The sequence below is a fragment of the Acidovorax bellezanensis genome (genome assembly GCF_025421555.1).
Classification (GTDB): domain Bacteria; phylum Pseudomonadota; class Gammaproteobacteria; order Burkholderiales; family Burkholderiaceae_C; genus Comamonas; species Comamonas bellezanensis.
Window position 1 is genome coordinate 56,795 of the sequence record NZ_JAODYH010000002.1, and the last position, 115,343, is coordinate 172,137.

General features: G+C 62.8%; 96 protein-coding genes and 10 tRNA genes (2 of these 106 running past the window's edge). 45 read left to right on the plus strand and 61 right to left on the minus strand.

Annotated elements, in window-relative coordinates; genetic code table 11:
• Positions 1-1,489 carry the 3' portion of a M81 family metallopeptidase gene (locus N0K08_RS03020; RefSeq protein WP_261498529.1) on the plus strand. It extends 41 nt beyond the left edge of the window, so 1,489 of the gene's 1,530 nt are visible here — the last part of the coding sequence; its start codon lies beyond the left edge, outside the window; it ends in the stop codon at positions 1,487-1,489.
• Positions 1,490-1,506: 17 nt separating this feature from the next.
• Here N0K08_RS03020 and N0K08_RS03025 read toward each other — a convergent pair whose 3' ends face one another.
• The 3 genes from N0K08_RS03025 to N0K08_RS03035 form a co-directional block, all read right to left on the minus strand.
• Complete coding sequence (locus N0K08_RS03025; RefSeq protein ID WP_261498530.1) at positions 1,507-3,180, minus strand: ABC1 kinase family protein; 1,674 nt, start codon at positions 3,178-3,180, stop codon at positions 1,507-1,509.
• Between the two features lie 49 nt (positions 3,181-3,229).
• On the minus strand, positions 3,230-3,772 hold the full coding sequence (locus N0K08_RS03030) for a molybdopterin-dependent oxidoreductase (protein WP_261498531.1): 543 nt from the start codon (positions 3,770-3,772) through the stop codon (positions 3,230-3,232).
• Between the two features lie 90 nt (positions 3,773-3,862).
• Positions 3,863-5,248, minus strand: coding sequence for an aminotransferase-like domain-containing protein (locus tag N0K08_RS03035; RefSeq protein ID WP_261498532.1), 1,386 nt, complete (start codon positions 5,246-5,248; stop codon positions 3,863-3,865).
• Between the two features lie 128 nt (positions 5,249-5,376).
• Between N0K08_RS03035 and N0K08_RS03040 the strand changes: the two genes are divergently transcribed.
• Positions 5,377-6,657 (plus strand): hydroxymethylglutaryl-CoA reductase, degradative, encoded by a 1,281-nt coding sequence (locus tag N0K08_RS03040; RefSeq protein ID WP_261498533.1) that lies wholly within the window; start codon positions 5,377-5,379, stop codon positions 6,655-6,657.
• A gap of 44 nt (positions 6,658-6,701) precedes the next feature.
• Here N0K08_RS03040 and N0K08_RS03045 read toward each other — a convergent pair whose 3' ends face one another.
• The 9 genes from N0K08_RS03045 to N0K08_RS03085 form a co-directional block, all read right to left on the minus strand.
• On the minus strand, positions 6,702-8,336 hold the full coding sequence (locus N0K08_RS03045; protein WP_261498534.1) for an AMP-binding protein: 1,635 nt from the start codon (positions 8,334-8,336) through the stop codon (positions 6,702-6,704).
• Positions 8,337-8,358: 22 nt separating this feature from the next.
• Positions 8,359-9,084 carry an ABC transporter ATP-binding protein gene (locus N0K08_RS03050; RefSeq protein WP_261498535.1) on the minus strand — a complete coding sequence of 242 codons (726 nt, stop codon included), beginning with the start codon at positions 9,082-9,084 and terminating at the stop codon, positions 8,359-8,361.
• Positions 9,077-10,915, minus strand: coding sequence for a branched-chain amino acid ABC transporter ATP-binding protein/permease (locus tag N0K08_RS03055; protein ID WP_408642895.1), 1,839 nt, complete (start codon positions 10,913-10,915; stop codon positions 9,077-9,079). The genes N0K08_RS03050 and N0K08_RS03055 overlap by 8 nt, the downstream gene beginning before the upstream one ends.
• On the minus strand, positions 10,915-11,835 hold the full coding sequence (locus tag N0K08_RS03060) for a branched-chain amino acid ABC transporter permease (RefSeq protein ID WP_261498536.1): 921 nt from the start codon (positions 11,833-11,835) through the stop codon (positions 10,915-10,917). Before N0K08_RS03060 ends, N0K08_RS03055 begins: the two co-directional genes overlap by 1 nt.
• An 87-nt stretch (positions 11,836-11,922) precedes the next feature.
• Positions 11,923-13,110, minus strand: a complete 1,188-nt coding sequence (locus N0K08_RS03065) for an ABC transporter substrate-binding protein (RefSeq protein ID WP_261498537.1) — start codon at positions 13,108-13,110, stop codon at positions 11,923-11,925.
• A 155-nt stretch (positions 13,111-13,265) separates the two neighbouring features.
• Positions 13,266-14,273, minus strand: coding sequence for an SDR family oxidoreductase (locus N0K08_RS03070; protein WP_261498538.1), 1,008 nt, complete (start codon positions 14,271-14,273; stop codon positions 13,266-13,268).
• An 8-nt stretch (positions 14,274-14,281) separates the two neighbouring features.
• Positions 14,282-15,211, minus strand: coding sequence for a bile acid:sodium symporter family protein (locus N0K08_RS03075; RefSeq protein WP_261498539.1), 930 nt, complete (start codon positions 15,209-15,211; stop codon positions 14,282-14,284).
• A gap of 36 nt (positions 15,212-15,247) precedes the next feature.
• Positions 15,248-16,666, minus strand: a complete 1,419-nt coding sequence (locus N0K08_RS03080) for a flavin-containing monooxygenase (RefSeq protein ID WP_261498540.1) — start codon at positions 16,664-16,666, stop codon at positions 15,248-15,250.
• Positions 16,667-16,682: 16 nt separating this feature from the next.
• Positions 16,683-17,567, minus strand: coding sequence for an SDR family oxidoreductase (locus tag N0K08_RS03085; protein WP_261498541.1), 885 nt, complete (start codon positions 17,565-17,567; stop codon positions 16,683-16,685).
• 125 nt (positions 17,568-17,692) lie between these two features.
• Here N0K08_RS03085 and N0K08_RS03090 point away from each other — a divergent pair, with 125 nt between their 5' ends.
• Complete coding sequence (locus tag N0K08_RS03090) at positions 17,693-18,451, plus strand: IclR family transcriptional regulator (protein ID WP_261498542.1); 759 nt, start codon at positions 17,693-17,695, stop codon at positions 18,449-18,451.
• Positions 18,452-18,500: 49 nt separating this feature from the next.
• Here N0K08_RS03090 and N0K08_RS03095 read toward each other — a convergent pair whose 3' ends face one another.
• Positions 18,501-20,048: a methyl-accepting chemotaxis protein gene (locus N0K08_RS03095; RefSeq protein ID WP_261498543.1), complete on the minus strand. Its 1,548-nt coding sequence runs from the start codon at positions 20,046-20,048 to the stop codon at positions 18,501-18,503.
• Between the two features lie 220 nt (positions 20,049-20,268).
• Here N0K08_RS03095 and N0K08_RS03100 point away from each other — a divergent pair, with 220 nt between their 5' ends.
• Positions 20,269-20,655, plus strand: a complete 387-nt coding sequence (locus tag N0K08_RS03100) for a VOC family protein (protein WP_261498544.1) — start codon at positions 20,269-20,271, stop codon at positions 20,653-20,655.
• 81 nt (positions 20,656-20,736) lie between these two features.
• On the opposite strand, the gene N0K08_RS03105 is transcribed toward N0K08_RS03100, so the two are convergent.
• From N0K08_RS03105 to N0K08_RS03125, 5 genes are all read right to left on the minus strand, one after another.
• Entirely contained in the window at positions 20,737-22,071 is a 1,335-nt protein-coding gene (locus N0K08_RS03105) for a tetratricopeptide repeat protein (protein ID WP_261498545.1), read from the minus strand.
• A 336-nt stretch (positions 22,072-22,407) separates the two neighbouring features.
• Positions 22,408-23,712 carry a hypothetical protein gene (locus tag N0K08_RS03110; RefSeq protein WP_261498546.1) on the minus strand — a complete coding sequence of 435 codons (1,305 nt, stop codon included), beginning with the start codon at positions 23,710-23,712 and terminating at the stop codon, positions 22,408-22,410.
• A gap of 218 nt (positions 23,713-23,930) precedes the next feature.
• Positions 23,931-24,020, minus strand: a tRNA-Ser gene (locus tag N0K08_RS03115).
• A 62-nt stretch (positions 24,021-24,082) separates the two neighbouring features.
• The gene (locus N0K08_RS03120) at positions 24,083-25,000 is read right to left on the minus strand and encodes an SPFH domain-containing protein (RefSeq protein ID WP_261498547.1); all 918 of its coding nucleotides are present in this window, start codon (positions 24,998-25,000) and stop codon (positions 24,083-24,085) included.
• A gap of 80 nt (positions 25,001-25,080) precedes the next feature.
• The gene (locus N0K08_RS03125) at positions 25,081-25,506 is read right to left on the minus strand and encodes an NfeD family protein (protein WP_261498548.1); all 426 of its coding nucleotides are present in this window, start codon (positions 25,504-25,506) and stop codon (positions 25,081-25,083) included.
• 143 nt (positions 25,507-25,649) lie between these two features.
• Between N0K08_RS03125 and N0K08_RS03130 the strand changes: the two genes are divergently transcribed.
• The 11 genes from N0K08_RS03130 to N0K08_RS03180 all read left to right on the plus strand — a co-directional run bounded on the left by N0K08_RS03130 (position 25,650) and on the right by N0K08_RS03180 (position 39,296).
• On the plus strand, positions 25,650-28,277 hold the full coding sequence (locus N0K08_RS03130) for an arginine/lysine/ornithine decarboxylase (protein WP_261498549.1): 2,628 nt from the start codon (positions 25,650-25,652) through the stop codon (positions 28,275-28,277).
• Positions 28,278-28,391: 114 nt separating this feature from the next.
• Positions 28,392-28,856, plus strand: a complete 465-nt coding sequence (locus N0K08_RS03135) for a VanZ family protein (RefSeq protein ID WP_261498550.1) — start codon at positions 28,392-28,394, stop codon at positions 28,854-28,856.
• Positions 28,857-29,000: 144 nt separating this feature from the next.
• On the plus strand, positions 29,001-29,786 hold the full coding sequence (dsrO, locus tag N0K08_RS03140; protein ID WP_261498551.1) for a sulfate reduction electron transfer complex DsrMKJOP subunit DsrO: 786 nt from the start codon (positions 29,001-29,003) through the stop codon (positions 29,784-29,786).
• 15 nt (positions 29,787-29,801) lie between these two features.
• A complete protein-coding gene (nrfD, locus tag N0K08_RS03145) occupies positions 29,802-30,827 on the plus strand; it encodes an NrfD/PsrC family molybdoenzyme membrane anchor subunit (protein ID WP_261498552.1) in 1,026 nt (341 codons plus the stop codon).
• A gap of 18 nt (positions 30,828-30,845) precedes the next feature.
• The gene (locus N0K08_RS03150) at positions 30,846-33,992 is read left to right on the plus strand and encodes a tetrathionate reductase subunit A (protein WP_261498553.1); all 3,147 of its coding nucleotides are present in this window, start codon (positions 30,846-30,848) and stop codon (positions 33,990-33,992) included.
• Between the two features lie 77 nt (positions 33,993-34,069).
• Positions 34,070-34,747 (plus strand): response regulator, encoded by a 678-nt coding sequence (locus tag N0K08_RS03155; RefSeq protein WP_261498554.1) that lies wholly within the window; start codon positions 34,070-34,072, stop codon positions 34,745-34,747.
• Entirely contained in the window at positions 34,744-36,207 is a 1,464-nt protein-coding gene (locus N0K08_RS03160; RefSeq protein ID WP_261498555.1) for an ATP-binding protein, read from the plus strand. Before N0K08_RS03155 ends, N0K08_RS03160 begins: the two co-directional genes overlap by 4 nt.
• A gap of 156 nt (positions 36,208-36,363) precedes the next feature.
• A complete protein-coding gene (locus tag N0K08_RS03165; protein ID WP_261498658.1) occupies positions 36,364-36,993 on the plus strand; it encodes a c-type cytochrome in 630 nt (209 codons plus the stop codon).
• Positions 36,994-37,009: 16 nt separating this feature from the next.
• Positions 37,010-38,002 (plus strand): c-type cytochrome, encoded by a 993-nt coding sequence (locus N0K08_RS03170; RefSeq protein WP_261498556.1) that lies wholly within the window; start codon positions 37,010-37,012, stop codon positions 38,000-38,002.
• Between the two features lie 140 nt (positions 38,003-38,142).
• Positions 38,143-38,451, plus strand: a complete 309-nt coding sequence (locus N0K08_RS03175; protein ID WP_261498557.1) for a hypothetical protein — start codon at positions 38,143-38,145, stop codon at positions 38,449-38,451.
• A gap of 17 nt (positions 38,452-38,468) precedes the next feature.
• Positions 38,469-39,296 carry a TlpA disulfide reductase family protein gene (locus tag N0K08_RS03180; protein WP_261498558.1) on the plus strand — a complete coding sequence of 276 codons (828 nt, stop codon included), beginning with the start codon at positions 38,469-38,471 and terminating at the stop codon, positions 39,294-39,296.
• A gap of 7 nt (positions 39,297-39,303) precedes the next feature.
• Here the strand turns inward: N0K08_RS03180 and N0K08_RS03185 are convergent, their stop codons facing one another.
• Entirely contained in the window at positions 39,304-40,203 is a 900-nt protein-coding gene (locus tag N0K08_RS03185; protein ID WP_261498559.1) for an MBL fold metallo-hydrolase, read from the minus strand.
• An 80-nt stretch (positions 40,204-40,283) separates the two neighbouring features.
• Between N0K08_RS03185 and N0K08_RS03190 the strand changes: the two genes are divergently transcribed.
• Genes N0K08_RS03190 through N0K08_RS03200 form a run of 3 tightly spaced genes read left to right on the plus strand, consistent with a single transcriptional unit; the run spans position 40,284 to position 41,484 of the window.
• On the plus strand, positions 40,284-40,610 hold the full coding sequence (locus N0K08_RS03190; protein ID WP_261498560.1) for an ArsR/SmtB family transcription factor: 327 nt from the start codon (positions 40,284-40,286) through the stop codon (positions 40,608-40,610).
• Positions 40,607-41,050: a YeeE/YedE family protein gene (locus tag N0K08_RS03195; RefSeq protein ID WP_261498561.1), complete on the plus strand. Its 444-nt coding sequence runs from the start codon at positions 40,607-40,609 to the stop codon at positions 41,048-41,050. Before N0K08_RS03190 ends, N0K08_RS03195 begins: the two co-directional genes overlap by 4 nt.
• A gap of 14 nt (positions 41,051-41,064) precedes the next feature.
• Entirely contained in the window at positions 41,065-41,484 is a 420-nt protein-coding gene (locus N0K08_RS03200) for a YeeE/YedE family protein (protein ID WP_261498562.1), read from the plus strand.
• Between the two features lie 11 nt (positions 41,485-41,495).
• Here N0K08_RS03200 and N0K08_RS03205 read toward each other — a convergent pair whose 3' ends face one another.
• From N0K08_RS03205 to tig, 23 genes are all read right to left on the minus strand, one after another.
• Positions 41,496-42,311 carry a hypothetical protein gene (locus N0K08_RS03205; protein ID WP_261498563.1) on the minus strand — a complete coding sequence of 272 codons (816 nt, stop codon included), beginning with the start codon at positions 42,309-42,311 and terminating at the stop codon, positions 41,496-41,498.
• A 123-nt stretch (positions 42,312-42,434) separates the two neighbouring features.
• Entirely contained in the window at positions 42,435-42,515 is an 81-nt protein-coding gene (locus N0K08_RS23285) for a PGF-CTERM sorting domain-containing protein (RefSeq protein ID WP_408642897.1), read from the minus strand.
• A 51-nt stretch (positions 42,516-42,566) separates the two neighbouring features.
• The gene (locus N0K08_RS03210; protein WP_261498564.1) at positions 42,567-43,907 is read right to left on the minus strand and encodes an MDR family MFS transporter; all 1,341 of its coding nucleotides are present in this window, start codon (positions 43,905-43,907) and stop codon (positions 42,567-42,569) included.
• Between the two features lie 246 nt (positions 43,908-44,153).
• A tRNA-Leu gene (locus N0K08_RS03215) sits at positions 44,154-44,246 on the minus strand.
• Between the two features lie 141 nt (positions 44,247-44,387).
• Positions 44,388-44,463: transfer RNA gene (locus N0K08_RS03220), tRNA-Gly, on the minus strand.
• Between the two features lie 110 nt (positions 44,464-44,573).
• A complete protein-coding gene (locus N0K08_RS03225; RefSeq protein WP_261498565.1) occupies positions 44,574-45,365 on the minus strand; it encodes an enoyl-CoA hydratase in 792 nt (263 codons plus the stop codon).
• 1 nt (position 45,366) lies between these two features.
• Entirely contained in the window at positions 45,367-46,335 is a 969-nt protein-coding gene (locus N0K08_RS03230; protein ID WP_261498566.1) for a Bug family tripartite tricarboxylate transporter substrate binding protein, read from the minus strand.
• A 72-nt stretch (positions 46,336-46,407) separates the two neighbouring features.
• Positions 46,408-47,580: a CaiB/BaiF CoA transferase family protein gene (locus N0K08_RS03235; RefSeq protein ID WP_261498567.1), complete on the minus strand. Its 1,173-nt coding sequence runs from the start codon at positions 47,578-47,580 to the stop codon at positions 46,408-46,410.
• A gap of 111 nt (positions 47,581-47,691) precedes the next feature.
• Positions 47,692-48,159 carry a PaaI family thioesterase gene (locus tag N0K08_RS03240; protein WP_261498568.1) on the minus strand — a complete coding sequence of 156 codons (468 nt, stop codon included), beginning with the start codon at positions 48,157-48,159 and terminating at the stop codon, positions 47,692-47,694.
• A 94-nt stretch (positions 48,160-48,253) separates the two neighbouring features.
• Complete coding sequence (locus N0K08_RS03245; protein ID WP_261498569.1) at positions 48,254-50,365, minus strand: 3-hydroxyacyl-CoA dehydrogenase NAD-binding domain-containing protein; 2,112 nt, start codon at positions 50,363-50,365, stop codon at positions 48,254-48,256.
• A gap of 34 nt (positions 50,366-50,399) precedes the next feature.
• The gene (locus N0K08_RS03250) at positions 50,400-51,560 is read right to left on the minus strand and encodes a thiolase (RefSeq protein ID WP_261498570.1); all 1,161 of its coding nucleotides are present in this window, start codon (positions 51,558-51,560) and stop codon (positions 50,400-50,402) included.
• A complete protein-coding gene (locus N0K08_RS03255; protein ID WP_261498571.1) occupies positions 51,557-51,943 on the minus strand; it encodes a Zn-ribbon domain-containing OB-fold protein in 387 nt (128 codons plus the stop codon). The genes N0K08_RS03250 and N0K08_RS03255 overlap by 4 nt, the downstream gene beginning before the upstream one ends.
• Positions 51,944-51,957: 14 nt before the next feature.
• The gene (locus N0K08_RS03260; protein WP_261498572.1) at positions 51,958-52,956 is read right to left on the minus strand and encodes a Bug family tripartite tricarboxylate transporter substrate binding protein; all 999 of its coding nucleotides are present in this window, start codon (positions 52,954-52,956) and stop codon (positions 51,958-51,960) included.
• Between the two features lie 204 nt (positions 52,957-53,160).
• A complete protein-coding gene (locus N0K08_RS03265) occupies positions 53,161-54,072 on the minus strand; it encodes a LysR family transcriptional regulator (protein ID WP_261498574.1) in 912 nt (303 codons plus the stop codon).
• A 130-nt stretch (positions 54,073-54,202) separates the two neighbouring features.
• Positions 54,203-54,276 (minus strand) — tRNA-Cys (locus tag N0K08_RS03270).
• 47 nt (positions 54,277-54,323) lie between these two features.
• Positions 54,324-54,399, minus strand: a tRNA-Gly gene (locus tag N0K08_RS03275).
• 66 nt (positions 54,400-54,465) lie between these two features.
• A tRNA-Gly gene (locus tag N0K08_RS03280) sits at positions 54,466-54,541 on the minus strand.
• A gap of 65 nt (positions 54,542-54,606) precedes the next feature.
• Positions 54,607-54,682: transfer RNA gene (locus tag N0K08_RS03285), tRNA-Gly, on the minus strand.
• A 64-nt stretch (positions 54,683-54,746) separates the two neighbouring features.
• A tRNA-Gly gene (locus tag N0K08_RS03290) sits at positions 54,747-54,822 on the minus strand.
• A gap of 105 nt (positions 54,823-54,927) precedes the next feature.
• On the minus strand, positions 54,928-57,345 hold the full coding sequence (gene lon / locus N0K08_RS03295) for an endopeptidase La (RefSeq protein ID WP_261498576.1): 2,418 nt from the start codon (positions 57,343-57,345) through the stop codon (positions 54,928-54,930).
• Positions 57,346-57,489: 144 nt separating this feature from the next.
• Positions 57,490-58,752, minus strand: a complete 1,263-nt coding sequence (gene clpX / locus N0K08_RS03300) for an ATP-dependent Clp protease ATP-binding subunit ClpX (RefSeq protein WP_261498578.1) — start codon at positions 58,750-58,752, stop codon at positions 57,490-57,492.
• A gap of 104 nt (positions 58,753-58,856) precedes the next feature.
• Positions 58,857-59,465: an ATP-dependent Clp endopeptidase proteolytic subunit ClpP gene (gene clpP / locus N0K08_RS03305; protein WP_315967984.1), complete on the minus strand. Its 609-nt coding sequence runs from the start codon at positions 59,463-59,465 to the stop codon at positions 58,857-58,859.
• 126 nt (positions 59,466-59,591) lie between these two features.
• Positions 59,592-60,902, minus strand: a complete 1,311-nt coding sequence (tig, locus tag N0K08_RS03310) for a trigger factor (RefSeq protein WP_261498579.1) — start codon at positions 60,900-60,902, stop codon at positions 59,592-59,594.
• Between the two features lie 448 nt (positions 60,903-61,350).
• Here tig and N0K08_RS03315 point away from each other — a divergent pair.
• Positions 61,351-61,427 (plus strand) — tRNA-Pro (locus tag N0K08_RS03315).
• A gap of 281 nt (positions 61,428-61,708) precedes the next feature.
• On the opposite strand, the gene N0K08_RS03320 is transcribed toward N0K08_RS03315, so the two are convergent.
• Positions 61,709-62,323 (minus strand): hypothetical protein, encoded by a 615-nt coding sequence (locus N0K08_RS03320; RefSeq protein ID WP_261498580.1) that lies wholly within the window; start codon positions 62,321-62,323, stop codon positions 61,709-61,711.
• Positions 62,324-63,445: 1,122 nt separating this feature from the next.
• On the opposite strand from N0K08_RS03320, the gene N0K08_RS03325 reads away from it, so the two are divergent.
• From N0K08_RS03325 to N0K08_RS03405, 17 genes are all read left to right on the plus strand, one after another.
• The gene (locus N0K08_RS03325) at positions 63,446-64,012 is read left to right on the plus strand and encodes a transcription termination/antitermination NusG family protein (RefSeq protein WP_261498581.1); all 567 of its coding nucleotides are present in this window, start codon (positions 63,446-63,448) and stop codon (positions 64,010-64,012) included.
• A gap of 342 nt (positions 64,013-64,354) precedes the next feature.
• Positions 64,355-65,407, plus strand: coding sequence for a polysaccharide biosynthesis/export family protein (locus N0K08_RS03330; protein ID WP_261498582.1), 1,053 nt, complete (start codon positions 64,355-64,357; stop codon positions 65,405-65,407).
• 10 nt (positions 65,408-65,417) lie between these two features.
• Complete coding sequence (locus tag N0K08_RS03335) at positions 65,418-65,852, plus strand: low molecular weight protein-tyrosine-phosphatase (RefSeq protein WP_261498583.1); 435 nt, start codon at positions 65,418-65,420, stop codon at positions 65,850-65,852.
• A gap of 183 nt (positions 65,853-66,035) precedes the next feature.
• Complete coding sequence (locus N0K08_RS03340; protein ID WP_261498584.1) at positions 66,036-68,237, plus strand: polysaccharide biosynthesis tyrosine autokinase; 2,202 nt, start codon at positions 66,036-66,038, stop codon at positions 68,235-68,237.
• 11 nt (positions 68,238-68,248) lie between these two features.
• The gene (gene uppS, locus N0K08_RS03345) at positions 68,249-69,022 is read left to right on the plus strand and encodes a polyprenyl diphosphate synthase (protein WP_261498660.1); all 774 of its coding nucleotides are present in this window, start codon (positions 68,249-68,251) and stop codon (positions 69,020-69,022) included.
• A gap of 316 nt (positions 69,023-69,338) precedes the next feature.
• Positions 69,339-70,613: a Vi polysaccharide biosynthesis UDP-N-acetylglucosamine C-6 dehydrogenase TviB gene (gene tviB, locus N0K08_RS03350; RefSeq protein ID WP_261498661.1), complete on the plus strand. Its 1,275-nt coding sequence runs from the start codon at positions 69,339-69,341 to the stop codon at positions 70,611-70,613.
• A gap of 75 nt (positions 70,614-70,688) precedes the next feature.
• Positions 70,689-71,714, plus strand: coding sequence for an NAD-dependent epimerase/dehydratase family protein (locus tag N0K08_RS03355; RefSeq protein ID WP_261498585.1), 1,026 nt, complete (start codon positions 70,689-70,691; stop codon positions 71,712-71,714).
• Positions 71,715-72,112: 398 nt separating this feature from the next.
• The gene (gene murJ, locus N0K08_RS03360; protein WP_261498586.1) at positions 72,113-73,456 is read left to right on the plus strand and encodes a murein biosynthesis integral membrane protein MurJ; all 1,344 of its coding nucleotides are present in this window, start codon (positions 72,113-72,115) and stop codon (positions 73,454-73,456) included.
• Between the two features lie 179 nt (positions 73,457-73,635).
• Positions 73,636-74,790, plus strand: coding sequence for a glycosyltransferase (locus N0K08_RS03365; protein WP_261498587.1), 1,155 nt, complete (start codon positions 73,636-73,638; stop codon positions 74,788-74,790).
• Positions 74,787-75,923: a glycosyltransferase gene (locus tag N0K08_RS03370; RefSeq protein ID WP_261498588.1), complete on the plus strand. Its 1,137-nt coding sequence runs from the start codon at positions 74,787-74,789 to the stop codon at positions 75,921-75,923. Before N0K08_RS03365 ends, N0K08_RS03370 begins: the two co-directional genes overlap by 4 nt.
• A gap of 17 nt (positions 75,924-75,940) precedes the next feature.
• Complete coding sequence (gene asnB, locus N0K08_RS03375) at positions 75,941-77,911, plus strand: asparagine synthase (glutamine-hydrolyzing) (protein WP_261498589.1); 1,971 nt, start codon at positions 75,941-75,943, stop codon at positions 77,909-77,911.
• Positions 77,912-78,833: 922 nt separating this feature from the next.
• Positions 78,834-79,955, plus strand: coding sequence for a glycosyltransferase family 4 protein (locus tag N0K08_RS03380; RefSeq protein WP_261498590.1), 1,122 nt, complete (start codon positions 78,834-78,836; stop codon positions 79,953-79,955).
• Positions 79,956-79,968: 13 nt separating this feature from the next.
• Positions 79,969-80,562: a sugar transferase gene (locus N0K08_RS03385; RefSeq protein ID WP_261498591.1), complete on the plus strand. Its 594-nt coding sequence runs from the start codon at positions 79,969-79,971 to the stop codon at positions 80,560-80,562.
• Positions 80,559-81,185: an acetyltransferase gene (locus tag N0K08_RS03390; protein WP_261498592.1), complete on the plus strand. Its 627-nt coding sequence runs from the start codon at positions 80,559-80,561 to the stop codon at positions 81,183-81,185. The genes N0K08_RS03385 and N0K08_RS03390 overlap by 4 nt, the downstream gene beginning before the upstream one ends.
• A 50-nt stretch (positions 81,186-81,235) precedes the next feature.
• Positions 81,236-82,411: a DegT/DnrJ/EryC1/StrS family aminotransferase gene (locus tag N0K08_RS03395; protein ID WP_261498594.1), complete on the plus strand. Its 1,176-nt coding sequence runs from the start codon at positions 81,236-81,238 to the stop codon at positions 82,409-82,411.
• 213 nt (positions 82,412-82,624) lie between these two features.
• Positions 82,625-84,685 (plus strand): polysaccharide biosynthesis protein, encoded by a 2,061-nt coding sequence (locus N0K08_RS03400; protein ID WP_261498595.1) that lies wholly within the window; start codon positions 82,625-82,627, stop codon positions 84,683-84,685.
• Positions 84,686-85,030: 345 nt separating this feature from the next.
• Positions 85,031-86,218 carry a hypothetical protein gene (locus N0K08_RS03405; RefSeq protein ID WP_261498596.1) on the plus strand — a complete coding sequence of 396 codons (1,188 nt, stop codon included), beginning with the start codon at positions 85,031-85,033 and terminating at the stop codon, positions 86,216-86,218.
• A gap of 993 nt (positions 86,219-87,211) precedes the next feature.
• Here the strand turns inward: N0K08_RS03405 and N0K08_RS03410 are convergent.
• On the minus strand, positions 87,212-89,032 hold the full coding sequence (locus N0K08_RS03410) for an acyltransferase family protein (protein WP_261498598.1): 1,821 nt from the start codon (positions 89,030-89,032) through the stop codon (positions 87,212-87,214).
• A 445-nt stretch (positions 89,033-89,477) separates the two neighbouring features.
• Here N0K08_RS03410 and N0K08_RS03415 point away from each other — a divergent pair, with 445 nt between their 5' ends.
• On the plus strand, positions 89,478-89,711 hold the full coding sequence (locus N0K08_RS03415) for a hypothetical protein (RefSeq protein ID WP_261498600.1): 234 nt from the start codon (positions 89,478-89,480) through the stop codon (positions 89,709-89,711).
• Positions 89,712-89,854: 143 nt separating this feature from the next.
• On the opposite strand, the gene N0K08_RS03420 is transcribed toward N0K08_RS03415, so the two are convergent.
• The 6 genes from N0K08_RS03420 to N0K08_RS03445 all read right to left on the minus strand — a co-directional run bounded on the left by N0K08_RS03420 (position 89,855) and on the right by N0K08_RS03445 (position 97,700).
• Positions 89,855-89,998: a hypothetical protein gene (locus N0K08_RS03420; RefSeq protein WP_261498601.1), complete on the minus strand. Its 144-nt coding sequence runs from the start codon at positions 89,996-89,998 to the stop codon at positions 89,855-89,857.
• Between the two features lie 93 nt (positions 89,999-90,091).
• Positions 90,092-90,622, minus strand: coding sequence for a DUF2939 domain-containing protein (locus N0K08_RS03425; protein WP_261498602.1), 531 nt, complete (start codon positions 90,620-90,622; stop codon positions 90,092-90,094).
• Between the two features lie 167 nt (positions 90,623-90,789).
• Positions 90,790-90,876: transfer RNA gene (locus N0K08_RS03430), tRNA-Leu, on the minus strand.
• 91 nt (positions 90,877-90,967) lie between these two features.
• Positions 90,968-94,174 carry an efflux RND transporter permease subunit gene (locus N0K08_RS03435; protein ID WP_261498604.1) on the minus strand — a complete coding sequence of 1,069 codons (3,207 nt, stop codon included), beginning with the start codon at positions 94,172-94,174 and terminating at the stop codon, positions 90,968-90,970.
• A gap of 7 nt (positions 94,175-94,181) precedes the next feature.
• A complete protein-coding gene (locus tag N0K08_RS03440; protein WP_408642896.1) occupies positions 94,182-95,351 on the minus strand; it encodes an efflux RND transporter periplasmic adaptor subunit in 1,170 nt (389 codons plus the stop codon).
• A gap of 363 nt (positions 95,352-95,714) precedes the next feature.
• Positions 95,715-97,700: an acyltransferase family protein gene (locus N0K08_RS03445; RefSeq protein WP_261498607.1), complete on the minus strand. Its 1,986-nt coding sequence runs from the start codon at positions 97,698-97,700 to the stop codon at positions 95,715-95,717.
• Between the two features lie 447 nt (positions 97,701-98,147).
• Here N0K08_RS03445 and hpnC point away from each other — a divergent pair, with 447 nt between their 5' ends.
• The 4 genes from hpnC (at position 98,148) to hpnE (ending at position 102,770) form a co-directional block, all read left to right on the plus strand.
• Positions 98,148-99,011, plus strand: a complete 864-nt coding sequence (gene hpnC, locus N0K08_RS03450) for a squalene synthase HpnC (protein WP_261498662.1) — start codon at positions 98,148-98,150, stop codon at positions 99,009-99,011.
• Positions 99,012-99,135: 124 nt separating this feature from the next.
• Positions 99,136-100,419, plus strand: a complete 1,284-nt coding sequence (locus N0K08_RS03455; protein ID WP_261498609.1) for a DEAD/DEAH box helicase — start codon at positions 99,136-99,138, stop codon at positions 100,417-100,419.
• Between the two features lie 51 nt (positions 100,420-100,470).
• Complete coding sequence (gene hpnD / locus N0K08_RS03460; RefSeq protein ID WP_261498663.1) at positions 100,471-101,310, plus strand: presqualene diphosphate synthase HpnD; 840 nt, start codon at positions 100,471-100,473, stop codon at positions 101,308-101,310.
• A 128-nt stretch (positions 101,311-101,438) separates the two neighbouring features.
• Positions 101,439-102,770 carry a hydroxysqualene dehydroxylase HpnE gene (hpnE, locus tag N0K08_RS03465; RefSeq protein ID WP_261498611.1) on the plus strand — a complete coding sequence of 444 codons (1,332 nt, stop codon included), beginning with the start codon at positions 101,439-101,441 and terminating at the stop codon, positions 102,768-102,770.
• A 44-nt stretch (positions 102,771-102,814) separates the two neighbouring features.
• Here hpnE and N0K08_RS03470 read toward each other — a convergent pair whose 3' ends face one another.
• The 9 genes from N0K08_RS03470 to N0K08_RS03510 form a co-directional block, all read right to left on the minus strand.
• The gene (locus tag N0K08_RS03470; protein WP_261498612.1) at positions 102,815-103,495 is read right to left on the minus strand and encodes a GntR family transcriptional regulator; all 681 of its coding nucleotides are present in this window, start codon (positions 103,493-103,495) and stop codon (positions 102,815-102,817) included.
• Between the two features lie 47 nt (positions 103,496-103,542).
• Positions 103,543-104,520, minus strand: coding sequence for a Bug family tripartite tricarboxylate transporter substrate binding protein (locus N0K08_RS03475; protein WP_261498613.1), 978 nt, complete (start codon positions 104,518-104,520; stop codon positions 103,543-103,545).
• 34 nt (positions 104,521-104,554) lie between these two features.
• Complete coding sequence (locus N0K08_RS03480; protein WP_261498614.1) at positions 104,555-105,550, minus strand: quinone oxidoreductase family protein; 996 nt, start codon at positions 105,548-105,550, stop codon at positions 104,555-104,557.
• 24 nt (positions 105,551-105,574) lie between these two features.
• Entirely contained in the window at positions 105,575-106,384 is an 810-nt protein-coding gene (locus tag N0K08_RS03485) for an enoyl-CoA hydratase (protein ID WP_261498615.1), read from the minus strand.
• Positions 106,384-107,574, minus strand: a complete 1,191-nt coding sequence (locus N0K08_RS03490; protein ID WP_261498616.1) for a CaiB/BaiF CoA transferase family protein — start codon at positions 107,572-107,574, stop codon at positions 106,384-106,386. Before N0K08_RS03490 ends, N0K08_RS03485 begins: the two co-directional genes overlap by 1 nt.
• 318 nt (positions 107,575-107,892) lie before the next feature.
• Complete coding sequence (locus tag N0K08_RS03495; protein WP_261498664.1) at positions 107,893-108,780, minus strand: ecotin family protein; 888 nt, start codon at positions 108,778-108,780, stop codon at positions 107,893-107,895.
• Between the two features lie 5 nt (positions 108,781-108,785).
• Entirely contained in the window at positions 108,786-108,998 is a 213-nt protein-coding gene (locus tag N0K08_RS03500) for a DUF2788 domain-containing protein (RefSeq protein ID WP_261498618.1), read from the minus strand.
• Between the two features lie 11 nt (positions 108,999-109,009).
• Positions 109,010-109,873, minus strand: coding sequence for a DUF2189 domain-containing protein (locus tag N0K08_RS03505; protein WP_261498619.1), 864 nt, complete (start codon positions 109,871-109,873; stop codon positions 109,010-109,012).
• A 22-nt stretch (positions 109,874-109,895) separates the two neighbouring features.
• Positions 109,896-110,615, minus strand: a complete 720-nt coding sequence (locus tag N0K08_RS03510; RefSeq protein WP_261498621.1) for an HAD family hydrolase — start codon at positions 110,613-110,615, stop codon at positions 109,896-109,898.
• 83 nt (positions 110,616-110,698) lie between these two features.
• Between N0K08_RS03510 and hemH the strand changes: the two genes are divergently transcribed.
• From hemH to N0K08_RS03530, 4 genes are all read left to right on the plus strand, one after another.
• Complete coding sequence (hemH, locus tag N0K08_RS03515; RefSeq protein WP_261498623.1) at positions 110,699-111,796, plus strand: ferrochelatase; 1,098 nt, start codon at positions 110,699-110,701, stop codon at positions 111,794-111,796.
• A 115-nt stretch (positions 111,797-111,911) separates the two neighbouring features.
• The gene (locus tag N0K08_RS03520; RefSeq protein WP_261498625.1) at positions 111,912-112,856 is read left to right on the plus strand and encodes a sulfurtransferase; all 945 of its coding nucleotides are present in this window, start codon (positions 111,912-111,914) and stop codon (positions 112,854-112,856) included.
• Positions 112,857-112,935: 79 nt separating this feature from the next.
• Entirely contained in the window at positions 112,936-114,033 is a 1,098-nt protein-coding gene (locus N0K08_RS03525) for a YeeE/YedE family protein (protein WP_261498626.1), read from the plus strand.
• 14 nt (positions 114,034-114,047) lie between these two features.
• Positions 114,048-114,215, plus strand: a complete 168-nt coding sequence (locus tag N0K08_RS03530) for a hypothetical protein (RefSeq protein ID WP_261498628.1) — start codon at positions 114,048-114,050, stop codon at positions 114,213-114,215.
• 42 nt (positions 114,216-114,257) lie between these two features.
• Here N0K08_RS03530 and N0K08_RS03535 read toward each other — a convergent pair whose 3' ends face one another.
• Both N0K08_RS03535 and N0K08_RS03540 read right to left on the minus strand, forming a co-directional pair.
• Positions 114,258-115,100, minus strand: a complete 843-nt coding sequence (locus N0K08_RS03535) for an alpha/beta fold hydrolase (RefSeq protein ID WP_261498665.1) — start codon at positions 115,098-115,100, stop codon at positions 114,258-114,260.
• Positions 115,101-115,243: 143 nt separating this feature from the next.
• On the minus strand, positions 115,244-115,343 hold the final stretch of the coding sequence (locus tag N0K08_RS03540; RefSeq protein WP_261498629.1) for a branched-chain amino acid ABC transporter permease. 998 nt of this gene lie beyond the right edge of the window; only the last 100 of its 1,098 coding nucleotides appear in the window; its start codon lies beyond the right edge, outside the window; its stop codon occupies positions 115,244-115,246.

Consider the following 115,343-nt stretch of genomic DNA (forward strand, 5'->3'; position numbering starts at 1 on the left):
CTTTTCGCCCGTCAGCACGCAGCTGACCGATTTTCGCCGCGGCACCGGCAGCGATGGTCCGGCCTACGGCGACGCGGCCCGCAAGGCCTGCGAAGGCACGAACAGCGCCGTCGCCGCCTACCTGGACCTGGCCCGTGACATGGGCGCCGAAGTCGAGTTTGCGATCTACGCCAATGCCGTGCCCAGCGGGCTGGTGACGCGCGCAGCCTTCGAGAGCCTGTGCGACACGGTGGTGCGCAGCGCCAGCCAGGGCTGCGATGCCGTGCTGCTGGACCTGCACGGCGCCATGGTGGTCGACGGCTTCCCCGATGCCGAAGGCGAGCTGCTGCGCCGCATCCGCGCCAGCACGCCCGCCGGCCTGCCGATAGGCGTGGCCCTGGACTTCCACGCCAACTTCAGCGAGGAACTGATACGCCACGCGACGGTGATCGCCGGCTACTGCACCTACCCGCACATCGACATCTACGAGACCGGCGCACGCGTGGGCCGCAGCATACGCGCGCGGCTGGAAAAGCGCAGCCAGCCGGTGGTGCTGTGGCGACGCCTGCCCATGCTCACGCACATGCTGCGCCAGACCCCTTCCATGCAGCCCATGAAGGACATCATGGACCGCGCCATGCAGGCCGAGCGGGACGGCGAAGTCTGCAATGCCTCGGTGTTCGGCGGCTTCCCGCTGTCCGACATCGCCTATGCCGGTCTTTCGGTGGTCATCGTGGCCGAGCGCGATCAGGTGCAAGCCGGCAACCGCCTGCTCGACGAGCTGTGCCATCTGGCCTGGTCGCGCCGTGCCGATTTCGTCTTCCCGGCCGAGCCGGTGACGCAATCCGTGGCCTATGCCAAGACGCTGGAGCAAGGCCCGGTGATCCTGGTGGACCATGGCGACAACTGCGGCGCCGGCGGCACCACGGACATCATGGCGGTGCTCGAGGAAGTGCTGCGCCAGGGCCTGGAAGACGTGGTCGCCGGCCCCTTCTGCGACCCCGCGACGGTGGCCACCCTGTTCGAGCACGGCGTGGACGCCGAATTGACCGTGGACCTGGGCGGCAAGATCGACATGCCCGCCCTGGGCCTGACCGGCCAGCCGCTGCGCCTGACGGGCGTGGTCGAGCGCCTCACCGATGGCGAATACACCGTCACCGGCCCGATGTTCACCGGCATGCGCCTGAGCCTGGGACGCACGGCCGTGCTGCGCGTGGGCAGCGTGCGCATCTTCATTTCCGAGCGGCCGCAGGAGCCTTTTGACACCGGCGTCTTCACCCATGCGGGCGTGGACCCGGCCCAGTCCAAGTACGTGCTGCTCAAGTCACGCCAGCATTTCCGCGCAGGGTTCGAACCGTTCGCGCGCCACATCGTGCTGATCAGCGGCCCGGGGGTGTGCAGCTCGGACTACGGCCTGTTCCCGTTCCAGCACCTGAGCCGCCCCATCTACCCGCTGGACGCCGACGCCAGCCTGGCCCATGCGCAAAGCTGGATCCACAGCGCGGATTGAGACGGCGCCGACGGTCCCTACTCCAAGGCCTTTTGCCGTCGCATGGTCAGCGCCAGCACGGCAAGGCTGACCACGGCGCCCAGACCGCCGAGCACGGGGAAGACAGGCACCCCGAACCAGCGCACATCCCAGGCCAGCAGCGTGGGGCCCATGCCCAGAATGAAGGCACCGGCCACCACCGCCAGCGCCATGCGCGTGGCGGCGCGCTCCACGGCCAGCGAGACGCGCTGCAAATGGCGTATGTTCATGTCCACGCCCACGCGGCCTTGCTTCAGGCGGTACATCAACAGGCGCAATGTCTTGGGTGCATCCGCGGCCATTTCGTACAGCTGGACCATGGCCGCGCGCTGTTCGCGCAGCAGCCGCTCCGGGGCGTAGCGCGCCCTGATCTGCGCCTCGACCATGGGCTGTGCGATGCGCACCACGTCGAACTCCGGGTCCAGTTGCAGCAGCACGCGATCGGCGGTGATCAAGGCCTTGAAAAGCAAGGCCATGTCGGCCGGCATGGCCACCTGGGCCTCGCGTGCCAGGCCCATGAATTCCATCATCGAAGCGCCGAGCGACAGCGGCTTGTCATTGCGCTTGGCGACATAGCGCTCCACGGCCGACTCCAGCAAGGCAATGTCCGCCTGGGCATCGCCCGTCCATTCGAGCAGCACCATGACCAGGCCGTTGGCATCACTCTCGACCATGGCACGCAACAGCACCAGGAACTGGTCGCGCCGCCGCTCGGAAAGATGGCCGACCAGACCGAAGTCGATGAAGCCCACGCGATTGTCCGACATGGCCAGCAGATTGCCGGGATGGGGGTCGGCATGGAACAAACCGTCACGCAGCACCATCTGCAAGAACGCCTGGGCGCCGCGCCGGGCCAGCAGCGGGCCGTCCAGTTCCGGGTGCAGCGGCACCTGGTGAGCGGGCACGCCAGCCAACAAGTCCTGCACCAGCAGCTCGGGACCGCTGAGCTCCCAGACGATACGTGCGATGACGATGTCGGGCTGCTGGGCAAAGGCATCGGCCACCAGATCGTTGTGCTGCCCTTCTATGGTGAAGTCCAGTTCGTCGCGCAATGCCTCGCTGACTTGCTGGGCCATTTCCACGGGGCGGTAGCGTTCGAGCTGCGCAAAGTTCTCCTGCGCCATCAGGGCGACATGCTTGAGCAGGCGGACATCGGCCTCCAGGCCTGCGCGAATCCCGGGGCGCTGCACTTTGACGACGACCTCGCGCGGCGTGCCATCGTCGCGCAGCACGCTGGCGCGATAGACCTGGGCGATGGAGGCCGCCGCCAGCGGTTCCTTGTCAAAGTGGCTGAAAGCCTGTTCGATCGGCATACCCAGCTGGGCTTCGATATGCGCCTGCATCACGTCCCATGGCAGGGCGGCTGCCTGCTGGTGCAGTTGCTCCAGCGCCTGCGTCCATTCAGCGGGCAGCAGGTCGGAGCGGGTGGCCAGGATCTGGCCGAGTTTGACGAAGGTCGGCCCCAGGGCTTCGATGGCCATGCGTACGCGCTCGGGCCGGCTGGCCTGGGTCTGTGCGTCGCCGTCCTCGCCGGCCGTGCGCCACGGTGCCCAGCGCGACAGCCCCAGCACCTGGACCACGTCGGCCAGGCCGAACTTGAGCAATATCCCTACGATTTCCTGCAGACGGGCGCGATCACGCACCGCCACGATGCCGGTGTACAGCATGGCCATGGACTCTCCTTGAGGCAGCTAATGGGCAGCGAACAGGCAGCAGCGCCACTCAGCCGCGCATGACCTCGATGCTGTACAGCCCCCAGGGGCACAGCGCGAATCGCTCCTTGAGCGGCTTGTCCTTGAACGCGGCCAGCGTATCAGCCTCATAGACGGCCCACTGCGGGCCCAGGCCGCCCAGCGCAAGCGGTGCACCGTCCATCTCGGTGGCCACGATCATGCGATAGCGGCGCGCATCCGCCAGGCTCAGCGGCACGACATAGCCATCCACCGCCCTGAGCCCGAGCATGACCTCACTGGCAGGCGGCACGCCCGCCAACTCCAGCACGCTGGTCAACAGCGGGCCGGAAAGCGCATGCAGCTTGGCGTCGTATTCGAGCGTGGTGCGGATGTGCACGACCGGCAGGCCGCGCAAGGCTTCGGCGTTGAGCACATAGCCCTTGTCGAACTGGACGCCATGCTTGACCAGCAACTGATCGAGCGCCGGATCGACGGGCCCCCGGTTGGACTTGCCGATCAGCCCGCTGACCGTGAGCAGACCGGGGCTCTTGCGTGTCGGCTGCGCCGGCGCGGCCTGGACCACAGGCAGCATTCCGCCAAGTGCCGCAGCACCCAAAAAGTGTCGTTTGTGCATCCGGCCATTGTGGCGCAGCAGGCCGGCCGGCGTCCAGTCAGCCAGGGCCTACCACAGCGGTCGGCGCTTGAGCATGGCCTGGAATTTCTCATGCACGACGATGCCGGTGTTCAGCCGCATCCAGGGACTGACCCCGCCGGGATTCACGCTGAAGATGCGCCCGGGCGCCACGGTGATCTGCTCCGCGGTGAGGTACTCCGACAGCGCCAGGGAGTCGTCGAGTCCGTCAAACCGCACCCACATGTACAGGCTCTCCTGGGGATCGCAGAAAAAATGGGCGCCGGCATCCGCCAGCAGTCTGCGCGACTGCGCGGTGGCCTGTGCCACATGCGACTTCAGCGCACTGATGTGCTTGGCATAGGTGCGCTCGCGCAGGATGGTGTCCACCGTGCGCTCCGCATATTCCGAGCTGCTGACATGCACGATGGACTTGAGGTCGGCCAGTTCGGACGCCATGTCCGAGCTGCAGGCGATGAAGCCCACGCGCAAGGCCGCGGACAGCGACTTGGAAAACGTGCCGATGTAGATCGTGCGCTGCAGCTGGTCCAGCGCCGACAGCCGCGTCTGCTCATGCGGCTTGAGGTCGGCCAGCGGGTCCATTTCCACCAGCAGCAGATTGTATTTTTCGGCCAGCGCCAGCAAGCGCCTGGCCTTGTCCGCGCTGATGTCCGAGCCCGTGGGATTGTGGCCGATCGACTGCACGAAGAACAGCCGCGGGCGCTTGCGGATCAGCACCTGCTCGAGCACCTCCAGGTCCGGGCCGTCGGCCAGCCGGGGAATGCCGGCAATCTCCGCCCCATGCACCTTGAGCTTGCCGAACAGGAAGTAATAGCCCGGGTCGTCGACCAGCACCGTCGCACCGGGTGGAATCATGTAGCGCAGCACCAGGTCCATGGCCTGGTTCGCGCCATGGGTCAGCAGGATTTGCCGGGGGTCGGTTTCAATGCCCAGGCCGCCGAGCTTGCGCACCAGTTGCTGGCGCAGCGGCAGGTAGCCGTAGCGGTTGCCATAACTGAAAAGCGCCCCCAGCCCGCCCCGCGCCACCTTATGGTGCACACGGTCCAGCCGCGCTCCGGCGAGCCATTCGGCAGGCGGCATGCCATCCGCCGCGCGAATGGCCTGGGGATCGTCCTTGAGCTGCTCGCGGATCAGCCAGACGATGTCCTTGGCACGCCCCAGCCCATGCTCTGGCGTGTCCATGTCGGCCGGCGCGGCGATGTCCTTGACATAAAAGCCCGCGCCGCGCCGCGGCTCCACCAGCCCCCGCGCCACCAGCAGCTCGAACGCGGCCACCACCGTGTTCTTGCCATAGGCGCGCTCACGCGTGATTTCGCGCAGCGACGGCAGCTTCTCCCCCACTTTGTACGCGCCCTGGCGGATTTCCCTCTCCAGGGAATCCGCCAGGATCTTGAAACCTGCAAGCAATGTGGCCATGGAATCTGTTCTCGCTAACTGTACCTGCTTCAAAGGGTACAGCACCCCTAAAGTAGCGGGCAAGACAAGGCCCCCATTTTCGGGAAGACCCTGACCTCCACCTTCTGCACTGCCCGCCAAGGAACCCCATGACCCGCGACTCCCGCCTGCCCTCCATGCGCTCGATGACACCTCTGGAGCGCCTGCGCCACATCTCCGAAGCCGCCGGCCTTTCGGCCGAAGACCAGCAACTCCTGACCCAGCCGGGCGCCCTGCCCCTGGACGTGGCCGACGGGATGATTGAAAACGTCGTCGGCACTTTCGAGCTGCCGCTGGGCGTCGCCAGCAACTTCCTGATCAACGGCAAGAACCTGCTGGTGCCCATGGTGGTCGAGGAGCCTTCGGTGGTGGCCGCGGCCTCCTTCATGGCCAAGCTGGCCCGCGACAGCGGTGGCTTTTTCACCTCGTCGACGCTGCCGCTGATGCGCGCCCAGATCCAGATCGTGGGCATGAGCGACCCGCATGGCGCACGCCAGGTCGTGCTGGAGCACAAGGCCGAAATCATCGCCCGCGCCAATGCCAAGGACACGGTGCTGATCGGCATGGGCGGCGGCTGCAAGGATGTCGAAGTCCATGTGTTCGACAGCACGCCCCGGGGCCCCATGGTGGTGGCGCACCTGATCGTCGATGTGCGCGATGCCATGGGCGCCAACACCGTCAACAGCATGGCCGAAGCGGTGTCGCCCTATATCGAGCAGATCACGGGCGCCACGGTGCGCCTGCGCATTCTCTCCAACCTGGCCGACCTGCGACTGGCGCGCGCGCGCGTGACGCTGTCGCCGGAAATCCTGACCACGGCGGAGTACACCGGCCACGAAGTCATAGAAGGCGTGCTCGATGCCTACACTTTCGCCCAGATCGACCCCTACCGCGCCGCCACGCACAACAAGGGCATCATGAACGGCATCGACCCGGTGATCGTGGCCACGGGCAATGACTGGCGTGCGGTGGAAGCCGGCGCCCATGCCTGGGCCGCGCGGTCGGGGCGCTACACCTCGCTCACCCGTTGGGAAAAGAACCAGCAAGGCCATCTGGTCGGCAGCATCGAGCTGCCCATGCCCGTCGGCCTGGTGGGCGGCGCCACCAAGACCCATCCGCTGGCACGCTGGGCGCTGCGCCTGATGCAGGTGCAAAGCGCGCAGGAGCTGGGAGAAATCGCCGCCGCCGTGGGACTGGCGCAAAACCTGGCGGCCCTGCGCGCCCTGTCCACCGAAGGCATTCAGCGCGGCCACATGGCCTTGCATGCGCGCAACATCGCCTTGCTCGCGGGCGCGACCGGTGGCGCGATCCAGCGCATCGCCGCGCTGATGGCCCAGGAGAAGAATGTCAGCGTCGACCGGGCCAAGGCCTTGCTGGCGACCAACGCATAAGACTTGCGACGGGCCGGGCCAGGCCTGGCCCGGCCCGGCCGGCGTCAGCCGCGCTTTTTCAGCGCGCGCAGGTCCAGCATGCCCGGCGCCTGGCGCGGGTCGGCACCGCGCGCGAAGATTGCATGCTTCTGGATCTTCTGCGTGCCGGTGGTGGGAATCTGCGGCGTGAACCAGATCCAGCCCGGCGCCTTGTAATAGGCCATGGCTTGGTGGCAATGCTGGAAGATGGCCTGCGCCAGCGCCGATGGATCGCCGCTGTCAGGCACACCAGCCTTGAGCACGATGCAGGCCAGCACCTCTTCCTCGCGCACTTCATCGGCCACCGCCATGACGGCGGCCTGCTCCACCCAGGGATGGGTCAGCAGCATGGCTTCGACTTCGGCGGCGGCAATGTTTTCACCCGAGCGCCGGATGATGTTCTTGCGCCGGTCGACGAAATGGAACATGCCGCTGTCATCGCGCACCACCATGTCGCCGGTATGAAACCAGCCGCCGCACCAGGCGCTTTCGGTGGCCGCGGCATCGTCCAGGTATTCGCTGAAGAAATCCTTGCGCGGCGTCTCTTCGGAGTGCCGAATGACCAGCTCGCCCGGCGTGCCGTCGGGCACTTCCTGGTCCAGATCGTCGACGGCCCTGGCCTGCACGCCCTCCACGGCCCGCCCGAAAGCCCGGCTGCCGACCTGGCGCGGCGCATGGCAATCCACCATGGCGCGCACCATCTCGGTCATGCCCCACAACTCCAGCAGCGGAAAGCCAAAGCGCTCCTCGAAGGCCGCATGCAGCTGCGGCTCGACCCCGGCGCCAAAGCCGAAGCGCACGCAGTGGTCGCGGTCCTCGGCCGTCGGCGGCTGCAACTGCAGCAGCTGGATCACCACCCCCAGATAGTGAACGATGGTCGCGCGGGTCTGGCGCACTTCCTGCCACCAGCGCGAGGGCTGGAAACGGTCGGTCTGCACCTGGCAACCGCCGGTGAGCAGCATGCAGTAGAACGACAGGATGGACGCATTCACATGGAACAGCGGCAGCGGGTTGTAAAGCCTCTCGGCCCCTTCACGGATGCTGGCCAGGCCGCCGCGCGTGGCATAGGCATGGCCCGCGGCCACTTCGTAGTGGTGTGACAGCACGCAGCCCTTGGGCCGGCCCGTGGTGCCCGACGTGTAGAGAATGCTGGCGGGCGTGTCCGGCCCCACCTGCCCGCTTTGCGCGGGGCGCGCCGCGGCGGGCAGGCCCTGCCCCCACTGCTCCCAGACCACGACCTGCGGGCGATGCCGGCTTTCGCCCAGCGCGGCCTCGGTCGCATCGACATGGCTGGCGAGCACCAGCAGCAAGTCCAGCCGGGCATGGTCTATCAGATAGGCGAACTCACCCGTGCGGTAGTCGGGGTTGACGGGCACGCAGCACACGCCCAGCGCATTCAGCGCCAGCTTGTGCAGCATGTGCTCGGGCCGGCTCTCGAGCAGCAGGCCCACGCGGTGCCCCAGGCCATAACCGGCCTGCTGGTAGTCGCGCATCAGCTGCCGCACCTGGGCGGCCGCATCGGCGTAGCTGATCTCGTAGCCTTGCGGATGGTAGTTGCGCGCCGGATTGACCGGAACGGCCATCAGGCTGTTGTCGGCGTAGCGTTGCGCGGCTTGGAAAAACACCTCGCCAATGGTGCTGGCGTCATGGATGGCAATCACAGGCAGTCCTTGTACCTTGTATTCAATGGCTGCCGAGGTATGCGGCGCGGATCTTGGGGTCGGCACGCAGCTCCCGGCCTGCGCCCTGCATGGTGATGCGCCCGGTTTCCAGCACATAGGCGCGGTCCGCCACCGCCAGCGCCTGGTTGGCCATCTGCTCGACCAGCAAGATCGTGACCTCTTTTTGCTGCAGGCCGCGGATGATGGCGAAGATCTCCTTGACGATCAGCGGCGCCAGCCCCAGCGAAGGCTCGTCGAGCAGCAGCAGCTTGGGCTTGGCCATCAGCGCGCGGGCGATGGCCAGCATCTGCTGCTCGCCGCCCGACATGGTTCCCGCCATCTGGTCCTGGCGCTCGCGCAGGCGGGGAAAGGCGTCGAACTGGGCCTCGATGTCCTCGTCCAGCGCCTGGCGGCTGACCTTGCGGTGGTAGGCACCAAGCATCAGGTTGTCGCGCACGGTCTGGTCGGCAAACACCTGGCGGCCTTCGGGCGACTGCGCAATGCCCAAAGGCACGCGCAAATGGCCTGGCAGGCGCGTGATGTCCTGTCCTTCAAACAGGATGCTGCCGGTGGCCGCCGGCTCCAACCCGGACAGGGCTTTCATCAAGGTGCTTTTCCCCGCGCCGTTGCCACCAATCATGGTGACCACTTCACCGGCATGCACTTCCAGGCTGATGCCGCGCAAGGCCTGCACCGCGCCATAGTTCACCTGCAGGTCGTTGACTTTGAGCAAGGCTTTCTCAGACATGGCTTTCTCCCAGGCCCAGGGGGGCACGCACCGGCGCGGGATGCGGCGGCGACAGGTCCTCCTCCTCCTCGTCCGTTCCCAGATAGGCGGCAATCACGCGCGGGTTGCTCTGCACCGCCGTCGGCAGCCCTTCGGCAATTTTTTCACCGTAATCGAGCACGATCACGTGATCGGAAATAGCCATGACCAGGTCCATATGGTGTTCGATCAGCAAGATGGTGATGCCCAGGTTGCGGATGCTGCGGATCACATCCACCAGCTCCGCCGTTTCCTGGGGGTTGAGACCTGCGGCCGGCTCATCGAGCAGCAGCAGTTGGGGGCGCGTCGCCAGCGCGCGCGCCAGCTCCACGCGGCGCTGCACGCCATACGGCAGGCTGCCGGCGAGCGCCTGGGCGTGGGCCTGCAAGCCCAGGAACTGCAGAATCTGCAAGGACTCGGTCGTGGCCTTGACTTCATCCCTGGCCGCCGTGGGCAGGCCCAGCAGGTAGGCCCAGAAGCCGGCGCGAATATGCTGGTGCAGGCCCAGCTTCACGTTGTCTATCACCGACATGTCGGCAAACAGCTTCAGGTTCTGGAAGGTGCGGCCCAGGCCCATATTGCAGATCTGGTGGACAGGCCGGCCCACGATGCTGGTGCCGCGGAACTCGATGCTGCCCTTGCTCGGCGGAACGATGCCCGACAGGATGTTCAGCAGCGTGGTCTTGCCCGCGCCGTTGGGGCCGATCAGCGAATGCACATGGCCGGTCTGGATCTCGATGTCCAGATTGTTGGTCGGCACCACGCCGCCATAGGCCTTGTACAGACCTTGCGTGCGCAGCAGCACCTGGCCGCCGGGCTGGCCGTCGCGCGGCGCCCATGCCATGGGCGGCAGATCGGAGCGCTCAGGCATGGCCTTTTGCGCGCCACGGCGGCGGAAAATCCCGGACAGCGCCCCCGACAGTCCGTTGGGCATTGCATACAGCGCGAACAGCAGCAGCGCGCCGTAAGTGAAATGCTGCACACCGGGCCAGCGCGCCAGGAATGCATCCAGCAGCGTCAGCACCACGGCGCCCAGCAAGGGGCCGTACACGGAGCGTCCGCCGAACAGCACGATCAGCAAGAAGAACACCGACAGGTTGAAGGTGATGAAGTCGGAGTTGATGTACTGGTTCTGCTGGGTGATCAGCGCGCCGGCAAAACCGCAGGTGACGGCGCTGATGACAAAGGCCAGCACCTTGTACCTGTAGACGCTCACACCCACGCTCTCGGCCGCCACTTCGGCGGTGTTCACGGCCATGAAGGCCCGGCCGAACTTGCCGCGCAGCAAGGAGCGCAGCATCAAATGCGTGGCCAGCCCCAGCAGCAGTACCAGCCACACCCATTGCCGCGCATCCAGCATCTCGCCGTTGAACGTCAGCGGCAGCACGCCGTAAATGCCCTGCTGGCCGGCAAACACATCCTGCCATTCGGAGACCACTTTCTCCACCACCACGCCAAAGCCTATGGTCACCATGGCCAGCGCCGGTCCCTTGACGCGCAGCGCCGGCAAGGCGATCACAACGCCGAACACGCCGGCCATCACGCCGGCGGCGGCGAAGGCCAGCCAGGGGTTCCAGCCGAGCTTGGCGGTGAGCAGCGCCGTCGTGTAGGCACCGACCGCAAACAGACCGGCGTGGCCCAGCGACTTCTGCCCCGCATAGCCCACCAGCACGTTCAGCCCCGAGGCCGCCAGGTAGTTCACGCCGATGAGAAACAGAACCTTGAGATAAAAACCGTTGTCGGTGAGGACAGGAATCAGGCCCACCAGGGCCCCGAACACAATGACGCCCAAAAGGTGCTTGTACTGGCTCATCAGACTTTCTCCACGACACGCTGACCCAGCAAGCCTTCGGGCTTGAGCACCAGAACAAAAATGATCAGCAGGAAGATGCTGATTTCGCGCAGCTCCGCATGCCACAGGCCCACCATGGCCTCGATCAGCCCCAGCAGAAAGCCGCCCAGCATGCAGCCCCGGGGATTGCTCAAGCCACCGACGATGGCCGATGAAAACGCCTTGAGCGCCAGGGTCAGCCCCATGAACACGGAAGCCGTGGTGATGGGCGCGATCAGCAGACCGGCGACGCCGGCCAGGCTGGCACTGACCACGAAGGCCAGCACCACGATGGCGGTCACATTGATGCCCATCAGCGTCGCCGCCGAGCTGCTCTGGGCCACGGCGTGCACGGCCTTGCCCAGGCGGGTCTTGCGCATCACGGTGTCCAGGCACAGCATCAGGCTGACGCTGACGCACAGCACCAGGATTTCCTGCGGCAGCACACCGGCCCCGCCAATGCGCAGCACCTCGCTGCCCAGCGGGGAAGGCATGACCATGGGCGAAGGCCCCCAGATGGCCAACGCAATGTTCTGGATGATGATGCCGAAACCGATGGTGCTCATCACCCAGGCCAGGCCGCCTTGGCCGATGAACGGACGAATGGCGGCGTAGTACACAACAATGCCCAGCAGGCCCATGATCACGACCGTGGCCAGCAGGCTCAGGCCATAACGCGCCAGCGTCACTTCCGCTTCCTGCAGGCTGCCCTTGAAGTCGTGGCCCGACAGCAGCAGCAAGGCCGAGACGCCGATGAAGGCGCCAGCGACCAGGAATTCGCCCTGGCCGAAATTGAAGGTTTTGGTGGTGTTGTGGGTGATGTTGAAACCCAAGGCCACCAGGGCATAAATACTGCCCAATGCCAGGCCGCTGAACACGGCCTGAAGAATACTGACTCCCATACGTGCAACTCCCATCGCTCGCCATACATGCCAAATGCTGGCGGACTGCCTGTGCAGTCCGCCAGCGGCTCCCATCACGAGAGGGATTTACTTCTTGAAGTCAGCCACTTGGAAGCCCTTGGTCACGGAGTCTTCGTACTTCACCACGGTGTCGCCTTTCCAGCGGGCCAGGTAGAAGTCGTTGACATTGAGACCTTCGTGCATGGTCTTGGTGAACGGCTGGTCATAGGTCTTGATCACGCCCTGAACGCCTTTGATGTTTTCCAGCGCTGCCGCCACCTTGGGGCCGTCCGTGCTGTTGGCCTGCTTCATGGCGGCCGCCAGCAGCATCACCGAGTCATAGCTTTGCGCCGCGCAGGGGAAGGTGGTCAGCGTGGGAAAGTTCTTGCGCACGCGCTCGCCCAGCGCCTTGGTCTTGGCGTTGGTGTCTTCCGTGGTGGACGCCGCCATGATCAGGTGCTCGGACAGCTTGGGGCCCGTCATCTTGGGGAACAGCGAGCTCAGATTGCCCCAGGCACCCAGGGTGGTGGGCAGGTAGTTGATCTTCTCCATGCTGCGCAGCACCTGGGCCGTGCCGTCGGCCAGGCCGTAGACGATCACCGTATCCGCGCCGGCCGCCTTGATCTTGGACAGCTGCGAAGTGATGTCCGTGTCCTTGGGGCCGAACTTTTCCACGGCCACGGGCTTGATGCCATGCAGCTCCAGAATCGCCGTCGCATCCTTGGTGCCGCCCTGGCCGTAGCCGGTGGAATCGGCGAGAACGGCAATCTTCTTGCCCTGGGAATGCTTGACCGCATAGGCGGCCAGCAGCGCGGACTGCTCGCGGTCCACCATGGAAATGCGGAACAGGTAGTTCTGCGCTTCGTTCGCATAGCGGGTGGTGATCTCCGAGCCCGTGGCAATCGGCACCAGCACCGGAATCTTCTTTTGCTGGGGCAGATGCAACCAGGCCAGCGCATTGCCGGAGTTGGCCGGTCCGACCACGGCCGAGACTTTCTCGTTGTCGATCAGCTCGGTCATGTTCTGGATGGACTTGGGCGGCGTGCCCAGGTCGTCGCGAATGACGCCCACCACCTTGCGGCCCATGATGCCGCCCGCCTTGTTGATGTCCTCGATGGCCGCCTCGAAGCCCCAGCGTCCCGAAATCCCCAGCTCGGCCACGCCACTGCCCGACATGTCGGCGTTGTAGCCGATCTTGATGTCCTGCGCGTAGGCCGTGCCCGATACGATGGCGGCGGCAATCGCCGTTTTGGCAAATCCTTTGAACCAGTTCATGCTTGTCTCCTATTGACGACTTTTGTCAGATCACTGCCTCCCGCGCCTGGGCGTCGGATAAGGCAGTCCCCTTGGTGTCAGGTCAATATAGACAAACTGTATCCATCCCGACAGGTACAGTTGCGCGATACAGTCCCCGGCGGTGCAAAGCGGGCCTACGCCGCCGCGTTCAGCGGACGGCCTTGGGCCTCGCGTGCCGCGATGAAGGCCGCAAAGGCCTCGGCACTGGTCTTGCTCGGGACATAACCCCATTGCTTGAGCGAGGTGTTGAGCAGGACCGGGCGATAGCGCAAGAAGTCCAGTTGCTCGGGACCATAGCGGCTGACTCCCAAGCGGCTGCCCAGCCACAGGGCCGAGCGCAGCAGACCCGCGGGCAGGTTCAGCGTGCGTTTGCCCAGACGCTGGGCGATTTCGTGGATCGTCAGCGCGCCATCACCCGCCAGGTTGTAGCAGCCCGGTGTCGCGCCATCGAGGGCATGCAGCAAGGCCCCGGTCACATCCTGGTCCCAGATGAAGACGAACGGGCTTGCGCTGCCGCGAATCGCGAGAAGACGCGGCTTCTCGAACAAGGCCGTGATCTGGTTGTCCACCCGCTCGCCCAGAATGGTGCCGATGCGCAGCACGGTTTGCGCCAGCTGCGGAGATTGCACGCGCCACTGGGCCAGCATCTCCTCCACCTGGCGCTTGTGGTCGGAGTAGGCAAAGGCCTCGTTGCCGCGCAGCGCGTGGTGCTCCTGCAGCCAGGCCGGGTTGTCCGCATGGTAGCCATAGGCTGCGCCGCTGGAGGACACCACCACATGCCCGACCCCTTGCGCGACGCACGCGGTCAGCACGTTGCGCGAACCGTTGACGTCCACATCGAACTCCAGCGCGCGGTTGGAATCCTTGCCCGGAGTGACGATGGATGCCAGATGCACCACCGTATCGATCCCGTGCGCGCGCAGCTCACTGCCCAAGGACGGATCACGCACATCCATCTGTGCGTAGTGCACGCCGGCCACACGCTGCTGCGCAGGCACTTCGCGCCTGTCCAGGGCCACCACATGCGTGTCCGGGCGCTGCGCCAAGGCCTGCACGACACTGCGCCCCAGGAAGCCGTCCGCGCCGGTGATCAGGATGCGCCGCGCCCTGGGCGTTGCTGTGGCGTCGGTCGCGTTTTTCATCCCGGCGCTCATGCCGTCTGCCCCGCCAGGATAGGCCCGCCCTTGGGGGCCTTGCGCCCCCACAACGAGGCCAGCGCCAAGCCGGCAATGATGTCCCAGAACCCCCAGACGCCAGCCACCACGGCCATGCCGCCCAGCCCGCCAAAAAAGCTGAAGATCAGCACCAGGCCCAAGCCCGCGTTGCGCACGCCGACTTCCATGGTGACGGCACGGCGTTCGTAGTCCTCCAGCCCCGTCAGGCGCGCACAAAGATAGCCGGTGGCAAAGGCCACGGCATCATGCAGGGCCACCGCCAGCAGCACCAGGCCCGCGTAGTCGACGAAGAACTGCCAGTTGCCCGCAATCGCGCCGACGATGAAGCCCAGCAATGCCAGAAAGCTCAGGATGCCCGCCGGTTTCTTGATGCGCCGCGTGAACCCCGGAAACTGGTGCGAGCACCACAGCCCCAGCAGCAAGGGAATGCCGATGATGGCGATGATGTGCCCCACCATTTCCAGTGGATCCAGCGCAATGCTCTTGAACAGCACGGATGCCGTGGGGTGCAGCGCCCCCCAGAAAGCAAAATTCAGCGGCATCACCACCACGGACAGGACGTTGGAGATGGCCGTCATCGACACCGACAAGGCCACGTTGCCACGCGCCTTGTGGGTGAGGATGTTGGAGATATTGCCCGGAGGGCAGCACGCGACCAGAATCATGCCCAGCGCAATACTGGGCCCCACGCCCAGCAGCAAGCTGAGCGCAAACGTCACGGCGGGCAAGACCACGAACTGCGCAACAATGCCGACCGCCATGGCCCATGGCATGCGCGTCACCCGGCGAAAATCCTCGATCTTGGTGTCGAGCGCAATGCCAAACATCAAGAAGGCCAGCACCACATTGAGCAGCACGAGCGAGGCGGGGTTGAAGTTCAGCCGAATTTCATCGATAGGCAGCATGGGGGTCTCCGTCTGTTTTCATGTCCTGGCCAAGCATCAAGCCAATGCCGCGCAAGCTTCACGCACCGCGGTGCGGTAGGTGTCCTTGTGCACGTAATACGCCATGCGCTCCAGCTGCAGATAACGATAGCCTCCCGTCAGGTCAGGCGAAGGCCCGGCAATGGCCGCCTGCATGCGCCGTGCCGCAGGGGTCTTTCCTTCCAGCCCCTTGAAATAACGCGCCACCAGCTCGGCCTGCTCATAGCGCCCCTGCCAGCCGATGCCGCTGGCCTCTATCATTCCCAGCACCGCCAGCCGGTGATAGCGCGGAGCAAAGATATTCATGTACAGCTGCGGGGCCATGCCCTTCCAGTTCAGATGCGCGCGGTCCATGAACGGGTAGTGCAGCGTATAGCCGGTGGCGGCCAGCACCATGTCGTAGTCCTGGCTCTTGCCATCCTTGAAGTGCACCGTGCGGCCCTCGAAATGCGCAACATCGGCCTTCACATGGATATCGCCATGGCCCAGGTGGTGCAGGATGAGCGAGTTCACGATGGGGTGGGATTCGTACATCTTGTACGTGGGCTTGGGAAAGCCGAAGCGCGTCGGATCACCCGTGAACCATTGGAGTACGGTGCTGTCCACTTTCTGCTTGAGCCAGCGCGGCAGCGGGCGTTTGCCGCCCAAGGTATCCGCGGGTTTGCCAAACACATACTTGGGCACGAAGTAGTAGCCCCGGCGCACGGAAATATCCACGCTCCGGGCGTAATGCACGGCATCCACGGCAATGTCGCAACCCGAGTTTCCAGCCCCCACGATCAGCACCCGCTTGCCCTTGAATTGCTCGGCATTCTTGTACTGACTGGTATGCAGCAGCTCACCGGAAAACCGCCCCTGGAATGAAGGCATGCTGGGCTCGGCCAGCGTGCCGTTGGCAATCACCACGCCCTTGTACTCGGCGACTTCCTGCGCCCCCTTGCTGTCGCGCAGGGTCACGCGCCACGGTGTATCCGGATCGTCAGGCCGCACCGGCGCCACGCTTTCCACACGCACGCCAAAGCGAAAGTGGCGGCGCAGATCGAAGTGGTCGGCAAACGCACGGAAATAGCGGCACAGCTCACGGTGGCTGGGGTAGTCCGCCACGTCATCGGCCATGGGAAACTCCGCGAACTCCGTGGTGCGCTTGCTGGAAATCAGGTGCGCGGACTCGTACACGGTGGAGCGCGGATTCTCGATATTCCATAGACCGCCGACATCGCTATAGGCTTCCAGCCCCTGGAAGGCAAGGCCCATTCTTTGCAGATTCCGTGCCCCGGCCAGACCCGATGGCCCCGCGCCTATCAAGGCAATCATGTCCTCGGTGGACTGACACCCGCTTTCGGGCCCGAACGCGGGTCTGGGCTCGACCTGAACCGCGGCGGCGGTCGGCGCCGGGGTGGTGTGGCTGTCATTGCGCATGGTGATGGTCTCCGTCATTGTTTTGTTCTCGTCATCAGCGTCCCGCCACCGGTTCGCGCTGTTCGGGCCGCCGCGGGGAGGCAGCGCTGCCGGCCTCCAGGCCTGGAATGCTGGTGGCGCCCGGCTCTCCCACCCTGTGCTTGCGCGGCTGGCCATTGAGCAGTCTGTCGTGCAGCGCTTCCGGCAAGCAGCCCAGCAAACGCGACAGCCAACCGATACGGCGGGGCAGGACAATCGTCTCGCGCCCCTTGGCCACGCCAGCCAGCAAGCGACGCGCCGCGTCATCCGGCTCCATCAGGCCCGGCATGACAAAGGTATTGCCGGCCGTCAGCGGCGTGCGCAAATAGCCCGGGCAGACCGTGTGCACACGGACCCGGCTGCCGCGCAGCTCGGCGCGCAGGCTTTGCAGATAGCGGATCAAACCGCCTTTGCTTGCGCAGTAAGCGCCATTGCCCGGCGCGCCCCGCCAGCCGGCAATGCTGGCCACACCCACCAGGGCGCAGCCTGCATCGGGCTGGTCTTTCAAGGCCTGCAAGAAGGGCTGGAAGGTAATCACCGGCCCCATCAAATTGATCTCCAGCATGCGGCGCAGCACCGCCAGGTCCTGGCTCTGCACGGTATCGAAGCCTCCCGCCACACCGGCATTGGCAATCACCAGATCCGGCACGCCCGCATGGCGTATCCAGTCGCATGCCACCTCCTGCATGGCCTGCTCATCCGACACATCCAGCACATACACCGCGCAGCGCTGCGGAGCCAGCGACGCCAACGATGCAAGAACGGCACTGTCCAGACCCAGCAGGGCGACCTGCCCCCCTTGGGCAATCAGTTCGCGCGCCAACGCCTGCCCCAAACCGCCACAGGCGCCGGTCAGCACAGCGTTGCGAAAGCGGGGCGAGGACGTGGTTTGCAAAGGCATGGAGATCTCGGGTGGAGGTGGCGGATGGGGAGCTTGGCAAGCGGCCACGGCATGCGGTTTCCACTCTATAAGAAGCGCGGAAAATCTCGCAAAATTTTGCCAATTCGTCTCGGAATCTGAGATTTATGCAAGAACCCACTGCCCCCACCGGGCTGCGCCTGTTTGACCTGCTGGAAATCCTGGCGCGCGAGGCCCGCCCTTTGACGCTGGCCGAGACCATTGCCGCCAGCGGCTGGCCCAAGCCCAGCGTGCACCGCCTGCTCAACCAGTTGGAAAGCGGTGGCCTGCTGGCCCGCGAACCCGATGGCCGCCGCTACGCCGTCGCTCCCCGCCTGCTGCGCCTGGCGGAAGCCACGTTGGCAGGCAGCGCCCAGCAAGGCGTGCGCCACGTCGTCCTGCGGCAACTGGTCGCGGATATCGGCGAAAGCTGCAACCTCACCACGCTGTCTGGCGTGGAAGTGGTGTATCTGGACCGCATTGAATCCGCCTTCCCGCTGCAACTCAATCTGCGCCCTGGCACCCGTGTGCCGATTCACTGCTCCGCCAGCGGCAAGCTCATCCTGGCGCACCTCGCCCCCAGGCAGCGGGCTTTGCTACTCGATGGCCTGCCGCTTGCGCGCTACACCGGAACCACACTGGTCACCAGTGCCGCCCTGCACGATGACTTTGCACGCATACGCAAGCAGGGCTATGCCGTGGATGCCGAAGAGTTCGTCGACGGCCTGGTCTGCGTGGCCGTGCCGGTCTTCAGCAGCGACAAGCGCAGCGTGCGCTGCGCGGTCGCCTTGCAGGCGCCGGTGGCCCGCATGACGCTGCAGCAGGCACTGGAAAAAGTGCCGCGCCTGCACGCAGCAGCGCAGGCCCTGGGCCGAACCCTGGCCTGAATGGGCAGGGGCTTGGCATCCGCGCAATCTTGCGGCGGTGCCGCGGGCATCAGCCCCGGAGCAAGGCTGGCGCGGCACGCTCCGTCTGAAAGCCGGAGACGGCCTGCAGCAGACTTTCGGCCTGCTGGCGCAGCCCCTGGGCGGCGGCCGCGCTTTCCTCGACCAAGGCTGCGTTTTGCTGCGTTGTCTGGTCCATCTGCGCAACAGCGTCGCCCACCTGCGCCACACCCGCGCTTTGTTCGCCGCTGGCCGCGCTGATCTCGCCCATGATGTCCGTCACACGGCGAATGGCCGTCACGATGTCGCCCATGGTGTCTCCCGCCTGATCGACCAGCATGCTGCCGCTTTCCACGCGCTCCATGCTGGACGTGATCAATTCCTTGATCTCCCTGGCCGCATCGGCACTGCGCTTGGCCAGCGCCCGGACTTCGGTGGCGACCACGGCAAAACCACGGCCTTGCTCACCCGCGCGTGCCGCTTCCACCGCGGCGTTCAGCGCCAGGATATTGGTTTGAAAGGCGATGGCGTCGATCACGCTGATGATGTCGGCAATGCGGTGGCTGCTCGCACTGATGCCCTTCATGGTCTCCACCACGCGAGCCACCACCTCTCCGCCTTGCAAAGCCACGTCCGAAGCGCTTTGCGCCAGTTGATTCGCCGTCTGTGCGTTGTCCGCGTTCTGGCGCACCGTCACGTTGAGCTGCTCCATGCTGGCCGCTGTTTCTTCCAAGGCGCTGGCCTGGCTTTCAGTACGCTGCGAAAGCTCGGTATTGCCCTGGGCAATTTCGCTGGACGCATGGTGCATCTGGACCGCGGCGTGGTGCACACGTTGCACCAGCTCACGCAAGGACGCGCGCATGCGCTGCAGCTCGGCCATCAAGCCCTGCGCCGCGGAAACACTGTGCACTTCCGCCAGATCCCCGCCGGCGACACGGTGCAGGGCATCACGGGCTTCGGCCGGTTCGCCCCCGAGTTCCGCGCGCAGCGTGCGCACCATCACCCACAGCAAGACGGCAGCCACCGCCGCCGCGAACAACGCCAGCGCGGCAGACCACCATTGCATGCGCTGTGCCGCATTGCGCGTGGCTTGGTGCGATGCTTCGGCCCCTTCACGCGCAACCTGCAGCTGTTTCAACAGTGCACTGCGCAGCTTGCGCCAAGCGGGAGTTTCCTGTGCCTTGAGCGCCGCCGCGGCCGCGTCCTTATCCTGCCCGGCCAGCATGACCACCTTATCCTGCTCATCGGACTGTGCCTTGCGCAGCGCCTGCATGCTGCTGACCGCCGCCTCCATGGGCGAACCCTGCACGAGCTGGCGCACATCCCCATAAGCCGCGTCATATGCCTGGCGCGCGTTGCGCAGGTTTTCCACCGCTTGCCGGTCCGCCGGATCGAGCACGATATTGCGCACGGCTTGCCCGGATTGCAGGCCTTGCGCATACAGCTCCTGCAACTGCGTGACAACGGCCTGGTCTTTCCTCAGGTAATCGTCAAAGTCGGACTCGGTACGCGTCAAGCCCCACTGACTGCTCAGCAGCGCGAAAACAAAAAGGACTGCAGGCGCAGCCGTACAGAAAATGAGACGAGAGCTAAAGCGCATAGCGAAGCAGCCTGCATCCAATGCACGTGCATTTGATGCAGATCAGAAACAAAATCAGACAATTATGAACAATTTTTAACAATTTCCCAAGCATTCAGCAAGGCGACCGCTGCGGGTCGACGGCTGGCACCCCTGGCCTGTTGGGCGTAAGCTATGGACCCGGTCCGCGCACGCCCATCACCAGGCCGTCGCTGGATTGAACGCAGCGAAAGGATGCCCCATGTTGTCCAACTCCTCTGTGACGACCATGCTTCCGGTCAAGGACATGGCTCGCGCCCGCAGCTTCTATGAAGGCTGCCTGGGCCTGCAACCCGGCGGCTTGCGGCCTGACGGTAAATTCGTTTACCGCGTGGGCGACACCACCCTGGCACTGTTTCCCAAACCCGAAGGCACCAAGGCCGACCACACGGCCATCAGTTTTCGCGTCAAGGACATCGTCGCCAGCATCGATGAATTGAAGCGCGCTGGCGTGAGCTTCGAAGACTATGACTTCCCGGAACTGAAAACCGTCAACCATGTCTGCGTGCTGGGCGCGGAAAAGGCCGCCTGGTTCAAGGACACGGAAGGCAACTATCTGTGCATCCATGAGGACATTCCGGAAAGTTAGCACGCCCGCGTTCAACGCAAAATCCGCTCCATCGCTCCACTAGCGCCCCCATCCAGCCGCTAGGGGGTTCTGGCGCAAACCTTACTTGGCGCCCATGGCATCGCGGGCATTGACATAGCCCTGGGCCTTTACATTGCCGTTGGCAGCGGCCTTGCGGTACCACATGAGGGCCTGTGCCTCATCCTTGGGAACACCCTGCCCCGTCCGGTAATTGTTGGCGAGATTGAACTGAGCCAGATCATCGCCAAGCTCGGCGGCTTTTCGGTACCACTCGGAGGCAGCTGCGAGGTCCTTTGGGATGCCGCCGCGCCCTGACTCGGTAAATACACCAATGTTGCTCATCGCTCGCGTCTCGTCCAGCGCTGCGGCCTTGCGGTACCACTGCAGCGCGATCCCATCGTTTTGCGGCAGACCGTGCATGCCTTTCTCATAGGCAAAGCCGATGTTCACCATGGCGCCGCCGTCACCGCGTTCGGCCGCCTTGCGATACCAGTTCAGACCTACGGCGTCATCCCTTGCCAGCCCGATGTCGCCAGTCACATAGTAGTGCGCCAGAAAGCTCATGGCCGGGACGTAGTCCTGTGCCCCCGCCTTGGAAAGCAGCTCCTGCGCCTGCTTGAAATCCTTCGTCACACCCGCCTGGCCGGTGGCATGGAAAAAGCCCATCAAGGTCAAGCTGCGGCCATCGCCCGCATCGGCGCCCTTGCGCAACCACTGCACGGCCTGTGCTTCGTCCCGGTCCGGATTCTGGGAGCTGTAGAGAACGCCACCCACGCCGCCCATGCCCTGCGGGCTTCCCGCGTCGGCGGCCTTGCGAAACCAGATGCCCGCCTGCTGCAGGCTGGCGGCTTCCTTGACCTTGTAATAATTTTCGGCGAGCACCAGCATGCTGGGGAGGTCGCCTGCCTGCGCCTTGGACTGCAGCAAGGCCGGCGCCTGCGCCTTGGCCGCCTGGTATTCGGCCGCCTTGCGCTCACGCTCCAGCGCGATCCGCTGCGCTTGTGCCGCGCGCTGTGCCTCCAGCTCCTGCTGCTGCCGGGCCCGCTCTTCCTCCTCACGGCGGGCCTTGGCATTGGCTTGCACCGGGCCCAGCTCCACATCCAGCCGCTTGACCGTTCCCGCAGCCATGCGGATCTCCTGCTCAAAGACCTGCTCGCGCTGCGCGTCGATTTTTTTGACCACCCGCAGCTTCAGGGAACCTTCGGTCACGGGAACGTCGACCGAACATTCCCCCTTGAACACGCCATTGATCGTGACTTCGGCATTGCGGGCGGGGCCGTCGCAGACGATACGCAGCATGGCCAGCGTGGGTTCGGGCGGTTTTTTGGCGGGCTGCTGGGCCTGTGCGGCCCCGAGGGGCCAGAACACGGCCAAGAATAGCTGCGTGGCAAGCGTGGTCGAGAATGCTTTTTTCATGTTCGGTGGAGTGTGGGGTGGGATCAGTTCACGTCACAGGGGTTGATTTTGACCACATCCCCCTGCCGAAAGCACATCAAGGGACCGGACTGCTTGCCCATCACGGTCGTGGTGTGGGACAGTTCGCGGGAGATTCTGATGCGCTCGTCGACCCCGGTAACGCTCACGCCAAAGGCCCAGAACTCCAATGGTCCGCTGAGCTGACCGGCGGTGCAAGAGGCTTGCACAGGCGCGAGTCACAAGGTACGGGAGTCGAGTTCGCATGGACAGGCTTTCAATGGAAGGGGGCAGGTGCTTGGCTAGCGCTGAGCCACCCACAAGAGTCGATTGCAGCCCTCATTCGCGGTAAGCGATGCTGGGTGGGTAGTCGGGGCCGTTGACATGAGTGATGGGTGCGGAAAGGCCCCGCAAGCCGGCATTGAGCTTTTCCTGCACTTGCGCCGCATTGTCGCCAAACGCGCTCTCGCGGTCAGTACCGTAGCAGCCGTCGGGCGCGGGGACGCCGTCGGCACAGATGGTGTACTGACTTCGCAAATAGTCGCCGAATCGGGGCCGCATCATCTTGAGCAACATATCGCTCACCTGAAAGGGAACGTGCTCCCACCGGCCGCTGGGCGGCTGATCCTGCGAAACGCGGGGGACGTCATAAGTCCATTGCACGGGAGTGATTTTCCCGACCAGGTTGATCTTTTCCTGTTTGCTGCGGACGTGGCTGTGCTTGAGCGCAGCATAGTGGACAACATACATCGTGCCGTGGAGCTTGACGCGGCTGTCCTGGGCTGCGGCCCCGCTGGCGGTGGCGCCGGCCGACGGCCTGCTGCCGGACGCATTGCCTGCCGGCGTCAGCGCAGTGGTAGTGGCGGCGGCCTGGCTCTGCGCGGCACGCTCCTGGCCTGGTGCGCTGGTGCTTGCACCCGCGCGGACATCGACTTCCTGCCGTGGCGCCTGTGGTGCGCGCTGCGCCGCGGCGGCCTCCGGCTCCCGCTGCGGTGGTGGCTGCTGGCGCACGGGCTGCGGCACCGACGCTGGCTGCAGTCGTGCGCGCTGCGCCTCAAGCCGCGCCCGCTCTTCGGCAAAGCGTTGCTGGTTGCGGGCGACGTCACCCCGGCTGGCCTCCAACTGTCGCCGAATGCGCTCACCCTGCGCCGCCTCGGCCATGCGAGCCACCGCCTGGCCCTTGTAAGCCTGGGCCAGCAGGCTCCCAAAAAGCGCCGCCCCCTGCGCGCTGCTCATGCCGGACCCTTCATCCGCCGCGCGCGCCGCCTGCCGCTCGGCGGCCTGCAGGCGACGCTCTTGTTCGTCCAGCTCGCGCTGGCGCCGGGCAAGCGCCAGGCGTTCCGCTTCCACGGCTTCCCGCTCCTCCCTTTGGCGGGCTTCCGCGCGGCCCAGCGTTTCCTTGGCCGCGCTGCCGACCACCAGCTTGCGCGCGATCTTCAATTGCGCTTCGCTGCAATCAAAGTCACGCGCCTGCACGCATGCGCCGGCCTTGTCGATCGCCTGGTCGAAATCCATCTTGTCCAATTGATCCAGTTGCTCCGTCAGGCGCAGCAACTCCGCGGTGGTCGCCGCCGGTGCCGACGAGGCGGCCAGGCACAGGAAGCAACTGGCTGCAAATCGAATCAGGGCGAAGCGAGTGGCCATGGCGTGTCGAGGAATAAGAGAGTCGGAGATGAATGGGAGCAGCCCGCCGCAGCGGTCTCACCCACGGATTCCATTATTCACATGCGGTGCCCTGCGTGGAACCAGCTTGTCATCGGCGGCTAGTGGAAAACCGCAGTGGCACCTCTTCCGGCCTGGGTGCAGCGCGGCAGCCAGAAAACAGAAAACCCCCGCCTATTGCTAGACGGGGGTTTGTGTTTTGGCGGAGAGGGCGGGATTCGAACCCGCGGTGGGGATAAACCCACACACGCTTTCCAGGCGTGCGACTTAAGCCACTCATCCACCTCTCCGAAGACCGCAATTGTAGCAAGAGTTTCCTGCCCCAAAAGCGAACTGCGCAATTTTCTTGAAATTAGTTGCGGTGGCTGCCGGTTTGCACCATCTTCATCGCCGAAGTGATGAGAGCGGAGACTTCGGTCATGTTGCTGGGCACGATCAGCGTGGTGGTCGCATCGGCGGCCACCTTGCTATAGGCCTCGACGGCGCTCTGGGCGACTTTCAGCTGTACGGCCTGGTCGCCGCCGGGCTGGGAAATGGCCAGGGCAACGCGCTCCAGTGCCTTGGCCGTAGCCTCCGCCACGGTGATGATGGCCGCGGCTTCGCCCTGGGCGTTGTTGATCGCCGCCTGCTTCTCGCCTTCGGAGCGTGCGATGAAGGCTTCGCGTTCGCCGGTGGCGATGTTGATCTGCTCCTGGCGACGGCCTTCGGAAGCGGCGATCAGCGCGCGCTTTTCGCGCTCGGCCGTGATCTGGGCCTGCATGGAGCGCAGGATTTCCGTGGGCGGCGTCAAATCCTTGATTTCATAGCGCAACACCTTGACGCCCCAGTTGAGCGCCGCCTCGTCGATGGCCGAAACGACCTGGGCATTGATCATGCCGCGTTCTTCGAAAGTCTTGTCGAGTTCAAGCTTGCCGATCACGCTGCGCAGCGACGTCTGGGCCAGCTGCGTCACCGCCATGATGTAGTTGGACGAGCCGTAGCTGGCGCGCATCGGGTCGGTGACCTGGAAGTACAGGATGCCGTCGACCTGCAGCTGCGTGTTGTCGCGCGTGATGCAGACCTGGCTGGGCACATCCAGCGGGATTTCCTTGAGGCTGTGCTTGTAGGCCACGCGATCGATGAAAGGCACCAGAAAGTTCAGGCCTGGCGTCAGCGTGCCGGCGTACTTGCCCAGGCGCTCCTTGACCCAGGCGTTCTGCTGGGGCACGACCTTGACCGAGCGCGCGACGAATATCGCGGCAATGACCAGAAGAATGATGGCAATTTCCATGGTGTCTCCGACCCACGAGGGGACTTGTTGCAAAGAGGTTGAAAAAAATTATGCCGCGCCGCGCTGAGCCGGCGCGGCGCTCACAGCTTGTCGACGAGCAGACGACTGCCGATGACTTCGGCCACACGGTAGGCACCGGGCGTGGCCGCATTGCCTGGCCGCAGCACCACGGTCCACTGGGCGCCGCGGTAGCGCACCTGGGCCGTACCGTCCGCGGCCCAGCTTTCCACCTGCACCGATTCGCCTATGTCCAGGTTCATGCTGCGGTTGCTTTCCGCGGGCTGCTGCATTGCCTGGCGCTTGCGCACCAGATAGCAACCCACGACGGCTGCCGCGCCGCACAGGGCGGCCGACAGGATTTGCACGGTCTCGGAGGCCCCCAGGTGGGCTGCCAGCGCGCCCGCGATGGCGCCAATCGTGAGCATCAGCAAATAAAAGGTGCCCGTGAGCAGTTCGGCGACCACCAATACCCCCGCAATCAGCCACCACACCGTGAAACTCGCCATACGTCTTGCTCCTGTCTGTTCCAATGTCTGTAGTTCACCACAGTTACGTAGTGATAAGGTCCCGCTTTCACAGGCGCAATAAGGATATTCCTTACACTTCGCGCCTGTTTCGTTTTTTTAAGCCCGGTAAACGGAGGCTGCGCATGAAATTTCGCTTTCCTATCATCATCATAGATGAGGACTATCGCTCCGAGAATACCTCGGGACTGGGCATTCGTGCCCTGGCGCAGGCCATCGAAACCGAGGGGTTTGAAGTGCTTGGCGTCACCAGCTACGGTGACCTGACGCAGTTCGCCCAGCAGCAAAGCCGGGCCAGTGCGTTCATCTTGTCGATTGACGATGAAGAGTTCACGCTGGGCTCGGGCCTGGATCCCATCGTGCTGAGCCTGCGCAAGTTCATTGAAGAAGTGCGCCGCAAGAACGCCGATGTGCCGATCTACGTGCACGGCGAGACCAAGACCAGCCGCCACCTGCCCAATGACATCCTGCGCGAGCTGCATGGCTTCATCCACATGTTCGAGGACACTCCCGAATTCGTGGCCAAGCACATCATCCGCGAAGCCAAGAATTACCTGGAAGGCGTTCAGCCGCCATTCTTCAAGGCGCTGCTGGACTACGCCGAAGACGGCTCCTACAGCTGGCACTGCCCCGGTCACTCGGGCGGCGTGGCCTTCCTGAAGAGCCCCGTGGGCCAGATGTACCACCAGTTCTACGGTGAAAACATGCTGCGCGCCGACGTCTGCAATGCCGTCGAGGAACTGGGCCAGCTGCTGGACCACAACGGCGCCATCGGCGAGAGCGAACGCAATGCGGCCCGCATTTTCAATGCCGACCACTGCTTCTTCGTGACCAACGGCACGTCCACTTCCAACAAGATCGTCTGGCACCACACCGTGGCCTCGGGCGACGTGGTGGTGGTCGACCGCAACTGCCACAAGTCGGTGCTGCACGCCATCATCATGACGGGCGCGATTCCGGTCTTCCTCAAGCCCACGCGCAACCACTTCGGCATCATCGGCCCGATTCCACAAAGCGAATTCCAGCCCGAGACCATCCAGGCCAAGATCGCCGCCAACCCCCTGCTGCAGGGCGTGGATGCCAAGTCCGTCAAGCCGCGCGTGCTGACGCTGACGCAGTCGACCTACGACGGCGTGCTCTACAACACCGAGACCATCAAGAGCATGGTCGACGGCTACGTGGAAAACCTGCACTTCGATGAAGCCTGGTTGCCGCATGCGGCCTTCCACCCCTTCTACGGCAGCTACCACGCCATGGGCAAGAAGCGTGCGCGTCCCAAGCACTCGGTGGTCTACGCCACGCAGTCCATCCACAAGCTGCTGGCCGGTATCAGCCAGGCATCGCATGTGCTGGTGCAGGACTCGCAGACGCAGAAGCTCGACCGCCACCTGTTCAACGAGGCGTACCTGATGCACACCTCGACCAGCCCGCAGTACAGCATCATCGCCAGCTGCGATGTGGCCGCCGCGATGATGGAGCCGCCCGCCGGCACCGCGCTGGTGGAAGAAAGCCTGGCCGAAGCGCTGGACTTCCGCCGCGCCATGCGCAAGGTCGAGGACGAGTTCGGCAAGGACGACTGGTGGTTCACGGTCTGGGGTCCGGACGACATCATCGAAGAAGGCCTGGGCTTCGCAGAAGACTGGATTTTCCGCGCCAAGGCCAAGGGCAAGAAGCCTTCGTCCAAGTGGCATGGCTTTGGCGATCTGGCCGACGGCTTCAACATGCTCGACCCTATCAAGTCGACCATCGTCACGCCCGGCCTGAACCTCAACGGCGCTTTCGACAAGACCGGCATTCCCGCGTCCATCGTCACCAAGTACCTGTCGGCGCACGGCGTGGTGGTCGAGAAGACCGGCCTGTACTCGTTCTTCATCATGTTCACCATCGGCATCACCAAGGGCCGCTGGAACACCATGCTCACGGCCTTGCAGCAGTTCAAGGACGACTACGAGAAGAACCAGCCCATGTACCGCATCCTGCCCGAGTTCTGCCAGCAGCACCGGCAGTACGAGCGCATGGGTCTGCGCGATCTGTGCCAGCACGTGCACCAGATGTACGCCAAGTACGACATCGCACGCCTGACGACCGAGATGTACCTCTCGGACCTCACGCCGTCGATGAAGCCGTCGGACGCCTACGCCCATATCGCCAAGCGCCAGACCGAGCGCGTGGAAATCGACCGCCTCGAAGGCCGCACCACGGTCGGCCTGGTCACGCCCTACCCGCCCGGCATTCCGCTGCTGATTCCCGGCGAAGTCTTCAACAAGAAGATCGTCGACTATCTGCTGTTCGCGCGCGATTTCGCCAAGGTCTGCCCCGGCTTTGAAACCGACATCCACGGCCTGGTCGAGGAAGAGGACGAAGCCGGCGTGGTGCGCTATTACGCCGACTGCGTGGCCGAAGCGCCCAAGGTCGCCGCTGCGCGCAAGACTCCGGTGAAGGCCGCGGCCAAGACGCCAGCGAAAGCGGCTGTGAAGGCTGCAGCCAAGGCCCCGGCCAAGGCAGCGGTGAAGACAGCGGCCAAGCCGGCTGCAAAAGCGCCAGCCAAGGCTGCCGCCAAGACCCCGGCCAAAGCGCCCGCGGCAAAGCCTGCGACGAAGGCCACGGCGAAGCCTGCAGCCAAGGCCCCGGCAAAAGCCCAGGCCGCCAACCTGAGCGAAGACCGCACGGCCCCGGCCGCGGCAACGCCGGGCAAGGGCAAGAAGAAGCTGGTGCAAGTCGGCTCCGACGGCCCCTTCGGCCGCACGCTGTAAGCACGGCGCGGAAAGCGCCGAGCCAGCGTTCAGCGGAGTGCGTGATGCGCACCCGCTGAACCTCCCACACCACCAAGCGGCTTCAATGCCGCTTGGCTTTTTGGAAAACGACTTTTGCCACACCCTAGCAGCGCTGCGGCGACGCCCATCCAGCCCTCACCCCCCTCTGACCGCGCTGCGCGCCGCACAGCCCTCTGCTGGCGCCTGGCCGCGCTGTGCTGGGCCGCGGTCATGGCCTGGGGCTGTCTGCAGGAAGCGGGCGGACCAGCGACCGGCTGGCTGCGCCTTCCCCTGCCCCATCAGGACAAGCTGGCCCATGCGGGCATGCACGCCCTGCTGGCCTGGCTGCTGTGGCGCGGCGTGCGTGCGGGCCGCGCCGAGCGGCCCAGCTCGGCCACCGCGGCCTGCATCGTGGGCCTGTGCGCGGCCTGGGGGCTGGCCATCGAATGGGGCCAATGGCAATTCACGCTCACCCGCAGCGCCGAAGCGCTCGACGTCCTGGCCAACACCGTGGGTGCGGTGATCGGCGTGATGCTGGGCCTGTGGAGCACGCGCCAGCACACGGCATCGCTGCCTTAATACTCCCTTAATTCCTTGATTGAACAATCAAAGGTTTTTCGAAAAATCACAACAAAATCAATAGGTTACGATGTTGACAAAGATCAACTAGCGTAAACCCTATTGAAATGAGAATCCCTGGAAAGCAATCCAGGGACTCTCCATATGGCAGACAGAAATGGTGCATCGGCGCTGGCCGCCGAGCCCCAAAGCAAACGAACTTTCTTGCAGGAGCTGGTCGCGCTGGCCACCAGCTTCGGGCTGGCTGGCGGTGCACAGGCAGCGCCAGCACAAGCTCCCGGCGGCCAGCCTGCGCGCCGCCCCGGCGCCGAGGGCAAGCGCTACGGCATGCTGGTCGACGTGCGCAAGTGCATAGGCTGCCAGGCCTGCACCGTCAGCTGCTCCATGGAGAACCTGCCGCCCATCGGCCAGTTCCGCACCACCGTGCTGCAGTACGAAGTGAGCGCACTCGGCATGGCCGCGCCGGCCATGGTCAGCCTGCCGCGCTTGTGCAACCACTGCGACAACCCGCCCTGCGTGCCGGTATGCCCCGTGCAGGCCACCTTCCAGCGCACCGACGGCATCGTGCTGGTCGACAACGAGCGCTGCGTGGGCTGCGGTTACTGCGTGCAGGCCTGCCCCTATGACGCGCGCTTCATCAACCACGAAACGCAGACCGCCGACAAGTGCACTTTCTGCGAGCACCGGCTCGAAGCCGGCCTGCTGCCGGCCTGCGTGGAAAGCTGCGTGGGCGGCGCGCGCGTGATCGGTGACCTGAATCAGGCCGACAGCGAAATCAACCAGCGCATGGCGGCCAGCAAGGACCAGATCAAGGTGCTCAAGCCCGGCCTCAAGACCGAGCCCCATGTCTTCTACATCGGCCTGCCCGATGCCTTTGTCGACGGCGTCGACGGCCAGTCCAGCGTGCGCCTGCTGGCCGACCATGGCTGAGCCCCAAGGATCCCCATGCAAATCATCGAATTGTTGACTCCCGCCTACGAAGCGGCCTGGCTGCCCTGGGCCGTGCAGTACTTCTTCCTGGTGGGCATTGCTACCGGCGCCGCCCTGCTGGCCGCCTGGGGCGCCTGGGCCCCGGCCGGCCACCCGGCCGCCAAGGCCTTGCCGCTGTCCATGCTGGTGCTGGCCATCACGGCCATGGCCGCGCCCGTCTCGCTGCTGGCCGACCTGCACCAGCCCGCGCGCTTCTGGCACTTCTACGCCCACTTCACGCCCTGGTCATGGATGTCCGTGGGCGCGCTGCTGCTGCCGGCCTTCGTCGGCCTGTCGCTGGGCCTGTGCGCCGCCTGGTGGCTGGGCCGGCCCGGCTGGATGCGCGCCTTGAGCGCGGCCCTTCTGCTGTCCACCCTGAGCATCGTGGTCTATACCGGCGCGGAAATCAGCGTGATCAAGGCCAGGCCGCTGTGGAACAACCCCTGGGTGCCGGTGAACCTGGCGCTGACAGCCTGGCTGGCCGCCGTGGGTGCGCTGCTGATCGCCAGCTGCTGGCTGCCCGCGGGGCGCGACGCCCAGGTGCGCGCCTGGCTGGCCCGATTGGGCCTGGGCCTGAGCGCGGCGCTGCTGGCCGTGGCCTGCATCTGGGCCGGCACGGGTCTGGCGCTGGACACGCCTTCGTTCCAGGCCGCCACCCGCCTCTACGCCCAATTCCCGGTCTGGCGCGCCAGCCTGTGGCTGTCGGTGCTGCTGGGCACCGCCGTGCTGCTGCTGTGGAGCCAGCCCCGGCGCTGGGCCCATTCCCCCGCCCGCACCCTGGCGCTGGGCCTGACCGTGGCCGCCGCGGCCTGGGGCTTTCGCTGGGCCTTGTTCATGGGCGTGCAAGGCGTGCCCAAGTACGGCGCGGGCCTCTATGTCTACCGCATGCCGCTGGGCGGCGACGGCCTGATGGGCATGCTGGGCGTCTTCGGCCTGTGCCTGGCGCTGGCCACCCTGGGGCTGTGGGCGCTGGAGCGCTTTCCCGCCCGCACCGCGAACTGACATCTCACAGGATTCCCCATGAACGACAAGCATTCCCCCTCCTCCACGCCCGAAACCCCACCCGACACCCAGCGCCGCACGCTGCTGCGCTCCGGCCTGGCGGCGGGCGGTCTGGCCGCCTTTGCGGCCGGCTATGGCGAAACCCTGGTCAAGGCCGGCAAGGGCCTGGTCACCGGCACGTCCGGCGTGCCCACGGCCAGCGCCACGCGCGGCAATTCGCTGCAGCCCGAATTCCGCATCGACCCGACCACCGGCCTGCTGCAGACCCAACCCGGCCAGACCGTGAGCCCATCGAGCTGCCTGGGCTGCTGGACCCAGTGCGGCGTGCGCGTGCGCGTGGACACGGCCCACAACCAAATCCTGCGCGTGGCCGGCAACCCCTATCACCCGCTGGCCACCACACGGCCCGCGCCCATGGAAACACCGGTGCGCGAGGTCTACGCCCAGCTCGGCGGCGACAACGGTCTGGAAGGCCGCGCCAGCGCCTGCGCGCGCGGCTCGGCCATGCTCGAGCACCAGAAAAGCCCGCACCGCGTACTCGCTCCGCTCAAGCGCGTGGGCCCGCGCGGCTGCGGCCAGTGGCAGACGATTTCCTTCGAGCAACTGATCACGGAAATCTGCGAAGGCGGCGACCTGTTTGGCGAAGGCCATGTCGACGGCCTGCGCGCCATCCGCGATGTCGAGACCTTGATAGACGCCGACAACCCCGAATACGGCCCCAAGTCCAACCAGTTGCTGTTCACCGACGCCAGCAACGAAGGCCGCACGCCGCTGATCCGCCGCTTTGCCCAGCAGTCGTTCGGCACCGTGAACCTCAGCAACCATGGCGCCTATTGCGGCCAGAGCTACCGCGTGGGCACGGCCGCCGCGCTGGGCAATCTGTCGGGCATGCCGCATGGCAAACCCGACTGGGCGAACTCGCGCTTCGGCCTGTTCATAGGCACGGCCCCGGCGCAGTCCGGCAACCCTTTCCAGCGCCAGGGCCGCGAGCTGGCCGAGGCCCGCACGCGCGCCGAGAACACCTACCGCTACGTGGTGGTGTCCCCCCTGCTGCCCACCTCGTCCAGTCATGCATCTGGCGACAACAACCGCTGGCTGTCCGTCAAGCCCGGCTCCGACCTGGCTCTGGCCATGGGCCTGATCCGCTGGATTCTGGACAACGAACGCTATGACCAGCAGTTCCTGAGCCAGCCCGGCCCGGCCGCCATGCAGCTGGCCGGCGAAGCCGCCTGGAGCAATGCCACGCATTTGCTGATCCACCACAGCGGCCACCCGCGCCACGGCCAGTTCCTGCGCGGCGCCGACCTGGGCTGGGAGCTGCCGGCATCGGCCGAAGGCAGCGAGCCGGCCGAAGACGTCTACGTGGTGCAACTGGCCGACGGCAGCCTGGCACCCCACACCACGGCGCAGCCGGCCGAGCTGTGGGTAGAGCGCACGGTGACGCCAGCCGACCTGCCGGTGCGCAGCGCCCTGTTCGCACTGCGCGAAGAAGCGCGGCGCATGACGCTGGCGGAATATGCCGCCGAGTGCGGCGTGCCGCAGGCGGAGATCGAAGCCCTGGCTCACGAGTTCACCAGCCACGGCAAGCTGGCCGTGGCCAACGCCCACGGCGGCACCATGAACGGCGCGGGCTTTTACACCGCCTACGCGATTGCCATGCTCAACAACCTGATCGGCAATCTCAACGTCAAAGGCGGCTGGGTGCTGGACGCCGGGCCGTTCGGACCGTTCGGCCCCGGTCCGCGCTACAACTTCGCCCAGTTCCCGGGCAAGGTCACGCCCAAGGGCGTGGCGCTGTCGCGCACCCGCTTTCCCTATGAGCGCACCAGCGAGTTCCAGCGCAAGAAAGCGGCGGGCGAAAACCCTTACCCGGCCAAGGCCCCGTGGTACCCCGCGCCCGGCGGCCTGAGCAGCGAAATGCTGGCCGGCGGCCTGCTGGGCTACCCCTACGGCGTCAAGGCCTGGATCAACCACATGAGCAACCCCGTGTACGCGATCTGCGGATTCGAGAACGCGCTGGTGCCGCAACTCAAGGACCCGAAGAAGCTGCCGTTGTTCGTCTCGGTGGACCCCTTCATCAACGAGACTTCGGCGCTGGCCGATTACATCGTGCCCGACACAGTCACCTACGAAAGCTGGGGCGTGGGCGCGCCCTGGGCCGACGTGGTGGCCAAATCCAGCACCGTGCGCTGGCCGGTCGTGGCGCCCGCCGTGGCCACCACGGCCGAAGGCCGGCCCGTCAACCTGGAAAGCCTGCTGTTCGCCATTGCCAAGCAGTTGGCCCTGCCCGGCTTCGGCCCCGGCGGCATGAGCACCAAGGACGGCCAGCCCGTAGACCTGGAGTGCGCCGAAGATTTCTACCTGCGCGGCATTGCCAACATCGCCTGGCAGAGCGGCCAGCCCGTGGGCGAAGCCTCGGACGACGACATCGCCATCACCGGCCTGGACGCGCTGATGCCGGTCATCACGCCGCGCCTGGCACCCGAGGAAGTGCGGCGCGTGGCCATGGTGATGACCCGCGGCGGACGCTTCGACCGGCTGGAAAACGCCTGGAAGGACGGACGCATCAAGGCAGCCCACCAGCCGGCGCTGCAGATCTGGAGCGAAAGTCTGGCCAAGATGCGCCACTCCATGACCGGCGAACGCTACAGCGGCTGCCCCACCTGGTACCCGACCCGCCTGGCGGACGGCACGGCCATGCGCGCCCACTTCCCCCAGAAGGACTGGCCGCTCTCCCTGTGCTCCTACAAATCCAACCTGATGAGCTCGATGTCGATTGGCGCCTCGCGCCTGCGCCAGGTGCATCCGCACAACCCCATCTCGCTGAACCAGGAGGACGCGGCCGCCTTGGGCATTGCCAATGGCGACCATGTGGAGCTGCAGACGCCGGGCGGGCGCCTGCAGGGCATGGCCCTGGTGCGCGCCGGCATTGCGCGCGGCGCGGTGGCCATCGAGTACGGCTACGGCCACAAGCAGCTGGGGGCCGTGTCCCACCGTGTCGACGGCCAGCCCACGCCGGCCAATCCGGCGCACGGCAATGGCGTGAACCTCAACAGCCTGGGCTTCACCGATCCCACGCGGCCGGCGGCCGACAATGTGTGGATAGACTGGGTCTCGGGTGCCGTGGTGCGCCAGGGCTTGCCGGTCAAGGTGGTGCGCCTCTGAGCCTGCGCCATACCGCAGCGCGCTCCTATCCACGCAAATCAGTGCACCATGGCGGCGGATTTTCTTTCTGGGCAGCCATGCATATATTGATTGTGGAAGACAGCGCGCTGGTGGCCAGCGGCATCAAGACCGGCCTGGAGCTGCACGGTTTCACCTGCGACATTGCCGCCAGCCTGGCCGAGGCCGGCCGCCACATGGCGGGCAGCCACTTTGACGCCTGCATTCTGGACCTGGGCCTGCCCGACGGCGACGGCCTGCGGCTGCTGGGCCAGTGGCGCGCCGCGGCGCTGCACCTGCCGGTGCTGATCCTGAGCGCGCGCGACCGCATCGAAGACAAGGTGGCGGGCTTTCAGACCGGCACGGACGACTACCTGACCAAGCCTTTCGACCTGACCGAGCTGGTGCTGCGCCTGCACGCCCTGCTGCGCCGGGCCAGCGGACGCGCCACCGACCTGCTGGACTTCGGCAGTTTCCAGATCAACATGGCCTGCGCCCAGGTTTCTCGCCTGGGGCAGCCGGTGGAACTGGCCCGGCGCGAATGGGCGCTGCTGTCGGCCCTGGTGCAGGCCAACGGCCGCGTGCTGTCGGCGGCCCAGCTGCACGACAGCCTCTACGGCTTCGATCAGGACGTGGGCAGCAACACCGTCAATGTGCACGTGCACCACCTGCGCAGGAAACTGGGCCAGGAAGTGATAGAAACCGTGCGCGGCCTGGGTTTTCGCCTGGGAGCACAGGCGCAGACAAGGCAGCCATGAAGAAAAGCCTGCGATTGCGCCTGGTGCTGGGCGTGTGCCTGACCATGTGCGCGCTGTGGAGCAGCGTCGCGGCCTGGATGTTCACCAATATGCGCCACGAGCTGCACAGCATGCTCGACGACCGGCTCATCGCGTCGACCAAGATGGTCGCCGGCGTGGTCCAGCAGTTGCAACCCACCCAGCTCACGTCCCCGGCACAAGCTCCGGCCATGGACATTCTGTCCGTCATCGCCCGCGACGGCGTGGCCTGCGAAGTCAGCCTGGTGCGCAGCGAAGTCGACATCCGCCCCATCGCCCAGACCAGCAACAGTCCGGGCTTCGACAGCCTGGGGGCGACCGGCTTCAGCCGCATCACCAAAGGCGGCAAGGCCTGGCGCACCTATGTGCTGGAAGAAAACGGCATACGCATCGCCACGGCCGACCGCATGGACGTGCGCGAACACCTGGTGCAATCCCTGGCCTACAGCCTGGTCCTGCCTTTCCTCGCCGCCTTGATCGGCATTCTGCTGCTCACCTGGTGGTGCTGCTCGCTGGCGCTCAAGCCCCTGCAGCGCCTGCAGCAGGAGCTGGCCCGGCGCCCGCCGCGCGACCCCCACCCGGTGCAGGCCGGGCAGGACGTGGTGGAGCTGGCCCCGCTGGTGCTGAGCCTCAACGACCTGCTGGCCCGCATGAATGCGGCCATCGAACGCGAACGCCGCTGGACCGCGGACGCTGCCCACGAACTGCGCACGCCGCTGACGGCCATCAAGACCCATGTGCAGGTGGCGCAACTGGTCATGGACAGAGCCGAGGCCAGCGGCGCCTTGCCGCAAGCCAGCACGGCCTTGCAGCAGGCCGGCCAGGGCATTGCCCACATGCATGAAACGCTGGAGCAATTGCTGCTGCTGGCCCGGGTGGAGACCGGCCAATCGCAAGAAGGCCCCACCACGCGGGGCGCCGCCATCACCCTGGCCTTCGAACAAGCCTGCAGCCAGTCGCAGCAACAAGCCGGGGCCAGACTGGAAATGTCCGTGGACAGCCCCGCCCCCTGGCGCTGGGAACAGCTGGAGCTGCCCATCGCCCCGGCGCTGCTGACCTGCGCCATCACCAACCTCACGGACAACGCTTTACGCCACCACTGCGGCGATGCCCGCGTAACCGCCCGGCTGGCGCTGACCAGCGCCCCCCTGCCCGCAGCCACGCCTGGCGACCCGCCGCCGCTGCAGCTGCTGGTGCGCATCCAGGACCAGGGCGCGGGCATGACGGCCGAGGAATGCCAGCTGGCCACGCAGCGTTTCTGGCGCAAGTCATCGGCCGTGCACGGCAGCGGCCTGGGCCTGACCATCGTCCAGCGCATTGCACAAAGCGCCGGCGGTTGTCTGCGCTTGCAGCCCGGGCCTGAAGGCGCGGGCCTAGTGGCCGAGCTGCGCCTGCCGTTGCGGCTGCTGACCGGCGGCACGGGAACGTTAACGCAGGCTTAATCTGCCCGTCTTAGGCTCAAGGGTTGGGCTGCCCGATTTCAAAGGCAAGCCATTTTGTGCAACGCCCGCCCGCCGGCCGCCGCTACTGCCGGCACGCCACGCCCGGGCACCAACCCTCGCGAATCTATGCCTGTATTCAAGGCCACCCTCCAAGGCATGGCCTGCCTTGCCGTTCTGTCCGCGCTGCATGCACCGGCCTTTGCGGCCAACCCCGACGCCGGCGCAAAAATCGCTGCCCAAGGCGGCTCGCAAGGCGCAACCGCCTGCGTCAGCTGCCACGGCAGCCAAGGCGAAGGCAGCGCCAACTTCCCCCCCCTGGCCGGACAGCCCGCGGGCTACCTGCAGCGCCAGCTCGACACCATGGCCAACAACCAGCGCAAGGCCCCGGTCATGGCGCCCATGGCCAAGGCCTTGACGGCCCAGGAAAAAGCCGATGTGGCCGCCTACTACGCCAGCCTGGCCCTGCCCGTGAAGCCCAAGCAAGGCGCCTTGCCCACGGCCAAGAGCAGCGACGGCGCCTGGCTGGTCGAGCGCGGCCGCTGGGCCGACGGCATTCCGGCCTGCGCCAAATGCCATGGCCCGGGCGGCGCCGGCGTGGGACTGGACTTCCCGGCCATCGGCCACCTGTCGGCCAGCTACATGCAAGCCCAGGTCGATGCCTGGAAGAACCAAAGCCGCGATGCCGGCCCCCTGGGACTCATGGGCTCGATCGCCCAGAAACTGACACCCCAAGACATCAAGGACGTAGCCGCTTACTACCAGCAGTTGCACTCCGGCTCCAACTGATTGAGGTGATTTGCATATGACCACGGACAACCACGACACCCCACCCGCGCAGTCTTCCTGGAGCGGCGCAGCCAGTTCCGCCCTGATTCTGGGCCTGGCCGCCCTGCCCCTGGCACTGGCCATAGGCGGCATCCTCTACAGCCGCCCCAGCACGCCCGACGCCCCCGCGGTCGCGGCCCAGAGCTCAACCGCCACGCCCGCGGCCGGCCTGGTGCCTGCCGTTTTCAGCCCTCCCGGCGAGCGCGACATTCCCGATTCCAAGATGGGCGAATGGATTCAGCGCGGCGAAGCCATCTTCGCGCGCACGCCCGAGAACGCCGTGGGCTTTTCCGGCAACTCGCTCAGCTGCGCGAATTGCCATATCGACGCGGGCCGACTCAAGAACGCCGCGCCGATGTGGGGCGCCTACCCCATGTACCCGGCCTACCGCAAGAAGACCGACCACGTCGACACTTTTGCCGAACGCGTGCGCGGCTGCTTCATGTACAGCATGAACGGCACGGCGCCCCAAGACGGCCACGACATCCTGGTGGCCGTTGAAGCCTATGCCTACTGGATGGCTTCCAAAGCCCCGATTGGCGAAAAGCAGCCCGGCGCAGGCTTCGCCAAAGTCCCCAAGCCCGAACAAGCGCCGACCTTCGACGCCGGCCAAAAAGTCTATACCGCCAACTGCGCGCTGTGCCACGGCGACCAGGGCCAGGGACAGAAAAGCGGCAAGCTCACGGTCTTCCCCGCGCTGTGGGGCAAGGACTCCTACAACTGGGGCGCGGGCATGCACGAGATCGACAAGGCGGCGAGCTTCATCAAGTCCAACATGCCTTACGGTCTGCACAATGCGCTGAGCGACCAGGAAGCCTGGGACGTGGCCACGTTCATCAACAGCTTCGAGCGCCCGCAGGACCCACGCTTCAAGGGCGATGTGAAACAGACCCGCCAGCAATTCCACGACTCGCCGTATTCCACCTACGGCCTGGAAGTCAACGGCAAGCTGCTGGGCGTAGGCCTGTAAGCACCGACCGTGGCCACGACCCGCTCCCGCGCGCACCAGCGATGTCGGGGTTTGTCGTGCGCCACTGCGCGGCGCCGCCATCCCCCGCACAATGTCTGCAACTTGCGCCCTTATTCATCCCTCACTGGAACCTGCCTGCCATGACCGCTTTGCCTCCCATCCTGCTGCACGCGCCTACCCTTGAAGCCCTGGCCCGCGCACGCAACAGCCTCATGAACGCCCAGCAAGCCAACCCCGCTGTGCGCATTCGCATCATTGCCAACGCGCAGGCCGTGGCCGCCGCGCTGGACATCCCCCACGCGCAGGCCGATGCACATACCGCCCTGTGCCCCAACACGCTGCAACACCTGCAGCGCGTGCCGCATGCCCCGCTGCAGGTGCTGGCCGGCCCGGCCGTGCTGGAAATCGCCGCGCTCCAGGCCGCGGGCTGGATTTACATCCGCGCCTGACGCCGCACGCCCCCGCCATGGACCAGGTTCTCCAATTAGGCCCCTTGGCACTGCCCGTGTCCTGGCTGGTGCTGTTCGTCGCCTGGCAAGCCGGCAGTTTCACGGCCGAACGGCTGGTGCGGCGCCGAGGCCACACGCTGGGCCTGCATGGCTGGCTGCTGCCCCTGGCGGGCTGGGTCGGCGCGCGGGCCGGCTTTGTCTGGGCCCACTGGGACGGCTACACCGGCAGCGCGGCCAGCGTGCTTGGCATCCTGGATATCCGCGACGGCGGCTGGTACCCCTGGACCGGCCTGCTCGTGGCCTTGGTCTACGGCCTGGTGCTGGCCTGGCGCGCCCATGTGGCCGGCCGGCCGCTGCTCTGGGGCCTGGGCCTGTTTTGCGCCCTGTGGCTGGGCGCCAATGCCTTGTCACGGGCCGTGGCCGGCCCACCCCCTGAGTTGCCGGTCTTCAGCGCCGTGGCGCTGGACGCCAGCACCGTCCATCTGCCCGATCTGACCGGCACGCCCGTGGTCATCAATCTCTGGGCCAGCTGGTGTCCGCCCTGCCGCCGCGAAATGCCCGTGCTGCTGCAGGCGCAACGCGACAATCCCCAGATCCGCTTCCTGTGGGTGAACCAGGGTGAAGCGCCTGACGTCGTGCAGCGCTTTTCCGCCCAGCACGGCCTGCCGCCCCAAGCCGTGCTGCTGGACATCCAGGGCCGCCTGGCCCAGATGCTGGGACACAGCACCCTGCCCACCACCTTGTTCTACAACGCCCAAGGCCAGCTGGCCGATCTGCGTACCGGCGAAGTCTCGGCCGGCTCGCTGGGCCAGCATCTGCAGCGCATCACCGGCGGCACGCCGTAACCCGGGGTCACAGTCCCGGCGGTATGGCCCCGCCGTTCAGGAAGGCATTGATAGGCACCTGGATGTAGGCCCGCCCATCGTCCTCCAAGGGCGGCAGCCTGCCCGCGCGCACATTCACCTGCACGGCCGGCAGGATCAGCATGGGCATGGCCAGCGTAGCATCGCGTGCCGAGCGCATCTGCACGAACTGCGCCTGCGTCGTGCCGTCGCGCACATGGATGTTGCTGCCGCGCTGCTGCTGCACCGTGCTGACCCAGGCCGCGGCACGCTCCGGCGGCGGGTAGTCGTGGCAGACGTGCAGACGCGTGTCATCCGGCAGCGCCAGCAGGCGCTGTATGGACTGGAACAGCATGGCCGCATCGCCACCGGGGAAATCCGCGCGCGCCGTGCCCACGTCGGGCATGAACAGCGTGTCGCCCACAAACACCGCATCCTGCACCTGATAGGCCATGTCGGCCGGCGTATGGCCTGGCACCCACAGCGCCGTGACTTCCAGATCGCCGATGCGAAAGCGCTCGCCGTCCTCGAACAAATGGTCGAACTGGCTGCCATCGGGCAGGAAGCTGCGCTCGAAATGGAAGATGCTGCGGAACATGGCCTGCACCCGCCGTATCTGCGCGCCTATCGCCACCTTGCCGCCCAAGGCCTGGCGCACATGCTGGGCCGCCGAAAGATGGTCGGCATGGGCATGGGTTTCCAGCACCCATTGCAGCTGCCATCCCTGGGAGCGCACATAGTCGATCACGCGGTCCGCCGAACCGCTGGTCAATGTGCCGGAGCGGGGCTCGAAATCCAGCACCGGGTCGATCACCGCGGCCTGTCCCGCCTGCGTATCCGCAACCACATAACTGACCGTGCCCGTGGTCGGGTCATAAAACGATTCGATGTGCATGCGCTGCGCGCTCATAAGTACTCCTGGCCGTGGGTCGGCAAACAATCTATATTTTAATATAATATGAACTAATAAATCATTTTGTGCCCCGCCCCATGGAATCTCCCGCCGATTTTGACATTGCCCAGCTGCGCACCCACGCCGCCGAAGCCGTGGCCATGCTCAAGCTTCTGGGCAACGCGGACCGCTTGCTGCTGCTGTGCCAGCTGTCCGCCCAGGAGCGCACGGTGGGCGAGCTGGAGCAGCTTACCGGCATCGCCCAGCCCACGCTGTCCCAGCAGTTGGGCATATTGCGCCGCGAGCAACTGGTGGCCACGCGGCGCGAAGGCAAATACATCTGGTACCGCTTGGCCGACGGCAAGGCCTTGCAACTGATCCAGGCCATTCACCAGCTTTACTGCCCCCCAGGAGCCCCCGCATGAACCTCGACTGGAACGCTTTCACCCCCTGGAGCGCCCTGGCCGGCGGCCTGTTGATCGGCCTGGCCGCCGCCGCGCTCATCGTCTTCAATGGCCGCATCGCCGGCATCAGCGGCATCATCGGCCAGCTGCTGCAGCGCGAGACCTGGGCCGCGCCCACGGCCTGGGGCTGGCGCGCCGCCTTCGTCGCCGGCCTGCTGGCCGCGCCCTGGCTCTACCAGCAGTTCGCCCCCCTGCCCGCCATGCAAATGCCCGGCAGCCCCTGGGTCATCATCGCCGCCGGCCTGCTGGTGGGCTTTGGCACGCGTCTGGGTTCGGGCTGCACCAGCGGCCACGGCGTCTGCGGACTGTCGCGCCTGTCGCTGCGCTCGCTGGTCGCCACGCTCACCTTCATGGCCGCGGGCGTGCTCACCGTCACGCTGGTGCGTCACGTCTTCGCTTGAAACAGGAGAGACACATGAAACCCCTGATCGCACTGCTGGCCGGCCTGGTCTTCGGCCTGGGCCTGATCATTTCCGGCATGGGCAACCCCGCCAAGGTGCAGAATTTCCTCGACCTCTTCGGTGCCTGGGACCCTTCTCTCGCCTTCGTCATGGCCGGCGCGATTGCCGTCGGCCTGCTGGCCTTCACCTGGGCTAGAAAGCGCAAGACCGCCTTGCTCGGCGACCCCATGCAACTGCCCGCCTCGCGCACGATCGACGCCCCGCTGCTGACCGGTGCAGCCCTGTTCGGCACAGGCTGGGGCCTGGCAGGCTTTTGCCCCGGCCCGGCCGTGATGAACCTGGCCACGCTGACGCCCGAAGTCTGGCTGTTCGTGGCAGCCATGCTGGCGGGGATGGCGGCACATGGACTGTGGGCGCGCGCATCCCGCGCCTGAGACGCGAATGCCTATGGGAAACAGGCCCGTATCTGCCGCCTGAAAACCAGGCATAGCGTGATGGACATGGAAGTGGCCAAGGCGGCGCCCAGCGCCACGGGGGCCGCCCAATGCGGCACGGCCATCGCCAGCACGGCGCAAAATCCCGCCAGGCTCGCCGTCCCGCGCAAGGCGGAGTACAGCGTGGCGATGACATCCGCAGGCCCTTGCGTCTGGTGAATCGTCACCGCGACGACGGTGAAGCCGATGGGAAAGGCGAGCAGCAAGCCTGCCCCCACCGATCCCAGCCTGCTACTTGTGGCCGTCACCACCGCTACCAACGCCCCCGCCAGAAGACCCCGCACCAGCAACAAACCCAACCCCGCCTTGCCCACCGAAGGAGACTCGGGCAGGATGAATCGACGACCGAGCCTCAGGCAAACAAGGCTCGCCAGCGCGAACAACAGGACGCCGATCACAGGCTGCGCCGGCAAGCCTTGCAGCAGGAACACGGCAATCAGCCATGCCCCGATGGCGCAGGCCAGGGAAGTCCAGGGCCGTGCCTTTCTGGCCGATGCGATGTAAGCCAGCAAGAACAGCTGCGTGGCACACAGCGAATACAGTGAATAGGCCGCCATCTGGGCGATGAAAGCTTTGGGCGTTTGCGCAATCAGGAAGTAAAAGCCTGGGCCGAGAACGATGGGCAGCCCGGCCAACGCGCCGCCGATGATGGGCCCAAAGCGGCCCACGGCCCATGCCACGGCAATCACCACAAAGGCCGTGGCGGCCATTCTTACGGCCAGGGCCTCCAGCGGAATTTGGAAAAAAATGGATGCCAGCGTCGTCATCGTCCCTCGCTATTCGCCATGCCGTGGCGGCGATCACGATGACGCCCATTCGCCACCCGGGATGCGCCAAGCTGGCCTGGACCATAGCACGGGCGGCGGCGGTGTGATGCCGCGCCACGCGCCTCAGAACACCCCGTACTGGCGCGCGAAGTAGGCCGCAGCCAGGATGCCAACGACGGCGAGCACAGTCATGATGGTTCTCATAGCAACTCCTTGGTGATGCGGCCATGCTACTCGCGCCGGCCCTCCCCCGGCTCAGTGCAAGCCGGCGCCTTCGTCCCTGGAAAGCCGAATGAAGAAGAACAGCGAAAACAGCGTGATCGCGCCCACCACGCCGAATGCCGGGTAGAAATCTTCCGCGCTGGGTTGCTGGGCGCTGCCACCATTGGTCCATGCCACCAGCGTGACCAGAGAAGCGCCCAGCGTCACGCCCAGGCTCAGCGACAGCTGCTGCGCCATGCTGTTGAGCGTTGCCGCGTGGCTCATGCGCGGCTTGGGAATCTGCGAGAAGCCCAGCGTCTGCAGCGCCACCATGACCATCGAATTCACCAGACCGCCCAATAGCAGCGTGATGAAGATCTGCACATGGGGCGTGCTCGGGCGGAAGCTGCCGTAGCTCACGTAGCAGACACAGGTCAGGCAGGTCGCACCAATCAGCAGCGAGCGAAAGCCGATCGTGCGTATGGCCCAGGTCATGACCGCACGCGTGGCCAGCGAGCCCAGGGCCGTGGCCATGGTCAGCGCGCCCGAAGTCAGCGCCGACAGACCAAAGCCCAGCTGCAGCATGAGCGGCAGCAGGAAAGGCGAAGCACCGATCGCAATGCGCAGCGGCATGCCGCCGATGATGGACGCGCGAAACGTGGGAAAGCGCAGTATGGAAAGATCGATCAGCGGCTCGGCCCTGTTGCGGCTGCGCAAGTGATAGACCAGCGCCGCGAGCGCCCCCAAGCCCGCCATGGCCCACAGCGCGGGCGTGGGCACGATCGATTTGCCCACCAGCTCCAGGCTGCCCAGCAGCGCCGTGAGCCCAAAGGCCAACAACACAAAACCCGGGAAGTCGAACGCACCGGGCCGCGGCTCATCGGGCAGATCATCGAGAAAGTACATCGCGCCCGCAATGGCGAGCAGACCGAAGGGAATGTTGATCAGAAAAATCCAGCGCCACGAAGTCAGCGTGACGATGATGCCGCCCACCAGCGGCCCGGCCAGCCGCCCGAAAGCCGGTGGCACGGTGAACCACACCATGGCCGCCACCATCTGCGCGGGTGGAACGCTGCGCAGCAGAATCAGCCGCCCCACGGGCAGCATCATCGCGCCGCCCAGGCCTTGCAGCACGCGAAAAACCACCAGTTGCGGCAAGCTCTGCGCCAGTCCGCAAAGCGTCGATCCCAGCGAAAACGCGGCCACCGCCACGCAAAAGATGCGCTTGGCCCCGAAGCGGTCGGCCAGCCAGCCGCTCATGGGCAGGAACACCGCCAGGCTCAGCAGATAGGACGTGATGGCCAGATTGAGCTGCAAGGCCTGCACGTCCAACGCGCGCGCAATGCTGGGCAGCGCCGTGGCCATCACCGAAGTATCCAGGTTCTGCAAGAACATAGGCGCCGCGACGACAAGTGGAATGATTCGGTGGCGCGAGAGCATCCAGCGATTCTCGTGGATTCGTCCGCAGCAGCGCTCGCAGTGGCAAAAACACCGCAGACGCGAGGCAAGCCCCAAGGGGAGCATCGCAGTGCGCACTGGCCTCGTGAATTCAGTGGTGAATGTTCCGTGCAACGAGCGTCACGCAGCAGCATTCAGCTTCCCGCTGTGGGCGTGATTTCAAAGGATTTGCGAAAACGCTAATGGTGCCCCGAGCCGGGGTCGAACCGGCACGCCCCTTTTACGGAAAGCGGCGGATTTTAAGTCCGCAGTGTCTACCAATTTCACCATCGGGGCGCCATGCTGCACGGCGTTGCACCCTGCAGCAAGAATTAAATTCTATCGCATTCACTGCGCGCCAAGCCTGCGGCCATTTCTGAACTGCAAGCCTTGCGCCAATGAAAAAAGGGAAGCTGTGAAGCTTCCCTTTTCATAATTTGGAGCGGGAAAAGAGGCTCGAACTCTCGACCTCAACCTTGGCAAGGTTGCGCTCTACCAACTGAGCTATTCCCGCATATCCTGCAACCTGATCGATTACAGAACAGGCGCCAGTATAGCAAGGTTTTTTGTGCATTCTGTGTCGGTACGAATTTTTTCGATCCGCCTTCACCAGCATGCCGCCCCTCAAGCCTTGTGTGCCGCAGCCTTGCGGTCCACGAATTCCTTCATGAAGCGTTGCGGCTCGCCGGTGCCGAAGGCGCTCGCGAATTCGGCCACGCCGTTGCGGATAGAGCGGTCCATGGGCTCATGCTGCCACTCGCGCAGCAAGCGCTTTTGCTGGCGCAGCACCGTCGGGCCCACGGCCGCGAATTCGCCGGCGACACGCGCGACTTCCTGGTCCAGGTCTTCCATCTCCACCACTACATCCGCCAGCCCCCAGGCTTCGGCCTTGGCGGCATTGATGTTTTCACCCGTCAGCAACAGCCAGTTCGCACGGGCGTTGCCGATGAGCCGGGGCAGCACCGCGGCATACAGAATCGACGGGATACCGACCTTGACTTCGGGCATGCCGAAATACGCCTTGCTCGCCGCGATGCGGATGTCGCAGGCCACGGCCAACTCCATGCCCCCACCCAGCGTCCAGCCGGGAATGCGGGCGATGACGGGCGTGGGAAACAGTTGCACGGCTTCGCACAGCACGCGCAGGTTCTCGATGAAGACCGCGGCGCTTTCCATGTCCAGCGCGCCCATCTCCTTGATGTCCGCGCCAGCGACGAAAGCCTTGTCGCCCGTGCCGCGGAACACCAGCGTGCGCACGCGCTCGTCGGCGGCGAGATAACGCATGCCGGCGATCAAGTCCTTGATCACGGGCGTGCCCAGAATATTGAGCGTGCCGGCCTCACGGATGGTGATGGTGGCGACGCCGCTGGCATCGATGGCGATGCCAGCGTGGCGCAGTTCGGGGATGGCGTTCATATCAGAGTTTTTCAAAGCCGATGTCCTTGATGATTTTCTTCCAGCGCTCATTTTCACTGGCGACGAGTTTGCCGAAGTCGGCGCGCGACATCGGGCTGGGGATCGCGCTTTGCTTCTCGATAGCAGCAATCACGGCGGGATCGGCCAGCGCCTGGCGCACGGCGGCGTTGAGCTGGTCCAGAATCTTGGGCGGCGTGCCCGCGGGCGCACCCAGGCCGAACCACGAAGGGTTGTTCATGGCGGGCAGGCCGACTTCCGCATAGGTAGGAATCTGCGGGAAGTTCTTGAGCCGCTGCTTGGCTGCCACCGCCAGGGGGCGGATCTGGCCGCCCTGGATCAGTCCCACGGACGAAGGAATGTTGTCGAACACCAGGTTGACCTGGCCAGGGATCAAATCGGCCAGCGCCGGGCCCAGGCCCTTGTACGGCACATGCAGCACTTTCGTGCCCGTGACGTGGGCGAACAGCTCGCCGTTGATATGGCTCAATCCACCGTTGCCCGAAGAACCGAACGCGTACTTGTCGGGATGGGCCTTGAGCTCCTTGATCAGTCCCGGCACGTCGGTCGCGGGAAAGCCGGGATTCACGACCAGCACATTGGGCACATTGGCGATGTTGCTGATGGCCGCGAAGTCCTTGACCGGATCGTAAGCCGTCTTGGCATAGACGTTGGGGTTCACCGCGTGCGAGCTTTCCACCACCATCACCAGCGTGTAGCCGTCAGCGGGCTGCTTGGACGCATAGGCCGAGCCCACGGCGCCGCCGGCACCGGCACGGTTCTCCACCACCAGGGGCTGCTTCAGGATGGCGCCCAATTGGGTGCCGATGATGCGGGCCAGGATGTCGGTCGTGCCGCCCGGTGCGTAGGGCACGATGAGCTTGATCGGCTTGTCGGGGTAGCTGGTGGCATGGGCGGGCATTGCGGCGGCGATGCAGGCCAGGCTCAACGCCATAAGGGCTCTTCTTTTCATGTCTGTTGTCTCTCTTGGGGTGGGTGAATGCACGCCGATACGCTTGATGCCGGCATGCGCTGAAACAGGGGCTCAGGACCAGGCAACGGCTTGCTCAGACAGCGCGGCCAGCGAAGGCGGCGCTGGCACCGGCGCGCGGTCCGGCGTGCGCGTCGCCAGCATGGGGTTGCGTACCGTGGGGATCTCGCCCAGCGTGGGGTGATGCAGCACCTGGACCATCTCGCGGTGCTGGACCTGTGGATGCTTGAACGCATCCTCCAGGCTGTTGATCGGGCCCCAGGGCACACCGGCTGCGTCGAAGGCATCGGTCCAGCTGCGGCGCGAACGCGTCTTGAACATCTCTGTCAGCAGCGCGCGCAGCACGGCCAGATGCACGATGCGATTGGGGTTGGTCGCGAAGCGCTCGTCCGTGGCGAGCTCCGGCGTGCCGGCCACCTGGCAAAAGCGCTGGAATTGGGTGTCGTTGCCAATGGCCAGGATCAGGTAGCCATCGGCGCACTGGAACACCTCGTACGGCGCGCAGTTGGGGTGGGCATTGCCGCTGCGCTGCGGGTTCACGCCCGAGATCAAATAATTGGCGCCCTGGTTGGCGTTGAGCGCCACCGCCACATCCAGCAGCGCGATGTCCAGGTACTGGCCCTGGCCCGTGCCCTGGCGCTGGAACAGCGCGGCCAGCACGGCCGACGTGGCGTACATGCCGGTCGTCAGATCGACCACGGCCACGCCCGTGCGCAGCGGCCCGGCGCCGGGCGCGCCGTCGGGCTGGCCGGTATAGCTCATCAGTCCGCCCATGCCCTGGAAGACATAGTCGTAACCCGGCTTGTCCGCCATGGGGCCGGTCTGGCCAAAGCCCGTGATGGACAGGTAAATCAGTCGCGGGTTGATGCGGCGCAGGGCCGCGTAGTCCAGCCCGTAGCGCGCGAGCGTGCCGGCCTTGAAGTTCTCGACGAACACGTCGGCTTCCTGCACCAGCGCGAGGATGGCCTGGGCGCCGGCTTCGGTGGCGAAATCGATGGCCACGGAGCGCTTGCCGCGGTTGCAGCAGCTGAAGTACGCAGACAGGCGCTCGCCGTGGTCATCTTCCAGGTAGGGCGGGCCCCACTGGCGTGTATCGTCGCCGCGTCCGGGGTGTTCCACCTTGATGACCTGGGCACCCAGGTCGGCAAGATTCTGCGTGCACCACGGCCCCGCCAGAATCCTGGAAAGGTCGAGTACCTTGACGCCGGCGAGGGCCTGATCGAGCATGCTGTCTCCACTGTATGTAAGCAGAGTGCAGTCTAGGCAAGCCTCCCCGAGACATCCAGTCGAATGTTTCGAAGCCGGGTTTGGGAAAATTCGAACGCCGGCGCAGCCCGGCTAGGAAGCGGTTTTCACTATCGGCAAGATGCCGTTCGCGCGCACCATCTCGCGCTCCCCCACCCGCAAGATGCACTCGGCAAAGCACAGGCGCCCACCGGACTTGGTCAGGCGCACATGGGCTTCGAGCCAATCGCCGGGCTCCACCGCTTCAAGGTAATCGATGGACAGGTGCGCCGTCACCACGGACTGCTGGCGCACGCGCGCAATGTTGTAGCCGTACGCGTTGTCGATCAGCACGGCCAGCATGCCGCCATGCGCCTTGCGGTGCAAATTGAGGTGCGATTCGCCAATGCGCAGGCCAATGACCATCAGGCCGTTTTCGTCCTCACGCTGGTACATGGGCCCGAGGTGGGCGATGTAGGGACTGATGGACACATAGGGGAAAAAACCCGGCGGAATCTCGGCCGTGGAATCAAAGGCGGCGGCAGCCTGATCGCTCAGGCCGAGGCTGGTTTCAGACGTCATTCGTGGCTCATCTCATAAGGCAGGGGGTCAAGGTGCGCAGACGCACTATAGAAGATGCGGGCCAGGTCCTGGCCCGCAGCACGCGCGCGCACGCTCAGAAATTTACCCGACCTTCGGCAACGCGCTGTACCAGCAGCGGCGCGGGCGTCCAATGTTCGCCGTGCGTTGCGTGCAACTGCTGGATCTTCTTCAGCGCCACGTCCAGGCCCATGGTCTCGGCATGGAACATCGGGCCGCCGCGCCAGGCCGGAAAACCGTAGCCATTGGCATAGACCACGTCCACATCCGAAGCCCGCTGCGCAATGCCCTCCTCCACGATGCGCGCGCCTTCGTTGACCAGCGCCAGCACGCAGCGCTCGACGATCTCCTGATCGGTGATTTCGCGGCGCACAATGCCGGCCTCGCTTGCGCACTGTTCGATCAGCGCATCGACCACCGGATCGGCGATGGGCGTGCGGCTGCCGGGATCGTAGCGGTAGTAGCCGGCGCTGGTTTTCTGCCCGTAGCGGCCCAGTTCGCAGATACGGTCCGCCACCTTGGAGTAGCGCAGATGCGCGGGGCGCGTAGGCGCCAGGCGCTTGCGCGTCGCCCAGTTGATGTCCATGCCGGCCAGATCGGCCATGGTCAAGGGGCCCATCGCAAAACCGAAGCGCTTCATGGCCGCATCGATCTGCGCCGGGGAAGCGCCCTCTTCCAGCAGGAACCCGGCTTCGCGCCAGTAGCCCGTGAGCATGCGGTTGCCGACGAAGCCTTCGCACACACGCACCAGCACTGGAATCTTGCCAATGCCCTGCGCCATCTTCATGCAGCTCGCGATCACTTCGTCCGAAGTGGCATCGCCGCGCACCACTTCCAGCAGCTTCATGACGTTGGCCGGGCTGAAGAAATGCAGGCCGATCACGTCCTGCGGCCGGCGGGTCACGGCCGCGATGTCGTCAATGCTCAGGCGCGAGGTGTTGGTGGCCAGGATGGCGCCAGGCTTGCAAATGGCATCGAGCTGCTTGAACACGGCTTGCTTGACCGCCATGTCCTCGAACACGGCTTCGATCACCAGATCGGCATCGGCCAGCCGGTGGACGTCGAGTGTCGGGACAATCCGGCCCAGGCGCTCCTGCATCAGCTCGGCGGACAGACTGCCCTTGGACACCGTGACCGCATAGTTGCGCCGGATCAGCTCCATGCCGCGGTCCAGCGCGGCCTGCTCCCGCTCGTAGAGCACGACAGGAATGCGGGCGTTGGCGAACGCCATCGCAATGCCCGCGCCCATGGTGCCCGCGCCCAGAATGGCGACGCTGGCAATCGTGCGCGGCAGCGTTTTCACGGCCTGGCCCTGGAGCTTGGCGGCTTCGCGCTCGGCAAAGAACAGGTGGCGCAGCGCTTTCGACTCGGGGCCTGCCACCAGCTCGTCGAACAGCGAACGCTCGAAGTCCAGCCCTTCTTCCAACGACAGATGCGTCGCCGCCTGCACGCAGGCAATCGCCGTGCCCTGGGCCAGCGCATTGCGCGCCCTGGGATTCACCGCGGCCCGCTGCGCGGAAAAATCCAGGCCCGCGGCATCCGCCGGCGGCTTGGCCGCAATCACCGGATGCGGGCCGGCCTGCCCGGCCATGCGGCGTGCGAACGCCATGCCGCCGGCCACCACTTCACCGTCTATCAGGGCATCGGCCACGCCCAGCGCCACGGCCTTGCTGCCCCGCACCTGCTTGCCTGACTGGATGAGTTCCAGCGCTGCGACCGTGCCTATCAGGCGTGGCAGGCGCTGCGTACCGCCACCGCCGGGCACCAGGCCCAGGTTGACTTCGGTCAGGCCCAGGCTCGCATCGGCCGTCACGATGCGGTAGTGGCAGCCCAGCGCCAACTCCAGGCCGCCGCCCAGGGCCACGCCATGGATGGCGGCCACCACGGGCTTGCTCGACAACTCGATCTGCCGGATCACCTGGCGCAGCGTCGGCTGTGCCGTGGCCGCGGGCGTGTTGAACTGGCGAATATCTGCGCCACCGCAAAACACCTTGCCGGCCCCGGCCAACACGATGGCTTTGACCTGCGCACTTGCCGCCGCACGGCTCAGGCCTTCGGCAATGCCCAGGCGCACCGTGTCGCCCAGGCCGTTGACTGGCGGATTGGCCAGCAAAATCACGGCCACATCGCCCTGTTCCATGTAGCGCACGGTCTGCGAAACCGCCATGCCGTCAATGGCTGTATTCATGTCTTTGTCTCCGAAAATCTGTCTTTGAAAAGCATCACAGCGAGGTGGCGAGAATCGCCGTGGCCTGGCTGGACAGCACGCCGCCATTGCCATGCACCAATGCGACCTCGGCATCGGCCACCTGGCGCGCCTGGGCTTCGCCACGCAGCTGGGTCACGGCTTCGATGATCAGGAAAATGCTGTACATGCCAGGGTGTGTGCAGGACAGGCCGCCGCCGTTGGTGTTCATGGGGAAGCTGCCGCCCGGGGCAATGCGCCCGCCTTCGATGAACGCGCCGCCCTCGCCCTTTTGGCAAAAACCCAGGTCTTCCAGGAACAGGATGGGGTTGATGGTGAACGCGTCGTAGAGCTCGACCACGTCGATGTCGGCAGGCGCGAGGCCGGCTTCGGCGAAGGCCTTGCGCCCCGAGTCCACGGCCGGCGTCACGGTCACGTCTTGCATGCAGGAAATCTGCCGGTGCCAGTGCGCATGTCCGCTGCCCAGCACATAGACCGGCTTGCTGTGCAGCGCGCGTGCGCGCTTGGCCGAAGTCACGACAAAAGCGCCGGCGCCGTCGGTCACCAGGCAGCAATCGCGCACCGTCAGCGGGTCGGAGATCATCTTGGCGTTCAGCACGTCGTCAATCGACAGCGGCCCGCGCGCAAACGCATCCGGGTTGAGCTGCGCCCACTGGCGCGCGGCCACCGCCACTTCGGCCAACTGGCGGCGCGTGGTGCCGTACTGGTACATGTGGCGGGCCGCGGCCAGCGAATAGCTCGACACTGGGTTGAAGGCCTTGTAGGGGTGCTCGTAGGGCTGGGGATCGAGCGCAGCGCGCATCTGGTTGACCTTGGAGCTGCTGGGCGAGGAACGCGGCGTGCTGCCGTAGCAGATCAGCACGTTCTCGCACTCACCGGCCTCGATCGCCAGCGCCGCCATCTTCAAGTCGGCGATGAAGGACGAGCCGCCGAACATCGTGCTGTCGGAAAACCGCGGCCGAATCCCTAAGTACTCGGCCATGCGCATCACCCACCAGGGCGACGTCAGGCTGGAGGTGATGATGCCGTCGATGTCCTGCATCAAAAGCCCGCTTTGCGCCACGGCCTTGCAGGCCGCCTGCGCGATGATGTCCTGCTCGCTCAGGCCGCCGGCATGGCCCAGGCCCGCCAGGCCGGTGCCGAGAATGGCGATCGCGCCCCGTTGTCCGCCGCTCATGCTGCTTCTCCCTTGGGCACAAACACCAGCAGCGCGCCTTCGGGCGTCTGCTCGATCCGGGCCTGGATCGCCATGCCGATGCGGACTTCCTCCACGGGAATGCCCACGACACGGCTCATCAGCCGCGGCCCCTCCTCCAGGTCCACCAGGCAGACGGTGTAGTCGCCTTCGGGCTTGCGCACGATGGTCGTCGAATACACGCTGCCGCGCCCGCTCGGAGCCACCCAGGTCAGCGCCTGCGAACCGCAATATGGGCAGCAGATGCGCGGATAGAAGTGGTGGCGCGCGCAGTCGTCGCAGCGCGGGATCTCGAAAATCCCTTGGGCCAGCCGGCCGAAGTAGTGGGCGTCCGCGCCCACCATGGGCGCTGTCGGTTCAGTCATGGTTTGCATTCGGTTCACTCCACTTTCACGCCGGTGAGCTTCACCAGGTCGCGCCATTTGACGAGCTCACGCTCCACGTACTTGCGCACTTCGGGAAGCGGCAACGCACCCACGGGTTCGCTGTACTGGGCTTTCAGGCGCTCCGTCATTTCCGGCGAATTCATGACCCGGTTGGACGCCTGGTTGAGCCGGGACACGATGTCCGCGGGCGTGCCCGCAGGCGCGTACAAGCCCAGCCAGGTGTAGACGTCGAAGTCCTTGAAGCCCGACTCCTTGAGCGTGGGCAAATCGGGGAATACCTTGCTGCGCTCGGCGCTGGTCACGGCGATGGGCCGCAGTTGGCCGGAGGCAATGAAAGCCGACACGCTCATGGAGTCCTGGATGGCCACCGGAATCTGGCCGGCCACGGCGTCGTTGGTCGCCGGCGACGCGCCGCGGTAGGAGACATGCGTCATCTTGATGCCGCTCAGGTGGCGGAAAAGCTCGCCCGCCAGATGCGTGGAGCCGCCGGCACCGGCCGTACCGTAAGGCACACCGTCCTGGGCCTTGGCCCATTTGAGGAATTCAGGCACGTTTTTCGCGGGCACGCTGGGATGGACCACGATCATGTTCGGCGCCTTGGCCAGGAGGGCGACGGGCTCGAAGTCCTTCAATGGGTCATAGCTGATCTTCTTGAGCGTGACCGGGCCGATGACGTAGCCAGTCGCCGCCACCAGCAAGGTGTAGCCGTCATTGGGGCGCTTGGCCACGTATTCCGTGCCCACCTGGCCGGCGGCGCCCGCGCGGTTCTCGATGATGAACGGCTGCTTGAACTCCTGCGTCAGCTCCTTGGCCAGGCTGCGGCTGACGATATCCGTCATGCCGCCGGGCGCGAAGGCCACCACGATGGTCACCGGCTTGTGCGGCCAGGCCGTGCCTTGCGCGAAACCTGGATTGGCGGCAGCCAGCGCCGTGATGCCAACGGCCAGCGCAAAGCGTCCCGCCGCGAAACTGCGGCCCAAAGTATGTCCCATGGTGTCTCCGTTTTTTTGATCTTGCCGGGTCAGGCAGCAGCTGCAGCGATACGCGGCAGCCTTGCGGCAAGTCTATGAACGCCCAGGGGCAGACACCATCCGAATGTTTCGAAGAGGCTGTTCGATGATTTGAAACGCTGTGGCACAGCGCCAACTGAGGCTCACTCCCGGCCCTGCATACGGGCTCGGGCGAACGGCAAAAACTTATGCGCCGCGCGTGGCGGCCACGCGCGGATCATCCAGCAGAAATTGCATGAAGGCCGTGGTGAACGTGGGCAGGCGCGCATCCGCGCGCACGGCCAGATTCAGCTCCCGCACGGCCCAGGGCTCGACAAGCGCCAGCATCGCAATACCGGCGGTCCCGGGCAGCGAGGCAATCACGCTGCGCGGGACCAGCGCCACGCCCACCCCCATGGCGACAAAAGACAGCACGGCTTCAAAGCTGTGGGTGTGCAGGCGCACGCGCACCTGGCGTCCGGCCTTTTGCGCCATGTCGCGCAAGAACAGGTAGTTGCTGCTGCTGCGGCTCATGCAGACAAAGTCAAAATCGAGCACCGCCCCGAACTTGATTTCACTTTCACTGGCCAAAGGGTGGTCTGCGGGCACGGCGACGACCAGTTGGTCGACCGCGTAACGGTATACGTCCAGGCCGGCCACGTCGGTAGCCCCGGCGAAGATGCCGATATCGGCCTCGCGCGCCAGTACCGCTGCGGGAATGGCTTCGCTCTGGCGCTCTTCGATGTCGGCATCGACATAGGGGTTGAGCACCAGGAAGCGCCCCAGGCTGGGGTTGATGAAGCCGTTCAAGGCACTGCTGTTGGCCGTGAGCCGGACATGGCCCTTGAGCCCCAGAGTGAAGCGCCCCACATCCTCATGCATGCGCTCCACGCCTTCGAACAGCTCGCGCACATGCGCCAGCACCGACTCGCCAGCGGGCGTCAGCTCCATGCCGCGGGCATTGCGTACGAACATGGGCGTGCCCAGGGCCTGCTCCAGGTTTTTCAGGCGATAACTGGCCGACGACGGCGTGATGTGCACCGCGGCAGCGCCCGTCGAAAGGTTCTTCGCCTGGGCAATCGCCATGAAAAGGCGCAGATCGGTCAGTTCGTATCGCATGCTTGTCTCTCTTCGGCGTTCCAAGCTGGCATTGTCGCGCCAACCTGGGCCTGTCCAAGAGGCGAAGGACTGCGGCCAGAACGCAAAAAAGCCAGAATTCTGATGAATTCTGGCTTCGTTGCTTGAAATTTGGAGGCGCGAACCAGAGTCGAACTGGTCTAACCGGATTTGCAATCCGGGGCATAACCGCTTTGCTATCGCGCCAAAACTTTCACTATAAAAATGGGAAGCAGATGCTTCCCATTTTATCTTGGAGCGGGAAAAGAGGCTCGAACTCTCGACCTATACCTTGGCAAGGTATCGCTCTACCAACTGAGCTATTCCCGCTTATCCTCAAAAGACTTTCGCCTCTCGAAAAAATTCACATCGCTGACGAATCAGCTGCCAAAAACCTGGAGCGGGAAAAGAGGCTCGAACTCTCGACCTATACCTTGGCAAGGTATCGCTCTACCAACTGAGCTATTCCCGCAAATTCCGGCGAAACTTTCATCTCTCCGGAATTTCGCCAGTCACCGAAGCGACCGACTGAAAAACTGGAGCGGGAAAACGGGTTCGAACCGTCGACCTATACCTTGGCAAGGTATCGCTCTACCAACTGAGCTATTCCCGCAAAATCTCAAAAAACTTTCATCTCTCGAGATTTGCGCCAGCCGCTGACGCGACTGACAAAAACCTGGAGCGGGAAAACGGGTTCGAACCGTCGACCTATACCTTGGCAAGGTATCGCTCTACCAACTGAGCTATTCCCGCATTTCCTCTGCAGCCTCACATTCTACAATGTTTCGTTGCTGCGATGGGATGAATTGTAGCGTACTTTTTTCCCCACAATTCGCCAGCACTGATTTTTTTCAAATTTCAGTGCTGCACCGTGGCCGCGGGCGTCGCAAGCTTGTCACCGGCCACCACGGCCGGCACTTCCGCTTCAAGCAAAGCTTCGGGCATGCGCACCAAAGCCAGCTTCAGCACCTGATCCACCCAGCGCACAGGAACAATCTCGAGACCGCTCTTGACGTTCTCAGGAATTTCCTGAAGATCCTTCACGTTTTCCTCGGGGATCAGCACGGTCTTGATGCCACCGCGCAAGGCGGCCAGCAGCTTTTCCTTCAGGCCGCCAATACCCGTGACTTCGCCACGCAAGGTGATCTCGCCGGTCATGGCCACATCGGCGCGCACCGGAATGCCCGTCAGAGCCGAGACAAACGCCGTCGCCATGGCAGCACCCGCGCTCGGGCCGTCCTTGGGCGTCGCGCCATCAGGCACGTGCACGTGGATATCGTGCTTCTCGAAAGCTTCGTCCTTGATGCCCAGCAGACGAGCGCGGCTACGGATCACCGTACGCGCGGCTTCCACCGATTCCTTCATCACATCGCCCAGGGAACCTGTGCGGGTGATGACGCCCTTGCCTGGCATGACCGCGGCCTCGATGGTCAGCAGATCGCCGCCCACTTCAGTCCAGGCCAGGCCAACCACCTGACCCACCTGGTCCTGCTGCTCGGCACGGCCGTAGGTGTACTTTTGCACGCCCAGGTAGTCATCCAGATTCTCCGCCGAGACCACCACGGGCGCGACAAGCTTGGCCAGCTGCAATGCCTTGACCACCTTGCGGCAAATCTTGGACAGCTCGCGCTCGAGCGAGCGCACACCCGCTTCTCGCGTGTAGTAGCGCACCACATCGCGAACGGCGGATTCCTGCACTTCGAGTTCGCCTTCCTTGAGCCCGTTGTTGGTCAACTGCTTGGGCAACAGGTAGCGCATCGCGATGTTGACTTTTTCGTCTTCGGTGTAACCCGAGAGGCGAATGACTTCCATCCGGTCCAGCAGGGCTGGAGGAATGTTCATCGAGTTCGAGGTCGCCACGAACATCACGTCGCTGAGGTCGAAGTCCATTTCCACATAGTGGTCGGCAAACGCATGGTTTTGCTCGGGGTCGAGCACTTCCAGCAAAGCGCTGGACGGGTCGCCACGGAAATCCATGCCCAGCTTGTCGATTTCGTCGAGCAGGAACAATGGATTGCGCGTGCCGACCTTCTCCAGGCTCTGCAACACCTTGCCCGGCATGGCGCCGATATAGGTGCGGCGGTGGCCACGGATTTCGGCTTCGTCACGCATGCCGCCCAGGGCCATGCGCACGTACTTGCGTCCTGTGGCCTTGGCGATCGACTGACCCAGCGACGTCTTGCCGACGCCCGGTGGGCCGACCAGGCACAGAATGGGCGCCTTGACCTTGTCCACGCGCTGCTGCACAGCAAGATACTCAAGAATGCGGTCCTTGACCTTGTCGAGGCCGTAATGGTCCTCGTTGAGCACTTCCTCGGCGTTCACCAGATCGTGCTTGATCTTGGTCTTCTTGCTCCAGGGCAGCGCCGTGAGCACATCGATGTAATTGCGCACCACGGTCGCTTCAGCCGACATGGGCGACATCAGCTTGAGCTTCTTGAGCTCGGACTCGGCCTTCTTGCGCGCATCCGCAGGCATCTTGGCCAGGCGGATCTTCTTTTCGAGTTCCTCGAGGTCAGCGCCCTCTTCGCCTTCGCCCAGTTCCTTCTGGATCGCCTTGACCTGCTCGTTCAGGTAGAAGTCGCGCTGGCTTTTTTCCATCTGGCGCTTGACGCGGCCGCGAATCTTCTTGTCGACGTTCAGGATGTCGACTTCGCGATCGAGCTGCTCGAACAGGTTTTCCAGCCGGACCTTGACGTCGGCCAGGTCCAGCACGGCCTGCTTGGCCTCGAGCTTGAGCGGCAGGTGGGCGGCAATCGTGTCCGCCAGGCGTCCTGCATCGTCGATGCTGGAGATGGAGGTCAGGATTTCCGCGGGAATTTTCTTGTTGAGCTTGACGTACTGGTCAAACTGCTGCGTCACCGCGCGGCGCAAGGCCTCGATTTCGCTGGGCTTGTGCGCCGCTTCATCGACTTCGACCGGCTGAACCGTCGACAGGAAATGGGTTTCGTGGTCGACGATGCCTTCGACGCGCGCGCGCTGCTGGCCTTCGACCAGTACTTTCACGGTGCCGTCGGGCAGCTTGAGCATCTGCAAGATGGTGCAGATGCAACCCACCTCGAACATGTCCGAAACGGCGGGCTCATCCTTGGAAGCGGTTTTCTGCGCCACCAGCATGATCCGGCGATCGCCTTCCATCGCCAGTTCCAGCGCCTTGATGCTTTTGGCACGGCCCACAAACAGCGGGATCACCATATGCGGGAACACAACCACGTCGCGCAACGGCAGCAGCGGCAAATCGAGAGAGGAGGAAGGCAAGGGCTTGGGTCCTGACATGGAATTCCTTGGTAACTGTGCGGAATATGGTCCGCTTACGGCGTATTGCAACCCTATGACCATGCCAACATCTGTGGACATGGAATATGGGACCGGCGGTGCACAGCCTGGGCCGTGCACCGCCATCGCCATGCGTGGCGAAGATCAGGCCTTCTTGGCCGCTTCGCGATACACGAGCAGCGGCGGCTTGCCGTCTTCAATGGTGGACTCGTCGAGCACCACTTTTTCCACGTTGTCGGTATTGGGCAAGTCAAACATCGTGTCGATCAGCGACAACTCGAGCAACGAGCGCAGACCACGTGCGCCGGTCTTGCGTGCCAAGGCCTTGCGGGCAATCGCGCGCAGGGCCGCGGGACGGATCTCGAGCTCCACGCCTTCCATCGCCAGCAGCTTGCTGTACTGCTTGACCAGTGCGTTCTTGGGCTCGGTCAGGATCTGCACCAGCGCGTCTTCACTGAGTTCAGCCAGTGCCGTGACCACGGGCATGCGTCCCACCAGCTCGGGGATCAGACCAAACTTGATCAGATCTTCCGGCTCGATTTCCTGGAACATGTCTGAAATCGAACGCTGCTTCTTGCTCTTGACCGTGGCACCGAAACCGATGCCCGACGCTTCCGTGCGGTTCTCGATCACTTTTTCCAGGCCGGCGAACGCACCGCCGCAGATGAACAGGATGTTGGTCGTGTCTACCTGCAGGAAATCCTGGTTGGGATGCTTGCGGCCGCCCTGGGGAGGCACACTGGCCATCGTGCCTTCGATGAGCTTGAGCAGCGCCTGCTGCACGCCTTCACCGGAGACATCACGCGTGATGCTGGGGTTGTCCGACTTGCGGGAAATCTTGTCGATTTCGTCGATGTAGACAATCCCGCGCTGCGCGCGCTCGACTTCGTAGTTGCAGCTTTGCAGCAGCTTCTGAACGATGTTCTCGACGTCTTCGCCCACATAACCGGCTTCCGTCAACGTGGTCGCATCGGCCATCACGAAGGGAACATCCAGCATGCGTGCCAGGGTCTGTGCCAACAAGGTCTTGCCCGAACCCGTAGGGCCGATCAGCAAGATATTGCTCTTGGCCAGTTCGACATCGTCCTTGCCAGCCTTGTCCTTGTGACGCAGGCGCTTGTAGTGGTTGTAAACAGCCACTGCCAGAGTGCGCTTGGCAACCTCTTGGCCGATCACATAGCCATCCAGATTGGCCTTGATCTCGGCGGGCGTGGGCAGATCTCCGCGCGCTTCACGGCCATCACCCGCGGGCTGTTCGTCGCGGATGATGTCGTTGCACAGGTCAATACACTCGTCGCAGATAAAGACCGACGGACCGGCGATCAGCTTCTTCACCTCATGCTGGCTTTTGCCGCAGAAAGTGCAGTAGAGGTTTTTTTCGCTGGAAGAGCCTTTTTTCTCGGCCATGGGGGCAGTGCCTTGTTACAAAAGAGTGGAAAAGGATAATACCGAAATAAAAAACGGCGCCTCCCTCCGGGGGAAACGCCGCCAGCCCGGAGGAAGGGTCAGGCTCAGGCGCGCTTGCTGATCACTTGATCAACCAAGCCGTATTCCTTGGCCTCGTCCGCCGACAGGAAGTAGTCGCGCTCGGTGTCGTGCTGGATCTTTTCCAGCGACTGGCCGGTGCGCTCCGCCAGGATGCGGTTGAGTTGCTCACGGGTCTTGAGAATTTCACGCGCGTGAATTTCGATTTCCGTGGCTTGGCCCTGCATGCCGCCCAAAGGCTGGTGGATCATGACTTTGGAGTTGGGCAAAGCATAACGCTTGCCCTTTGCCCCTGCCGCCAGAAGGAATGCCCCCATGCTCGCAGCCATGCCGGTGCACAGTGTGGACACGTCGGGCTTGATGAAGTTCATGGTGTCGAAGATCGCCATGCCGGCGCTCACCGAGCCGCCAGGAGAGTTGATGTAGAACGAAATGTCCTTTTCAGGGTTTTCGCTCTCCAGAAACAGCAACTGGGCGACAACCAGGTTGGCGGTCTGGTCATTGACCGGGCCCACCAAGAAGATCACGCGCTCCTTGAGCAGACGCGAATAAATGTCGTAAGACCGTTCGCCACGACCCGATTGCTCGATCACCATCGGAACCATGCCAAGGCCTTGAGTTTCCAGTGCGCTCATGTTTTCTCCATTCAATGGGGGTACTGTACCCAGAAAAGAAATGGGGCCTGTGCGCTAAAGCACAAGCCCCAAGCTAGGGGTTTCCCGCAAAAAGCCCAAGCTTTCGCAGGAAACAGGGCGCCTGGCTTACGCTTGGCCCATCAACTCGTCGAACGACACGGCCTTGTCATTGATCTTGGCCTTGCCCAGAACGAACTCGGTCACGTTGTTTTCAACGACAACGGCTTCGACTTCGGCCAGACGCTGGCGATCGCCAAAGTACCAACGCACGACTTCTTCGGGCTTTTCGTAGCTGGCGGCCAGGTCTTCCACGTGGGCCTTGAGCTGCTCGGGCGTAGCGTGCAGGTCGTTGGCGCGCACCAGTTCGGCCACCACCAGGCCCAGACGCACGCGGCGCTCGGCTTGGGGACGGAACACGTCTTCAGGGATTTCCGCCTTGTCAGCGTCCTTGATGCCGCGTTGCTTGAGTTCAGCGCGAGCGCCTTCCAGCAGACGGGCCACTTCGGCTTGCACGCTGGCGTTGGGCAGGTCCAGTTCGGCCTTGGCCACCAGAGCGTCCATCACGGCTTGCTTGTTGCGAGCCTGCAGGCGGAACTTGACTTCGCGCTCGAGGTTCTTCTTGATGTCGGCGCGCAGGCCGTCCACCGTGCCGTCGGCGATGCCCAGCGACTTGGCCAGGGCTTCGTTGACTTCGGGCAGGTTGGCAGCTTCGACCTTTTTCAGGGTCACCAGGAAGTCAGCCGTCTTGCCGGCCACGTCCTTGCCATGGTAGTCCTCGGGGAAGGCCAGGGGGAAAGTCTTGCTTTCACCGGTCTTCATGCCGCGCACTGCGTCTTCGAATTCCTTGAGCATCTGGCCTTCGCCGACCAGGAACTGGAAGTCTTCAGCCTTGCCGCCAGCGAAAGTTTCGCCGTCGATCTTGCCTTCGAAGTCCACGGTCACGCGGTCGCCATCGGCAGCTGCTTCGTCTTGGGCGCGCTGAGCGAAGGTGCGACGCTGCTTGCGCAGGATGTCGATGGTCTTGTCGATGGCTGCGTCGTCGACTTCCGTCGTGAGCTTGTCGATTTCAGCGGTGGTCAGATCGGCGATCTTGACTTCGGGCAGCACTTCGAACACTGCGTCGAATTGCGCTTCACCTTCGGGTGCGCCTTCTTTTTCAGTGATGCGGGGCTGGCCAGCCACACGCAGTTGGGCTTCGCCCACTGCCTGGGCAAAAGCTTCGCCCACCTTGTCGTTCAGCACTTCGTACTGGAGCGAGTAGCCATAGCGCTGTGCCACCACGTTCATGGGCACCTTGCCGGGACGGAAGCCGTCCATCTTGACAGTGCGCGCGACGCGCTTGAGGCGTGCGTCCACTTCGGACTGGATTGCGGACAAAGGCAAGCTCAGCGTGATCTTGCGCTCGAGCTTTTCGAGGGTTTCAACAGTAACGGCCATGGTTATTCCTAATCAGGGATATGTGGACCGTGCCGGCTGCAGTGCAGCCCGCACCGTGTTCCGCAAAGTCTCACATGGATGGTGCGCGGACAGGCCCGCACACCAAGAAAATCAATAGCTTAGGCAGCGTGCGTTCAATCCACACAGGATGAAAGCGCTTCGCGCACTAAAAATCGAATCTGCAATTATAGCGAGCCGACAAACACCAAACGCCATAGGCGCCAAGAGGATGCGCGCCAAGCCACGGCAACACTGTCCAGCGCAGGCCTGCGCGAGCCCCTGCGCGCAGCCTTCACAGAGGGCCTCCAGCGTGCTGCTGATAGGCGCCAGACAGAGCGCCCGCCCCACCCCGTTCCGCAGGCATCCCACCGGCGCCATGCGGTCTTTTGGAAAAATTGCGCTGTTTCCCAAAAAGGCTTCAATCTTTGCCCTACAATAGCATCTTCGTCGGCGTGTAGCGCAGCCTGGTAGCGCACTTGCATGGGGTGCAAGGGGTCGAAGGTTCGAATCCTTTCTCGCCGACCATTGATTTCAAAGGACTTAGTTCGCAAGAGCTAAGTCCTTTTTTCATTGGCGCCCCAGATCAGACGGCACCCACCCCGACGCCTGAAGGCGGAACACCCCTGACTTCAACGCACAGCCGAAGAGGCCTCGCTCGCTGCGCCCTGCAAAACCAACAGCATTGCCGGCGCCACCCCTGGGCCTTCATCAATATACAAAGCCATGCAGGTCAAATGAGCTCAAATCGCGCATAAAAAAATGCTTGAGCAAAAATGACTCAAGCATTTCAACCAGCACCAATCTCGTTACTTGTTTGCGTTTTCTTTTTCATTTCCCTTGCCTTTGCTCTCCTCCCCTGGACTCGAACGCCCAGACCGCCACTGACTGAATTCATCCGCGAATTTCTTATAGCGCTCTTCTCGCCAAGTCTGGTAGTCGGCATCGAGCGCGTTCAACTGCTCGTTGCGCCACTGGTAATAATCTGGGTCAAACCGGCGTGACCTCTCTCGCACTTCCTGGGCACCGCCACCGTACCGGTATTGCTCCTGGCTTTCGTCATCGCTTCCCCTGCCGTATGCACGCCATTGGCCTTGCGGCGCATCACCACCGCCGACCCGGCCTCCTGGCGTGTAGCCGCCTTCCGAACAGCCTTGCCCCGCTCGCCCGTCCGCGCCGTAGCCATTGTTCCCCTGCCCTTCATAGCCTCGAAATGCATCGCCCGAGCCGCCTCGGCTCAGATGGTCGGAATCGCGATAGCCGTAGTCAGTACAGTACGCTGCGGACAGCGATCCTGCGGGGCGTAAAAATCGCGCCCATAGATCCGCGGCGGGTACGCATAATCCCCGCCCCGCCCCGCCCCGCCCCCCCATCACCAGGTTCGTTGCGCGCAAACTGCGGATTTCGACGGTACTCGTTGTCATCGTAATTGCGTGAAACCATTTAAAACTCTCCCATGACGCACTTCACAAAGACCCAGGCAGCAGAGAATTCAACCTGGCCTTGATGGCAGGTTGAATTCAGCTTCGCTCACTCGTCATTCTTATGACTTTGACGCCCAGCCTGGGAGGAGGAGTCCTTGCTGCCGCTTTGCTCACTCGAAGATTTTTCATCGTTCTTATGGCTTTGGCGCCCCGCCTCTGCGTGCTGCTCGCTCGTTCCACCTCTCGTACCGCCCGCGCTTGACGAGCCAGCAGGGGTCGACCGCTTGCTGTCAGCATCAGAACTGCTGCTCTTCTTGTGTCCAGTGTATTGATTATGTCCGTGCGGATTATTAACAGCCATTTCAATCTCCTTGATTGTTGAGTGCAAAGAATGATTTGCACGGATTAACTATAAAATTAATCCTCCATGGATAATGTCGTCATGCACCTACTTTCTTGCCAGACAATCGCTCCACGGACTGGCAGAATCAATCAAGTCAAAGAATAAATAAAACATGCCACTTCTCGGCGCTTGAACCATCCTTCCTGCAGTTCACCCTGGATTGGGGGCAGAACAGGGCCACGCCCGCACGGCAGCAGGCGTGACAAAGCGCGCCGGCCTGCACCGCTTCCGTCCATCCGCCCAATGGCAGGCACATTCCAGATGAAAAGGGGATTGACGCACCTGCGCGTTCTGCGGTAATCCATTCTTGATACCCACCAGGCGACAGACCACTTCCCCGGGAAGCAGCGCCACACATGGCACTCATACCTTTCGCGCTGAAGCAGCATGCAAAGATCCCACGCCCGCGACTTACCCCTACACCCTTCTCGCTGAAACTTTTGGCAACACAACTTATTCATCGGTATCGATAAAATCGACCCACACTTGTTGTTATTCAAAACACAACTCGACTTCGCCCCCTAGGAAATCCATGTTTCCCTTTGAAAACATGGCTCCGCGCCAGCCGATCTATTGATTCTTCACCGAAAAGTCGCGCGCCCGTGCCCTGATTGACACAGCGCCTCTCAGCAAATTTCGCGCACTAATCCCGCTTCGCCTGCGTGCATTGCGATAGAACAACGCGCATTCGCGTGGCAATTCAATCCAGTGGATTTAAAATGACTATCGATAACGAAAGTAACATAGATATTACCCGCGCCACATCTCACACAGATCCGGTCGCAGAGTCTTCTCCGTGGTTTCTGGCGTACACACGCCCTGGCCAGGAAAGCCTGGCGCAGCAACACCTGAAACAACAAGCCTTCGAAAGCTATCTGCCGCAATACAAGCGACTGAAGAAGTCTGCCCTAAGCATCAACATGGTTTTCGAGCCCATGTTTCCGCGCTACGTATTCTTTCGGCCAAAACAAGCCGAGCAATCCATTGCCCCGGTGCGTTCGACCCGTGGAATTTCACACATCATCCGTTTTGGCGGCACTTTTGCCACCATTCAGTCTGAAACCTTGGGTATCATCCGACTGCTCGAACAGGAGCGCAATGCAGCCGATGAAGCCGCACTGAGCGCCTTGCAGCCGGGTCAAAAAGTCCGCTTTCTGCATCTTGCTTTCAGCGGCCTCGAAGGCTTGGTCAAGTCCGCGTCCAGTCGCCGCGTTGCCGTATTGCTGGAGTTGATGGGCCGGCAACAAATCATTCAGGTAGACCCGCATCTGCTGGAAAAGACCTGATCATTTGTTGGAAGATAGGTATGCACGCGTTGCGGCGTGCTTTTTTCGTTGGGGAACTATTACCGTGAGCCGCGCCTTGTTTTCGTGGAAAAATGCGAAAACACTGCGGCAGCCTGCACATTAGATTTGCCAAGCAATTTTTTACTGCGCATTCATTACGTTGAACGCTTTTTTCCATCTTTGCCACTGGCCCACCATGCCCACGGCGCATCGCCACCGACACAACGCTCCTACATGCCCCAGAACTCACTCATCACTACTGGCCTGAAGCTGGCACGTTGGCCTGCTCTGGCCATTGCAACGGCCTGGCTTGCCGGCTGCGCCTATGCTCCCGGCCTTTCCATGGGACAGAATCTGGCAGCAGACGCCCAGCGTCAAACAGCTGGCACTGAGCAGGATGCTCCGCCGCCTGGCGCACTGCTGAGCATCACGGCCGATCTGCTGCGCCAGCAGCGCGCATCCCTGCCTACCGATATCGGACAAGGTGTCAAAAGCCTGTTCGGCGAAGCCGCCCCTTACACCATAGGCCCTGGCGACGTGCTCAACATCGTAGTCTGGGACCACCCCGAACTGGCGATTGCGGCGGCCGCCTCCTCGTCGACGGCGGACGTATCCAGCCTGACTGCGGTTGGCAACGGCTACAACGTCAGCCCCAACGGCCTGATTCAATTTCCCTATGTGGGCCAGATCCAACTCGGCGGCATGACCGAGTTTCAGGCGCGCGACCTGCTGACCAAGCGCCTGGCCAAATACATCAAGGACCCGCAGGTCACGGTCCGTATCCAGGCTTACCGCAGCGGACGTGTCTACATCGACGGCGAAGTGCGCATTCCCGGCCTCCAGCCCATCAATGACCTCCCCATGACGCTGCCCGAGGCCCTCAACCGCGCCGGAGGCTTGACCGCTTCGGCCGACCGCTCGCGCATAGCCATTTCACGCAATGGCAGCACTACGGCAATCAACCTCTTGCAGTTGTCAGCACTGGGCATCAACCCCAACCACATCCTGCTGCGCCGCGGCGACCTGCTGCACGTGCACAACCGCGACGAATCCAAAGTCTTCGTGATGGGCGAAGTGACCCGTCCCTTGGCCCAACCCCTGCGCAACGGCCGACTCACGCTCAATGAAGCATTGGGCGAAGCCGGCGGTCTCAACGCCACTTCCGGTGACCCGCGCCAGATCTACGTGGTGCGAAGCGCCGCCAAAGAACAGGCGAAGATCTACCACCTCGACGCCAGCGCTCCCATGGCCTACGCGCTGGCCGAAGGCTTTGAACTTCAGTCACATGACGTGGTGTACGTCGACCCCGTGCCCCTGGTGCGCTGGAATCGCGTCATCAGCCTGATCTTGCCCAGCGCGCAAGCCGTCAACGTGACGCGCGATGCGGCCAATTGATAGGCGCTCGATGAAAAACATACTCACTCTGTGCATAGGCAATATCTGCCGCAGCCCCATCGCCGAAGCCTTGCTGGCGCGGGAGTTTCCTGACAAGACCGTCTGGTCGGCCGGGTTGGGCGCGCTGATAGGCAAGCCCGCCGACCCGCTGTCGGTGGAAATCGCAGCCGAGCATGGGCTGGACCTGTCAGCCCACCGCGGCCAGCAACTGGCCGGCTGGATGTGCCAGAAAGCCGAGATGATTTTGGTCATGGAGCAGTCGCACAAGACGGCGCTCGAACAACAGTATCCGCTGGCGCGCGGCAAAGTGTTCCGCCTAGGCGAAATCGGTAAGTTCAATATTGCCGACCCGTATCGCAACCCCCGCGAAGCTTTCGAAAGCGCTTATGCGGACATCGCCCGCGGCGTGGCCGACTGGGCGCCACGCATACGGCAACTGGATTGATCCGTGCGGAGATGACCCAACTGCCCTGAATACTTGCCCTCCCCATGCCAACTGGGGGAGAGTGACCTTGCCAGCCGCTATCCAGATAACTATTACCGCTTGCATCCTTGTCCCCGCGGGGAATGCAGGCCCGAAGATTTTCAGCGAAGAATGAACACTGCACAATCCACCCCCCCCTCCAGCATGCAGCCCTCACAAGACGATGGCGATGAAATCAATCTGCTGGAGCTGCTTGATGTGGTGCTCGACAATCGCTGGCTCATCGCCGGCGTCACCGCCGTGGCCCTGGCCTGCGGGGCAGCTTATGCCCTGCTGAGCACGCCCATCTACGAAGCCAATACGCTGATCCAGGTGGAAGACAACAAGTCTGGCGGTCTCGGCAGCATGCTGGGCGATGCGGGTGGCATGTTCGACGTCAAGTCTTCCGCCTCGGCCGAGATGGAAATTCTGCGCTCACGCCTGGTTCTCGGCCAGGCTGTGAGCAACCTCCAGCTTGATATGGAAATCACGCCCAAATACCTGCCTGTGCTGGGTGCCTGGCTTGCACGCCAGGCCACCGAGCCTTCGGCTCCTGGCTTCCTGGGCATGGATGGCTACGTCAGTGGCAACGAAGCCTTGCGCGTAGCCCGCTTTGAGCCGCCACAAGAGCAGGAGGGCAAACGCTTCAGCCTGACACTTACGACTTCGGGCTTTGATTTGCTGTCGCCTGAAGGCGGGCTGCTGGGCCAGGGACGCTTTGGCGAGCCGCTGGAATTTTCCTTGGACGGGAAAAAAGGCATGCTGCTCGCCGCCAGTGCAACGGGACTGCCTGGCGCGGAGTTCTACCTCACGCAGTTCTCCCACCTGGGCGTGACGGAACAGCTGCAGCGCAGCATCAACATTGCAGAGAAGGGCAAGCAATCGGGCGTGATCAACGCCAGTCTGCAAGGGGCAGAGCCAACTCGCATTGCCCAGGTACTGAATGAAGTCGGCACACTGTACGTACGCCAGAATGTAGATCGAAAGGCCGCTGAAGCAGAAAAATCGATTACCTTCCTCAACACCCAATTGCCCCAGCTGCGCAAGCAACTCGAAGCTTCGGAAAACAAGTTCAACCAGTTCCGCAATCAAAGCGGCACGTTTGACCTCGGGGGTGAAGCCAAGGTGATCCTGGACCAGGCCGTCAAGTACCAGACCAGCCTGGTCGAACTGCAACAAAAGCGCAAGGAACTTGAATCCCGCTTCACGGCCCAGCACCCCACCATCCAGACGCTGGACGCGCAGATCAAGAGCATTCAAGGCGAACTCGCGGGCTTGAGCAGCAAGGTCAAGACCTTCCCCAACGTGGAACAAGACCTGCTGCGCCTGACACGCGACGTCAAAGTCAACAACGAGCTTTACACAGGCCTGCTCAACAGCTTCCAGCAACTGCGCCTAGTCAAGGAAGGTAAAGTGGGCAACGTGCGCATTGTTGACGTGGCCGTGGCACCAGAGAGCGCCGTCAAACCGCAACGCGCAATGATTCTTGCCCTGGCTGGCGTGCTCGGCCTTCTCGCCGGTCTGGCGCTGGCTTTTGTACGCAACAGCCTGCGTGCCGGCATCAGCGACCCGTCGGACATCGAACAACATGCGGGCCTGCATGTGTTTGCCACCGTGCCGCATTCAGATGCCCAGGCGCTGCAAACCAAGGAGATCAAGGACAAGACGAAGGGCAACCATGTTCTGGCAGTGATCGACCCGCAAGACCCGGTGGTGGAGAGCCTGCGCAGCCTGCGAACCGCGCTGCAATTCGCCATGCTTGACGCCGCAAACAACATAGTGCTGATCACCGGCCCCACGCCCGGCATTGGTAAATCCTTCACCAGCGTCAACTTTGCCGCCGTGCTGGGCGCCGCCGATAAAAAAGTGCTGTTGATTGACGCCGACCTGCGCAAAGGCTATCTCAACCAGTATTTCGGTCAACGCCGCGAACGCGGCCTGAGCGAAGTGATCAGCGGCAGCCTGCCCCTGGCCGATGCGCTGCGCCGTAACGTGATGCCCAACGTGGACTTTTTGTCCACCGGCACCCTGCCCCCCAACCCGGCAGAGCTGCTGATGACACCAGCCATGCAAGCCCTGCTCAAGCAGTTGACCAACGAGTATGACCTGGTCCTCATCGACACTCCACCCGTGCTGGCTGCGTCCGACACTGCCATTCTGGCCCCACAAGTCGGCGCCGTGTTCATGGTGGCGCGAGCTGAAGTCACCAGCCTGGGCGAACTGCAAGAGTCGGTCAAGCGCCTGACGCAAAGCGGCGTGGCAACCCGCGGCGTGATCTTCAACGGCCTGAATGTCAGCAAGCGGCGCTATGGCTATGGCCTGGGCTCCAAGTACGGCAAGTACCGTTACACCAACTACCAGTACTGATGCCCATGCCGATGCAAAAGCCGCCACCCCACACCACCCAAGCGCCGTCTACCGCCATGCCCCAGCACATTGCGGTCATCATGGACGGCAACCGCCGCTGGGCGCGAGAGCACTGCGTGCCCAAAGCCATTGGCCACGCGCGTGGCGCCAAGCGCGTGCGCGGCCTGGTAGAAGCCTGCCTCGCGCGCGGTGTGCGCCACCTCACCGTGTTTGCCTTCAGCACCGAAAACTGGAAACGCCCGCAAGACGAAGTGAGCAGCCTCATGGGCCTGTTTGTGCGCTACCTGCACAAGGAGGCCAGCGACATGCATCGGCATGGCATACGCCTCAAAGTCATCGGCGACCGCAGCGCGTTTGACACCCGACTGCAAAAGCTCATGACGCATGTCGAGGAAATGACCGCCAGCAACACCGAACTCACGCTCACTGTGGCTGCCAACTACGGCGGCCGCTGGGACATGCTCCAGGCCATGCAGGCCTGGCACACCGATCACCCCGGTGCAAGCGCAAGCGAACTCACCGAAGAAGCGCTACGCCCCTACCTCAGTCTGGGCGATGCGCCAGACCCCGACCTGTTGATCCGCACAGGCGGTGAAGTACGCATCAGCAACTTCATGCTCTGGCAAAGCGCCTACACCGAACTGTATTTCACGCCCGCCTTGTGGCCAGACTTCAATGCCACGCTGCTGGACCAGGCCCTGGCCTGGTACGCCGGGCGCGAAAGGCGGTTCGGCGGGGCGGAAGTCATGACCTCCACGCCGCCCGACCAACGGGCTGTCGTCTAGGCGTGTGTCATGGCCTACGGAAGACAGAGGCCAGGTCTCTTCCAATCTTCGAATTCCAGGAAAGCTTGTCCGCTTGCCTCGTCGAAGAGAGAGCACCAGGCCAATGCACTTCATCACCGATTCGCCCTATGCCCGTCAAATGATGAGCAGACAGGGTGCAAATTTTCAGCCCTGTCGAGAGACATCGCACACACCGCCGTCCGGCCCCGGGCAAACCACATTCACCTATTGCCAACGGCGCATGCACCCACCTGCCGCACCCAGCCTTGACGGCCCTGGCCCCACAGTTTTTATAGCAAACCTAGCTGCCTCAAACATGAACCTGAACCAAGTGAACATCGCCATCATCGGACTCGGCTACGTAGGACTGCCACTGGCCGTCGAATTCGGCAAAAAGCGCAATGTGCTGGGTTTTGATATCAATGCCAAGCGCATTGCAGAACTTCAAGCCGGACACGACCACACCCTGGAGACGGAGCCCGACGAACTGCGCGCAGCGCAACACCTGCGCTTTACCACGCAACTGGACGACTTGCGCGAGTGCAACTGCTTCATCGTCACCGTGCCCACGCCCATTGATGAACACAAGCGCCCGGACCTCACACCGCTGATCAAGGCGAGCGAAACCGTGGGCAAAGTTCTCAAGCGCGGTGACATCGTGATTTATGAATCCACCGTTTATCCAGGCGCCACCGAGGAAGACTGCGTGCCTGTGCTCGAAAAGTTCTCGGGCCTGAAGTTCAACGAGGACTTCTTTGCCGGATACAGCCCTGAGCGTATCAACCCCGGTGACAAGGAACACCGCGTCACCACCATCAAAAAAGTGACCTCCGGCTCCACGCCCGAAGTGGCTGACCTGGTGGATGCTCTCTACAACGAAATCATCACAGCAGGCACCCACAAGGCAAGCAGCATCAAAGTAGCTGAAGCCGCCAAGGTGATTGAAAACACCCAACGCGATTTGAACATTGCCCTCATCAATGAACTGGCCATCATCTTCAACAAGATGGGCATAGACACCGAGGCAGTGCTGCAAGCGGCAGGCAGCAAGTGGAACTTCCTGCCATTTCGCCCCGGCCTGGTCGGCGGCCACTGCATTGGCGTGGACCCGTATTACCTGACCCACAAGGCCCAGTCCATGGGTTACCACCCTGAAATCATCCTGGCAGGTCGCCGGCTGAACGACAACATGGGCGCCTACGTCGTCGCCCAATTGGTCAAGGCCATGACCAAACGCCGCGTACATGTCGATGGTTCCCGCATTCTGGTGATGGGCCTGACTTTCAAGGAAAACTGCCCCGACCTGCGTAATACCCGTGTGGTTGACATCGTGGCCGAACTGCAAGACTACAACTGCCAGGTCGATGTATACGACCCCTGGGCTGCTGCCGAGGAAGCTCAGCACGAATACGGTATTACCCCTGTCGCACAGCCTGAGCCCGGCACCTACGACGGCATCATCCTGGCCGTTGCCCACCAGCAGTTCAAAGCCATGGGTGCGGCAGCCATCCGCGCTCTTGGTAAATCCAACCATGTGCTGTACGACCTGAAATACCTGCTGCCTGCTGCGGACAGTGACTTGCGGCTGTAAACCCGGCCTCATTGGACGAAAACTCAGCTTTGTGCATACCTCGCTTGCACAAAGCACTATCGATCAAGAAGCAAAATGACCACCTACCAACAACTGCAAGCCCACCTGCCCACCGAACCACGCACTTGGCTCATCACCGGTGTCGCTGGCTTCATTGGCAGCAATCTGCTTGAAACATTGCTCAAGCTGGGCCAGCGCGTCGTTGGCCTCGACAATTTTGCTACCGGCCACCAGCGCAACCTGGACGAAGTGCAAACCCTGGTCACCTCCGCGCAATGGGCGAATTTCAGCTTCATTCACGGTGACATTCGTGAACTGGCCGACTGCCAGAAAGCCTGTGTCGGCGCGGACTACGTGCTGCACCAGGCCGCGCTGGGCAGCGTGCCCCGCAGCCTCGAAGATCCGATCACCACCAACAGCGCCAACATCACCGGCTTTCTGAACATGCTGGTTGCAGCGCGCGATGCCAAGGTCAAAAGCTTTACCTACGCCGCCAGCAGCAGCACCTATGGCGACCACCCTGGCCTGCCCAAGGTCGAAGATGCCATCGGCAAGCCGCTCAGCCCCTACGCCGTCACCAAATACGTCAACGAGTTGTATGCCGACGTGTTTGCCCGTTGCTACGGCTTCAACACCGTCGGGCTGCGCTACTTCAACGTATTCGGTCCTCGACAAGATCCTGAGGGTGCCTATGCCGCCGTCATCCCCAAATGGATTGCCAGCCTGATCCAGGGCGAACCCATTTACATCAATGGCGACGGCGAAACCAGCCGCGACTTCTGCTTCATTGCCAACGTAGTGCAAGCCAACCTGCTGGCGGCTACTACGCAAAACCCCGATTCCGTCAATCAGGTCTACAACGTGGCTGTGGGTGATCGCACCACGCTCAACGAGCTGTATGCCCAGTTGCATAGCAACCTGCTACCAGGCTGCCCGCACCTGCAAGACACCCAGCCAGTGCACCGCGACTTTCGCGCCGGCGACGTACGCCACAGCCTGGCGGACATCAGCAAGGCGCAGCGCCTGCTGGGCTATGTGCCCACCCAGCGCATTGGCGAGGGTCTGGCTTTGGCCATGCCGTGGTACATCGGGAAAAAATAAACCATGCAAAAGCGCTCCCAGCCCCCGATGAATTCGGTTGGCGCTGGTGCGCCCCGCCTTCAGAAGTACGTCAGCGCCTTGATGCTGCCCGCCAGCGGGCGGCCCGTGCAGCGAGTGACGCATTCACCCGGCCTTACTGGCGTATAAGGCGCCGCATAGACGCCGAACTACTGCAGAGACAAGGGGGCGAGCTGACGGCGGAATTTGGCACGGGGTGGGAAGAGCCCCGGCTTCGATACTGCATGCTAGCTTTTTAAGTGTTTCGGACGCCGAGATTTTGAACAAACCGTATTCCCAATTAAGTTGCTCGCATTTGCGGCTTGTCCCGCAATCGGTGATGGGTCATCAAATCAGCACAACCTCCCTGCCCTGGTGGCAAAACGCAGCACTGAGTTGGTATGCCCCCCATCATTGAAAAAATCCGCCGCCACCTGACCAACCCCCAATCTCAACACCGCCAGATCGTAGTGGGTTTTTTTTGGGTTAGCTTGTTCGTATTTGTCGGCAAGCTAGCCGGTGCTCTCAAAGAGATGACTATTGCCTGGCGCTACGGTATCAGCGCCACGGTGGATGCATATGTCTTTGTTTTCAACCTGGTCAACTGGCCGGTTTCAGTGTGGGTTGCCATCCTTTCGGTTGTACTTCTTCCTCTGGCTGCGCGGCTTCAGAGCAACACACCCGCCGAGCTACCTCGTTTCAGGGCCGAGCTCCTTGGGTTTACGCTAGTTCTCGGTTTGACGCTGGGCCTGTTGGCGTGGTTAGGTCTGCCAGTACTTCTACGCGGAGGCTGGCTAGGTCTTTCCGGATCCGCCTTGCAGCAGGCTCTGGATATGACGGGTGGCTTGGCCCTTCTGGCGCCACTGGGCACTGTTTCTGGCTTGTTCGCAGCCTGGCTGCTGGCGGCAGGCCACCACCGCAACACACTGTTTGAGGCCATTCCTGCACTGACCCTGCTGATTGCGCTGCTCTTGCCTCCCGCCTGGCTGCCGGAGCAGCTTCTCTGGGGCACTGTGGCAGGTTTTGCCCTTCATGCCGCTGCGCTAGGAATGCCGCTGCTTCGCCGTGGTGAATTGCCCATGCCCCGCCTGGCACAGCGCTCACCAGCTTGGCAGTTCTTCTGGGGCAGCATCGGCATCATGGCTTTGGGACAGGTGCTTTCCGGCTTGACCACCCTGGTGGATCAATTTTTCGCGGCTGGTTTGGATAGCGGAGCTCTGTCCACACTCAGTTACTCCAATCGTATCCTGGCTTTGATTCTGGGCCTGGGTGCCACTGCCGTCAGTCGCGCCACGCTCCCCGTTTTTTCCAATGATGTGGCACAGGGCGGCGCCAATGTGACTGCCTTGGCCTTGCGCTGGTTCAAGTGGATGCTGTTGCTTGGCTTGCTTGTGTTGCTGGTGAGCTGGATATTGGCGCCCTGGATGGTACGTATCTTGTTTGAACGTGGTGCGTTCACTGCATCTGACACCCACGCCGTAAGCAGCGTACTTCGCTACTCCTTGTTTCAGGTGGTATTTTATTTCCCTGCGTTGGTGCTGGTGTCTGCACTGGCGGCACAACATCGATACAAGCTGATTGCATTGAGCGGCGCTATCAATTTGCTATGCAAATTACCCTTGGCATTCCTATTGGTACCGCTGCTTGGTCTTTACGGACTTGTTTTGTCCACCGTCTTGATGTATGCACTGAATACAGTGTTAATTTTTATTTTTATCAGGCGCCCGTTGCTTGGAAAGAATTGAGCGCCCTCAATGAATTTGATAATTTTCACCGATCCCGTTAAATCCGCTTGCACCGCGCGGTGCAAATTGAATCACGCCAGTCACTGGACCAATAACGGCTGGAGCATTATGGAAAATGAACATAAAAAACATAATTCAATCAAGTATCTTGATTTTCTGCAGGTCAGTTTTTCCAAATCATGAGTTCTGTTGCCATTTTCATTCCCTCTTTGCGTGGTGGCGGTGCCGAACGCATCATGGTCACCTTGGCCAATGCTATCGCGGCACGCGGCTTCAAAGTAGACTTGGTACTGGCTACGGCTCAAGGCCCCTACCTTAGAGATGTCTCCCCTGCAGTGTCAGTGATCGATCTCAAGGCTGAGCGCGTCAGTAAGGCGCTTTGGCCCCTAGTTCGCTACTTGCGCCGTGAGCGGCCGCAAGCCATGCTCTCGGCCATGGGACATGCAAATGTCATCGCCCTGCTAGCGCGCAAACTCGCCAGAGTGCCAGTTCGGGCGGTGGTGTCTGAGCGCGGATTGATCAGCGGCGAGCATGCAATTGCCAAAGGCGCAGTTGCACATGTGAATTACAAGCTGATCCGTCTGCTCTACCCCGGAGCTGATGGCATTTGCACTGTTTCGCAAGCGGCATCTAAAGATTTGGCGACCTTTGCCCGCCTGCCCTTGCTACAAGTGCAAACTATTTACAACCCTTTTGACCTGTCGCGCATAGCGCAACAAGCCGTAGAGCCGTTGGCACACCCTTGGTTTGAACCAGGACAGCCACCGGTGTTGCTGGCCATAGGGCGCATGAACGAGGCCAAGGATTTTCCCATCCTCATTCGTGCCTTTGCGCAACTGCGCCAGCACCGGGCTGCACGCCTGGTCATTCTGGGTGAGGGAGAGCTGCGCCCCGAGCTCGAGAGTTTGCTGCGCCAGTTGAACTTGGGTACCGACACCGTGCAAATGCCCGGCTTTGTACCCAACCCTTATGCATGGCTGTCGCGCAGCAGTCTGTTTGTGCTGTCTTCGCGGCGCGAGGGACTGCCGGGCGCACTGATCGAGGCCATGGCCTGCGGCACTCCCGTTGTCAGTACCAACTGCCTGAGTGGGCCGGATGAAATATTGGAGGGTGGACGCTGGGGAAAACTGGTTCCAGTGGGTGATGTGGATGCACTGGCTGTGGCCATGGCCGCGACACTCGATACCCCAGAAGAACAACGGCCCGACGTACGCCATCGAGCGGCCGATTTTGAGCAGGAGCGAGCAGTGGATGCATATTTGCATCTTTTGGGAATGTCTTCGAAAGCTGATCCCAAGGCTGTGATGCTTGAAGAAAATGAGGTCCGTGTATGAAGGTCACCTTTATCATCACCGGCCTTGCCACCGGCGGAGCCGAAATGATGTTGCACAAGCTGCTGCAAAATATCGACCGCAACCGTTTTGAGCCAACCGTCATTTCCTTGATGAACAAGGGAGAAATCGGTCCACGCATCGAGGCACTGGGGATACCGGTTCATACGCTGGGCATGCGCCGAGGCCTGCCCAACCCCTTGATGGTGTTGCGCCTGGCTCGCCTGCTGCGGCAGTTGCAGCCCGCTCTTGTACACACCTGGATGTACCACTCTGATTTACTAGGCGGCCTGGCGGCACGTTTGACTGGCTGCCGGCGAGTAATTTGGGGCATACGCCACAGTAATTTGTCCAAGACCAAGAACAAGCGAAGCACGCTGGCGGTGGTTGGGCTATGCGCGCGGCTGTCGACTTGGCTGCCGGTGCAAATCTTGTCGTGCTCGCACCGTGCCAAAGAAGTCCACGCCGCCGTGGGCTATGTGGGTGAAAAAATTCATGTCATCCCCAATGGCTTTGACCTCGGCCACTTTGCTCCCGATGTCGCTGCACGCGCCAGCCTGCGTACCGAACTGGGCCTGCCGCCTGATGCACCACTGGTGGGTGTGGTGGCGCGGTTTGATGCGCAAAAAAACCATCTCGGTTTTGTACAGGCAGCAGCGCAGTTGCTGGCGCAGTTGCCCCAGGTACATTTTGTACTGGCTGGTACCGGGGTGGATGGCGGTAATGCTGCGCTGCAGGCCGCCATCGCTGCGCACCCGGGCTTGCAAGCGCACATGCACCTGCTGGGTCGGCGAGACGATGTACCCCGCCTGATGGCTGCTTTTGATGTGCTGGCTTCGCCCTCGCATGGCGAGGCTTTCCCTAATGTGTTGGGCGAGGCCATGGCCTGCGGCTTGCCCTGCGTGGTGACGGATGCGGGCGATTCAGCCGAGATTGTGGGCAGCACCGGCCGCGTTGTGGCAGTGGGTGATATGGCTACGCTAGCCCAGCAGTTGCAAGAAGTGCTGCAACTGCCTGCGGAGCAACGCGCCGCTCTAGGTCAGCAAGCGCGCACACGGGTGCAAGTCGAGTATGAAATTGGCCATGTGGCTGGGCTCTACCAAGCGTTTTACGAGCGTGTGGCGGCAGAAGAATAAATAAAGGGATTTTCAACATGTGCGGTTTTACGGGTTTTTTGGGTGGCAAGCCCTATGGTGATGGACCATCTGCAACAGCCTTGCTGCAGCGTATGGCCGATACCTTGATCACGCGCGGGCCTGACGATAGCGGCGTGTGGCACGAAGCGGCGGGCGATTCGGCCATCGGTCTGGCGCATCGTCGCCTGTCCATTCTGGATTTGTCGCCTGCCGGGCATCAGCCTATGGCTTGCCATGCGGGACGCTATGTCATCGCCTTCAATGGCGAGATATACAACCACCTGGATCTACGGCTCGAATTGCAAGCCGCTGGCCACGCCCCCACATGGCGCGGCCATTCCGATACGGAAACCCTGCTGGCCGGATTTTTGGCTTGGGGCGTGCGGGCCACATTGCAGCGCTGCATCGGCATGTTTGCGTTTGCGCTATGGGACAAAAAGGAGCAACTGCTGACCCTCGGGCGCGACCGCCTGGGCGAAAAGCCCTTGTATTACGGCTGGCAGGGTGATGGGGAACACGCTAGTTTTTTGTTTGGTTCCGAGCTGAAGGCCCTGAAACAACATCCAGTTTTTGCGGCCCAAATTAACCGCGATGCTCTGTGCCTGCTCATGCGGCACAACTACATCAACGCGCCGCATTCCATTTATCAAGATATTTACAAGCTGCTGCCAGGGCATCTGCTGACAGTATCTATGCGTCAACGCGAGCCAGTGATGGAGGAGTTTTGGTCTCTACCCGAGATGGCACAGACCGGGGTAGCCAATCCGCTCACAGGCAGCAGCGAGCAAATGACGGACGAGTTGGAGACGTTGCTCAAGTCCGCTGTGCGCCAGCAAATGCTGTCCGACGTGCCGCTGGGAGCATTCCTGTCAGGCGGGATTGATTCGTCCACTGTGGTGGCTCTGATGCAGGCGCAGTCCAGCCAGCCCGTGAAGACTTTCTCCATTGGTTTTCATGAAGAGGGATACAACGAGGCCGTGCACGCCAAGGCGGTGGCGAAGCATCTGCGGACGGATCATACCGAGCTGTACGTCACCCCGGAGCAAGCGCTGGATGTGATCCCCAAGCTGCCGGGGCTATATTGCGAGCCATTCTCTGATTCGTCGCAAATCCCTACTTTCCTGGTGAGCCAACTGGCGAAGCAAAAGGTAACGGTAGCGCTCTCCGGCGATGCGGGGGATGAGCTGTTTTGCGGCTACAGCCGTTACACGCTGACCAGAGATTTGTGGGCCAAGACAGAGCGCATTCCGCGCGGCTTGCGCGGGCCTGCGGCGTCGGCCATCCGGGCTTTGCCACCAGAGGCTTGGAACAAGTTGCTGGCACCCGTGCAGTTCCTGCTGCCAGGCAGCTTGCGCCACGCCAATATGGGAGACAAGTTGCACAAGGGGGCTGCACTATTGTCGGCGCAGCAGGTGGATGAGCTTTATCTGAAACTGGTTACCCATTGGGAACCTGATGGCCTGGTAATAGGCGGTCGGGAGCCCTTGACCGCCTTGCGTGGCGCCCCTTTACCGCTGACTGGTTTGGACAGTGTGCAACGCATGATGGCACTTGATGCCATCACCTATTTGCCGGGCGATATTCTGGCGAAGGTGGATCGCGCGGCCATGGGTATGTCGCTGGAAACACGCGTACCATTTCTGGATCACCGCGTGGTCGAATTTGCCTGGCGGGTGCCCCAAGCCATGAAGCTGCACGCGGGTGTAGGAAAATGGCTTTTGCGCCAAGTGCTATATCGCCACGTGCCAAAGGAACTGATAGAGCGTCCGAAGATGGGTTTTGGAGTTCCAATAGACAGCTGGCTGCGCGGCCCTCTACGTCCCTGGGCCGAAGACTTGCTGAGCGAGTCGCGCTTGAAACGCGAGGGCTACTTCAACCCCGCACCCATTCGACAGAAGTGGGCCGAGCACCTGAGCGGAAAGCGCAATTGGCAGGCTCAGTTGTGGAATGTGCTGATGTTTCAGGCATGGCTGGCAGAGCAGAATTAACGAGCAATAGTGCTGTGAAATGTGTTTCAGAAAGAAGGCTTATGCGCATCCATGATGCGCAAGAGGCTCAAAACTGGATATTTTGCTTTTTATAGGTCAACCTATAAGAACAAAATACACAACGAACTCGCGCATTAACTGATCGCATTTCGGCTGATACACACCACTTCACCAAAGCCACTCCGGATTACTGCCGGTAGCATTTTTCCGGCATACCCCAACAACATCAATGGTTGAAAAAATAATCAACCAAAAATTTAATGATTGACTGGCATTACAAATATCCCCAATAGCGCCACACAAGGCAATGCAAGCAGCGGGAGATTTCCAAAAATAGCCCGATGGCTATCTGCTCGCCGCCTTAGACCACGCCACAACATGATCGCTTGTGCACATCTACATTGATCAAAGCGGACATAAAAGCATGGGGCCTTAGGCGACCGACACCAATGAATAGCATCAAAATGCTCTCGGACAATGCCGGCGATCTCACCGAGCACTTCACCAGAAAACATCGTGATCCAAAGGTTTGACGTTTGCGGCCAGACACTGGAGATCTCGCACCGACTGAGCACGCTCCTCCGCCTACACACCAACGGTTTGGTCACGTACGTCAACGTCGGCAGTCGTCTGCAGAAAATACACCTCGCTTCAGCAGCAGAACTGAAAAAAGGCTGCTGAGCCACATGGGCAACCAGAATAATAAGATCCCCACAGCAAGTACTAAAACACGTTCCACCCAGGATCTGAAATTTCTACAAGCCAAAGAATTTTAATTATTCAAACCCGTACCTGAAACCATTCGGAAACTAACATCTATTCAAAAAATTGAATACCAGAGTTAACCGACACCACCAATTATGGTACGCATTATTTTTTCAAGGTCATCTTGAATCACCGATGCCAGCCCATGGAGCAAACAATGAAATTTTTACTTATTGGCGGTCTAGCCGAGTCGCTAATCAATTTCCGAGGTCCCTTGATTGCATCACTGCAAGCGCACGGCCTGCAGGTGCATGTAGCAGCCCCAGATATCCCCAATGATTCCCCTATACGCCAGCGCCTCCAGGAGGCTGGCGTGATTGTCCACGAAATTCCCTTGAATCGAACGGGAACGAATCCAATAGCTGACGTCAAAACATTGTGGTCTCTATGGCGTCTTATGCGACATATTCAACCGAATAAAGTACTGGGATACACCATCAAGCCGGTCATTTATGGAACTTTAGCCGCATGGCTGGCTGGCGTACCTCATCGCTTTGCGCTGATTTCAGGGCTCGGCTATTCATTTCAGCAAAAAAATGGGCCGCACAACTGGCTCCATTCAGTTGCCAAACGCCTGTATGCATTAGCGCTGGCTCGGGCTCGTGTTGTATTTTTCCAGAACCCTGACGATGAAGCTCTTTTTCGCCAAAGCACTTTAGTCAAAAATGAATCACGCACTTGTGTGGTCAACGGATCGGGTGTGGACACAAAGGCTTTTGACGTAGCCCCCCTCCCCTCCGGGCCTACATGTTTTTTAATGGTTGCGCGCCTGCTCGGCGCAAAAGGCATACGAGAATACGCGCAGGCTGCGCGCAGAATTCGCGATGAATACCCCGCAGTTCGCTGCTTGCTTGTAGGCTGGATTGACTGCAACCCGGACGCCATTAGTCAGCACGAACTTGATGCCTGGGTGGAGAGCGGAACCATTGAATACTTAGGCCGCCTATCGGACGTACGGCCGGCTATTGCACAATGCAGCGTTTACGTTCTTCCGTCCTATCGCGAAGGAACTCCTCGCACTGTATTAGAGGCTATGTCTATGGGTCGTGCAGTAATTACAACTGATGCTCCTGGATGTCGAGAAACTGTTGTTGACGGCGACAACGGATTTTTAGTACCGGTCAAATCCACCGACGCGCTGGAAAAGTCCATGCTGAAATTCATAAAAAACCCCGAACTTGCTAGCAGCATGGGCATTCGCGCACGAGTATTCACGGAAGAAAAATACGATGTTCATAAAGTGAATGCCGTAATGCTGCAGGCAATGGGTATTGAGTAAAATAGAAATCTCTATGAAACGCCTTTTCGACCTTCTCGTTGCGACAGGAGCCTTGCTTTTGTTCGCCCTTCCCCTGCTGGTACTGATCTGGATGGTCCGCCGCAAGCTCGGCAGCCCGGTCTTTTTCCGCCAGGTTCGTCCTGGCCTGCATGGCCGTCCCTTCGAGATGGTCAAGTTCCGCACCATGACCGACGCACGCGGCCCGGATGGTGCTTTGCTGCCTGACTCTGTTCGCCTGACATCCTTTGGTCGTTTTTTGCGCGCGACCAGCTTGGACGAACTCCCTGAGCTGTGGAATGTGATCAAGGGCGACATGAGCCTGGTGGGTCCGAGGCCGTTGCTGGTGGAATACCTGCCGCTGTACTCACCTGAGCAGGCCCGACGCCATGAGGTTCGTCCCGGCATTACCGGCTGGGCCCAGGTAAATGGCCGCAACGCCTTGAGCTGGGACGACAAGTTCAAGCTCGATGTGTGGTACGTGGACCACCGCTCGCTGCGACTGGATGTCAAGATTCTGTGGCTCACCGTGAAGAAAGTACTGGTGCGCGAGGGCATCAGTGCCGCGGGCGAGGCAACGGTGAGCAAATTCACCGGGAGCAAGTCTTGACCACTTTGGCGTTGTTCGGAGCCGGCGGGCACGGCAAAGTGGTTGCGGATGCCGCTCTGCTCGCCGGTTGGAAAAGTGTCATATTTTTCGACGATGCTTGGCCGCATATCCAAATGAATGGCCATTGGCCAGTGGCCGGCAACATGACAGCCCTGCTTGCACGACTGAATGAATTCGACGGTGTCTTGGTGAGCATAGGACACTGTGCGGTGCGGTGGCAAAAGCAACAGGCATTGCAAACGGCCGGAGCAAAGCTCGCAACCGTAGTGCATCCACGGGCCTGCGTGAGTCCCTACGCAAGGCTGGGAGCAGGAACAGTCGTTATGGCTGGAGCCGTGGTAAATGTGGATACAGAGATTGGCGCGGCATGCATTGTGAACACCGGCGCGACCGTGGACCACGATTGCAGACTGGCCCATGGCGTGCATATTTGCCCAGGTGCTCATTTGTCGGGCAACGTTATCGTGGGCGCCTGTAGCTGGGTGGGCGTTGGTGCCGCCGTTCGCCAGGGAATACACATTGGCATCGGTGTGACAGTGGGCGCCGGCGCTGTAGCGGTGAAGCAGATTCCAGATGGATTGACCGTCGTCGGCAACCCCGCTGCCCCGCTCGTGAAGGCGTGATAGCCGCGCCCCAAGGAAAACAAGTTTTTTGATTTGACAACTCATTCTTTATGCTGAACTCCCCTTTCTCCCCTTGGCCCAGCTTCACTACTGAAGAGGCCGACGCCGTGCGCGATGTCGTTTTGTCCAACAAGGTCAATTACTGGACGGGCACCGAATGCCGTACGTTTGAAAAGGAGTTTGCGACCTGGAGCGGCACTGCGCATGCGGTCGCTTTAGGCAATGGCACGCTGGCGCTTGATGTGGCGCTCAAAGCCCTGGGCATTGGCCCGGGTGACGAGGTTGTGGTCACGCCGCGCACGTTTATCGCCAGCATTTCCTGCGTGGTGAATGCGGGTGCTACGCCGGTTTTTGCCGAAGTCGAGGCCGACAGCGGCAATCTCTCGGCGACCACCATCGCCAAAGTGATCACGCCCCGCACCCGCGCCGTGGTCTGCGTGCATCTGGCCGGCTGGCCTTGCGACATGGATCCCATCATGGCGCTGGCCGAGCAGCACGGCATGAAGGTGATCGAAGACTGCGCACAAGCCCACGGCGCCCGCTACAAGGGCCGCCCCCTGGGCAGCATCGGCCATGTCGGCGCCTGGAGCTTTTGCCAGGACAAGATCATGAGCACCGGCGGCGAAGGCGGCATGGTCACGACCAATGACGAAGCCCTGTGGCGCGCCATGTGGTCGTACAAGGACCATGGCAAAAGCTATGCAGCGGTCTACGAACGCGAGCATGCCCCGGGCTTTCGCTGGCTGCATGAGAGCTTTGGCACCAACTGGCGCATGCTGGAAATGCAGGCTGCCATTGGCCGTATTCAGCTGCGCCGCATGGCCGACTGGACGGCGCAGCGCACGGCCAACGCCAAAGCCATCTGGGCTGCCTGCCGGCCTTTCGCTGCGGTGCGCGTGCCCGCTGTGCCCCAAGACAACGTGCACGCCCACTACAAATGCTATGTCTATGTGCAGCCCGAGCAATTGGCTGATGGCTGGAGCCGCGATCGCATCGTGGAAGCGATTACCGCCGCGGGCGTGCCCTGCTTCCAGGGTTCGTGTTCCGAGGTCTACCTTGAAAAGGCTTTTGACGACACGGGCTGGCGACCAGAAGAACGTCTGCCGGTCGCGCGCCAGTTGGGCGAGACCAGCATCATGTTCCTCGTTCACCCCACGCTCACCGCTGCCGAAATCAACAAAACCTGCAGCGCAATCACCCAGGTGCTTACGGCGGCCAGCCGCTGAGTCTGGCATCAGCTTCCACGGCCGTGCACCGACCATGGAAGTCAGTGCCGAATTGCAAACCGTTCGTCCTGCGCTTTTCGGAAGACATATGCGAGACTTCGCCTCTTCGACATGCGCAAGGCTCAGCCTGAGCCGCTCTTTGGCTGGCACATCCGTGCCACGCCAAGGCAGTACAACAACAACAACAAGGGCCACGGGCCCTGCACCATTTAAATGACTTACCGATTTGCCGACCCCATGCTGGCGCTGCCCCGGCCGGCCAAGCGCTCTCTGGCCCTGGCCGTGGACGCTCTGCTGTGCGCTTTTTGCGTCTGGCTGGCTTTTTGCCTGCGGCTCGAGACCTTCGCGCCTTTGCACGGCGTGCAGTGGTGGGTGACTATGGCTGCGGTCGTGCTGGCACTGCCGCTGTTTGCTGTGTGCGGCCTGTACCGCGCCATCTTCCGCTACGCCGGAGGCGCCGCCTTGGCGGCCCTGGTCGTCGCCTGCGGCATTCTGACTGCCGAGTTTTTGCTTGTTTTCACCTTCATTGGTGTGCCCGGTGTGCCGCGCAGCATGGGCCTCACCATACCGCTGCTGATATTTGTGACCGTGGGCGCCTCGCGGCTGGTAGCGCGCTACTGGCTGGGCGGGAGCTACATGAGTGCCTTGACGCGCCAGTCCCTGCCCCAGGTGCTGATCTATGGTGCGGGCTCCGCCGGCAAACGGGTAGCCGAAGCGTTGACCGCCAGCCGAGAGATGGCTGTGCGCGCTTTTATCGACGATGCCCGCGATCTGCGTGGCAGCACGCTCAACGGCCTGCCCATCTATCCACCGTCTGAACTGCAGAAGCTGGTCGCGGAACACGGCATCACCGACCTGCTGCTGGCCCTGCCCTCGATCAGCCGCGCTCGCCGCGCCGAGATCGTCCAACAGATCCAGAAGCAGCGCCTGAAGCTGCATGTACGCACCCTGCCCGACCTGATCGACATAGCCCAAGGCCGGGTACAGATACAAGACCTGCGCGAGCTCGACATCGAAGACCTGCTGGGCCGCGACCCGGTGGCGCCCAACGAGGAACTGCTGCAAAAAAATATCCGCGGCAAGCGGGTATTGGTGACGGGTGCCGGAGGCTCCATCGGCAGCGAGCTGTGCCGCCAGATTGCGCGCCAGCACCCGCATACGCTGCTGCTGCTGGATGTGAGCGAGTTCGCGCTGTACGCCATCCACCACGAATTGCAACAGGTCCCCGGCCATGAGGCCACGCGTCTGCGCCCCCTGCTGGCGTCGGTGCGGGACGAAGCGCGCATGCGAGAAATCCTCAGCACCTGGCAACCCGACACGGTCTATCACGCTGCGGCCTACAAGCATGTGCCCATGGTCGAGCACAACCCCGCGGAAGGGGTGAGAAACAATACCCTGGGCACGCTGACCACGGCACGCGTTGCGGCCGAATGCGGCGTGACGGACTTTGTGCTGGTGAGCACCGACAAGGCGGTGCGCCCGACCAATGTGATGGGGGCGAGCAAGCGGCTGGCAGAGATGGTGCTACAGGCTCTGGCGACAATACCATCGGCAGACGGCAAGCCGGCAACGCGCTTTTCCATGGTGCGGTTTGGCAATGTGCTGGGTTCCAGCGGTTCGGTGGTGCCGCTGTTTCGCCAGCAAATACGCAATGGCGGACCGATCACGCTGACCCATGCGGACATCACGCGCTATTTCATGACCATTCCCGAAGCCGCTCAACTGGTGATACAGGCAGGCGCCATGGCCACCGGCGGTGATGTGTTCGTGCTCGACATGGGAGAGCCGGTACGCATCATCGACCTGGCACGGCGCATGGTGGAATTGTCAGGAATGACGGTGCGCGACGATGAGCGCACGGATGGCGATATTGCCATTGCGATCACCGGCCTGCGCCCTGGGGAAAAGCTCTACGAGGAACTGCTGATTGGCGACAATCCCCAGCCCACCTCGCACCCCCGCATCATGAAGGCCAACGAGGAGTTCATCCCCTGGCCTGAGCTGTCGCAGAGACTGCGCGTTCTATCGATGGTGCTGGACGTGAACGATGTGCCGGTGATCCGCCAAATGCTGGAAGATCTGGTCGGCGGCTACCAGCCCGGCGGCGAGGTGGTCGACTGGATTCACCTGGAACACTATGACCAGGCCGGCCTGCTGACGACCCCGAACAATGCGCCAGAAGACTTGGCACCGGCTCTGGAAGCGCTGAATACGGCACATGGACTGCCGCGCGGGCTAGGGACTGGCCGAGGAATGCCGGAGCGGAGCAAGTAACCACAGCCCAAAAACGCCAGAGCGCAATCGCAAGTTGATGTCAACTGCTACAGGGAGCTTCCAGAGCAGTATCCACATACGCAAAGATAGCCAATCTACGTATGCTTCTCATTCTGGATAACGTGAGACCCTTCTACTTGGCGACCATGAAAATCTGGTTCTCTCAAGGCTCTGGCCTGCCCATTCATTTGATTCATGCACCTTGACTACGGTCACCGCTAGCTGGGAGACCCCCTATTGATGACCGCCGAAACACCGATTGATGCAAGCTGAAAAAATGCCGCCAACTACAGGCATAGTCATGCTTACTCATTCCGTTTGACCAATATAAGAAGCCCTCGAACCATGGAACTCTACTCATCCGTTTGGCACCTCATCAGTGCCTTACTGGTTTTTCTCGGCGGCGCGTCGATTGCTGTAATTATCGGCAAGCGATTCTCAGCTTCCACAAGTCGCAGCATGACGATTTACTGCTGGCACACTCTGCTGTGCATGGTCTATTGCTGGTATGCACTGACGTACGGTGGCGATGCCATCTCCTACTTCAAACAAGCTGAAATTGGCGGACTGGAATTTTCTTTCGGCACGGCCGGCGTCGATTACCTAACGGCTATATTCGTGCAAGGCTTGGGCCTTTCCCTCTTGGGAGGGTTCCTTGTTTTCAATATTTTCGGGACAATCGGCCTGCAGGCTTTTGATGCATGCCTCCGTATAGCGACCCACGGCAAGAATGGCAATCTAAAAAAACTAGCGACCCTGATTGTTTTTCTTCCTTCGGTGAGTTTTTGGTCTTCCGCCATCGGTAAAGATTCGTTGTCTTTCATGGCAGCCAGCCTGGCACTATGGGCATCACTCTCCCTCGGTCGACGGTGGTGGTTAATGGTTTTTTCCGTCACCGTCATGCTCCTGGCCCGTCCCCATATCGCAGCCATGATGGTTATGGCATGGGCCTTCGCAGTACTGGTCAGCAGCAAATTATCACTCGGCAAAAGAGCATCTCTCGCAATAGTATCTTCCATCGCCGTCGCCATAATACTACCGTTTGCCTTGCGGTATGCGGGGGTAGGCGAAACCATTGATGCAGCAAACCTTGCAGAATATGTAGAACAACGGCAGAGTTACAACACTGAAGGCGGCGGCGGAGTAGACATTGCCTCCATGAGTTTGCCAATGAAACTCATAACTTATATGTTCCGGCCTTTCATATTCGAAGTAAATTCCGTCTTCACTCTTGCGGCGGCTATTGACAATTTAATTCTATTATATTTATTCATCATGGGAAGTAAATCCGTTTTTCTGCGCAAGAAAAGTGGACTTGGCGAAAGCAGATCCTTTATGCTTGCATACTCTTTGCTTGCATGGATCACACTTTCCATGACCACGGCCAACTTAGGCATTGCACTCCGGCAAAAATGGATGTTCGCCCCCATCCTTATATTTTTGCTCATTTCAGTAATGGGCATACGCAATCGAAAAAAATCTAAGGCACCCAATTTTTCTTCAGAGGTACCAGATCACCACATGAGCAAATAGTTGCCCCATGCTAAGGCCTCTTACATAGACATCTTCCAAGTAAAAATTCAGCGACGTGAAGTTTTTAAATACTCTGAGCCATGCATAAGGCCTTTTAATACAGGGTTTTGATAGGGTACAGGCGGGGGCGGCACTGGCCGGTACCAGAGGCCCGGGGCCGTCGCGATGTGGTCAGCGCAAGTGTCGCGGCCCTGTCGCGCTGTCCATGCGCACGTTCGCGTCAACCCCGCTTGGGGCCATGCCCAGACTGGCATCACCGCTACAGGTCTGCCATTGCAGCCCGCATCGCATTTCATGGCAAATCCTCCGGTTCCCAAGTGCTTGCGACGCATTTCCACTTCGATGCCGTTGCTGCGAGGTTCCCAATTTAGTCGATAGCGCTATTCCGCGCCGGCTGAAACAGCTCAACGAGTATTCGGCCGATCGACAAGCATCAGCAAACCGCTGAAAGCCTAGCCGTAAGCGCATACGGCAGCTAGATATCGGGAACCGGTAAATCAAAGCGGACAACGTACTACTAAAAGAGCGTTGACCGTCCTCCCCTAAGAACTGAAGCAATGCATGCCCTCATGCCAGCTCAATCAACGGCGGGGAAGACCACGGTGAGCCAGTCGTGCCAGGTTCTGAGCATGGGCCGTTCAGGCGTTCATGCGGCGCGGTAGCGGCAACATTGCGCCAAGCACGAAAGCATAGGACTACGGGCGCGCTGGCGGCCCAAGTTCGGCGACTCCAGGGACAGCCGCCACGGGCTGCCTGCGGCCCCTAGCGTACTGGCACGCCTGCCGCCCCGCCCCTGGGCATCCAATCGAAGGTAAGCATCCAGATCAGCCCGAAGACTGACATTGCAGCCACGACTCCCCCCATCTCTATGACCACTGGATAAAAATATCCTCAACACTATTTTTTGCAAAAATAGCCAAGGTCACAGAAACAGAAGTCCAATGGAGATAATTTTAGAAAACTTTATCTAAAATTAAAAAACCTCTTACCAACTCAAAATATCACCCGCTGAATCAAATCATCAAAGACTGGTCGAAGCATATTAGCCCCGGTAAGAGTCAAATGATTTTCGTCAAAGTAGAGAGGCTTACCTCCACTGGCAGTCAGAAGACAAGACTCTTTGCACAGCACGCCTTGAGTTTTGTATATACTAAAATTCTTCTGATTCATTCGCGACAATGCATCAACCAAAATTTTATTAGACCCCTCATATTCGATAGCACTCTGCGAACTCAATAACTTCCCCTGTTTCATTTCCTGCCAAAGCATCTGCGGAACGCTTCTATCCCAAACAGGGACAGGCATAACAAATGAAACTCGCAAGGAATTATCATCGGCAAGCTTCACAACCTTTTCAATCTGACTTATTAAAGCAGATTCAACAACAGATCCGTGCGAGTAATGCAATACGATGGTGCTTACCTTACGAGCTATCGCCTCTTTTATCAATCCTTGCGGGTCGATTCCACCCTGCATTAACGGGCCATTCTCGACCATAAAGAAAACGGTCGCATTTTTCGAGGAGGCAGCTTCCGCAAACGTGCTTTTTATCGAGTCGGCGTGACTATTCCCCACGAGCAAAATACGAGTTGATGGGTTTTCTACTGCCGCAGTAATTTCACACGATACGCTTTTCGGCTCAAGGATACGGTTGAGTTTTCCACACCGGTAAGGCGCCCGATCCGTCCATGCAGCATAAATGTTGCGCTCCTGCGGTGAAAGGCTCAAGGTTTGCAGCGCTCCACCAACAGCCCCGAGTGTCACTATGGTGAGGACAGCACCAATGGTCCACTTCGCTTGCGCTTGGCCATGACGAAAACGCGCCTCTACGCACGTGTACAAGAGGGCTGAGGCAGCGACGACAAAAAAAGCAATGATGATTGTCTGACTCAAACTAGAAGGTTTTAGATTCGTACCGGAAAATGGTTCGTATAGAAATAGAACAATGACAGGAAAATGTGCAAGATAGACCGAGTAAGAATAGTTCCCAAGTCGTTCAAGCAGTGTTGCGAGCAGGTTGGACTGGAGTACTTTCGGAATACCGAAGAGCAATGTCAAGGCTGTTGCCGTACTGATGACCAATGAAACCAATCCTGGGTGCCCATTCCAAAAACCGATTGCCTGTCCGTCTACATTAAAGAATGGGATATACAATATGACGCACAAAAACAAACCACCAACCCAAGCTGATTTATCGCTTGCAGCAATTCGTTCACGGGAAAAATAAGCAGCAACACCAAATCCGAAGAGAAATTGCCACAATCTGAATGGCAGCAAAAAAAACCCTGTCTTGGGCGAAATACCCACCACGAAAAAACACAGGGCTACCGACGTTATCGTAAGAAAAAGGTACCCAGCCAGCTTCGTTTTCTTCAAAAACCAGAAAATCACCGGAACCAGAAGATAAAACTGAATCTCCACACCAAGTGACCAAAGATGAAGAAGCGGCTTGAATGCAGCCTTGTCAAAATACGAATTTTCCAGCCAAAAACCAATATTAGAAGAGAATGCTATAGCAAACCATCCTTGCTTCGCAATTTGGTCAAAATCACTGGGGATGGTTACCAGTACTCCCAACAACAATGTTGCCATTATTGTCACAAAATAAGCAGGCAGTAATCTTTTGGCTCTTTTCGTAAAAAATTCGGCCTTGCGCTCTGGGTCATACATTAATGCCATGAGGTAGCCGCTGATGACAAAAAACACATCAACGCCCAAGAATCCATTACTAAATCCAAAAACATTAATATGGAATAGCACTACTAAAAGCACTGCGATTCCGCGCAACATCTGCACATCTTTACGATAATTCATGGCACAAATTGTGCCATACCCCCTATATATTAGGGAGTGAGCAGAGTCGTTTTTTGTCTGCTGACGACTCTTCGCCTACGGGTGCACACTCCTTGTGACTCCATCGAAATGTGCATGACGCGATTCAGGGTCCATCATCGGAACGGTCCATCCGCACTGGCACGCGCGGACATCCACCATCCCACAAAGGCATCCAGGAGTCCTGGCCTCATTGTTGGGAAGACTGTGAGGTCGCCTGCACAGGTGGATCTCTCAGAAATAGCCGTGAGCGATGACGACTGCCCAGACGGCGTCATTGCATCACCGGCCTGCGCCGTGCCGAATAGCGATACCAAGAACTGCTAGCCAGCGACGACTCTCAGTCCACGCCGCCCCCCCTGCATCATGGAAGCTAACGAGGAGCCCCTCTCGCCAGAGGTGTCGCAGGGCCTTGCGCATTCCAGCCATGGTGCTGGAGTTGAACGATGTGTCGGTGGCTCGGCAAATGGTGCAAGGCCTGGTCGACGGCAAGGTAGTCGACTGGATTCACCTGGAGCAGTGCACGAAAGCCGACATGTTGCCCGCCCATGGTGCTGCCGAAGCCTCGGCGCACGAAGCGATCAATGTCGCGCTGACACGGTCGCGTGGGAACGCATCGAAGCCTGCTTCGCGGGGGCCGGAAGACAGCGCGCAACCGTGAGATGGCTGGGGGCGAAAGCGTATTGGCATGCCCCGGCCGTTCGCCCTGAGACCGTCGAAGGACGGGCGGGCTAGTGGGCGCACCGGTCTGGGTGCGCCCATCGCCAAAACCGCAAGCGAGTGCGGCGCTGGCAGTTGCTTTCCTTACTTGTTTTTCTCTTTACCGCGCGGAATCACCGAAGTGACGGGCGGCATGGGGCGGTCGGAAGGACTGCCGCTGTTCTTGGGGGCTGAAGTGTCCTTCTTGGGTTTTTTGGACATCTTCTCGTTGCGCTGCTCTTTGGCCATAAATCCTCCGTTGGACGGCTAGGGATAAGCCGTCGTGCTGCCCCCAATGGTAAGGGACAAACCAGGGCAGAGATAGGCCGCAGTGTGGCGTATTCAGTCCATCTTCGCCGCGACCAGCTTCCAGCCGATCAGGCCATCACGGCGGAAGACAAAACCGCCCGACTCGCCCTTGACATGGACGAACACCTTGGACCAGCCCTGGTAGTCCACGGAAAGCTTCTTGCGCGGCTTGTCGACCTCGCCCGAAGGAATACCTATTCCGGCGGCAGCCACATCGGCGGGTTTGCCGGGCTTGCCGTTTTCCAGCATCAGCATCACGCCCTCTGGCGACACCAGGGCATCGGTGAACTGGTCGACCAGGCCCCTGGCCAGCATCTGGCCCAAACCGGCAAAGGGGTTGTCCTTCATGGCAGTCCGATCCATCTCGGATTCCATTTTCACCAGCACCTGGGCCTTGAGGCTTTCGCGCAGCGCAGGAAAGTCCACATGCTCCGCCACCGCGGCGGCGTCCTTGCGCTCGATGGCGCTGTGGATCTGGTGCAAGGTGATGTAAGGCGAGGCGTAGAGCAGCGCTGCCGCCGCAATGGCCACGGCGATGGCTGCGCCTGTAATTTTCTTGTTCATGGGCGTCTTCTCCCGGAATGAAATGAAAGGATGCACGTCGGTTGCGCATGCCGGCTGGAAGATTCTGCCAGCCCCGAAGAACAAAACCAGGGCAAGAAAAAAGCCCGTTTTCAACAAAGAAAAACGGGCTTGAATGAAGCCCAGCAGTTGCTGCTGGCTTCGTATGCTGGTGCGCGGGGCGGGACTCGAACCCGCACAGTATTGCTACCGTCAGGACCTAAACCTGGTGCGTCTACCAATTTCGCCACCCGCGCGGTTTGGGCTGCAGCGCAAGCACTGCAGCCTTAGGTCAACCGTCTATTTTACCTGTTTGGCGCCGCCTTTTAACCAAGCGGGCCCCATTTTTTAAGTCGCGGCCTCCGGCTTGCGCACGCGGAACCAGGCCGCGTACATGGCCGGCAGCGCCAGCAAGGTCAGCACCGTGGCCACGACCAGGCCGCCCATGATGGCCACCGCCATCGGACCCCAGAAGACGCTGCGCGACAGCGGGATCATGGCCAGCACGGCCGCGGCGGCCGTGAGCACGATGGGGCGCAGACGGCGCACGGCGGCTTCGACGATGGCTTCCCAAGCGGGCACGCCGCGGGCGCGGTCGATCTCGATCTGGTCGATCAGGATCACCGAGTTGCGCTGGATCATGCCCATCAGCGCGATCACGCCCAGCAGCGCCACGAAGCCGAACGGCCGGTTCAGCAGCAGCAGCGCGGCGGCAACACCAGCGATGCCCAGCGGGCCGGTCAGGAAGACCAGCATCGCGCGGCTGAAGCTGTGCAGTTGCAGCATCAACAGGGTGAAGGTCAGGAACAGCATCACCGGGATACCGGCGGCGATCGACGAGGCACCCTTGGAGCTTTCCTCGACGGAGCCGGCGACTTCGATGCGATAGCCGTTGGCGCCCTCCCCGTGCCAACGGGCTTCGATCGCGCGCAGCTCGGGCAGCAGCGCCTGGGTGACGGTCGCGCCCTGCAAGCCTTCGCGCACGTCGCCCTGAACGGTGATGGCATAGCTGCGGCCTTCGCGCCACAGCACGCCGGGCTCCCAGGCCATGACGGGCTTGGCGATCTGGGTCAGGGGAATCGACTGGCCCGAGGCCGTGGGCAGGTAGGCGTTGGCGATATCGGTGATCGCATCGCGCTCGTTCAAAGGCGGGCGCAGCACGATGTCGATCAGCTTGTCGCCTTCGCGGTACTGTCCGACCGTGGCGCCGCTGAGCATGACCTGGGCAGCCCGGGCGATGGACTGACTGCTGACACCCAGCGCGCGCGCCTTGTCCTGATCGACCTCCAGGCGCAGCGCCTTGACCGATTCGTTCCAGTTGTCGTTCACGCCGCGCATGTCGTCATTGGCGCGCAGCACCTTCTTGACTTCGTCAGCGCGCTCGCGCAGCACGGCCGGGTCGGGGCCCATCACGCGGAATTGCACCGGATAGGGCACTGGCGGGCCGTTGGGCAACAGCTTGACGCGACCGCGCGCCTGTGGGAACTCCTTGGCCAGCAGACTGGGCAACAGCAGGCGCAGGCGCTCGCGCTCTTTCAGATCAGCGGCCACGACGATGAACTGCGAGACATTGGTCTGCGGGAACACCTGATCCAGCGGCAGATAAAAGCGCGGCACGCCCGAGCCCAGCCAGGTGCTGACGCTGACGACTCCGGGCTCGGCCAGCAGGCGCTTTTCCGCGGCCACGGTCGTCTGCTCGTTGGCGACAAAGGCCGTGCCTTCGGGGAACCACAGATCGACCATGATTTCCGGGCGGCTCGAATCGGGGAAGAACTGCTGCTGCACGCGCGTCATGCCAAACAGACCCAGCGCAAACACCAGCACGGTGGCGCCAATGGTGATCCAGCGGTGCTCCACGCACCAGTTCACGGCGCGGCGAAACGCGTTGTAGAAAGCGCTGTCGAACACTTCGTGCGGCCCGGCCACCGCGCCCGAGTCTGCAGGGGCATCGCCCACCATGGCCGGCACTGGGGCGGCAGGATCAGGCTGCGCATGCGGCGGGCGCTTGAGCAACAGCGTGCCCAGATAAGGCACGAAATACACCGAAGCGAACCAGCTCAGCACCAGCGCGATCACCGTCACGGCAAAAATGGCATAGGTGTATTCGCCGGTCATGGATTTGGCCAGGCCGATGGGCAGAAAGCCCGCCGCCGTGATCAAGGTGCCGGTGAGCATGGGCATGGCGGTGATTTCGTAGGCGAAGGTGGCGGCACGCAGCTTGTCGTAGCCCTCTTCCATCTTGCGCACCATCATCTCGACGGCAATGATGGCATCGTCGACCAGCAGGCCCAGGGCGATGATCAGCGAGCCCAGCGAGATCTTGTGCAGGCCGATATTCCAGTACCACATGGCCAGAAAGGTCGCGGCCAGCACCAGCGGAATGGTGATGCCCACCACCAGGCCCGGGCGTGGATCGATGTACCAGCCGCGCCACCAGGCATGCACACCCGGGCGCCGGTGCAGGCCCAGGCTGATGAAGCTCACGGCCAGCACCACCACCACGGCCTCGATCAGCACGGCAATGAACTCGTTGACCGAACTGGACACGGCCTTGGGCTGGTCTTGCACGTTGACCAGTTGCATGCCCGCGGGCAACTGCGTGGTCAGGCTATCGCTGGTCGTCTTCAAGGCCTTGCCCAGGCGGATGATGTCCCCGCCCTTGGTCATGGCTACGCCCAGGGCCACGGATTCCACCCCCTGGTGACGGACTTTCACGTTCGGTGGATCGACGTAGCCACGGCGGATCTCGGCAATATCGCCCAGGCGCAGCTGCGCGCCCGAAGCGCCGCGTATCGGCATGGCGCGCAGGTCTTCGATGGCATTGAACTGCCCGGCCACGCGGACCTGGACCTGCTCCGCATCGGCCTGAACCACGCCCGCGCTTTGCAGCGCGTTCTGCTGGTCGAGCTGGGCCAGCACCTGGTTCATGTCCAGCCCCAGTTGCGACAGGCGCTTTTGCGACAGCTCGATGTAGAGCTTTTCGTCCTGCACGCCGAACAGCTCGACCTTGGCCACATCGGGCACGCGCAGCAATTGCTGGCGCACGTCGTCGGCCACGTTCTTGAGCTCGGCGTAGCTGAAACCCTGCCCTTGCAAGGCGTAGATCACGCCGTAGACATCGCCAAAGTCGTCGTTGAAGAACGGTCCCTGCACGCCTTGCGGCAAGGTGTAGCGCATGTCGCCGACTTTCTTGCGCACCGTGTACCAGATGTTGGCCACGTCCGAAGGCTTGGAGTTGTCCTTGAGCTGGAAGATGATTTGCGACTCGCCCGGCTTGGAATAGCTGCGGATCTTGTCGGCATAGGGCACCTCTTGCAAGGCGCGCTCTATCTTGTCGGTCACCTGCTCGGCCACCTGCTGCGCCGTGGCACCCGGCCAGTTGGTGCGCACCACCATGGCGCGGAAAGTGAACGGCGGATCTTCGTCCTGCCCCAGCTGGAAATAGGCGACAAAGCCCAGCAGCACGATCACCACCAGCAAATAGCGGGTGAGCGCCACATGCTCAAGCGCCCAACGCGAAAGATTGAAGCCCGGCTTGGGCTGCTCTTGGTTCATGGCGGGCTCAGCGGGTGACGGGGGAAACTGCGGGAGCAGGGGCGGGTGCGGAGGCCGGGGCAGGCGCAGAAGCACCAGCACCCTGGTAGACCGTCACTTTCTGGCCTGGGGCCAGCACATGGCCGCCGGTCGCCACTACCTGCATTCCCGGCGTGAGGCCGGAGGCAATCACCAAGGCATTGCCGTCGGCCGTCGCCACCTCGATTTTCTGCATGCGCACAGTGTGGGTGGCCGGGTCGAACACCCAGACGGCCGAGCCGCCGTTCTCCTGCATCACGGCCGTCGTCGGCAGCTTGATCACGGACTGGCCCGTGGCGCCCATGCCCTCGGGCCTGGCGTGGACCGTGGCACCCAGCGCGGGCAAGGGCTTGTCCTGAGCGCGTTCCAGCGCGGCCTTGACGAGGTAGGTGCGCGTCACCGGATCGGCGCTGGCCGCGACTTCACGCACACGCGCGCTGTACTGCGCATCATTGGCCCAGGCACGCACGCTCACGGCCTGGCCCGTGTGCACGCGAGCGATCTTGTCTTCGGGCACGGAGAAAACCACATCGCGGTCGCCGTCCTGCGCAATGCGCACCACCGACGTACCGGCCGCCACCACCTGGCCGGGCTCGGCATCTATGCCCGTGACCACGCCAGCCACGTCGGCCACCAGCCGGGTGTAATCGGTCTGCAGCGACTGGCCCGTGGCCTGCGCGCGCGCTTGGTCCAGGCTGGCCTGGGCGGATTTCAGCGTGGCCTGGCGCCTGTCCAGCTCGGCACTGCTGATGAAGTTCTGCGCCTTGAGCGCGGCAAAGCGCTGCACGTCGGCGGCCGCCAGATCGCGCTGCGTGGTGGCCGCGGCCACCTGCGCGCGCCCTGCGTCGGCCGCCAGCCGGTAGTCCTGGGCATCGAGCTGGGCCAGCAACTGCCCTGCCGATACCCGCTGCCCCAATTCAACCTGGCGCGACACCAGCTTGCCCGGCACACGAAAACCCAGCCTCGATTCGATGCGCGCGCGCACATCGCCCGCGTATTCCAGCTGGGATGCGAACTCGCCCACGCCCACCTGCAACAACTTGACCGCGCGCACAGGCTCGGACTCGGGCGCGGGCCGAGAGCAGGCCGTCAACCCCGCACAGGCCAGGGCCAGGGCAGACACAGCCCAACGGGGCCCAATAAATGACAAGGTGCGCATGCGGTGCTCGAAAAAAGCCCCGGCGCCCACGCTGCCAGTGCGGCGCGGCTCGGGGAAAACATTAGAGAGGCCGACGAAGAGCGGCCAACAGGTCGGCACAACCAACTATTGACTGACCGGTTAGTAATTTTGACATCATCCTTGCCCTCAAGGACAGGGATTTTTACAACTAGCGGCACATGCACTTATCTGGCAAGGAGCTTGAGCACAAACGTAGATTCTTGCCTCTTTCCATTAGCCCAATTTTCGCAATTTATACCGACCAGATGCGAAGCACCAACCATCGAAAATTAATCAGCAAAAAAATAAGCCTACGCTCGCAATATTAAAATCAAATACAAACACCCTCTCCAGCCCACCCCATCAAATGCCTGCACTACTGCCTGAATTTAACCGAAACATCTCAGCAAACATGGGAATGAGCAATTTATTTCCATACTCACTCAGGTGATCGTCATCATAGTAGATTGGCCGTCCATTCTTAACATCAATGCAACGACCATCCGGACACAGATAAGGCAATGGATCGAGAATCTTCACGCCACAACGATCTCGTGCCGCGTCCTGCGCTTTCAAGACAAAGGCGTTACGTTGGTGGTAGTCGGCAAGAGAAATTGACGCATCAGTACGTTGCCCCCACACCATAGAACGAGCCGTCTTGGGGACATCCGTGCCTAACTCTGGAATAGGACGCACCAAATAAACCGGCCGACTCAGCGCCAACTGACAAGCCGTATCTGTCAAATGGTCTCCGTATTCCTTGAGATATTCAGAATCAGAGGTGGCGTATTGCCGCGAAAAATACACCTCAGGAATATTGGATTTGCCATGACCCTCGTTTTTACCTAATGCATATTGACCATGACGATTGACGATCACCACGGGAATTTCGGATGAGATACCCTTCATCTCACGCACGGCCCAATTGATGAAATCAACACAAGGCCAGTTTTCAAATATCGTGCTCTTGACACCTTGCATAATAGGACATCCGCTGGATGTCCACTCCATCACACCATCCTTGGAACTGAGTGTTGCAGCGGCCACTGCGGAAACAATGGCATTGGCGTGGCTGTCCCCCATCACAATAGCGCGCAGTTGCTCCCCGCCAAATCGGCATGAGGGCGACCCGGCTCCCGTGCCAATATGGCACGCCCCTTGACGGGGATTTTTATTCAGCGCTTCCGCTTCAATGACTTCTATCTCTGACGCGAATCGGCCCGTCACGCCATCCTTCAGAAAAACCGCAGCGCCCGGCGCGGCCATTGCAATCGCCGTGCCCAGCAGCGCAGCGGCACCCCAGCCCAACCGAAACCGGTTCAAATGCACCCGAGCAGGAACCTCAACCAACCGATAAGACAGATCCCCCAGAACAAGCGTCAAAACCAGCCCAGCAACGATAGCCATCGAGTCTGCTTGCCACTCCAGGTACGTCAGCGCCACCACGATCGGCCAGTGCCACAGATAAAGTGAATACGAGCGCGTGCCCAACCACTGAGCGATAGAGCTTCCGGTCCAGCGCGATGCTGGCTGCGCAGCCAGCAGCACTGCCGCCGTACCGATCACCGGGACCATTGCGCGCCAGCCCGGCCAGGGAGATGAGGCAGCAAACCCGGCGATGGATCCGATCACCAAGGCTATGCCGGCCATTTCAAGCACCGTGCGCTGTCGCGCCGTCAACGCCCAGCGGTTGGCCAGTAGAAAAACCAGGCCGCCGGCCAGCATTTCCCAGGCACGCGTGGGCAGCAGGTAGAAAGCGGCGGTGGGACGAAGTGACGTTACCACCACCGACAACGCAAGCGAGGTCAGCAACCCGACCACCATCACGACTACCACGCCGCGGCGTCCAGGACGCCATTTCCACACGCCCAGCAACACCACCGGCAGCAACAGGTAGAACTGCCACTCCACCGCCAGCGACCACGTATGAAGCAACCATTTTTCATGCGACGCCGCATCGAAGTAACCAGCTTCGCGCCAGAACTTGATATTGGAAAGAAAAACCAGACTGGACACTGCATGCGCGCCTAACGCCTTGTAGTCAAGCGGCAGCAACACCCACCACCCCAGGGTCAGCAGCACCGCGCACAGAACGATCAATGCGGGAAGAATACGACGCGCCCTGGCAAGGTAGAAGGCAAGAAGGGAGAACCCTCCACGCTCCAGACCGTTGACCACTATGCCGGTCATCAAGAAGCCAGAAATCACAAAAAATACGTCAACTCCGACAAAGCCACCGCCAAATCCTGGAACACCGAAGTGATAAAAAATGACGGCCAAAACGGCCCAGGCGCGCAAGCCGTTGATGTCGCCCCGGAAACCGGGTGCGATGCTGGAGTCTTTGATCACATGTACCTACCGCTGTTTTTTGTAGGCGGATTGTAGATTGGCGGGCACGTTACTCGCTGGCTTGATTGAGACGACTTTGGCGCCTGGGGAAAGCGCATTCTTTGCCTGCAGCCATAGGCCTGCAACTCGACAACCATTACGTTGTTTTCAACAAGGCACCGTTTGCCATGCCGAACTCCTCACCCGCTCAGTCTTTACATACACAAAAAGCAGCCTCGGCGACACGCTCCTCCTCGGCAGCACCACCTAACTTCACTGAACGGAATTACCCGTCCATCGGGCTTTCAGAGCCGCCCTCCAACTTTCACGCAGTTGCTGAGAATTTTCGATAAGAACCGCCCCGACTCGTCAAGCGACAATGTCGTCGTGAAACAAACCACCCCGCCCCCCGCCCTTCCTTCTTCACCCTCATCTCCCGCTGTACCCCAGGTCGCCCCCTCTCCTGGCATCGAGGCGGAGGTAGCGGCGCCCACCCTAGCCGCACCCGTCACGCATTACGAGAACTTCCCCGTGGCTTCGCTGCTGTGCCCGCCGCATCTGCGCCAGCCGATTGCCGCGATCTACGGCTTTGCGCGCACGGCCGACGACATCGCTGATGAAGGGGATGACAACGCCGCCGAGCGACTGGCCCAGCTCGATGCCTACCGCGGCGAGCTGCTGGCAATCGCCGCAGGCCAGGCCCCGGGTGCGCGTTGGGCCACGGTGTTCGGGCCGCTGCAAGTGGCGATACAGCAGCACGCCCTGCCGGTGCCGCTGCTCGCCGATCTGCTCAGCGCCTTTTCCCAGGATGTACGCAAGACGGCCGACGGCGCCACCTATGCCGACCGTGCCGAACTGCTCGACTACTGCCGCCGCTCGGCCAACCCCGTGGGCCGGCTGCTGCTGCACCTGTACGGCGTGCACGACGCCCAGGCCCTGGCCGAAAGCGATGCCATCTGCAGCGCCTTGCAACTGATCAATTTCTGGCAGGACCTGAGCGAAGACATTCCCCGGGGCCGCCATTACCTCAGCGACGCCGACTGCGCGCGCCATGGCGTCACCCGCGCCCAGCTGGCCACGCTGCAGAGCACGCCAGCCACCCGGCAGCTGATTGCCGACAACGCCCGCTGGGCCCGCGAATGCATGGCGCAAGGCCTGCCCCTGGTGCACCGCCTGCCCGGGCGTGCCGGCTGGGAACTGCGCCTGGTGGTGCAAGGCGGACTGCGCATTCTCGACAAGGTCGATGCGCTGCAAGGCGCCAGCCTGCACACCCGCCCGCGCCTGGGCAAGGCCGACTGGCTGCGCATGCTGGGGCGTTGCCTGCGCATGTGATCCGAAGGCCCTGCGCCAGGGCCGCCCGGCGCCGCTGGCGCACAATGCAGCCATTACAGGCGCCGACCTGCGCGTCCGCCGTGCGCGCGCAGCCCTGCCCGCCCGTCACTTTTTTTGCCCATACATGCCTTTTTCTTCTCTCGGCCTTTCCCCGGCCCTTGCCCGCGCCGCCAGTGAGCTGGGGTTCGACCAGCCCACGCCCATTCAGTCGCAGGCCATTCCGGCCATCGTCCAAGGACGCGACGTCTGGGCTTCGGCGCGCACCGGATCGGGTAAAACCGCCGCCTTCGCCCTGCCCGCATTGCTGCAGCACCAGACCCTGGCGCTGAGCCAGCGCCCCGGTGGCGCGCGCAGCGTGCACACCCTGGTCGTGGTGCCCACGCGCGAGCTGGCCGCCCAGGTCGGAGAAGTACTGCGCAGCCTGGGCAAGGACCTGTCCCAGCCGCCCAAGATTGCCGTGGTGTTCGGTGGCGTGTCGATCAACCCGCAGATGATGGCTTTGCGCGGCGGTGCCGATATCGTCGTGGCCACGCCCGGCCGCCTGCTGGACCTGGTCGACCAGCGCGCATTGCGCCTGTCGCAAGTACAGCTGCTGGTGCTCGATGAAGCCGACCGTCTGCTGGACCTGGGATTTGCCGACGAACTGCAGCGCACGCTGGCCCTGCTGCCCGCACAGCGCCAGACACTGTTCTTTTCGGCCACGTTCCCGCAGGAAGTCGAAGCACTGGCGCAAAGCCTGCTACGCGATCCGGTGCGTGTGGACATCCCCACCGATGCCGACGAAAGCCAGGCCACCATCCTGCAGCGCGCCATCTCCGTGGATACGTCGCGGCGCACGCAACTGCTGCGCACACTGCTCAAAGATCCGGCCTGGACGCGGGTGCTGGTCTTCGTGGCCACCAAACACGCGGCCAACATCGTCGCTGAAAAGCTCTACAAGAACGGCGTTTTTGCCACGCCTTTCCACGGCGAACTGAGCCAGGGCGCGCGCCAGCAAGTGCTGGAAGAGTTCAAGGCCGAGCGCTGGCAAGTGGTGGTGACCACCGACCTGGCAGCGCGCGGCATCGACATCGCCCAACTGCCGGTAGTGGTGAACTACGACCTGCCGCGCTCGGCCGTCGACTACGTGCACCGCATCGGCCGCACGGGACGCGCCGGCGAAAGCGGCCTGGCCGTGAGCTTTGTCACGCCGGCCAGCGAAGCCCACTGGCACCTGATTGAAAAGCGCCAGCACCTGGCCTTGCCACGCGAAATCGTGCCCGGCTTCGAGCCCGAGGAAGTCGCGCCCACGCCCGTACCCGGTGCGGCCGATGGCAATGGCGGCGTCAAGGGCAAGCGCCCGAGCAAAAAAGACAAGCTGCGCGCCGCCGCGCAGGCTGCTGCCGAAGGCGGCGACGCTGAGGCCTGAGCCCCCCAACGCCAAAGACCCATCGACGAACATGGGACAATGGCGGTCTATATGAATCCGGCCCAGTACGTCCAAGAAAAAGCTGCAGCTTCAGGCAGCAGCTTTTATTACGCCTTCCTTTTTCTGCCCCAGTCGCGTCGCGCAGCTATTACGGCGTTCTACGCCTTTTGCCGCGAGATCGACGATGTCGTGGACGAAGTCTCCGACCCCGGCGTGGCAGCGACCAAGCTCGCCTGGTGGAAAAGTGAAGTTGGCAAATCCTATGCGGGCCAGCCCACGCACCCGGTGATGCAGGCGCTGATGCCCTGCGCCCCGGAGTACGGCATCACGCAGGCACATTTGCAGGCCGTGATCGACGGCTGCCAGATGGATCTGGACCAGACGCGCTACCTGGACTATGTCGGCCTGCAGCGCTACTGCCATCTCGTGGCCGGCGTGGTCGGCGAAGTTGCGGCGCGCATCTTCGGCCAGACCGACGACGCCACCACCGCTTACGCACACAAGCTGGGCCAGGCCTTGCAGCTCACCAACATCATTCGCGATGTCGGCGAAGACGCATTGCGCGGGCGCATCTACCTGCCCGTGAGCGAGCTCCAGCAGTTCGACGTCAAGGCCCACGAAATCCTCAAGCGCCAGTACTCGGACCGTTTCACGGCCCTGATGCGCTTTCAGGCTGAGCGCGCCCACCGGCTGTACGACGAAGCGCTGGCCATGCTGCCAGACGCCGACCGGCGCACACAAAAACCCGGCCTGATGATGGCCAGCATTTACCGCACCCTGCTGCGCGAAATCGAGCGCGACAACTTCCAGGTACTGCACCAGCGCATCAAGCTCACGCCGCTGCGCAAGTTCTGGCTGGCCTGGAAGATGCAGGCCTTGGGGCGGATGTGAGCGCGCGCTGCTCTGGGGGCAGCGAGCCGCACTTAAGAGGTAAGCGTGGGGGCCAGGTTTTGCCGCCGGGCCGCCCCAAGGCAAAACGCGCCCCCTCGGGGGGCAGCGGCTACGCGCAGCGAGCAAGCGTGGGGGCCCTGGCTAAAGCCCAGCAGGTGGCCGTCATCGGCGGCGGCTGGGCAGGCATGGCGGCGGCCGTCACCCTGGCCCAAGCAGGCCAGCAGGTCACGCTGTACGAAGCCGCCCGCAACTGGGGCGGCCGCGCACGCGCGCTGAACCTGGACACTCCCGAAGGCCCGCTTACGCTCGACAACGGCCAGCACATCCTGATCGGCGCCTATACCGACAGCCTGGCGCTGATGCGCAGCGTAGGTGTGGCCGTGAACGATGCCCTGCTGCGCCTGCCCATGACGCTGCGCTACGCCGACGGCACAGGCCTGGCCTTCCCCGACTGGGCGCCACCCTTGGATGCATTGGCCGGCATTGCGGGGGCACGCGGCTGGAGCTGGCATGAAAAGCGCGCCTTGCTGGCCCGCGCCACACGCTGGCGCCTGCAAGGCTTTCGCTGCGACGCTGCGGCCAGCGTGGCCGATCTGTGCACAGCGTTGCCGCAGAAATTGATGGATGAGTTCATTGCGCCGCTGTGCGTTTCGGCGCTCAACACGCCTCCCGAGATCTCCAGCGGTGCGGTCTTTTTGCGTGTGCTGCGCGACGCCTTGTTCAGCGGCCGCGGCGGCTCGCATTTCCTGCTGCCCAGAATCGATCTGGGCCGGATCTTCCCCGACACCGCCGCCGCCTGGCTGCAAGAACGCGGCCACGATCTGCGCCTGGCTTGCCGCGCCGAACAACTGCAGGCCGACGGCCGCCACTGGCGCGTGAACGGCCAACGTTTCGACGCCGTGCTGCTGGCCACCACCAGCCAGGAAGCCGCCCGCCTGGTGCGTGGCGCAGCCCTCGACAGCCATGATCCTGAGACCGCATCCGGGCTGCAGCAATGGTCCGCCAGCGCCGAAGGCCTGGAGTACACGGCCATCGCCACCGTCTATGCGCGTACCCACGAGCCCGGCCAGCGCCTGCCGCCCGCGCTGCCGGTGATGGCCATGCGCCCGGCCCCGGGTGCGCCCGCGCAATTCGTCTTCGACCGCGGCCACCTGGGCGGGCCCGCGGGGCTGATGGCCTTCGTGGTCAGCGCCAGTCTGGCCTCGCGCGCCGACACCGAAGCCCAGGTCCTGGCCCAGGCCGCGCGTGAGTTGGGCTGGCACGGTATGCAGCCCCTGACCACCGTGATCGACAAGCGCGCCACCTTCGCCTGCACGCCGGGCCTGCAACGCCCGGGCCAGGCCCTGGCCCCTGGCCTGTGGGCCTGCGGCGACTATGTTCAAGGTCCTTATCCGGCGACGCTGGAAGGGGCGGTGAGGAGCGGCATGGCCGCGGCGCAAAGCGTCGATTCAGCGCGCTAGGCGCGAGGTATCGCGCGCGGGGTGACGGGCAAGGCCCCGCCCCCTCAGCTTCCCGCCGACAACGGCTCTTCGAAGAATTCCATCAGACGCACGCGCCCCGCCTGGACATGGCGTTCAGCCGCGGCACGGGCGCGTGCGGCGTTGTTGCCGACGATGGCGTCGAAGATCGCGCGGTGCTCGACATTGGAGCGCCGCATATTGCCCGGCGCATTGAAATACCGCCGCCGCACCAGGTGCAATTCCTTGACGTAGTCGTCATACGCCTGCTGCGCCCGCCGGTTGTTCGACAACTGCATGATCAGCGCATGGAACTGCAGGTTGAGTTCGTAATAGGCCGTGCCCTCCCCGGCATCGCATGCCTGGTCCATCGCCGCCAGCAGCGACTCGCAGCGCTGGCGGTGCTCTTGCGTCATGTGGTCGCAGGCCCGCTCGGCCGCATAGCCAAACACCAGGGCGCGCAGCTCGTAAAGCTCCAAAGCCTCGCGCAGCGTGAGCTGGCGCACATAGACGCCCCGATTCGGCACAGCGGTGACGATGCCGAGCCCGGCCAGCACCCGCACGGCTTCACGGATGGGTCCGCGGCTCGTACCCATGCGCAAGGCCAAGGCCGCCTCGTTGAGGCGGTCTCCCGGCTTGAACTCCCCTGTGTAGATCAGCTGCTTGAGCTGCTCCACGATGGAATTCGAGAGGCCTGGACCGCGAGAAACAGAAGGGGTTGTCGTCATGGAGATGGATCGTACCTGCGCCAGCCACTGGCCAGCAGGCTGCGGGCTCATTCGACCTTCACATTGGCGCTTTTGACGAGACTGACCCAGAACTTGCCGTCCTCATCGAGGAACTTGCCGAAGTCCACCGGTGAACTCGACAGCGACACTTCGGTGCCGTCGCGTGCCAGGGCCGCCTTGACCGAAGGTTTTTGCATGGCGGCCACGGTGGCCTTGAAAACCTTTTGCAGTATGGGCGCTGGCGTGTTGGCCGGCAGGAACATCCCGTACCAGAACGCGAGGTCGTAGTCCGGCAGTCCGGCTTCGCGCATGCCTGGCAACTGCGGCACCAGCGGCGAGCGATCGCGGGTACTGACCGCCAGCGCACGCAGCTTGCCGCTGACGATCATCGGCAGCACCGAAGGCGAAGTGCCGAACGTGACCTGGGTGTCGCCCGCCATGACGGACTGGATGGCCAGGCTGCCACCGCGGTAAGGCACATGCGTCATCTCGGTCTTGCTCACCAGGCTGAACAGCGCCGCGCCCAGATGGGGCGCCGAGCCATTGCCCGACGTGGAGTAATTGAGCTTGCCCGGATCCTTCTGGGCCGCCTTGATCAGGTCCTGGACGGAGTTGATGCCGGTGGACGCATTGACCGCCAGCACCAGCGGAGACGTGGTGATCTTGGTGACCGGTGCCAGGTCCTTGGCGGTATAGGACAGCTTGGGATTGAGCGCCGGATTGACCGAGATGCTGCTGGGGCTGGCGATGAGCAGCGTATAGCCATCGGGCGGCGATTTGGCGACGATGTCCGCAGCGATGCTGGAGCCGTTGCCGGGCTTGTTTTCGATGATGACCGGCTGGCCGAGCTCCTTGGAGAACGCCTCGCCCATCGCCCTCGCCACATAGTCGGCCGCGCCGCCGGGCGCAAAGCCCACCACCAAGCGTATGGGCTTGATGGGGTAGTTGGCCGGTGCGGACTGCGCAACGGCGCCGCCAGCGCACGCAACAAGGGTCATGGCCAGTAGCAGCTTGTTCTTTTTCATTGTCTGTCTCCTGTTTATGGGTTGCTAAAGCGTCTTACGCCGGCATCGTCAGGACGATCTTGCCGGCGTGGTGGCCGGCTTCCATGCGGGCCTTGGCCTGGGCGAGGTGGGCGAAATCCACCGTCTCATCGATATGCGGGCGGATGCGGCCGCTGGCGAACAAGGGCAGCACCTCGGCCACGAACCGGGGAACGGCGGCCGACCTTTGCGCCTTGCTGCGCAGCTTGTTGGACACGCCGAAAACGGTCAGGCGCCTGGCATGCAGCGTGCCGAGGTCGATGTCGGCATGGACCACGGTGTCGACATAGCCCACGGTGGCCAGACGGCCTTCAAAGGCCAGACTGCGTATGCTTTCGGCAAACACGCTGCCGCCGACCGTATTGATGACCAGGTTCGCGCCTTGCTGCCCTGTCGCGTCGAGCACCTGCGCGGAGAAATCCGGCGCGCGTGTCTGTATGCCCAGGTCCAGGCCCAGCGCTGCCAGGGAATTCAACTTGTCCCGCGAGCCGGAGGTGCCTATGACCTTCGCGCCCAGCGCCTTGGCAAGCTGCAGCGACGCGACGCCCACGCCGGAGGAGACGCCGTTGATCAGCACCCATTGACCGCTCTCAAGCTGGCCTTGCAACACCAGCATGTCGTAGGAAACGAGGAAAGTCATGGGGATGCAGCCGGCCTCTTCCCAAGAAATTCCTGCGGGCACCTGCATCGCCTCGGCCGTGTCCATGAGCGCGTATTCGGAGAATGCGCCTGCACAGCGGCCCATGACGCGGTCGCCCATGGCGAATCCGGTCACGCCCTCGCCAAGCGCCACCACCTCCCCGGAACACTCGCCGCCTATGGCTTTCCAGCTGCCGGGCGCGCCGTGCAGCCCATGGCCGGCAACGAACTCGCCGCGGTTGAGCGATGCGGCACGCACGCGCACCAGCAATTGCCGCGCGCCGGGCTCGGGCACGGGCACGGCGCGCTGCTCCAGCACCGATGAGTCGGCGTTCTGCTGCATCCAGTAGGACTGCATTGTTGTCTGCTTCATATCGAGACTCCTGGAGTGGGCGGCTCAGACGCCGGAGAAAACCGGTGAGCGCTTTTCCATGAAGGCGGTACGGCCCTCGGTGTAATCCGCGCTGCGAAAGCACCCCTGGATCAGCGCGGTGCACAGCTCCAGGTCGATGTCGGTGGACGGCTTGAGGATCTCGCGCGTGATGGCCTTGCCGGCGGCGATGGTCAGCGGAGCATTCATGCCAATGCTGCCCGTGTACTCGGCCAGCAGCGCAGGCAGGGCCTCGACCGGCACGGTGCGGCTGATGAGTCCGACGGCCTTGGCCTCCGCTGCATCGATGCGGCGGGCGGTGAAGAACAAGTCCTTGGCCACGCCCGGGCCCACGAGATCGACCAGGTTCTTCATCGCGGAATAGCGGTAACCCAGTCCCAGGCGGGCAGCGGGAATGGAGAACACCGCATCGTCCGCCGCGATGCGGATGTCGCAGCTGATGGCCACATTCACTCCGCCGCCAATGCAGTAGCCGCGGATGCTGGCCAGCGTGGGCTTGGGGAAGTCGTAGATCGCCATCAGCGCCTCTTCGGCCATGGCCTCGTAGCGCGCCACGGCTTCACGCGCCGCGCGCATGTCCTCGAACTGCGAAATGTCGGCACCGGAAACAAAGGCTTTCTCGCCCGCGCCGGAAAACACCACCAGGCGCACGCGATCGTCGCCCCGCGCCAGATTCAGCAGCCGCGGCACGGCCTCCCACATATCGACCGACAAGGCGTTGTGCCGCGCGGGGTTGTTGAACTGCACGTGCAGTGCGCTGCCGTCCAGCCAGGACAGCACACGTTCGGTGCCGGATGCATAAATGGGTTCAGACATCAGAAAACTCCTTGTTCCTTCATTTCGACAATGTGCTCGGCCGAGATGCCCAGCTCCTGCAGGATTTCCTCGGTATGCTGGCCGCGGCGTGGCGCGGCGCGGGCGATGGTGCTGGGGGTGCGCTCCAGTTGCACCGGCTGGCCCACCAGACGCTGCGGCCCGAGCCGCTCGGAGACCACTTCCTTGACCATGCCCAGGTGCTGGAGCTGCGGCTCGGCAAACACTTCGCGCATGTCGCTGATCAGGCCGCAGGCCACGCCGCCCGCGTTGAACTTCTCGACCCAGTAGGCGCGGTCTTCGGCGGCCAGGCGCTGGTTGATCTCGGCGTTCAAGGTGTCGCGGTGCACCGACCGCGAGGCCTTGTCGTGGTAGCGCGCGTCCGCTATCCACTGCGGCGCGCCGAGGATGTGGCAAAAGCGCTCCCAGATCTTGGAGCCGAAGACCGCGATGTTCATGTAGCCGTCGCGCGCCTGATAGACGCCTGTGGGAATGCTGGTCGGATGGAAATTGCCGGCCTGGGTGGCCACCTCGCCATCGGTGAGAAAGCGCGCGGTCTGGAAGTCCAGCATGTAGACCATGGACTCCAGCAGCGAGGTGTGCAACCACTGCCCCTTGCCCGATTGCTCGCGCTCCAGCAGCGCGATGAGAATGCCCTGGGCGGCAAAGATGCCGGCGCAGAGATCGGCGATAGGGATGCCGACGCGGGCCGGACCGTCGCCGGGAAGGCCGGTCACCGACATCAGGCCGCCCATGCCCTGCGCGATCTGGTCGAAGCCCGGGCGCTGCGCCAACGGGCCGGTCTGGCCGAAGCCCGAAATGCTGGCGTAGACCAGGCCGGGATGGTCCTTGGCCAGGCTGTCGTAGTCGATGCCCAGCCGGTATTTCACGTCCGGCCGGAAGTTCTCCACCACCACGTCCGCGGTGGCGATCAGACGCTTGAGCGTGGCAATGCCTTCCTCTTCCTTGAGGTTGAGCGTGATCGAGCGCTTGTTGCGATGGGTGTACTGGTAGTCGGAGCCGTCCTGGCCGCCAAGCGTGTCGTCGCCGCGCATGTGCTCCGGCATCTGAACCTGCACGACGTCGGCACCCCAGTCGGCCAGTTGGCGGCACGCGGTGGGACCGGCACGAACCTGGCTGAGATCAATGACGCGAAAGCGCGATAGCGCAGCGGATGCGGGCATATGTGGCATTGCAACTCCTGAAAAACATGTGTTCATTGTTTTCACTTGAGCAACAACTGTCAACACTTTAAAGACTTAAGTTAACTCATGGAAATCCATTGTTTTCTATTTTTGGGAAGCTGGCACAATGCTCCGGCCTCGCGGGCGCGCCACCGCGCACCGGATCAACAATGCGTGGAGGGTGTAAAGCCGCAGGCCTGGAACAGGCGCTCGGAACAGACATTGCCCGACGTGATGCGAGCGCAGCAATGGCACTTGCCGCGCTGGAGCGGGCGGTAAGGCGTGAAATGGCAGCTGCCCGACAGGCGCGAGCAGGGAGATGGCGGCTTACCGCCGCTTCAATGCCGTCTTGAGCGCAGCCACCGGGTCGGCATCGGCAGCGATGTCCGCGATGGAAGTGCGCAGCGTCACCTTGTTGCCAGTGACCGTGAACGCATCCACGGACAGATAAGCGCCTGAGCCTACCGACCGGATGGTGACGATCAGGCTCGGCGCTTCGCCCGGCTTCAGCGTTTCGAGGAGCACCTTTTCCAGCGTGCCGTTTCTCGCCCGGACCAATCCCGCGGTAAAGAACCCCGCATCGTCGCCCACTGGCACGCCTTCGGTGGCGTACAGGCGCACGCTGTAGCTGCCTATGGATCGTGGTTCGAAGTCGCCTTCAGCCACCACCAGGGCTTGAGCGCCCGGCAGCGCCAGCTTCTGCACAAAGCGATCGCCGGCCTGCACCCGCCAGATACGGTGGCGCACTTCGACATCCTGGGGCGTATACACCACCAGCGGCAATCGGCTGTTGTAGCGCAGCAGCGGGGCCTCACCGCCCAGGGTGATGAAACGATAGACCTTTGGCGCGGCAGGATCCACCGCCATCAATGTTCCTGCCATGGGCCCCAGTTCACGCAGCACATGGCGCTCGAACCCCCAGCCAGGAATGATTTCGGTTTCGAGCCGACCGCCAAAGAAGTAGCGGTTGGCAGGATCCACCTTGACCGTCTTGCCGATCATCAGCTCGACCTTGAGATCGGCTTCGTTGGCCTGTGGCGGCAGGTCGATGACATGGCGCACCATGCCTTCTTGCGCCGCCGGAAAGGCCTTCAGATTGTCGCCAGCCCAGGCCAAAGAACTGCCCATCCACAAGAAAAATGCGATGGCGACCCAGCTTGTCATGGCGCGCCTGGAGCGCTTGTGACCGTCATTCAACCGGAGTCTTGCATCCATTGCGCTCACCGCTCCAGCCACCACTGAATCACCACCTTGGCCAGGAAGCCGAGGAAGCCCACGCCCAGGCCCAGAAAGATCACGAAAGTGCCGAACTTGCCCGCCTTGGACTGGCGCGCCAGCTGCAGGATGATGAACACCATGAACAGAATGAAGGCCCCCACCCCGTAGGTGAGGAAGAAGTGGGCAATTTGCTCTTCTGTGTACCCGAAAATCACAACAACAAGTCCTACAACGCCCTGCTGGCTCCGGACTGCGGTGCTTCGCGCGGTGCGAAGTCCGACGCGTCCACCAGATCACGGTAGGCATGCCAGCTCGCATGACCGAGCATGGGAATGACCGCCACCAGACCGATCAGCAACGAGCCCAGACCCAACAGGGTAAAAAATACAATCAACGCCGCCCACAGCGCCATGGGCGCCGGGTTGGCAAGGACCACAGACCAGCTCGTGAGAACGGCCTGCAGCACGGTGACACGTCGGTCCAGCAGCAGCGGCATGGCCACGACGCTGGACGCAAAAATGGGCGCGGCCAGAAAACTGCCCAACGCCAACCACAAAGCAAACAGCTGCCCCTCGCGTGCCAACACGACGTGGTGCAGAAAATCCATGGGAGTGTGCACTCGCACTGGCGACAGCACGGTGATCAGCGATGCGGAGACCACCACCCAGCCCGTCGCCGCCAAGGACAGCAGCAGGCCGAAACGCACCAGACACCAATAGCCGCTGTGCTGGCCAACGCCTGCATGGCCGCTTTGCCAGCGCAACCAGGTCTGGCGCACCAGGCCCAGGCCGACCGGCTCGCCGCGCTCCAGCGCGCGGCTGATCGCATACAGGCTGGTCGCCACCACCGGGCCGACCACCAGAAACCCCGACAGGGCACCGGCCATCAACCAAAAGCGATTGTGCCCCACGGCCAGGATGGCGGCCCCCAGCAGCGCCAATACCAGACCATGGGCGAAGCCCAAGACCGGCGCGCGGCAGATGTCACGCCAGGCCAGCGCCAGCCAGGCCAGCGGCTGCATCAGGCCCACGGTGCGCACGCGGGGAAGGGAAGGAGGAGAACACAGGCGGGAACGAAGGGTACGTGGCATGGATCTCGGCGTGCAAACAGGTTCAGCCCTTGGCCAGCTCCTGACACAATTGCGCGAGGCTGGCCACCGTCGCGGGGGGCACTGCCCCCTCGTGAGGCCAGTCTACGCCGCCCCGGTTGAGCCAGACTGCGTGCATACCCGCATCCCGCGCCGCGCAGGCATCGAGCCGGGCGTCGTCGCCCACGTGCAGCACGCTGGCCGCGGGCACGCCAGCGGCCTCGGCGGCGAGCGCGAAGATGCGCGGATCGGGCTTGGCCACGCCCACCAAGTGGGCGCTCACGCTGGCGTGGAAAAAGCGCCCCAGCCCCACGGCATGCACGTCGGCCGTGCCATTGCTCAGCGCCACCAGCGGCCAGCGGGAGGCGAGGAATTCCAGCGCCGGCAGCGCATCGTCGAACAGGTCCACGCGCTGGCGCTCGGCAAAGAACACATCGAACGCGGTCTCGGCCAGCGCCGTGTCGTCGCCCGCGCGCCCCAAGGCCAGGCGGATGGACTCGCGCCGCAGGGCGCTCAGGTCGTGTGCCAGATCGGGTCTGAGCTGGACGATCTCGGTGCGCACGGCTCGCACCGCCGTCGTGTCCTGCAGCGCCTGGGCCGTGGCCGGCGCATGGGCGTGCATCCATTCGAGCAGCACGCGTTCGGCGCGGGCAATCGTCGGCCAGATAGGCCACAAGGTGTCGTCAAGATCGAGGGTGACGGCGCGGATGCCGGTAAACGAAGGAAAAGCGTGTGGAGGCTGCATATGGAGGCCAAGAATACAGCAGCCACCAGGGGCTGTGACCGCGCTGGTGCGCAGCGACGGGCGGCCTTTGTCACAATCGACGCATGCCCTCACGCTTTGTGCCCGAACCCACCCTCCCCCATGGACAAGCCCAGCGCACCGCCGTGCTGCTGTGCAACCTCGGAACGCCCGATGCGCCCACGGCGCCGGCCGTGCGCCGCTACCTGGCCCAATTTCTCAGCGACGACCGCGTGGTGGAGATCCCCAAGCTCGCCTGGTGGCCCATACTGCACGGCATCATCTTGCGCACCCGGCCCGCCAAATCGGCGACCAAATACGCCACCGTCTGGCATGCGCAAAACGGCTCGCCGCTCGCCCACTGGACCACCCTGCAGGCCAAGCTGCTGCGCGGCTGGCTGGGCGAAGCCGGCCACAACGTCCTGGTGCGCCCGGCCATGCGCTACGGCAATCCATCGATGGCCAGCCAGCTCGACGCGCTCAAGGCCGAAGGCGCGACGCGCATTCTGATCCTGCCGCTGTACCCGCAATATTCGGGCACCACCACAGCCAGCGTGTTCGACGCGGTCTACGACTGGGCACGCACGCAGCGCCATATTCCCGAGCTGCGCTTTGTGAACCGTTACCACGACGACGCAGCCTACATCGATGCACTGGCCCAGCGCATCGAAGCCCACTGGCGCAGCGAAGGCCGTGGCGAGCACCTGGTGATGAGCTTTCACGGCGTGCCCGAGCGCACGCTGCACCTGGGCGACCCCTACCATTGCGAAAGCCAGAAAACCGGCCGCCTGCTGGCCCAGCGCCTGGGCCTGCAGGCCGGGCAGTACACCGTCACTTTCCAGTCGCGCTTTGGCAAGGCCAAGTGGCTGGAGCCCTATACCGAGCCCACACTGATCGCCATGGCCCAGCGCGGCGTCAAAAGCGTGGATGTGGTGTGCCCGGGGTTCACCAGCGACTGCCTGGAAACGCTGGAAGAAATCAACCAGGAAGCGCGCGAAGCGTTCCTGCACGCCGGCGGCCAGCAGTTTGCCTACATTCCCTGCCTCAACGACAGCCCTGCATGGATCACGGCGCTGAGCCAGATCGCCCAGCAGCACCTCGCAGGCTGGCCCACGCAGAAGCCCTCCGAGCAAGCGCTGCAACAGACCGCCGAGCGCGCCAAGGCCATGGGGGCCAGCCACTGAAGATTCCGGCTTATTCCTGCAGCGCATGAACTAACGCCATTTCCATCTTTGGCAAGCATGGCGTTAAAACCGACAATCGGGTATTAGTCATTGACTTGAACCCTTCGGATTTGCCATGAAAAAAATGCTTGCCTTTGCGGTGGCGCTGACCGCAGCCCACTGGGCCAGCGCGGCCCAGCCCCTGTTGACTCCGGCGCAACTGAGCGCACAGCTCCCCGCCGCCGCCCAGGTGCGCGTCATCGATATCCGCGACCCCAAGGCCTATGGCCAACAGCACATCCCGGGCGCGGTGAATGCGCCCTACGGCAAGTGGCGCGGCCCGGCCACCAACCCCGGCGAGCTGCCTGACGTGTCCCAGCTCACCCAGCTCGTGCAATCGCTGGGCCTCACGCCCACCGTCCATGCGGTGGTGGTGTCCACAGGCGCCGACGCCACGGACTTCGGTGCTTCGGCCCGGGTCTACTGGACGCTCAAGACTTTGGGCCTGAAAGAACTGTCCATCGTCAACGGCGGCATGAAAGCCTGGACCGACGCCAAGCTGCCGCTGGACAACGCCGCCGTCAAGATCGCGGCCAGCAACTGGCAGCCCGCGCTGAACACCGAACTCATCGCCACGCGCGACGACATCCGCCAGCACCTGGACCTGAGCAACGCGGCCCTGGTCGACTCGCGCCCGGATGCCTTCTACCAAGGCAAGACGCGCGCCCCGGCCGCCAAGCTGTCGGGCACCCTGCCCGGCGCGCAGCAGCTCGATTTCAACCAGTGGTTCGTGCCCGGCACTTCGATCTTTGTCGACGCCGCCGCAGCCAAGCAGATCGCCGCCAAGGTGCAGCGCCAATCCGGCCAGGACATGGTGGCGTTCTGCAATACCGGCCACTGGGCCGCGACCGACTGGTTCGGCCTGAGCGAAATGGCCGGCCTGCCCAACGTCAAGCTGTATGCAGGCTCCATGGTCGACTGGACCCAGCAGCCCGGCACGCCGGCCCTGGCCAACCAGCCCAGCCGCTTCGAGTCGCTGGCCTATGATGCGCGCCAGTGGTGGCAGAGCAAGGTCAAGTAAACCCGTCTGCCGCCGCCTGCGCTGATCACTTCCAGCGCAGGCCGTCTTTTTTCTTGCAATTCCCATTGGATCGGTGGACATGAAACGTCTTCCCCTCGCGGCCTTGATGGCCGTTTTCTTTGCCTGGCTGCTGTGGACCGTGTCCGTGCGCCAGGCCGCGCTGTTTGCCGTCGGCATCGGCCTGGGTGCCGTGCTCGCCGGCCAGCGCTTTGGCTTCACCACGGGCTGGCGCATGCTGATCGAGGACAAGGACGCCAGCGGCGTCTTCGGCCAACTGCTGCTGCTGGCCCTGGCGGCCGCGCTGGCCATGCCGCTGCTGGGTTACTTCCCTGAACTCACGGCCGCCCTGGGCCCACCGAGCATCAGCCTGCTGATCGGCGCCTTCGTCTTCGGCCTGTGCATGCAGATCGCGGACGGCTGCGGCAGCGGCACGCTCTACAAGGCCGGCATGGGCATTCCCATGAACGCGGCCATCCTGCCGATGTTCGCCATCGGCAGCTTTGTCGGCTCCATGCACCTGGGCTGGTGGCTGGACCTGGGGCGCGTGGCGCCCGTGGGCCTGGTCTCGCAGTTTGGCTGGGCCAAGGCCTTGGGCGCCACGCTGCTGGCGCTGGCCCTGGTGGCCGTGGGCGTGCGCTGGTATGTGGGCCGGGCCAACGCCCAGCTGCAGCGCCCTGTGCGCCCGCTGTGGGGACGCAAATGGGTGGTCGGCGCCGTGCTGCTGGCCATCCTGGCCACGGCCAATCTGGTGATTGCCGGCCAGCCCTGGGGCGTGGTCTACGGCTTCGGTCTCTGGGCCGCCAAGGTGGCCAATGCCACGGGCACCGTGGACCTGGCGCAGAACTGGTTCTGGAGCCAGCCCGGCAATGCCGCGCGCCTGCAGGAAACCGTGCTGCTGGACGTGACCAGCATCACCAACATCGGCATCCTGGCCGGCGCCCTGTGGGTGGCGGCCAACAAGCCGATCACGGCCAAGGCCTTGACCGGCACGCAATGGCTGGTGGCTCTGGTCGCCGGCCTGGTGCTGGGCTACAGCTCGCGCCTGGCCTTCGGCTGCAATGTCGGCGCCATGCTTTCGGGCATCAGCACCGGCAGCATCCACGGCTGGATCTGGGTGCCGCTGGCCTTTGTCGGCACCATCTTCGGCCTGCGCATCCGCCGGCATTTCGGCTTTTGAGAGGGAGCAGCTTCATGACACGACAAACCACGCTGCGCGCTGCCTTCTGGCTGATTCTGGTCAGCTTTCTGGCCTGGGACTACCTCCACTCGCCCCCGGTCGATCTGCGCTTTGAAGCGCCGCTGATCGCCGCCGGCTCGGGCAAGGCCACGCAAGGCGGCCACTGCTCCATGCCGGACTGAGCGACAGCGCGCCCTCACCCCAGCCCCGCTTGCGGGGCTTTTTTACGCCTGCTGCTCGCCCGCACGCAAGGCCCTCTTCACCGCCTGCCACTGTCGCGGAACATTGAGCGCCGGCGCATGGCCGCAGCCTGCCACTTCCAGCCACTGCAGCTGGCCGCGCGCGCCCGGGCCGCGCTGCAGCATCTGCTGCGCCGTGGATGCCAGCACCAGGTCGGAAGCTTCGCCGCGCAGCAGCAGCACCGGGATCCGCAGCGCGTCATAGTGCGGCCAGATCAGGTAGTCGTTGTCGTGCAGCGTGAACTGCTGGATCATGGCCGGGTCGTAGTGCGGCGTCACGCGGCCGTCGGGCAGGCGGCGCGTGCTGCTCTCGGTCAGCGCGCGCCACTGCGCATCGGGCAGCCAGCCGTAGGGCGTGTAAGCGCTGCGGAAAAACGCTTCGAGCTCGGCGATGCGCTCGAACACCGGTGGCTGGCCCGCATAGCCCTTGATGCGCTCCAGCGCCGCCTGGGCAAGCTCGGGTGCATTGTCGTTGAGCACCAGGCTGCGAATGCGGGGGCTCAGCGTCGGCTCGAACAGGCCCGCAGCGCAGACCGTGCCTATGGCCCCGCCCATGGACGTACCCACCCAATGGACCTGGTCCAGGCCCAGCGCATCGAGCAGTTCGCGCGCCAGGCGTGCATAAAAGCGCAGTTGGTATTCCTCGGCCGGCGCGCGGCTCCATTGGCTCAGGCCGCGGCCCAGGGTGTCGGGGCAGATCACGCGATAGCCCTGCGCGGCCAGGTAGCGGGCCAGCGGGTCCATGTCGCGGCCGGTACGCGCCAGACCATGCCAGGCGATGACCGTGGGCAGCGCGGGTCCGGACCCGGGCACGGGCGCCCAATCCATGTAGTGGATTTCGTAGCCCGCGCACTGCGCGTAGCACGAGGCCGGCTGCGCCACATGGGCCAGTTGCGCGGTCCAGGCGGCCTGCTGAGCCGATGAAGGAACAGCGCAGTCCAGCCGCTGGGGTGGCGTGAAAATAGCATTCGTCATGGTGCAGCCCGGTGGACAGGAAGGGAGCGGCGGCGCTCGGCCGCGACGCGCAGACGGCCGACGATGCCGGTCGGAAAGTAGTACACCGAAAGCACG

Bases quoted from the DNA above. Each gene is read 5' to 3' on its own strand.
- N0K08_RS03255 (WP_261498571.1), bottom strand. From the start codon at position 51,943: ATGACTGAACCGACAGCGCCCATGGTGGGCGCGGACGCCCACTACTTC.
- N0K08_RS03490 (WP_261498616.1), bottom strand. From the start codon at position 107,574: ATGCCACATATGCCCGCATCCGCTGCGCTATCGCGCTTTCGCGTCATT.
- N0K08_RS03405 (WP_261498596.1), top strand. From the start codon at position 85,031: ATGGAACTCTACTCATCCGTTTGGCACCTCATCAGTGCCTTACTGGTT.
- clpX (WP_261498578.1), bottom strand. From the start codon at position 58,752: ATGGCCGAGAAAAAAGGCTCTTCCAGCGAAAAAAACCTCTACTGCACT.
- N0K08_RS03475 (WP_261498613.1), bottom strand. From the start codon at position 104,520: ATGAAAAAGAACAAGCTGCTACTGGCCATGACCCTTGTTGCGTGCGCT.
- N0K08_RS03070 (WP_261498538.1), bottom strand. From the start codon at position 14,273: ATGAAAAACGCGACCGACGCCACAGCAACGCCCAGGGCGCGGCGCATC.
- N0K08_RS03365 (WP_261498587.1), top strand. From the start codon at position 73,636: ATGAGTTCTGTTGCCATTTTCATTCCCTCTTTGCGTGGTGGCGGTGCC.
- clpP (WP_315967984.1), bottom strand. From the start codon at position 59,465: ATGAGCGCACTGGAAACTCAAGGCCTTGGCATGGTTCCGATGGTGATC.
- N0K08_RS03425 (WP_261498602.1), bottom strand. From the start codon at position 90,622: ATGAACAAGAAAATTACAGGCGCAGCCATCGCCGTGGCCATTGCGGCG.
- N0K08_RS03060 (WP_261498536.1), bottom strand. From the start codon at position 11,835: ATGGGAGTCAGTATTCTTCAGGCCGTGTTCAGCGGCCTGGCATTGGGC.
- N0K08_RS03480 (WP_261498614.1), bottom strand. From the start codon at position 105,550: ATGAAGCAGACAACAATGCAGTCCTACTGGATGCAGCAGAACGCCGAC.
- N0K08_RS03185 (WP_261498559.1), bottom strand. From the start codon at position 40,203: ATGAGCGCGCAGCGCATGCACATCGAATCGTTTTATGACCCGACCACG.
- N0K08_RS03400 (WP_261498595.1), top strand. From the start codon at position 82,625: ATGACTTACCGATTTGCCGACCCCATGCTGGCGCTGCCCCGGCCGGCC.
- N0K08_RS03130 (WP_261498549.1), top strand. From the start codon at position 25,650: ATGAAATTTCGCTTTCCTATCATCATCATAGATGAGGACTATCGCTCC.
- N0K08_RS03065 (WP_261498537.1), bottom strand. From the start codon at position 13,110: ATGAACTGGTTCAAAGGATTTGCCAAAACGGCGATTGCCGCCGCCATC.
- nrfD (WP_261498552.1), top strand. From the start codon at position 29,802: ATGCAAATCATCGAATTGTTGACTCCCGCCTACGAAGCGGCCTGGCTG.
- N0K08_RS03200 (WP_261498562.1), top strand. From the start codon at position 41,065: ATGAAACCCCTGATCGCACTGCTGGCCGGCCTGGTCTTCGGCCTGGGC.
- N0K08_RS03205 (WP_261498563.1), bottom strand. From the start codon at position 42,311: ATGACGACGCTGGCATCCATTTTTTTCCAAATTCCGCTGGAGGCCCTG.
- N0K08_RS03090 (WP_261498542.1), top strand. From the start codon at position 17,693: ATGCAAGAACCCACTGCCCCCACCGGGCTGCGCCTGTTTGACCTGCTG.
- N0K08_RS03030 (WP_261498531.1), bottom strand. From the start codon at position 3,772: ATGCTGCCTGTGGTCCAGGCCGCGCCGGCGCAGCCGACACGCAAGAGC.
- N0K08_RS03520 (WP_261498625.1), top strand. From the start codon at position 111,912: ATGAAAAAAATGCTTGCCTTTGCGGTGGCGCTGACCGCAGCCCACTGG.
- N0K08_RS23285 (WP_408642897.1), bottom strand. From the start codon at position 42,515: ATGAGAACCATCATGACTGTGCTCGCCGTCGTTGGCATCCTGGCTGCG.
- hemH (WP_261498623.1), top strand. From the start codon at position 110,699: ATGCCCTCACGCTTTGTGCCCGAACCCACCCTCCCCCATGGACAAGCC.
- N0K08_RS03190 (WP_261498560.1), top strand. From the start codon at position 40,284: ATGGAATCTCCCGCCGATTTTGACATTGCCCAGCTGCGCACCCACGCC.
- N0K08_RS03080 (WP_261498540.1), bottom strand. From the start codon at position 16,666: ATGACGGAGACCATCACCATGCGCAATGACAGCCACACCACCCCGGCG.
- N0K08_RS03470 (WP_261498612.1), bottom strand. From the start codon at position 103,495: ATGACGACAACCCCTTCTGTTTCTCGCGGTCCAGGCCTCTCGAATTCC.
- N0K08_RS03530 (WP_261498628.1), top strand. From the start codon at position 114,048: ATGACACGACAAACCACGCTGCGCGCTGCCTTCTGGCTGATTCTGGTC.
- N0K08_RS03195 (WP_261498561.1), top strand. From the start codon at position 40,607: ATGAACCTCGACTGGAACGCTTTCACCCCCTGGAGCGCCCTGGCCGGC.
- lon (WP_261498576.1), bottom strand. From the start codon at position 57,345: ATGTCAGGACCCAAGCCCTTGCCTTCCTCCTCTCTCGATTTGCCGCTG.
- N0K08_RS03125 (WP_261498548.1), bottom strand. From the start codon at position 25,506: ATGGCGAGTTTCACGGTGTGGTGGCTGATTGCGGGGGTATTGGTGGTC.
- N0K08_RS03110 (WP_261498546.1), bottom strand. From the start codon at position 23,712: ATGGCCACTCGCTTCGCCCTGATTCGATTTGCAGCCAGTTGCTTCCTG.
- N0K08_RS03075 (WP_261498539.1), bottom strand. From the start codon at position 15,211: ATGCTGCCTATCGATGAAATTCGGCTGAACTTCAACCCCGCCTCGCTC.
- N0K08_RS03155 (WP_261498554.1), top strand. From the start codon at position 34,070: ATGCATATATTGATTGTGGAAGACAGCGCGCTGGTGGCCAGCGGCATC.
- N0K08_RS03235 (WP_261498567.1), bottom strand. From the start codon at position 47,580: ATGCTCGATCAGGCCCTCGCCGGCGTCAAGGTACTCGACCTTTCCAGG.
- N0K08_RS03160 (WP_261498555.1), top strand. From the start codon at position 34,744: ATGAAGAAAAGCCTGCGATTGCGCCTGGTGCTGGGCGTGTGCCTGACC.
- N0K08_RS03165 (WP_261498658.1), top strand. From the start codon at position 36,364: ATGGCCTGCCTTGCCGTTCTGTCCGCGCTGCATGCACCGGCCTTTGCG.
- N0K08_RS03180 (WP_261498558.1), top strand. From the start codon at position 38,469: ATGGACCAGGTTCTCCAATTAGGCCCCTTGGCACTGCCCGTGTCCTGG.
- N0K08_RS03260 (WP_261498572.1), bottom strand. From the start codon at position 52,956: ATGGGACATACTTTGGGCCGCAGTTTCGCGGCGGGACGCTTTGCGCTG.
- asnB (WP_261498589.1), top strand. From the start codon at position 75,941: ATGTGCGGTTTTACGGGTTTTTTGGGTGGCAAGCCCTATGGTGATGGA.
- tviB (WP_261498661.1), top strand. From the start codon at position 69,339: ATGAACCTGAACCAAGTGAACATCGCCATCATCGGACTCGGCTACGTA.
- N0K08_RS03240 (WP_261498568.1), bottom strand. From the start codon at position 48,159: ATGACGTCTGAAACCAGCCTCGGCCTGAGCGATCAGGCTGCCGCCGCC.
- N0K08_RS03380 (WP_261498590.1), top strand. From the start codon at position 78,834: ATGAAATTTTTACTTATTGGCGGTCTAGCCGAGTCGCTAATCAATTTC.
- N0K08_RS03415 (WP_261498600.1), top strand. From the start codon at position 89,478: ATGGTGCTGGAGTTGAACGATGTGTCGGTGGCTCGGCAAATGGTGCAA.
- uppS (WP_261498660.1), top strand. From the start codon at position 68,249: ATGCAAAAGCCGCCACCCCACACCACCCAAGCGCCGTCTACCGCCATG.
- N0K08_RS03455 (WP_261498609.1), top strand. From the start codon at position 99,136: ATGCCTTTTTCTTCTCTCGGCCTTTCCCCGGCCCTTGCCCGCGCCGCC.
- N0K08_RS03370 (WP_261498588.1), top strand. From the start codon at position 74,787: ATGAAGGTCACCTTTATCATCACCGGCCTTGCCACCGGCGGAGCCGAA.
- N0K08_RS03435 (WP_261498604.1), bottom strand. From the start codon at position 94,174: ATGAACCAAGAGCAGCCCAAGCCGGGCTTCAATCTTTCGCGTTGGGCG.
- N0K08_RS03440 (WP_408642896.1), bottom strand. From the start codon at position 95,351: ATGCGCACCTTGTCATTTATTGGGCCCCGTTGGGCTGTGTCTGCCCTG.
- N0K08_RS03250 (WP_261498570.1), bottom strand. From the start codon at position 51,560: ATGAGCGGCGGACAACGGGGCGCGATCGCCATTCTCGGCACCGGCCTG.
- N0K08_RS03040 (WP_261498533.1), top strand. From the start codon at position 5,377: ATGACCCGCGACTCCCGCCTGCCCTCCATGCGCTCGATGACACCTCTG.
- N0K08_RS03510 (WP_261498621.1), bottom strand. From the start codon at position 110,615: ATGCAGCCTCCACACGCTTTTCCTTCGTTTACCGGCATCCGCGCCGTC.
- N0K08_RS03385 (WP_261498591.1), top strand. From the start codon at position 79,969: ATGAAACGCCTTTTCGACCTTCTCGTTGCGACAGGAGCCTTGCTTTTG.
- N0K08_RS03505 (WP_261498619.1), bottom strand. From the start codon at position 109,873: ATGCCACGTACCCTTCGTTCCCGCCTGTGTTCTCCTCCTTCCCTTCCC.
- N0K08_RS03085 (WP_261498541.1), bottom strand. From the start codon at position 17,567: ATGCCTTTGCAAACCACGTCCTCGCCCCGCTTTCGCAACGCTGTGCTG.
- tig (WP_261498579.1), bottom strand. From the start codon at position 60,902: ATGGCCGTTACTGTTGAAACCCTCGAAAAGCTCGAGCGCAAGATCACG.
- N0K08_RS03355 (WP_261498585.1), top strand. From the start codon at position 70,689: ATGACCACCTACCAACAACTGCAAGCCCACCTGCCCACCGAACCACGC.
- N0K08_RS03025 (WP_261498530.1), bottom strand. From the start codon at position 3,180: ATGGCCATGCTGTACACCGGCATCGTGGCGGTGCGTGATCGCGCCCGT.
- N0K08_RS03105 (WP_261498545.1), bottom strand. From the start codon at position 22,071: ATGAAAAAAGCATTCTCGACCACGCTTGCCACGCAGCTATTCTTGGCC.
- N0K08_RS03535 (WP_261498665.1), bottom strand. From the start codon at position 115,100: ATGGATTGGGCGCCCGTGCCCGGGTCCGGACCCGCGCTGCCCACGGTC.
- hpnD (WP_261498663.1), top strand. From the start codon at position 100,471: ATGAATCCGGCCCAGTACGTCCAAGAAAAAGCTGCAGCTTCAGGCAGC.
- N0K08_RS03325 (WP_261498581.1), top strand. From the start codon at position 63,446: ATGACTATCGATAACGAAAGTAACATAGATATTACCCGCGCCACATCT.
- N0K08_RS03495 (WP_261498664.1), bottom strand. From the start codon at position 108,780: ATGGATGCAAGACTCCGGTTGAATGACGGTCACAAGCGCTCCAGGCGC.
- N0K08_RS03395 (WP_261498594.1), top strand. From the start codon at position 81,236: ATGCTGAACTCCCCTTTCTCCCCTTGGCCCAGCTTCACTACTGAAGAG.
- N0K08_RS03525 (WP_261498626.1), top strand. From the start codon at position 112,936: ATGAAACGTCTTCCCCTCGCGGCCTTGATGGCCGTTTTCTTTGCCTGG.
- N0K08_RS03050 (WP_261498535.1), bottom strand. From the start codon at position 9,084: ATGTCTGAGAAAGCCTTGCTCAAAGTCAACGACCTGCAGGTGAACTAT.
- dsrO (WP_261498551.1), top strand. From the start codon at position 29,001: ATGGCAGACAGAAATGGTGCATCGGCGCTGGCCGCCGAGCCCCAAAGC.
- murJ (WP_261498586.1), top strand. From the start codon at position 72,113: ATGCCCCCCATCATTGAAAAAATCCGCCGCCACCTGACCAACCCCCAA.
- N0K08_RS03265 (WP_261498574.1), bottom strand. From the start codon at position 54,072: ATGCGATACGAACTGACCGATCTGCGCCTTTTCATGGCGATTGCCCAG.
- N0K08_RS03225 (WP_261498565.1), bottom strand. From the start codon at position 45,365: ATGAACGCCATCCCCGAACTGCGCCACGCTGGCATCGCCATCGATGCC.
- N0K08_RS03170 (WP_261498556.1), top strand. From the start codon at position 37,010: ATGACCACGGACAACCACGACACCCCACCCGCGCAGTCTTCCTGGAGC.
- N0K08_RS03210 (WP_261498564.1), bottom strand. From the start codon at position 43,907: ATGTTCTTGCAGAACCTGGATACTTCGGTGATGGCCACGGCGCTGCCC.
- N0K08_RS03095 (WP_261498543.1), bottom strand. From the start codon at position 20,048: ATGCGCTTTAGCTCTCGTCTCATTTTCTGTACGGCTGCGCCTGCAGTC.
- N0K08_RS03410 (WP_261498598.1), bottom strand. From the start codon at position 89,032: ATGAATTATCGTAAAGATGTGCAGATGTTGCGCGGAATCGCAGTGCTT.
- N0K08_RS03035 (WP_261498532.1), bottom strand. From the start codon at position 5,248: ATGGCCACATTGCTTGCAGGTTTCAAGATCCTGGCGGATTCCCTGGAG.
- N0K08_RS03230 (WP_261498566.1), bottom strand. From the start codon at position 46,335: ATGAAAAGAAGAGCCCTTATGGCGTTGAGCCTGGCCTGCATCGCCGCC.
- N0K08_RS03100 (WP_261498544.1), top strand. From the start codon at position 20,269: ATGTTGTCCAACTCCTCTGTGACGACCATGCTTCCGGTCAAGGACATG.
- N0K08_RS03055 (WP_408642895.1), bottom strand. From the start codon at position 10,915: ATGAGCCAGTACAAGCACCTTTTGGGCGTCATTGTGTTCGGGGCCCTG.
- N0K08_RS03330 (WP_261498582.1), top strand. From the start codon at position 64,355: ATGGGACAGAATCTGGCAGCAGACGCCCAGCGTCAAACAGCTGGCACT.
- N0K08_RS03150 (WP_261498553.1), top strand. From the start codon at position 30,846: ATGAACGACAAGCATTCCCCCTCCTCCACGCCCGAAACCCCACCCGAC.
- N0K08_RS03120 (WP_261498547.1), bottom strand. From the start codon at position 25,000: ATGGAAATTGCCATCATTCTTCTGGTCATTGCCGCGATATTCGTCGCG.
- N0K08_RS03420 (WP_261498601.1), bottom strand. From the start codon at position 89,998: ATGGCCAAAGAGCAGCGCAACGAGAAGATGTCCAAAAAACCCAAGAAG.
- N0K08_RS03485 (WP_261498615.1), bottom strand. From the start codon at position 106,384: ATGTCTGAACCCATTTATGCATCCGGCACCGAACGTGTGCTGTCCTGG.
- N0K08_RS03335 (WP_261498583.1), top strand. From the start codon at position 65,418: ATGAAAAACATACTCACTCTGTGCATAGGCAATATCTGCCGCAGCCCC.
- N0K08_RS03175 (WP_261498557.1), top strand. From the start codon at position 38,143: ATGACCGCTTTGCCTCCCATCCTGCTGCACGCGCCTACCCTTGAAGCC.
- N0K08_RS03340 (WP_261498584.1), top strand. From the start codon at position 66,036: ATGCAGCCCTCACAAGACGATGGCGATGAAATCAATCTGCTGGAGCTG.
- N0K08_RS03320 (WP_261498580.1), bottom strand. From the start codon at position 62,323: ATGACAACGAGTACCGTCGAAATCCGCAGTTTGCGCGCAACGAACCTG.
- N0K08_RS03245 (WP_261498569.1), bottom strand. From the start codon at position 50,365: ATGAATACAGCCATTGACGGCATGGCGGTTTCGCAGACCGTGCGCTAC.